The sequence below is a fragment of the Bradyrhizobium sp. USDA 4506 genome, from assembly GCF_054058795.1.
In genome coordinates this window covers 1,606,150-1,718,646 of the sequence record NZ_JBSSBM010000002.1, presented here as the reverse complement: position 1 = coordinate 1,718,646, position 112,497 = coordinate 1,606,150, and the positions used below count along the sequence as shown (strand labels likewise).

The window sequence follows — 112,497 nt, the reverse complement described above, 5'->3', positions numbered from 1 at the left end:
GCCGACCACATCCTCAATATCTGCCTCGAAGAAGGCTTCATTCCGAAATCGCAGGTGCTGGCCCAGGACTATCAGACCGCGATCAGCCTGGTGTCGGTCGGCGTCGGCATCGCGCTCGTGCCGAAATCGGTCTCGGAGGCGGAGCGGCCCGGCGTCGCCTACCGCGCCTATGAGGGACACAATCCAGGCACTGCGCTGTCGCTGAACTACCGGCGCGACAACCGGATGCCGCATCTGTTCAATTTCCTGAAGGTCGCACAAGACGTCACGCGGCGTCAGCGCAAGCCATAACGATCGCCCTCAGGCCGCGACCGCCGCCGGCGTGCGATCGTCGACGCATGCGATCGCCTCGCGCAGCACATCGATGTCAGCCCCCGGCCGAACGCCGTTCTCCGCGAGGTGCCTGCGGAACGCACGCGCGCCCGGGACGCCATGGAAGGCGCCGACGAAATGCCGCGTGATCGAATGCAGCCGCGTGCCTTCGGCAAGCTGCCGCTCGATATAGGGCAGCATCGCCGCGAACACGTCCTTCATCGTCACGTGCGGCGCAGTCTCGCCGAACAGCTCGGAATCGACCGTGAGCAGCCGCCAAGGCTCCTGATAGGCCGCCCGCCCCAGCATCACGCCATCGACATGCTTCAGATGCTGCTTTGCCTCGGCAAGGCTGGTGATGCCGCCATTGATGATGATGGGCACGTGCGGCAGCGCCGCCTTGAGGCGATAGACCCGATCGTAGTCGAGCGGCGGGATGTCGCGGTTCTCCTTCGGCGACAATCCGTTGAGCCAGGCCTTGCGCGCGTGCACGACGAGCGCGGCCGCGCCCGCGGCAATCACCCCGCGCGCCAGCGTATCGAGCGCGACTTCCGGATCCTGGTCGTCGATGCCGATCCGGCATTTCACCGTGACGGGAATCCGCACCGCACGCTTCATCGCCGCAACGCCTTCGGCGACCAGCGCCGGTTCGGCCATCAGGCAGGCGCCGAAGCGGCCATCCTTCACCCGATCGGAGGGACAGCCGACATTGAGATTGATCTCGTCGTAACCGAACTGCTCGCCGATCTCTGCGGCCGTCGCGAGATCGCGCGGGTCGGAACCGCCGAGCTGCAGCGCCACCGGATGCTCGCTGGCATCGAAGCCGAGCAGCCGGGCCCGGTCGCCGTGGATGATGGCGCCGGTCGTCAGCATCTCCGTATAAAGCCGCGCCCGCCGCGACATCAGCCGATGGAAGACGCGGCAATGCCGGTCGGTCCAGTCCATCATGGGGGCCACAGAAAAGCGATAGTCTTGCGATTTCAATTATTTACCTTACGCTTCAACAGGATGAACCATGAACATGTGCACTCCAAACTAGCCGAAATTGCACACGTTTGTACCCGTTTTGACCCGTCAGTGCACACGTAGCGCACACGAAATAAGGAGTGCACACGGCCGTGGCCAGCTTCATTCAGCTGCCTTCCGGGAACTGGCGGGTCCAAGTCCGCCGCAAGAACCGCTACGTGGCAGAGACCTTTCGCCGCCGCAAGGACGGTGAGGACTGGGCGCTCGAAATGGAGCGCAGCATTGATCGCAGCGGGTCCCCCAAGCCGCCCGCTGCCGTCAAGGCTAAAACGTTCGGCGACATCATCGATCTGCATATTGAGGACATGCACGAAGTCGGCCGCCCTCCCCCGCCGATCCAAGGCGGCCGTCTTGGAGGCGCTTAAGGAGGATCTCGGATTGACGAAGCTTCCCCGGCTCGATCGTGCACGGCTGATCGAGTACGGCAGGAAGCGAGCGAAGGAAGGTGCCGGCCCTGCCACCCTCGCAATCGATATGTCGTTTATCCGGACCGTCGCGACGCATGCAGCGGCCGTTCATGGCATCGAAGTGTCCGCCGAAGAAGTTCGCCTGGCCCGCTTCGCACTGAAACACCTAGGTCTCGTCGGAAAGTCAGATGAGCGAGACCGGCGCCCAACTCAAGATGAGCTCGACGAGCTCATCCAATACTTCGACACCAATCCTCGACAGGTCATCCCGATGGGGCGCATCGTCCGATACGCTGTTGCGACCACGATGAGGCAAGAGGAAATTTGCCGGCCTGACTGGCCGCATGTCGATATGAAGAAGAGAATTCTCACGATCATCGATCGCAAGGATCCGAGAAAGAAAGACGGTAACGATCAGAAAGTCCCACTCCTCAATCTGACCGGCTACGACGCTTGGGAGATTCTGCTCCAACAGCGGATCATCACCCGGGGCCAGGGTCGGGTAAGCCCCTCATCCGGGCGCGATCTTCGAACAGCTCGTGCGGCATCAAGTCGTGGTTGGTACCCCACGCATACAGCATAACTGAACGAAAGAGCGGTCCCTCGGCCCACGCCGCGACGGCATTGGCAATACCGGTTTGCCCGGAAGGAAACAGGCTCGGTTGCGGGTACCGCCTTTCAAGCTCCCGAAGAATCAACGGGTGTCGCAGTAAATGTCCGCACCAATCTGCAGGACGGGCGCCCGGCGATAACCGCCAGTCAAAGCCGTCAGATCCGGCTTCGGTATCACGGGCGGAACGATTACGCTCGACCATTCCAGGGATTTGTAGCCCAGAGCTACGCGAACCTTTTCCGAATAGTTCGAGAAGTCGTAGTGGTGCAGGATCAATCCGGACATAGACACCCTTACCTTACCGCTCCGTGCATCGGAGCAATCCAAGTGTAAGCCGTGTCCTCGGGGCCGCAATGCATTCCGACCCGTTGGAAACGTGACCGGAGCGGATAAGGAGGCGGCCATCGTCGAACCGAACGGGAAGAACCCTCCAGCTTCCTCACCAATGGCGTCCTCCGTTGCTGGCCTCCTCCAGGCATGGCAGGCTGCCGTAATTGGTGATCAGGGGGACACATGAACCGGCTTCAGAAATTCGTTGAGCAAGGAACTGAAGGTCCCGGCCGGACGGCCTACGCCCTGGATCCTGCGAAGCTGCCCCTACCAAACGCAGGCTTCGAATGGCGCGTGGCGAAGGACTTCAGACCCGGCGAAGCCATATTGGCCGATCAACGCCTGAAGCCCCTGTTTCAGCGCGCGCTTGAACATGGCGTCGCGCTGGTGTCGGCAATTGATTGACGAGGAGGTCACGATGGCCGGACGGGCGAGCCCAGCGCCGGCAAATCTGCCCGATCCCAATCGGCATCGTCCGGCTGAATGACGACACGCCGCTCGTAGTGATCGGCCAGCTGCAACAAGCGCTTCTTGATGAAGGGATCAGCTTGCTCGGCAAGCGCCCGCACAGTCCGCGCTCTCTCTTTGCAAAACTCGTCGTCCATGGTGTCCCGCTGAAATTACAGCCGGATAGTGCGAGTCAGGCAGGGTCGCGTGTGAAGCAGATTACATCGCCAAGGGTTTTCAACGCAATTTACGCGCATCCCGGGAGGAGTTCGTCACGCAACGAACGAGACACCAACCCAGTCGCCCTCGCGCCAAACAACGTTGCACGAGTAAGTTTTGCTCGGCGGAACGATAAGCGTGAATTGATCAGGAACGGGGGATGGCGGATCTTCTGCCTTGAGCGCTGCACCACGCTCTGTGACATCGCGCACGACACAGCACAATGACAACTCACGAAATCTGATCAACGCATTGTCCAGCGATGGATTTCGCACAGACTTTCGTCTGTCCGGAAGAGCAATCATGTCCGTGCCCATCAATAACTAATGCAAATAAGATTCATGCTGCGCGAGAAATGTTGCGTTTCTCCTAACGACGAAGTCAGCCAAAGCGCTTCACGCTGTACGCCGATTCGATCGACTTTTCCCTCGGCGGCGCCGCGAACCACTGCGACGGTGCCTGCGAGGAGGATCAGACAGTTTCGTCGCATTTGTTGAAGCGGACTCGCTCGTTGGCGGATCGTCGACTGGGCGAAGCGGCGACCTTCGAACAGCGACCGCTGTCTGAAGGGCACCGAGGAATTGCCGCCCCTCTTCCGTGATCTCCCAACCGTCCGCATCGCGAAGCACAAATCTGGCCGAGAAGATGTTCAGACCAGGTGCTTGTTCGGCCAATCGCTTCATGCGATCGGTCCAATCCTTGCCGCTGTTCATCAGTATTTCGACCGCATGCCGGATTTCGGCGACAGAGGCTCGCCCGGCGGGCTGACCGGCCAGCACTTTCAAGACGGTCAGCTGGAAGGACAACTTCCACGTCTCCGGTGAGGCTGGATGTAAAGTCTCGGCGAGACCGGTTAACCGCCGATCAAAGATTGCAATTACCGAATGCCTAATGGGCGCAATGGATCGGGCACGACCTGAAGGTGTAATGACGTCGCGAGATTAACCTGAACTAGAATGGCTTGGTTCGAGCAGCGAGGTTCCAGATTTAACCTTTCCGCCCGACATCAAGCTTAACCGGCGAGTTCGATTGCTTCGATCAAGAAACGATCAGAGATTGAAGCACCGGATTTTGCCCTCCATCCGGATCCACCATGGCGAAGCCGTCACGTCAGGATATTCGGCGCGTCGGCTTCGTCTACACGGACGATCGACATGATTGAAGAAGTCGAATGACGAAGCCGGACTGGATGTCGCTTTGGCACGTATGGACCATAATCATCCCGCGGAGAACAATCAGCAGCGAGTTGGCCTGGGGACGCGTCTGGCGACGGTTCGACGGGCGATCCTGGATATACAAGCGCTTCGCCGAGCTGGAGGCCGAACTAGCACTACTTTGGCAGATTGTTGATTTTGCCGCGTTTTATAGGATTCCCGAATCAATTTTTCAATGATTCATGGGTGGTCGGCTCTTGGAGGGCTGACCATGCCGAGATGGGAAGACGAACTCGAACGCTGGCTAATGCCGTTCTTGGACCGGCTGGGTCATAAGACCCGGCAGCGGATGTGTCCTCTGTATGTTGCGGGATTGATCGGTCCGGGCGATCGCAAGAGCGTTCAGCCGATGGCGGAACGCCTTGCCACGAGCAACTACGACCAGTTGCACCATTTCATTGCGGACGGTGTCTGGGATGCGACGCCGCTGGAGACGGAGCTGCTCAACCAGGCGGACCGACTTGTCGGCGGCAGGGATGCGATGCTGGTTATCGATGACACCTCACTTCCCAAGAAGGGTGAGCGATCGGTCGGTGTTGCGGCTCAATACGCGTCGGCTCTCGGTAAAACCGCAAATTGCCAAACGCTGGTGTCTTTAACGCTTGCACGCGGCGAAGTGCCAGTGATGGTCGCGTTACGTCTCTTTCTGCCTGACAGCTGGACAAGCGACATGTCTCGTTTGAAGCGCGCTCGCGTGCCAGTCGAACACCGAACGCCACGGTCCAAGCCGGAGATCGCTTTGGCCGAGATTGACCGCGCGATGGCAGCCAACATGCGCTTTGGATGTGTGCTGGCGGATGCAGGATACGGCCTCAGCGCACCGTTTCGACAAGGGCTAACAGAGCGCGGGCTGACCTGGGCTGTCGGTATCCCTCGGCACCAGAAAGTGTATCCGGTCGATGTGAAGCTCATTTGGCCGATCACCAAAGTCCGTGGCAAACCACGAAAGCACCACGTGCCCGATATCTTATCGATTGCGGCCGAACAAATGCTGGCCAGCGCCAAATGGAAAACCCTGAGTTGGCGTAGCGGGACGAAAGGTCGGCTCAAAGCTCGATTTGCTGCTCTCCGTGTCCGCACCGCCGACGGCCCTCCGCAGCGAATATGGGATAAAGGTCAGCAGCATCTCCCAGGCGACGAAGCCTGGCTCATTGGTGAGCAACGTGCCTCCGGGGAGAAGAAATACTATCTCGCCAATCTTCCGGCGGCGACGGATCTGCGCACGCTGGCCGCCACCATCAAGGCACGGTGGATTTGTGAGCAGGCGCATCAACAGCTGAAGGAGGAGCTTGGACTTGATCACTTCGAAGGGCGGTCATGGCAAGGTCTTCATCGCCACGCCTTGATGACAATGATTGCCTACGCCTTCCTGCAACATCGTCGCCTCGCATACGCGGGGCGGAAAAAAAAGAATCAACGGGCCTCCGCCTCAGCCAACCATGCCAGCCGTACGTCACGCCATCGTCGATCTCATCCTTCGGCCGCCGCCTCAGCAGTGCCCATATTGCCGAAAGGAAATCCCTGAAAAACAGCGGCGAAAACACAATCTGCCAAAGTAGTGCTAGAGCACTGACCCCGCGGCTATTCCTTTAACGTACGGATCTGCGATCCATCAGTAGCTCCTCCCGGTGGGGCAATGTCGACACTCAATGACCCAGGCTTGTCCGGCGCGGGGAAACCACCCCGGTCAAAGCCAGCGCGAGCCGACGTCAGCATCGACGAGATCTCCGGCAGGTCGTGGGAGCGCGCGTATCGGCGTCCTGTCCAATTCGGCTGGCGACGATCGACTGCTTTCGCATCATTGGCATGCACACGATCAAGGCCATGATACCGCGCGGTATCCGCTGACCCAACACGGCCGGCCGCTCGAGTTCGCCGACGCGTGTATCAGCGCCGACGTCTTGGTGCTAGATTCGTCAACGGCAGGGAGCACCTGCTGCCTGCTTCTTACTGAACAGGAGAACGAAATGGCTGAAAGCGTTTACAAGGTCATTGAACTGGTCGGTACTAGCAAAGACTCCTGGGAAAAAGCCGCCGCCAATGCGGTCGAGCAAGCTGCAAAATCTCTCCGAGACCTTCGTGTTGCAGAGGTCGTCAAACTCGATATGCAACTGGACGATAAGGGAAAAGTAGAGGCCTATCGCGCCAAGCTCAGCGTGTCGTTCAAGTTCGAAGGCACCTGAGCCTGAGTACCTCGCCCCGCTCGCGGGGCGAGGTTGGCTCGTTGTAGAAAGGCGCACATCCATTTTCCTTGCGCGCCGCTGCTGCCATTACCCAGAGCACTTGTTTCGAGATTGCTTACCGTCTGGCTGACGACAGAGTATGTTAAGACTGCGCTCGCCCAAGCTAGTACCGAGCCCAATTCTCAGAATCAACCGTCAAGACCTGCTGCTCATATTATAGCGATCCTGATTTTTTCTTTCCTCTCTTGAATTCCGAATCGCTCGCGAGAAGCGCCTCAAGCATAAATGGTATCAGCTCGGAAACCTCCTCCCGACTGCCATAAGTCTCGGCATAGAAATCAGCGTACTCTCGTAGCCGTTGCGCAAGTACCGGAGTAAACACAATGGTGATCTTCACGGGACTGCGGTCAGGCAACTTCGCAAGCTTCATCCCTCACCTGCCCTTCGCAACTGTCTCAACGTCCTGATAAGGCTTCAGCACCAGATCCTTCGAAACAATCACCCGTAGCGGCCAACCCGGCCGCACCGTGATTGTCGGCTGCACATCGAGCTCCCGCTCCACCAGCCGCTGTCCCGCTCGATTGGTCGTTTGCTGCGTGCTCTCCCGCAACGCCTTGACAAGATCGCTCTCATCGTTGCCGATCGAAAGTTGGGTCCCGACCCCGATCAAAGTCGCCAGGGCCACGCCCTTGAGCAACTGCCAGGTGTGGAAGTCCACCTCGTCCTCAAGGCCGGCGTAGCCTGCGACGTCGGTCGCCGGAAGGCTCTCGATCACGATCGAATTGCCGTTCGGCAGGATCAGCCGTGTCCAGACGACCAGTGCACGCTTCTGGCCGAACGCCACGACGCTATCGTACTTGCCCACGAGCCGCGTCCCCTGCGAAAAGCGAGTTGGGTGGTCCGTCCAGTTCTATTTCGTCTTTTCCGAATAATGTGATCGGAGATACCGACGCGCCGGTTCCACGGAGAAGTCCATGCGGAGCGGCGGCCATCTACGCGCACCGAAAAACTATCCACAGGCACTGCGGTGCCTGGACTGGTCCGATCGGCTAGACTGGCGAACTTTCGACCCAATGATCGTCCGCCACACGACATGACCGTTCAACCGCCCCTCGCCGAGATCGCCGGTATGCTGGAACAGTCACCCGACTACCGGGTGCTGCGCCGGCTGGTTCCTCGCTCCGACTTTACGCCGAGCGACGGGCAATCGACCAAGACCGCGGTCCTGCTCGACGTCGAGACCACCGGCCTCGATCCGGCCCGCGACGAGATCATCGAGCTCGGGATGGTCAAGTTCACCTATCTTCCGGACGGGAGGATCGGACGGGTCATAGATACTTTCAGCTGCTTCAACCAGCCGTCGATCGCCGTTCCCACGGAGATCACGGCGCTGACCGGCATCACCGACGAGATGGTCGAAGGCCATGCTCTCGATGAGGCGCGCATCAACGAATTCGCCTCCGATGCGGTCGTGGTTATCGCCCACAATGCGGGTTTCGACCGCAAATTCATGGAGCGCTACGCGGCACTCTTCGCGCTCAAGGCCTGGGCCTGCTCGGTCAGCGAGGTCGAATGGCGCGGCCATGGGTTCGAGGGTTCGCGGTTGTCCTACCTCCTGATGAAGGCCGGACTGTTTCATGAGGCGCACCGAGCGGTCGACGATTGCCTGGCCTGCTGGAGATCCTCGCGATCAACCTGCCCCGGCTCGATCGCACCGTGCTCTCCATGCTGCTCGAGCGTGCGCGCCGCAAGACAATCAGGATCTGGGCCGAGCGGTCCCCCTTCGAGCTCAAGGACGCGCTCAAGCGGCGGGGCTATCGCTGGAGCGATGGCGCCGACGGCCGGCCGCGGTCGTGGTACATCGATGTCGACGAGAGCAATCAGAATATCGAAATCGAATACCTGCAGAAAACGATCTATCAGGCGGAAGTTGATATCCAGATCCAGATACTGACTGCGTTCGACCGCTTTTCAGTGAGAAGCTGACCTGCGAATGGATGCCGTCGCGGCGCTTTTTTACGCCCAACCAATGTTGCAACTAGCGACGAGCCAGGACGACCCCAAGCAGAAATGCGGCTGCAATGGATTGAAGCGGAGCCACCTTCGTCGCTTTGCTCAAATGATGCAGCCACCGCTCCTGCTGCGGTTGAGGTTCGAACACGTTGTCTTCAGCCATACGACGGATCGCTTCTGATGCCTGATTTATTCGCTGTTCTGGCGTAGCGGTCGGCGCCATGGAAAATTCGTCAGCCATGTAAGCTTCCTTGCGCCTGTACGCGACGCTCGTACGTGATCCACGCACCAACAGGCTTTTTGCCTGAGCATCAACGTCCACCGCACGCTGACTGTTCCTAAGCGTCCTGGGGCTGCAATAGCCAGCCGCCAACCTGCTCTCCTCATTACGGCTTCGCCTCAGATTTCCTCCACCAGGATTTCTAGTGCTGCGGCGCGCTACTACTTTTGCCCCACACCGCGTCTCGGCGGAGACGGGAGCTCATCGCCCACTTTTCAAAGTCCAGTAGTTGCCGCTGCGATGGGTTCTGGTTTGTGATGCCGAAGTTGGGGCCGTCCGTAACTTGGGAAAGCGGACGGCCCCTGCCGGCCAGTTCCAATTGCCCCTGCCTCAAACAGAAGCGATAGCCGACCAGTCGGGAACGTAAATGAGACTGCCTTGGTTTCGCACTGCAAGGCGGCCATTCGCTTTCATCTGATCCATTTGAGCTAGGATCGCTCGCCTGGGGCCGGAGGAGAGTGGAGCCCGGCGCTTCAGCTCTCTCTCTACCGGGCCAATACTTCGCTTTGGTTGCGATCCAGCGCTCGGCGTCGGCTTCCGTATCGAAATCTCCGATGTGGGAATCGGGCCCATTGCCGGTCTTGACGGCGACAAACCAGCGACCGTCCTTTGTCTTCGCGGGCTGAAAATGAGGCGTCTTGATCGTCATGCCGCTCACTATGAGATGTTGACGTCCAACATTCTACACACTGCGACTGCGCCGGACGCTTAGCCCATTTGGAGCATGTGAATGACCCATACGGTCTATCAAGATCGCGAATCGTATTGCTAAAAACGAAGTGTCCGTATTCGCACGGATACAACGGGCGTGTTTTGAGGATCATGATCGTTCCCTCGGCAAATAGCGCATGGGGACGTTCGCTAAGCCAACAATGTCCAGGCAAGAGATCGAAGCGCTCGCATGCAAATGTGACGCTTGCGGGCGTCATATGACGTTGTTGGCCGAGCTGCCCTCTGTCGGCAAGTACGAAGCGGTCCATGTGTTTCGTTGCTATGGCTGCAATTCAGTGAAGTCGGAGCAAGAGGCACGGCGCTCAGTGTGTACTTGACCGACTGCTTGTCGATTGGCGTTCTCCAGGCGCGACTTTTCTCGATCCTGCCTTCAGATGCGCAACAATCTGCGACCGCGTTGGACGTTCTCCTCTACCTGGTTAAGCGACCGGTGATCTGCAGTCCGAAAGACAAAGACCAGTACAGCCGGATCGTTGCCGTCTGCAAGGTAGGCGATCCTGGCCCCGACATGGCCCCGCGGCGCTGGAGCGAGCCCGAGCGATGGCCGCGCAAAGGAACGCATTCCGTATAATCGTGGAGCCGTGATCGGAGAGCGGTCACGGTGGGTCGAGCCTGCTCTATTGGAACGTCAGAACCCTGCGGCGGTTTTGTCTGGAAACAGGGTTGGAACCGCGGACGTGGCAGACGAACTCGAATATTCGGCGCACCGACTAGTGGTCATCGAACAGCCTGGTGGCGGTTTCCTGGTCGAGATCACGCCTCTCGGGGGCGGTCAAACCGTCAGGACGATGACCTATCAGAGTACGCAGGAAGCGATTGCTGCCGCGAAGAGGACCATCGACAAGCATCCCCAAGACAGGCGATCTATCAATCCGACCCGCTCTTGAAGCGGCTCCCGGCTCATTGAGAGCGACGCTCTTACAACTCGCGAACCCGGTCGATCTCCATTTGAGGCGGGTGAGAGTTTCGTCCCTGGTTTCAGCGACGCTCACAGCATCTCGCCGATCTGTAAAAGTAGTCGATGTAGATGTCGATGCGGCTGCGGATTACAAACCTCTGCTCGGAATGAACAAACGCAACCATCACGCCGCAATACGCGCCCCGCAACTGCTCGGGGGCGGCTGGCGTATTTGAATAAAACGGGAGACCGCCGCCTTTGGCTATCTTGCGCGAGCGCTGGCTTTCACGACAGCGGGTCTTTACTAAGACCTTTGGCTATCCGCGACATGCGCCGGTTTGTTCACCAGCGAGCGGCGGTCTCATTGGCCAATTAACGTCCTGGCGAGGCATCTCGTTCCCCAATTTTGATCGCAAATGGAATGAGGAGTCTAGGGCGCACAGAGCCGCAGCAAAGCATTGATCTTGCAGAGTGACGGGCTCCGCCGGCGCGGGTAGGAAATCGCTCGCGCTCGGGAACCAATTCCAAAAGTGTACTGTTGATTGATGGGGCCGATGCAAGGACCATCGCCATGAGGATCGATCATCTCGCTGCAATTGCGATAGCTGTTTGTATCGCTGGTGCCGGATTGCCGCCCGCATGCGAAGCGACAATGTCTCGTTTTTGGACTTCCATTTGCTCCCGATTCGCAGGGCTCTGAAACCTCGATTGACGTTCAGGAAATCTCGACAGGCCGAGATTCTTCCGTTTCGCGCGGCGACGATCGATGCCGCAGCTAACTCAATTATGCGCGCGGCGGCGACGCTAGAGCAGTCCCCCTCTCGAGGCCGATTGACCAAGCATTAAGCAGGTGTTCGAAACAAGCCTCCCCGTCGCGACAATCAACACGTCGTGGGTCCAAAGAGTCATTGTCTTCCCGCAGCTTCCCGAAGGGCACTGCGAGAGCAGCGAAGCGGTAAGCAAGCGAAGTGCGCTTGGCAGCCGCCGGAGTGACGGTGCGGCGATTACTCTTGGAATTATCTGGCGCGATAATTGCGCGCGGGCGCTGTCGCGTTGACTGTCGTCGGATTCTTCTTGACCTCCCGGTGCGCACGCAACCTCCTAACCAATTGAAAAACCTAAGTTCTCGTTCTAACCACTGCCGACCAAGTTGAGCAAATTTCAACAGGACGGCGCCAGCGAGCGGCACCATAGGCAAAGCACTGGGGCCCGCTCACTGCCCGAGCAAAGGGCTGACGATGGATAATGATCAATCGCTGACGCCTTCTGTCAGATGTTGCCATACGCAGCGGAATCTGCTTCGACAGCGATCATTGGTTGCACGAGCCGGCAGGCCAATATTTCGAGATGGAGCTTGCGGTAAGCATGAAGGCGGTGCGGTCAACCCTGCGTTCCGGTGACCGGTCTGGCCCGAGGCCGGCGGCGCGCCGGCCGAAAGTCCCATCCACCAGCCGAGGGCGCAAGGCCGAGCCCGAAAAAACCTCTGCGATCGCAACCCCTAAATCCGAGCGGTCGCGAGACCTCATCCTGCATTCCGCGGCCCAGCTGTTTCGCCGACAGGGATTTTCAGCCACCACCCTGCGCCAGATCGCAGCCAGGGCCAAGATCAAGGCCGGTAGCATTTACTACCATTTCGACTCCAAGGAGCAGATTCTCGACGAAGTGCTGGACCGCGGCCTCCGCCACGTGTTCGAGACCGTGAAGAACTCGGTCGAACGTGCCGGAAAGGTATCGCACCGGCGCAAGATTGGTCTTGCAATCGAAGCCCATCTCGTCGCGCTCCTCGAGACGAGTGACTTCACCTCAGCCAACATTCGAATCTACGGGCAACTGCCGGAGCAACTGAAGAAGCCGCACCGGCCGCTGCGGCGCGCATACGCAGAATATTGGGACCAGCTCTTCATCGACGCGCGGCGCGCCGGCGAGATTCGCGCCGACATGGAGGTGGTACCATTGCGCATGTTCGTGATTGGCGCTCTCAACTGGACGATCGAATGGTTCAGGCTGGAAAACAGGGATGCCGTGCTCGAACTAGCCCGTCGCACGGAGACGCTGATCTTCGAAGGCGTCAACAAGCCCTGATCGCAATCTATCGGCCCTGCCAGACCGGCTTTCGCTTCTCTGCGAACGCCTTCGGCCCTTGGATCGCATCGAGACTGGCATAGACCTCTTTATGCAGCCGCTCCGCCTCAACGAGGCCCTGTGCAAGCCCCAGGTCCATTGCGGCAAGCACGCTTGCCTTGGCCGCCTTGACCGACAGTGGTGCGCCCTCGACGATCTTCCGCGCCAATTCAAGCGCCCGTTCGCGCACAGCCTCTGGCGTGTCCTCAAGCGAGTTCAGGAACCCCTGCTCCGCGAGCCGTTCGATCGCGATCGTCTCGCCCGTCAGAACCATCTCCATCAGCAGCGGCTGCGGCACCATCCAAAGCATCGGCACCGCCCACGGGGACCCGCGCCCCATCTTGACCTCGGTTATTCCCGCACGGGTGCCGCGCAGCCCGATCCTCAAGTCACACTTCAGCGCAAGCATCATCCCGCCGGCCATCAAAGATCCCGTCATGGCAGCAATGATGGGCTTGGAGACCTTCTGCATCGCGTGCTGCATGGGATCCCGCATCAGCGTCAGGATATCCACCCCGTCCCTCGCCCGGATTTCTGCGGCCTGCTTCAGATCCAACCCTGCGCAGAATACCCCGCAATCTGTTGAGGTGAGGATGATCGCGCGGACGGAGGCGTCGGCTTCGACCCTGTCCCAGGCGTCGGTCAGGCCGTTCATCGCCTCGACCGAGAGCGCGTTCTTGCGTTCGGGACGGTCGATGGTGACGGTCGCGATGCCCTCTTCGACCGAATAGCTGACTTGCTCTTTTTCAACCACGATATCTTCTTCCTTGAATTCTAACATTTGTTAGAATACATCGCCGCACGCCAGATGCAAGAACATGGCGCAGCTCTTGAGGCAGGAGGAAGCAAGATGGCGTATCTCTGGACGCCCCCCGCGGAACTGGTGGAGAAGAGCAACCTGAGCGCGTTTCTTCGCGCCACGGGGCAGCCGAACTATGACACGCTGGCGGCCAAGGCCGACATCGATCCAGCCTGGCTCGCGCAGGAAGTGTTCGGGTTCTGTGACGTTCGCTTCTATCGCAAGCCCGAGAAGATCCTTGATCTTGCACAGGGCGAACCGTGGGCGCGCTGGTGCGTTGGCGGGACCACGAACATCGTCCTCAATTGCATCGACAAGCACCGCGGAACTGAAGTCTGGGACAAGACATTCCTGGTCTGGGAAGGCGAAGACAGACGCGAGCAGCGGCGACTGAGCTACGCCGAGTTCGCATCCGCTGTCGAACGGCTAGCATCGGGCCTGCGCAAGCTCGGAATCGGCAAGGGCGACGTCGTCGCGATTTACATGCCCAACCTGCCCGAAACCTTCATGGCTTTCTTTGCAATCCTGAAGATCGGGGCGATCGTGATGCCCCTGTTCTCCGGCTTCGGTCCCGACCCGATCAGGGCGCGGCTCAACCATGGTGAGGCGAAGGCCGTCATCACCGCGAACGGTACCTGGCGTCGAGGCGCGCCGGCTCCGCTGAAATCGGTTCTCGACGAGGCACTGGAGACCGCACCAACCGTCCAGCACGTGATCGTGGCAAACCGCGGCGGGCTCGGCGTCGACACCCCCATCCAGGTGGGACGCGACCACTGGTGGGATGAGATCGCCAAGGAGGAAGCAAATCTTCCGACCGTCGAGATGGACGCGGAAGATCCCGCCATCCTTCTTTACACGTCGGGTACGACCGGCGAACCAAAGGGCTGCGTGTGGACGCATATCAGCTTCATTGGCTCAATGGTGACGCGGGATATGATCATCTGCGGCGACTTCAAGCCAACGGACCTGTTTTTCTTCTTCAGCGACATGGGATGGATGGTAGGCGCGATGTGCGCCTGCATTCCAAGCTTCGCTGGCGGCAGACTCCTCGTGGCCGAGGGGACGCCCGATTATCCCGATACGGGACGCTTCTGGCGCCTGATCGCCGATCACAAGGTCACCTATCTCGGTGTTTCACCGACCATCGTGCGCGGCATGATGCGCCATGGCGAGGAGGTCGAACGGTACGATCTCTCGAGTCTGCGAATGACTGCTTCAGGCGGCGAGGCCTGGACGGAGACACCGTGGCGATGGTTCTTCGAACACGTCTGCAAGTCAAAGATCCCAATCATCAATATCTCCGGCGGAACGGAAGTCGGCGGCTGCATCTTTACCGGCACCCCGAACCATCCAATGAACCCATGTTCGTTCTCCCGGCCGGCCCTCGGAGTCGGCGCGGATATCGTCGACATGGCGGGTAACCCTGTCCCCGACGGCGAGGTCGGCGAATTGGTGCTGCGTCATGCATCGATCGGGCTCACCAAGAGCCTTTGGAAGGGCGACCAGCGCTATCTCGAGAGCTACTGGAATACGATTCCGGGAATCTGGGTGCATGGCGACTTTGCCATGCGCGGCAAGGACGGTCTCTACTACATTCTTGGCCGCTCGGACGACACCCTCAAGATTTCGGGCAAGCGCGTCGGTCCGGCAGAGCTCGAGGGCGTGCTGACCGCAACCGGCAAGGTCGCGGAAGCTGCCGTCTTCAGCGTCCCGCATCCAGTCAAAGGTTCCGCTATCGTTTGTGCTTGCGTGCCGAGCCCTGGTGCGAAAGACCTCCGCGCGCTGTCGGAAGAGCTTGCCCAGGCCCTGGTGCACGGAATGGGCACCTCGTACCGCCCGGAAAGGGTATTGTTGGTCGATGACCTGCCGAAGACGCGCAACATGAAGATCATGCGCCGCGTGCTTCGCGCAGTCTTCGAAGACAAGGACCCCGGCGATCTGTCGGCGCTCGCCAACCCCGAGGCGATCGACCATATCCGTCAGAAGCTCAAGGGATAGCTGTCGGCCCGGATTGGCCCGGTCCAGGCGACGTCGCATGGCGTGAAGCCAGACATCAAGGCAACCACTCAGGTCGGTTGCCTTGACGGGGATCAGACGATCCTAGATCGGGCAGTCCTTGGGGAAAGCTGGCTTGCGCTTCTCAAGGTGCGAGGCCAGGCCTTCGCGGGCTTCATTGCCGGCAAAGCCGAGGATTTCGAGGGCGGTTGACGTGTCGAACAGCGGTCCGTTGACGCGAAGCCAGTTGTTCAACGCATATTTGGTCCAGCGGATCGCACTCTGTGCACCGGTGGCGAGATCCTGCGCCGTTTCCAATGCGATGCCTTGCAGCTCCGCATCTTCGACGCACAGCGAAACCAGGCCGATCCGCTCGGCTTCCTCACCCGACAGCGGCTTGCACGTGAGCAGATAGTACTTTGCCTTCGCCAGTCCGCAGAGCAGCGGCCAGATGATACAGGCGACGTCGCCAGCGGCGACACCGAGCCGGGTGTGGCCGTCCACGATCCGCGCCGATTTGCCACAGATCGACACGTCGGCAAGGATCCCGACGACGAGGCCGGCGCCCACGGCGACGCCGTTGATCGCCGAGATGATTGGCTTGTTGCAGTTGATGACGTTGTAGACGAGATCCTTGGCCTCTTTCCAGGTCGCCATCCGCGCGGCCGGATTGTCGAGCAGTGACTTGATCAACTCGAAATCGCCGCCGGCCGAGAATGCCTTGCCCGCCCCCGTGACAATCACCGCGCTGATGTCGGGATCGCTGTCGATGTCTCTCCAGATGTGAGTGAGCTGTGTATGGGTCTCGGCGTCGACGGAGTTATAGGTCTCCGGTCGGTCGAAAGTGATCCGAAGGATCCTTTCGGCCGGATAGTCGAGCTTCAACCTCGTGTAGGCCGCGTACCGATTGGACATATTGATCTTCCCGCTTTTGGCGCCTAAGAAGCGCTACCAATTATTTCTAACAGATGTTAGAATTTGTAGTCGGCCGGCGCAAGCACTGGCTCGAAACAAGAAGGTCGAAAGACAGCGCTCGAGGAAACGTTGATGGAAACCGGGCTCAGTATCCAGACAGGCGGCGGATCCGGCATCGGAACCGTCGGTGCACTGTTCGAGGCCTGCGCGGAGCTTCATGCCAACAGGCCTGCGATCGAATACCGCGGCCGGCACGTGACTTATGGGGAGTTGCGCGACCGGGTCCGTCGGTTGACCGTCCTGCTTGCCGCGCGGGGCCTGCAACGCGGCGACCGGCTTGGCCTGCTGTCGCGCAACCGTCCCGAATATCTCGAGATCGAGTTGGCGGCCGCCAATCTCGGGATCATCACGGCTTGCCTTAACTGGCGGTTGTCGGAGCGCGAGCTCTCCTATTGCATCGAACTGGTGTCGCCCAAGCTGCTGCTGGTCGAGGGAGACCTCGCGGCAAGCCTTCTGCCGGCCGCCAAGGCGAATCCAGTCCTGGAGATCGGACCTCAATACGAAAGCGAACTCGCGCGAGCGGACCGGCGGGCACCCCCGTCTGTCGCCCAACCGGAAGATGGGCTCGTCATTCTCTACACCAGCGGAACGACCGGCCTGCCGAAAGGTGCCGTGATTTCGCACCGCGCGATGGTCATGCGGGCGTTGGTGTTCTCCTCCGAACTCGGTATCGCTCCGCACGACACATTCGTCGCATGGGCCCCCTTGTTCCACATGGCCTCGACCGATCATGCGCTCGCCACCCTGCTGCGCGGCGGAATTGTCGTTGTGATCGACGGCTTCCAGCTTGAACCGCTGCTGACGGCCGTTTCCCAACACGACATCGGCTGGCTGGTCCTCATTCCCGGCATGGTAGAGGCTCTTATCGATGGTCTGAAAGGGCAACGCATCAAGGTGAAGGGAGTGCGGGTGTGCGGAGCCATGGCGGATCTGGTCGCCCCGCACGCCATTGCCGAGGTCACCGAAATGCTCGGCGCCCCCTATCTCAACAGCTTCGGCTCGACCGAGACCGGCCTGCCGCCGGCGACGCGCGCGCTGATTGCGCCAGGCGATGTGCCGGCCAGCCTGTCCAAGCGGCAAAATGCGTTCTGCCAGATCAAGCTGGTGGACACCTCCGACAACGAGGTCGCGCTCGGCGAGCCCGGCGAGTTGGCCATCCGCAGCCCGACACTATTCTCCGGCTATTGGCGCGCGGACGAGACTAACACGCGCGACTTCCGCGGCGGCTGGTTTCACATGGGCGACGTGTTCAGGCGCAACACCGACGGATCGCTCGATTTCGTCGACCGCGCCAAATACCTGATCAAGTCGGGCGGCGAGAATATCTATCCCGCCGAAATCGAACGCGTCCTGCTAGGTGACGATCGGATCGCGGAAGTCGCAGTCGTCCGCGCTGCTGACCCAAGGTGGGGAGAGGCCCCCGTCGCCTTTGTCGCTTGCCGCGAAGGGGCCGCAATGACGGTAGCCGAGCTCACCGAACTGTGCCGCCGCGAGCTGGCGAGCTACAAGCGGCCGCGCGAATTCCGTTTCATTGCCTTTGGTGAATTCCCTCGCTCGACAAGTGGCAAGGTCCAGCGCCACGAACTCGAGCGCCTGCTGAAAGCCTCCACATGAGCGACACCAGCCTGAGAGGAAAGGTTGCCGTCATCGGCATCGGATTGTCGGCGGTCGGCAAGGTACCAGGCCGCAGTCCACTCTCGCTTGCGGCAGAGGCCGCGGCAAACGCACTCGCCGACGCCGGGCTCGCCAAGAGCCAGGTGGATGGCGTGCTGTCGAGCCATGCCTTCGCTTCCCCGTTCCATCGCTTCAGCGTTGCCTTCAGCGAATATTTTGGAATGCGTCCGACCTTCTCAAACACGTTGCAGGTGTCCGGCGCCACGGCGGCGACGATGTTCAGCATTGGTGCGGCCGCCGTTCACGGCGGACTCGCCAAGGTGGTGCTGCTGGTCGCTGCCGACAGCCTGATGACGGGGCTGACGCCGGATCTGGCGCTGCGTTCGCTCACAGAAAGCCGGGATCAGCAATACGAGATGCCGTTCGGCATTCCGGTTGCCAACACCTTCGCAATGACCGCACACCGACATATGAGGGAGTTCGGCACCACGCCCGAGCAGCTGGCGGAGGTCGCCGTCGTGCACAGGCGTCACGCGGCGCGGACCCCCGGCGCGCAGCAGACGACGCCGATCACCGCAGCGGACGTGCTGAATTCGCCTATGGTCACCACGCCCTATCACAAGCTCGACTGTTCGCTGATCTCGGACGGCGGCGCGGCATTTGTCCTCACGTCGGCCGAACATGCGAAGGCTCTCGGAATCGAGAAGCCGATTGTCGTCCTCGGTTGCGGCGAATGCTACACCCACGAGCACATCTTCCTGATGCCGTCCCTGACCACGACCGGTGCTGTCGAATCCAGCCGGAGAGCCTATGCAATGGCCGGCTACCAGCCGCGCGATATGGATGTCGCCGGCATCTATGACTGCTTCACGGGCACCGTGGTGATGATGCTTGAGGACCTCGGCTTCTGCCGGAAGGGTGAAGGCGGCCCGTTCGTCGCCGACGGACAAATGAGCTACGGCGGCCAAATACCCTCCAACACCCATGGCGGCCTGCTGTCATTCGCGCATTCCGGAATGCCTGGCGCCCTGTTTCACTTCCATGAGGTGATCGCGCAGCTGCGCGGCCAATGCGGCGAGCGGCAGGTCGACGGCGCCGCGCTCGGGCTGGTGCACAGCCTCGGAGCGGGATTCGCCACCAATGCCACGACCATTCTGGGCACTGAGGGAACGCTGTGATGGCATCCGAAAATTCCACTCGAAAGCCCCTGCCCGCGCCGGATGCCGATACGACCGCATTCTGGCGTGGCTTGCGCCAAGGCAAGCTCCTGTTGCAGCACTGCCGCCGATGCCGCAACGTGCAGTACTACCAGCAAACCACATGTCGCGAATGCGGCGGCGATGAGCTCGTGCACAGGCCCGCGACCGGCCGCGGCAAAGTGCACTCCTTCAGCGTGGTCTACCGGGCTCCCGGCCCCGCATTCAAGGCGGATGTCCCCTATGCCGTGTTGCTCGTCGAACTCGACGAAGGGCCACGCATGATCAGCACCCTGACGGGGAGCGATCCGGCGGACGTCACCTTCGACATGGAGGTCGAGCTCGCATTCGACCAGGTCTCTGACGACATAACTCTGCCGCGCTTCCGGAAAGCCTGAGGGATTCGCATGAGTTCTGCTTGCATCCGCGTGCGATCAATTCTAACAATTGTTAGAATTTTGCAGCACCTCGATTTTGTGGCGCTCGCACCGCCGACCCACCGGTCGATTTACACCAGCGGCAGGTCCCCGACGGGCTCGCCGCGCAGCCGCCAGGACCACCCGCAATGGCAATCATGAAATCGGACGTCGTCACCTCGACCGAGGACTACGCCCGCAACCGCAGCGCCTACGCCGAACGCGTTGCGGATCTCAGGCGGCGCCGGACCGCGGCAGCACTGGGCGGTCCGGAACGGGCACGCAAGCTTCACAAGGAACGCGATCAGCTGCTGCCGCGCGAGCGAATCGCGGCGCTGATCGATCCCGGATCACCGTTCCTCGAATTCTGTCAGTTGGCCGGCGACGGCCTGTACGAAGGCGTGCCGCCCGGCGGCAGCATCATTACCGGCGTTGGAATGATCTCCGATCGTCCCTGCATGATCATCGCCAACGAGCCCACCGTAAAGGGCGGCACCTATTACGGTATCACCTGCAAGAAGCATGTTCGTGCGCAGCGCTTCGCCTGGCAGCACCGCCTGCCCTGCGTGACCCTGGTCCAATCCGGCGGCGCCAACCTGCCCGACCAGCCCAATATCTTCCCTGACGATGGCCAGTTTGGCTCGATCTTCTACAACCAGGTCAGGATGTCGGCTGAAGGCATCCCGCAAATTGCGGTGGTGCACGGTCCCTCCACCGCGGGTGGCGCCTACATTCCCGCGTTGAGCGATGAGACCGTCATCATCAGAAACCAGGGCGCCATGTTCCTCGGCGGGCCGCAGCTGGTCTATGCGGCGACCCGCGAAGAGGTCGGCATCGAGGCACTCGGCGGCGGCGAGATGCATAGCCGAGTGAGCGGTGTCACTGACCATCTCGCCGAGAACGACGCCCATGCAATTGCCATCACGCGCGAGATCGTCGCCAGTCTCGGCGAGATTCCCCGGCAAACCCGGACCGTCGCCCGGGTGCGCGAGCCACACTTCGACCCCAACGAAATCTACGGCCTGATCAGTTCGGATCCGCGCATTCCCACCAATAATCGCGATGTCCTTGCGCGTCTCGTCGACGGCAGTGAATTCCATGAGTTCAAGCCGCTCTATGGCGATACGCTGGTGACTGGCTTTGCGCGAATCATGGGCTTCGAGATCGGCATTCTCTGCAACAACGGCGTGCTGTTCTCCGAAAGCGCGCTGAAAGCGACGCACTTTATCGAGCTGTGCTGCAAGCGCGACATCCCGCTGCTGTTCATGGCGGATGTCACGGGATTCATGGTTGGCCGTGAAGCCGAGGAAGGCGGCATCACCAAGAACGGCGCAAAAATGATTACGGCAATGGCAAGCGCCAATGTCCCGAAATACACGCTCATCATGGGTAATGCCTACGGCGCGGGCTACCTCGCGATGTGCGGCCGGGCGTTCCGGCCAAATGCCATGATGATGTGGCCAAATGCCCGTTCCGCCATCATGGGTCCCGACCAGGCCGCAACCACGCTCGCGATGGTTCGCGACGAGGTCCACAAACGCGAGGGAACGAGTTGGACGGACGCTGAGCGCGAGGCCTACATGGCGCCGACCCGGCGAACGTTCGAGGATTTCGCCAATGCCTACAATTTCGCCCGCAACACCTGGTGCGACATGGTGATCGATCCGCTCGAAACCCGCAGCGTGATGGCGCTGTTGCTTGACCTCGCCGGGCGCGTCCCGCGTCCGCACACCGATTTCGGCGTGTTCCGGATGTAATCGCAGGGGACCCGCCATGTTCAGGAAAATTCTGATCGCCAATCGAGGCGAAATCGCCTGCCGGATCGCCCGCACCTGCCAACGCCTCGGTGTTGCGGTCTCCACCGTGCACTCCACCGCGGATGCCGACGCGTTGCACGTCAGGGCGATCGGTGAATCCATCGGGATCGGCGGCGCACCGGCCTCGGAAAGCTATCTGCGGATCGATGCCGTCATCGCCGCCGCGAAAACCACCGGCGCGGAGGCGATCCATCCTGGCTTCGGCTTCCTGGCGGAAAACACCGACTTTGCCCGCGCGGTCGAAGCAGCCGGTCTGGTGTTCATCGGACCGACGCCGGAAACCATCGAGCGACTTGGCGACAAGGCGTCGGCGAAGCGGGAGGCTGTCGCCGCCGGCGTCCCCACGGTACCCGGCAGCGACGCTCCGAGCGAGGATCGCCTCGAAGTCGAACGTATCGTCCGCAGGCTCGAACTGCCGGTCATGCTCAAGGCCGCGGCCGGCGGCGGTGGCAAGGGTATGCGGGCGATCTCGACCTACGACGGGCTTGGCGACGAAATCGAGTCCGCGATGCGTGAGGCAAGGAATGCTTTCGGCGACGCAGGGCTGATCGTCGAAAAACTGATCCTGCAAGGCAGGCACATCGAGGTGCAAATCGCAGGTGACGGCGACGGCAACGTGATCCACCTGTTCGAACGTGAATGCACGCTGCAGCGTCGCCACCAGAAGCTGATCGAGGAAGCGCCAGCCGCCAACCTGGCTTCCGCCTTACGCCAGCGTATCCTCGACGACGCCGTCCGGCTCGGACGCAGGCTCAGATATCGTGGCGTCGGCACGGTCGAATTCATCGTCACCGGCACCGACTACTATTTCCTGGAGGTCAATCCCCGGCTCCAGGTCGAGCATCCCGTAACCGAAATGGTTACCGGCATCGACATCGTCGAGGCTATGCTCCGCATCGCCGCTGGCGAAGGCCTGCCTATGAAGCAGGGCGAAGTGTTGTGCCAGGGTCACGCGATCGAGGCGCGCATCTGCGCCGAAGATCCGAATGACAGCTTCATGCCATCCACTGGAGAGCTCGCCCATGTCAGGTTCCCGTCCAGCGGCATTCGGGTCGAGACTGGCGTCGAAAGCGGGTCGATCGTTACGCCCTATTACGATTCGATGCTCGCCAAGCTGATTGCTCATGCCGCCTCCCGCGATCAGGCGCTCGACCAACTTGATCGCGCGCTCGGCGAAACCTCGATCTTCGGTGTTGTCACCAACCGGGATTTTCTCCGTCGATTGATCGCCTTGCCCGCGACCCGCGCCGCGACTTTTCATACCCGTCTGATCGACGAACGGATCGATGCGCTTGCGGCCACCGCTGGCGACGTTGACCCGGAGGCGCTGGCGGTTGGTGCGTATTTCTGGATGAAGCGGCAGCGCGCTGCCGCTTCCGGCAATCCCTGGCAGTCCAGCAGCCTGACCGGCTGGCAGATGGCGGCCGCCGATGACGGCTTGTCACCGATCCCCATTCTCCACCTCGAGACCGCAGGCGACAGCGCGGAGATCCGCTTTGCACCCTTGCAGCCAGACGGCTCGATGCTGATCGGCGTGGACGATGCCAGGATTCGGGTGCAGCTTTCGCCGCTTGCCGATGACATGTTCGCTGCCGCAGTCAACGCGCGCTGCGAGACGGTGCGGATCACCCAGAAAGACCATGCGATCTTCGTGCACGATCCGCGTCGCGCCCATACCATGACCGCGATCCCCTACCTCAGATACATCAGCGCCAGCGCCGAGATCAGCGGCGAACTGCGCGCGCCGATGACCGGCGTCGTGTTGAAGATCAACGTCAAGGTCGGCAGCCGCGTGAAGGCAGGCGATCCGATCGTCGTCATGGAATCCATGAAGATGGAATTGCGCATCGCCAGCGAGGTGGACGGTGTGGTGACCGCCGTCCACTTCAAACCCGGCGATACCGTCGAGCGAAACGCCGTCGTCGCCATCGTCGAGCCCGAACTCATCCCGCAGTAGCCGCCTTATGAACGATCAGGACAGCATATGTTGCGATTAGGAAGCGTGAATTACGTCGTCCGCGGCAAGATCGCGATCTTGACGCTCGACGAACCGGAAAAGCTGAACGCACTGACCGCCGGCATTCGCGCAGGCATACGTGAGGGCCTGCAACGGGCCGACAAGGACGATGGGGTACGTGTCAGCATCATCACCGGTGCCGGCGGCAAAGCATTCTGCGCCGGCGCCGATATCGGTACCTTCGATTTCGATCCGGAGAAAGCGCGCGCCTTCTTCATCGACGCCATGGAGGTCCTGAGCGCTCCGGAACGCGCACTCAAGCCGGTGATCGCTGCCGTGAACGGGATCGCCTATGGCGGTGGATTCGAGCTTGCCATCGCATCCGACTTCATCCTGGCGGCCGAGAGTGCCCGCTTCGCCGTACCCGAGATCAAGCTAGGCCTATTGCCTGGCTTCGCTATCGTGCGCCTCCAGGACATTGTTGGGCGCGCGAAAGCCAAGGAAATGAGCATGCTCGGCGACCCCGTCAACGCCGCGGAAGCGAGCCGCCTTGGACTCGTATCCCGCGTCGTTCCCGACGAACGCCTTCTCTCCGACGCAATCGCGTTCGCGGAGCGCATCGCCTCACAGCCCCGCCTTGCTGTGCAGATGGCCAAGTCCTTCTACAATCGCGGTCTCGGCGGCGACGAGATGCGCCACGCAATCGATGGGTTTCCGTTCCTGCTGACGCACGCCGATGCACGCGAAGGTATCAACGCATTTCTGGAGAAACGCGCGCCACGTTTCGAAAACGGGTAGCTGCAACATCTGTGTTTTGGCTTCGTCGCGCAGACATCCTGCCCGCGTGACCAACACTCCACTGTCCAATGAAAGAAAATGAGGGAGCACACGTGAAGAGGAATATCTTGGCCTTGGCCATCATCGTTGCGACAGCGTCGACCGCGTCGGCCCAAATCTCGAATGACGTGGTCCGGATTGGCGTGCTGACGGACCTTTCAAGCTGGGGACGCGACAACAGCGGTCCCGGCTCGGTCGAGGCGGCAAAAATGGCCGTTGAGGAGTTCGGCCCGACGGTACTCGGAAAGCCGATCGAAATCGTGAGCGCCGACCACCAGATGAAGACCGACGTGGGCCTGCAGATCGTTCGCGACTGGTTCGACAACGGCAAGGTCGACGCAGTCGCCGACATTCCGAACTCGGGAATTGCGATAGCCGTTCACAATATGGTGCGGGAGCGCAACAAGATTGCGCTGCTCTCCGGCCCGGGCGCGAGCTCCCTGACCGACGAGCTGTGCAGCCCGAACACCGTCCATTTTTCTTACGATACCTACGCGCTGTCCAAAGTGACGGCGTCGGCTGTCATCAAGGAGGGTGGCAAGTCCTGGTTTTTTGTCACCGCCGACTACGCGTTCGGCCAGCAACTTGAGAAAGACGCGACGCGCTTCATCAAGGAGCTGGACGGCAAGGTCCTCGGCAACGTGCGGCATCCGACCAACACCGCCGACTTCTCGTCATTTGTACTGCAGGCGCAAAACTCCAAGGCGGATGTTGTGGCCTTTGCCAATGCTGGCCAGGACACCGACAACGCCATCAAGCAATCCGGTGAATTCGGCCTGGTTCAGGCCGGCCAGAAGCTTGTTGGCCTGCTGATGTTCGATACCGACGTGCACGCTGTCGGCCTGCAGGCCGCACAAGGCACTTACATGACGACGGCCTCCTACTGGAACATGGATGACAAGACCCGCGCCTGGTCAAAGAGGTTCTTCGCCCGGACCAACGTCATGCCGACCATGATTCACACCGGCGTCTACGGCTCCGTGCTGCACTATCTCAAGGCGATCAAGGCCGCCGGAACAGATGATCCCGCCGCGGTCATGGCCAAGATGCGCGAACTTCCGGTCGAGGACACATTCGTACATGGCGCCAGGCTGCGCGAGGACGGGCGGGTGATCCGTGACATGTACCTGGCGCGCGTAAAGAAGCCATCAGATTCCAAGGAGCCGTGGGACTATCTCGAGATCGTCAAGACAATCCGAGGTGAAGACGCCTATCGGCCTGTCAGCGAATCGAAGTGCGCGCTTCTCAAGAAGTGAAACGACCTGATCGGCGCAAAGAGCGAGCGAAGGCCACTGCTTGGCCGGGCGGGATTTTGGGAAACAAGTAAGGCAAATCATTGCCGAACATCAGAAGGACGATCAGTTCGTGACCACAGCACCATCTCCAATCGAACTCGTCGTTGCCGACAGGATCGGGACGATTTGGCTGAACCGGCCGGAGCGAGGCAATGGGGTCGAGCTCGGGCTGGCGACTGCGCTCAGGGCAGCTGCCTTCGACCTCGAAGGTGACGCCAGCGTCAAGGTTGTCGTCATCCGAGGCCGCGGAGCAAATTTCTCGGTCGGCGGAGACCTACGAGCTTTCTCCGCTGCCGGCGCCACCTTCCCGCGGCTTGCAATGGACATCATCACTGCTTTCCACGACGCACTCGTTTCACTGAGACGCTCAGGAAAGCCGGCTATCGCCGCGGTGCACGGGGCTTGCGCCGGCGGAGCAATGTCCCTGGCGTTGGCCTGTGATTTCGTTCTAGCCGCCGACACGGCGCATTTTTCAGTGGCCTACCGGCGGCTGGGCGTTCCCGCCGATGGCGGCATGAGTCACTCGCTGACGCGCCTCGCGGGGCCAAGGCGAGCGCTGGAGTTGATGCTCCTCTCTGACCGCATAAGCGCAAGCGAGGCACTGTCGCGCGGATTGATCACGAGAGTATGTGCAGAGCAGGAGCTCGAGGCCGAGCTGACCCGAATGGCGCGGGCGCTAGCCGATAACTCGCCCGCCGCAAGCCGTGCGGTGAAAGCCCTGGTCTGGAGCGCCGATACCGCAACGTTCGACGAACAACTGTCGGCCGAGCTAGCTTCATTCGTCGACTGCGCCTCCTCGGCGGACTTTCGCGAGGGCATGAAGGCGTTCAACGATAGGCGGCCGCCGATATTCGCAGGAGAGTGAGAAAATGGGATCCCTGGACGGTAAGGTCGTTTTCATTACAGGCGCGAGCCGCGGCATAGGCCGGGAGATTGCGCTCAAATTCGCATCGGAAGGAGCGCGAGTTGCGCTCGCGGCCAAATCGAGCGAGCCCCATCCAACTCTTCCCGGAACTATCCATACAGTGGCCGAGGACATTCGTAAGCTCGGTACCGCCGCCCTTCCCCTCCGTGTCGATGTACGCGACGCCGATGCGCTCGCAAACGCCATCGAAAGGACGGTTCAGGAATTCGGCGGGTTGGACATCCTCGTGAACAATGCCAGCGCCATCAGTCCGACCGGCCTGCTCGATACTCCGGCCAAAAAGTTCGATTTGCTGAGTGCCGTGAACGGCAGGGCGACCTACATCTGTGCCTATCATGCTGTACCGCACCTGAAGCGGTCGTCAAATCCCCACGTTCTCACCTTGTCACCGCCACTGCCGAAGTCGGCAATCTGGCTCGGCAAGTATCCGGCGTACGCCACCTCGAAGTACAGCATGACGATGTACACTCTGGCGCTGGCCGAGGAATTTCGATCGTTTGGAATTGCCGCTAATGCTCTTTGGCCAAAGACCATGATTGCGACCGACGCCGTGCGTGTGCACTACCAGTCGGATTATCGCCGCAGCCGCTCGCCTTCAATCATGGCCGATGCGGCACACTTTATCGTTACGCAAGACAGTCGCGCATTTTCGGGCAAGACCTTGATCGACGAGGAGGTTTTGCGTGCGCGGGGTGTCGACGACCTGTCGGTCTATGCAATAGATCCTGCCAGCCAGCTAGCGCCAGACATCTTGATCGAATGACTGCAGCAACGATCAGGGAAAGCTTCTCGGCAGGGAAGCATCGAGGTGTACTGGGACTTACCCGGCTGCAGGAATGGTTTCCGAATGAATACCGCCAGCGCGCGCATCGCCATTGTTGTGAATCCAGCCTTGCCGCTTGGGTTGATTGCGAACACAGTTGCGGCCTTGAGCATCGGTATCGGCGCCGCAGAGCCGGACCTCGGAGGAAACCTCTTGACCGACGGTAACGGGCTCACCGTCTGGACCAGTGCAAACCGTCCGGTACCAATTCTGCAAGCCACGCCCGAAGCGCTGTCCGTACTGCTGACGCGCGCGCAGCCATTGGCGAGCGGCGCCGTTTTGGTCCCCTTTCCTCAATTCGCCAGGGGACTCCACCGCTTTGAGGACTATCTCGCCGAATTTCCGCTGCGCGCGCTCTCGAACGAGACGATTGACGGCTTGGGCTTCTACGGGCCCGAGAAATGGGTTCGGTCGCTGACCGGCAATTTGAAGCTCTTGCGCTGAAGATAACGCCCCGTCGTGAACCTGAGGACTGACCTCATCATGAGCATGGTCGTGTACCCTTACGCCATGGCGCCATCCCCGCTCAAGCATAGCTGCGAGGTGCTCTCGTTGGGAGATTAAGACTTTCAGCCCTCGTGAGCCACGTTTCAAGCTCACCGGGAAGCCCTCGAGTGCGAGCGTCCGGCTACCTCAAGAGGAGCCGTGTGACATTAGAGCTTCTGGATTTCGGCTGGTGGTCGGCCGGCCCGCAGGCCTTCCCGAGCCGAAGCTGTCCTCATCACGGTGGAAAAGCTTTTGCGCTCGTCAGCCAGGCCTTCGGCCAACGGACGGTCGAGAGCTGACCGGGTAAGGCGCTTGGCAAAGGCCAGGCCTTCGGCACTTCGGCCCGATAGCTCAGCGCCGATCTCAAGGGAACGCGCGAGCGGATCGGCGACGACCTCATGCACAATTCCGATTTCGTGCGCGCGCTGTCCCGTCACTGTCAGGCCACGAAGGATCATCTCGAGCGCCCTGGCCTCTCCAACGATCCTGGGCAAACGCTGTGTACCGCCACCACCCGGAAAGATGCCGATGCGCGTTTCCGGAAGCCCGATCGCCGTAACACTGCTCCCGGCGATGCGCAGGTCGCATGCCAGCGAAAGCTCGAAGCCACCTCCCATGCACAGGCCATTGATTGCCGCAATGACCGGCTTGTCGACGGCTGCAATCGCATCCGTCAGCGCGTGGAAACCAGGTGGCCGAGGACCAGGCGACGACGGGGCGCGAGACGCTCCGCGCTCAATCGCATCAGCGGCCTCGGAGAGTTCCGCAACGTCGTAGTGACGGATGAAGATGCCAGGTAGGCCCCCTGTAATGACAATGACCCGGACCGATAGGGCCATCCCTGCAGCGGCTACCGCATCGAACATCTCAGCCGCCCCGACGGCCGTCATGGTGCCGAATGGGGCGTTAGCATAGGTGATGACACGGATCGCGTCGTGATCCTGGATGGAAACAAGGCGCATAGCCTACTCTCACTGCAACCGCTCGCCGGACAATCACGCGTTGGCGCTGCACCGCTCAGAATGCGCCCGGCTCCCGCACCGATCAAGCCTCGGCGCGCTAAGATTGCCATTGCAGCCGCGCGGTTCATTCTTAAAATCTGCCTCCCCGGCATACGTTTCGGACGGGCCTGTACAGCGGAGTAGACGTTATGCCCAAGCCGGAAAGCTTCCCAATCGAGAAGATCTACGTTCCCGTGAAAAGAAGGAAGGCAATCAAGCCTCAAGTCGTCGAGGAGATCGCTGGAAGCATTCTGGAAATCGGACAACAAACCCCCATTCTCGTCAGGCCCGACGAAGACCGCTTCGTTCTGGTCGAGGGACTACAGCGGCTCGAAGCTTGCAAGGCGCTTGGAGAGACGACGGTTGTGGGCATCGTGGTCTCGGCGGAGGATGCTCAGCAAAGGACGCTCTTGTCCGAGGGACCCGAAGCAGATGCGGAACGCGACAAGATGGCGCGATTGAAAAAGCTGCGTCTTGAGAAGGAAGCTGCAGAAAGTTCGAGTGCTGCCTTGAACCGGACGGATAAGCAGCGAGCCCGCTCGGCAAGGGGCGCGGGCGAGAACCCGAGAACATCGCCAAGCCGGACCTCAGCGCCGACGCCGAAAAAGACGTTGTCGGATTGGATCGCCCAGCAGAAGCGCGACGGTGGCCGTTATTGATTGCCCGCCTTCGGTCCTGCATCCAACGTCATCTAGCTGGCGATGGATTTTTCTTGATCTCTCGCTGCTCAAGCGATCTTCTAAGTCACAGCAATACTTGAACTTTCGCCCCATCCATCCTGCGCTCGTTTGAGCCAGCTTAAGCCAAGAGAAATAACGTCGACACACCGGGTCCGGCTCGTCTGCGTCTGGATTATTCTTGCCAATCCACAAAACTTGTTAGCCGGTCGAGTGACCGTCCACCCGGTCAGCGCCTTGCTTCAGCCGCCATTGCAGCAACGAAAAGGATGGATCGGACTCCGGGTGATGTTCGAAGACTCCTCCAACCTCAGTTCCGATGACCACGGTCTGGCGCGGATCGCCCAGCAGATTACCCACCATGCGCACGCCACCGGCGTGTGGTAGCTCGACGAGCAGCGCGAGATACGGGCCGTGCTGCTTTAGCGCCGGGTGTGACGGATGCCACACGCGTTCCCAACTGTAGATGCGGCCGGTCGGCTCGACGTCCGTCCACCTAAGGTCAAAGGAATGACAATTGTGGCAAATCCATTCAGGCCCGAACTGCCAGGAACGGCAGCGGGCGCAGCGTTGCACCAGCAGGCGGTTTTCCCGCAGGCCCATCCAATACGGCGCCGAAAGCCCATCTGGGTCACTGACCGGAATGGGCAACCCGGCAGGAAGATAGTGCGCACGTGAAGACCCACTCATAGCGTCGCCTCTGAACCCAGAATGAGGTTGCTGGCCGGCGTCACCATCGGGCCGCCGATCACCAGCGCCACATCATTTCGTCGAGCCTGGCTCGCCGACGCGCCACGCACCTGACGAACCGCTTCAAGCACCAGCTCAAAGCCGTGCATGTAGCATTCGGCAAGGTTGCCGCCACTGGTGTTGAGCGGGAGCCTCCCGGATGGAGCGATCAAATTGTCGAAGGTCAGGAAGTCGTTGGCCTTCTCGGGCCTGAAGAAGCCGTGCTCCGCCAGCGCCATCACGACACCGCCGGTGAAGTTCTCGTACGCCTGGACCACACCGACATCTGACGGCCCTACCCCGGCCATGCGGTACAAATCGGATGCAACGGTGCCGAAGTTCGCGGTGGCGTAGAGCGGCGCATTGTGCGCCGTTGCCGCCGCACGATGTCCGGATCCGAAGGCCGCACCGAGCAGATAGGCCGGCTTGTGCCGGAAGTCGCTGGCGCGCTCTGCCGATACCAGCACCAATGCCGCTGCGCCGTCATTTTCCATGCAGCAATCGTAAAGATGGAAGGGCTCCACGATCCAGCGCGAGGCATCGTACTTCTCGATATCCAGCGGCTTGCCTCGCATCACCGCGCGCGGGTTGGCCTGGGCATGATGATAGGAGGCGAGCGCAATCGCGCGCAAAGCCTCCTGTCGCACGCCATGCTCGTGCATGTAGCGTTGCACCCGCATGGCAAAGCGCTGCGGGGGAGCCAGCACCCCATAGGGCATCAGATAGGACCGTTCGCCCGAAACGGTGTGAATCCCGGCTGCCTGTCCGAAACGGCCATATTGGCCCTGCGCCAATGAGCGGAACACCACGACACAATCGGCAAGGCCCGCGACGATCGAGGCGGCCGCATTGGCAACCGCCGCGCTGCAACCGCCGCCGCCTCCGCCCCATTGCATGGTCGCGGAGCGCAGTCGATGCGTACCCAGCGCCGCAGCCAGCCGTGACGCCTCGCTGCGATCGTCGCTGTAGGACGAGAAGCCATCGATCTCGCGGGGATCGAGCCCGGCATCCTCGCAAGCCGTGAGGATCGCCTTCAACGCGAGCTTGAATTCCGGATCGGGAGAAGCGCCATGACGATAATATTCGGTTTCACCGATCCCGATCACGGCCACACGGCCCCGCAGCGTCCGCTCGTCTCGCGCGCGCCCGGTCACGGTTTGGCATCCTGTCGCGAAGCCTCGCTGCCGAAGGCTCCGCCTCCGGCAAGGCGCGCGATCTCCGTCTTGTCGTAGCCGAGCAACTCAAGCAGCACATTCTCGGTGTGCTGCCCAACTGCCGGTGCCGCAACGGGATCCACGATCGGTGTCCGCGAATACCGGATCGGCAGGTTCACGTTCGGCACCCACCCCACCGTCTCATGCGGGATCCGGGTGACGATCCCGCGCTCCCTCGCCTCGGGCGAACGGATCGCCTCGCCGACGGTGCGCAGCTGGCCGCAGGGCACGCCGGCCGCCCGCATCCGCGACTGCCAGTGCGACCAGGGCTGCCGGGCAAAGGCATCGCCGAGGATCGCGAACAACTCCTCGCGCCGGCGGATTCGATCGGGGCCGGTTGCATAGATTTCGGCCCCCGCGAGATCCTCGCGCTCGAGAACCTGCGCCGTCAGGCGCTGGAAGATCTTGTCGTTGCCGCAGTTGATATAGAAGGAACAATCGCTGGCCTGGAACACACCCGACGGACACGTGTCCGGGCTGGTGTTGCCGCTTCGCCTCGGATCGGCACCGCTGAACAGCGACTGCGTGGTCGCGTAGCCGGTCATCAGGACGGCGTTCTCGAACAATGACACCTCGATGGCCTGGCCGTGCCCGCTGCGCTCGCGCGCCAACAGGGCGCCAAGGATCGCATTGCTGGCCATCATCGCAGTGCTGATGTCCATCACCGGCGACAAAGCCCGCACGCCTTCGCGGTCGGCATAGCCGTTCATCGACACGAAGCCGCTCTCGACCTGCGCGATCGGATCAAAGCCAAGCCGGTCCGAAAACGCCCCGTCGCGGCCATAGGCCGACACCGAGCAGTAGATGATCTCGGGTTTGATCTTGCGGCAGCTCTCGTAGTCGAGCCCCAGCCGTGCCATCACGCTCGCAGAAAAATTCTCGACAAGGACGTCCGCCGTCGCGATCAGCTCGCGCGCGATCTTCAGGCCCTCCAGGGATTTGAGATCGAGGGCGACGCTGCGCTTGTTCCGGTTGGTCCACAGGAACGGCGCACCGTGCCTGAGATCGGGATGCACCGGGGGATAACGGCGCAGATCGTCGCCGCGGCCCGGCGCTTCGATCTTGATCACCTCGGCCCCCATGTCGGCGAGGATCATGGTGGCAAACGGCCCCGCGATGAAATGCGAGAAATCGATCACCCGGATCCCCTCGAGCGCTCTTGGCGCGCCGGCGGGACGAGGCGTGTGCTCGGGGAAGTCGGCTTCAAGCTGATCCAGCATCGGGATATCCGTCAATTTGAGCAGTGTTGATCCAAGGATCGCGGCCGTCGTCGTCAATTGCTCTTCGGCGGGTCGATGAGCGAGCAACCGCCCTGGTCGAGCGGCCGGAAGGCTTCCGGCCCGGACAGCGCGCCGACCTGCTCCAGCAGGTCCCACTTGCTCTTCGAGGCACTCGGGCTCTTCACCTTGAAGATGTACATGTTGTGGATGGCGCGGCCGTCGGCGCGCACCACGACCGGCCCGAACAAAGCGTCATCGATCGGCTTCTCCTTCAGCTTCTGGATCACGGCCGGCGCGTCATTGGTTCCCGCCGCCAGCGCCGCGTTCAGATAGGCCAGCACGGAGGAATAGACGCCGGCGTGGAAGGCGGTCGGCGACTGCCCATGCTGCCGCTCGCCGAATTTGGCCGACCAGGCGCGGCTGGCATCGTCGAGGTCCCAGTAGAACGGCTGCGTGATGATCAGCCCCTCCCCGACCGCAAGCCCGCTAGACTCGACATCGTTGGTGGTGGTCAATAGCGCGGCGAAGGTGCGCCCGCTCTGCTTCAGCCCGAACTCGGCGGATTGCTTGATCAGGCTGACGGTGTCGCCACCGGCGGTCGCGAACGCGATCACGTCGGCGCCCGAGCCTTCGGCCTGCAGGATGAACGAGGCATAGTCCGCATTGTTGATCGGTACATTGACCGATCCGAGAACGGTCCCGCCGCCGGCACCGATCACCGCCGTTCCGTCGCGCACCATCGATTTGCCGAGCGCATTGTCGGTGGCGATGAAGTACCATTTCTTGCCGCCGTGCTGCACGAGATAGGCGCCGATGGTGTGAGAGGCCGCCCAGGTATCGAAGGTCCACTGAATCGTATTGGGTGAGCAGTATTTCCCGGTCAGGTCGGACGACGCCGCGCTCGATGCGATCAGCGCCGCTTTGGTGCCGCGCATGACCTCGTTGACCGCCAGCCCAACGGCCGAGTTCGGCACGTCGGCGACCGCATCGACCTTCTCCTGATCGATCCAGCGGCGCGCGATGGCGGCGCCGACATCAGCCTTGTTCTGGTGGTCCGCCGAGACGATCTCGACCTTGAAATCCGGATGAAGCCGCATGAAGTCCTCGGCCGCCATTTTGGCCGCTGTCACCGAACCTTCGCCGGCATTGTCCGAGTAAGGGCCGGACGCGTCGTTGAGCACGCCGATCTTCAGAGACCGCGCGGCGACCGCCGTCGCCGGCGAACCGGCACAAAAGGCCAGGAGAGCTATTCCGGCTATCTGCGAAAGATACTTCATTGTTTCCACCCGTCGTATGTTGTTGTGTTAGAGATCGAGCACAAGCGTCCGGGACTTGGCGCCCGAGCAGCAGATCATGACGCTCTTGTTCGCCGCCTGCTCTTCGTTGCTCAGGAACTGGTCGCGATGGTCGGGTATGCCCTCGAGCACGCGCGTCTCGCAGGTGCCGCAGACACCTTCGGTACAGGCATAGTTCGCGGCGATCCCGGCCTCCAGCAGCGCATCGAGAATGGTCTTGCCGGCCTCGACTGCGATGGTGCGGTTGCTTCGCGCCAGCTTGACGTCGAAGCCACCTTCGGTGGCTGGAGCTTCCCGGGCCTTGAAATATTCGACATGTACGTGATCGGCCGGGCGATCGGCCGTCGCCGCCTCGAGCGCCTCGAGCATGGGCACCGGACCGCAACAGTAGAGATGCGCGCGAGGCGGAGCGTTCCTGACGAGCGCCGGGAGATCGAACACCCGTCCCGATCGCTCGTCGTCGAAATCGAGATGTACCCTCGATCGATACGTGCCGAGTTCGTCGAGGAATGCGGCAGCGGCGCGCGTCCTCGCGGCATAGAACAGCTCCCAGTGACGTCCAAGCGCCTCAAGCCGTCGGATCATCGACAGCAGCGGCGTGATGCCGATGCCCCCGGCGATCAGGACAGAATGGTCGGCCTCCTCACGGAGCGCGAAGTTATTCCGCGGCTCGGAGATCCTTATGATGTTCCCGACCCCGACGGTGTCGTGGACGAAGCTGGACCCACCCCGGCTCTCGCCATCCCTGTTCACCGCGATGACATACCGGTGCCGCTCGCATTGGTCGTTTACCAGCGAATAGCTGCGGATCATGCCGTTCGGCAGATGCAGGTCGATGTGGCTCCCGGCCGTGAACGGCGTCAGTTCGCCGCCCGTCGGGGCAATCAGCTCATACGAATTGATCCGCTCGGCCTCATATCCGATACGCTTGACCAGCACCTCCAGCGTACCAGCCGTGTGTTTGAATGCGCTCACAGCTCGTACCCGAAATCGGCGCCAAGCTTCGCACGCATGAACGGCGCGCCGACGTCAACCCACAAATCCTCCGGCGGCAACCGCAGCGAGACCGCTCGCACCATGAACACGTCCGGGTCCAAGACTCCTTTGGGCTTGATCGCGTGATCGCGATAGGCGCCAAGCGCTTCAAGAATGAAACGTCGCGTCATCGCGATGCCGGTATCACTTGAGCAGAGCGTCTCCTTGGTGCGATCAAAGATCGGCGAGACGCCGCTTTGGCAGGCGCCGTCCTGCACCCAGAGCCCCGGCAGGCCCGAGAACCAGGTGGTCCGCTGCGCCTCATAGTCGAACTGAAAGCCGTTCTGCGGATTGTATTTCGTCCAGTAGCCTGCGTATGGGACCGTCACCGGGTGCTGGACGAGCGCGTGGCGGCTGGCATGACCACTCTCGCGGCCCTTGTGTCCTTCGGCGAAGACCTGCCGGGTTTTCTCCAGCAGCGGCTCCGATGGATGATAGGAGAACATGATGCAGAGCGTGTTCTCGTCATCGATCGGGACCCAGGCGTGCCCGCTCAAATCCGGGAACGGAGACAGCGGAGGCACCAGCGTATAGAACGGCAGCAGGAACTGGTTGACCCGCCAGTACAGCGTGTTGGCATCGTAATTGCGCCGCGCGGCGATGCTCATGCCGAAATCCTGCTTGATGCATTCGAAGGTCGGGCGCAGGTCGCGCTTCTGGATCCAGGCGCTCGTCGTGCCCTGCGCATCCAGCCGTCCATGAAGCAGCGGCGCGTGCGCCGAATCGATCTCACCCTCGACCGCCTGCAGCCAATTGCACTCCTGGACGCGAACCGAGATGTGCACCTGCTCGGCCGGCACCAGATTCCATTCGAGGTTCGGCAGCGGCGGAAGCTCAGCCTGGTCGGGACCCATATAGGTCCAGATCATCCCGTTGCGCTCCTTGCAGGGATAGGCCTTGATCCGCACCCGCTCCTTGAGGCGGCTGCGCACTGGCTCTGCCGGCATGTCAGTCACGGCGCCGGTGACGTCGAATTTCCAGCCGTGATAGACGCAGCGCAGCCCGCAATCCTCATTTCGCGCAAAGACCAGCGGCGCTCCGCGATGCGGGCAGGCCTGGTCGACCAGCCCGATGCGCCCCTCGGAATCGCGAAAGGCGACGAGATCCTCGCCCAGCAGCCGGATGCGCTTCGGCTGCCCGTCCGCGGCGAGATCAGCCGACGGCAGGAAAGGAATCCAGTACAGGCGGAAAAGTTCGCCGAGTGGCGTTCCCTTGCCGACCCTCACCAGCCGTTCATTGTCTTCGCGCGAGAGCATGGGGTTGCCTCCTTCAATTGCGTGTGGCCGGGCCTGCCGCGCCGCCGAGAAGCGCGGCGACACGGTCAGACAGTCCGAGATCCTGGGCGGTCCAGAGCGGATCGGATGCGGTGAGCGGCTGGCGTGGAATGGGAGGTTGCTTGCCCTCCTCCACCAGGCCGACAATCAATTCGATGCGCCGCCGCTCGAGCTCGCGCAGAGCGTCCTCGACGACGGCGGCTTCAGCCGTGCACCCCGGCAGCTCCGGATAGGCAAGGCGAACCCGCCACTGCCCCGGCTCGGTTTCGACTGCCTCCGCCTCAAGCAAATAGGGAATCGACAGCAGCTCACGCAGGTCCAAGTTTCAACCTCCCTGAACGACGTCTTCGCTCGCATTTGATACGTATACGTACTACATTATCGGAAGGCTGACAAGAGCCGAGGGCGACCCTGTCTCCCTCAGAAGAGGCTGGTGACGTGGTTCGCCACAGGGTTGAGGACGATCAGCCAAGCTGCTAACGGCTAGGACGCAATTCGCAGAACGCAGCTGGGATCCAGACAACGGCATGGCAGCCGATAAAGGCAAGCAGACAACCTCGGCGGCAGACGTTGCACGCGACTGGCAGCTCGAGGGTGGTGTCGGATTCCTGTTGCGTCTGCTGGAGGCCCGCTACGATGGGCTCTATCAAAGCATGACGCGCCAGAGCGATATCACGCCGCGGCAGTTCGGTGTGCTGATGGCGCTGTATCAGTTAGGTCCTCTAACCCCCTCCGTGTTGGCCGAACGGATCAGCTGCGACCGCAACACGCTCAGCGAAATGCTGAAGCGCATGGTCGCGCGCAGACTGGTCTCGAAGAAAGACAATCCGGACGACCGCCGCTCGCTCCAGGTGCAGATCACGGCTAAAGGCGAGGAAGCGCTTCTCGCCGTCATTCCGGCCGCCGCCGAGCTGCAAAACATCATGCTGGCCCCCCTTCGCAAGGAGGACCGCGCGCATTTCCTGAAATGCCTGCTGGCGATCGCGAAGGCTCCGCCGCCGGACAGTCCGGCCGATACGTGAAATCGCCGGCGTCCAGCGGCCCTACGCCTGCACCTTCCCGAACGTGCCCGCAGCGGCGAGCGTCGCGATTGCGTCCGGCGACAGGCCCAGGATCCGCGACAGCACATCGTCCCGCTGCGCGCCGATCCCGGGAACTCGACGTCCCATCGGCGTATCGGCCCCGGACATCTGCCATGGCGCATTGACGCCGATGAAGTCACCTGCCCCGTCCGAGACGGTCCCAAACACCCCACGTTGGCGCAAATGGGCATCGGTCAGCGCCGCGCCCGGCGTCCGGTACTCGGCGCAGGGAACACCGGCGCGATCCAGCGCCGCGATGCATTCAGCAACGGTGTGGCGTTCGGTCCATTTCTCGATCACCTGCATCATGGCGGTCCAATTGGCGCCGCGCGCTGGAATGGTCGAAAAGCGCGGATCGTTCACCAGCTCTTCCTGCCCGGTCACCTCGCACAGCGCCGCGAAATTACGCGGCGTGACCGGGGCGATCAGAATATCGCCATCGCGCGCGCGGACCGGCCCATAGGTCGGGCGCGGCGAACGGATCGGGAATTGCGCCTCCTGAAGCTCATAGACCAGCAGATTCATCATGCAGTCCATCAAGGCTACATCGACGCGCTGTCCTTTCCCGGTGCGCGTTCGCTGGACCATCGCGGTCTGGATCGCGGAATAGCCGAAGATGCCGCCGAGGATATCGGCGACAAAGATCGCGCCCGGCGCGGGACGCTCCCGGTCACCGGCATAACGCATCAGGGAGTGATCGAATCCGCTCTCGGCATGGACGATCATCGCATAAGCCGCGCGCTCGGCTGCTGGGCCTGACTGGCCATAACCCGAGATCGAGCAATAGATGAGGCGCGGGTTGATCTCGCAGAGCGTCTCGTAGCCAAGACCAAGGCGGTCCATCACGCCAGGGCGGAAATTCTCGACGAGAATGTCCGCCTCCGCGACCATGCGATGTACGAGCCTGATGGCGTCGGCATTCTTCAGGTCCAGCGCCAGGCTACGCTTGCCGGCATTGAGCTGGCCGAAATAGGTGCTGTGGCCTTCCCGCAGCGGCGTTCGCAACCGCATGTCATCGCCTTCCGGAGGCTCGATCTTGATGACCTCGGCGCCGACATCGGCGAGCAGCCGCGCGCAATACGGCCCTGCCACCATGATCGAGAAATCGAGCACGCGCACGCCGGCGAGCGGCGCCCTGACGCCATCCTTCTGCATCCAATCTCTCCTATCTCGGCAGTCCGAGCGCGCGTTGCGCGATCAGACTGCGCTGAATCTCGTTGGTCCCGATGCTGATGACCCACATCAGCGAATGCCGCAGGTTTTGCTCGAAGCGACCGTTGTCGATCGCGCCCGGCATCTGCTCGGACAGCGCGGCCCGCATGCCAAGGATGTCGAGCGCGGCCTCGCCGAATCGCTCCATCAGCTCACCGGAAAACACCTTGCTGATCGCGCCATATTCCGGCAGCGTCACGCCGTCGGCGGCAAGCTCGGCGCAATGCATCATCAAGAGACGGCCGATCTCGATCTCTGACGCCAAGGTCACCATCCTGTCGCGGATGATTGGATCATCGGCGAGAGACCGATCACCTTGCTTCGCCATCACATGCGAACGCAGTTGCTCGAAGGCGTGCGCGACCTTCAGGACGATCCCGCCACCAACCAGCCCGCGCTCGAAGGCCAGCGCGCCGGTCAACACTTTCCAACCGCCATTGACCTCGCCGACCAGGTTCTCCGAGGGGATGCGGACGTTGTCGTAGAAGATATTGGCAAACGTGCCATCATACATGGTTGCTGATGGACGGATCGTGATGCCCGGCGCATCCATCGGCACGATGAACATGCTGATGCCCGCGTGCGGCGGCTTCGCGTCCTTGTCGGTCCGCGCGGCGAGGAACATGTATTTGCCCCACCAGGTGGTGGTCCAGATCTTCTGGCCGTTGATCACCCAGTGATCGCCGTCCCTGGCCGCACTGGTGCGCAGCGCGGCAAGGTCCGACCCTGCCTGCGGCTCGCTGTAGCCCATGCCATGCATCGCTTCGCCACGCAGGATTTCCGGAAGGTATTTCTGCTGCTGCGCTGCCGTGCCGAACATCATCAGCGCATTGGCTTGGATCGCCGCGCCGATCCGCGGCGCCTCGCCCCGCTCCATCGTCTCCGTGAAGGCGATCTGCTCCAGCGGCGAGCGCGCCTGGCCGCCGAATTGCTCTGGCCATCCGAGCCCGATCCATCCGGTCTCACCGATGTCGCGGGCGAAGCCGGCATCGAACTCACGCTTGGCGAAGGGTCTTCCGTCGAATGCTTGCTTCGTATCTCCAGTCCAGTGTTGCTCGAGCCAGAGCCGGATCTGCTCGCGAAACGCATTTCCAGCGGCCCCGAGGTCATATTGCGGCAGCCCGACGCCGCCCGCATCCAGCAGCCGCGCTGCCAGCCTGCTCTTGGCATCCGAGGCGCCGCCAAGCGCGATCGTATCGAGATGCACGCGCTTGAAGTGGATTGGCGCCTCGTGCTCTTCGGCATAACCGATCGCACCGAACGTATGCTGGACCTCCAGCGACACCTGCCGCAGCGCATGACCGGAGAACGCCGATGCGCAATCGGCGAAGTAGCGCCAGCCGCCCTCGCCGCCGTCATGCAGTCTGGCGGCATGGTCGAGGATCAACCTGACGCCTTCGAGCGCAATCAGGCAGTCGGCCAGCTTGTGCTGGATGGCCTGGAACCTGCCGATCGGCTGCCCGAACTGGTGCCGTTCCTTGGCGTAGTCCACGGCGAGCTCAAAGGCACGCCGCGCAGCGCCATAGGCACGCGCGGTCAACATCGCTCTGCCCTTGATGCGGAGATGGTCGAGATCGACCGTATCTATGGGAATGCGCGTGAGCGGCGCTTCGTTCAGCCGGACCTCGTAGAGTCCCCACGCTCCCATCGCGCGGGTTGCGACGCACTCGACACCGGAACCGTCAAGATTGATCAGCCCAAGCTGGGCCTGGTCTAGAACGACCAGAAGATGCGTCGCGTCTCCGGCAGCCTCGACAAAACGAAGCACGCCCTTTGCCTTGAGGTCCGTGACCTCAACCGCTCCTGTGCGGGCGTCCGGATCCAGCGCACCGAATGAGAAGGCGACGGTCGCCTCCCCGGACTGCAGCCGCTCCAGCAGATCCACCGCGACGTCGACCTGCGATCCGGAGATCGCAAGATTAGCGAGCGCCGCAGACCACATCGGCGCCGTGCAGCCGGCCCGGCCGAGTTCCGCCATGACGACGAAGATTTCGGCGAGCCCGCCTTCGCCGCTCTCCGCACCAAGCGCGGCGACGCCCTGCCCAACGAGCTTGCGCCAGATCGCCGACACCTCGTCCGGCGAGGACGATGCGGCCAAACCGAGTGGAAGCCAATGCTCGTCCAGGAAACCGCGCAAGGAATCGCGCAGCATTCCTGCGACATCGTCATTCGACGCTTCGATCGCCGCCATGGTGAGGCCCGCGCTATGCCTGGCCGAATCTGGGCTTCCGCTTCTCCTTGAACGACATAGTCGCTTCCTTGTGGTCGGCAGTCTCGAACGTCACCTGCTCCAGCGCCATCGACGCCTCCAGCAGCATGTTGACGCGCTCCTTGACGATCTGATTGATCGACAGCTTGGTCCAGCGAATGGCCCAGGTCGGACCGTTGGCGAGCTCGACCGCGATCGCGCGGGCCTTGGCCAACACCTCCGCGCGCGGCGCGACATGATTGACCAGCCCGATCCGCTCCGCCTCATTTCCCTTCAGGAGCGTGCCGCGGATCAGGAATTCCTTGGCCTTGTTGATGCCGACCAGCAGCGGCCAGATCACTGTGCCGCCGTCGCCGGCGACGAGGCCAACACGCGAGACGTGGGTGTCGCCGATCCGCGCGTCTTCCGCCATCACCGTGATGTCGCAAAGCAGCGCATGGGTCGCCGCAAGGCCGATGGCATCGCCATTGATCGCCGCGATGATGGGCTTGTCGAGCTCGAGCTGGCGGGTGACTCCGCGGCGGCTGATCATGGGATCGTGTACCTCGCCCTCTTCGAGCACGTCGCCGCCGGGCCGCTCGGACATCGCCTTGACGTCGCCACCGACGCTGAAGAAGTCGCCCGCCCCGGTCAGCACCACGGCATTAACGGCGTGATCGTCGGCGAGGTCGTCCCAGATCGTGCGCAACTCGCGGATCAGCTTCTGATTGATGGCATTGCGCGCCTGCGGGCGGTTCAAGGTCACGGTCGCGACCTTGTCCGCGACCTCGACCGTCAGGCATTCATATTTGGCGTAATTGGACACGTTTGCCTCCATTGTTTCGCTGTTTGAGTTGTTGATTATTGGCAACGCAGGCGCGCGCTAGCGGCGCATCCCGGGCTGCACATCCGCCAATGCGACGTGAAGCGACATGGCGCCCGGATCCTGCTCGAGCATGCGCTGCACGGATTCCAGATGCGATCGCAGCAATCGGCTTGCCAGATCGACGTTCCGTTCGCTGAGGGCTGCCAGGAATTGCCGCCGCTTCTCGGCCAGCCGTGCCATCGCGACCCCGCTGGAAGCGACCTTGGCGTAGACGAAGCGCATGTGGATCTCGGTGACCGAGTCCACGATCATCGCAATCACCTTGTTGCCGGTCGAGGCCGCCAGCAGCTTGTAGAACTCGCGCGAACATTCGACCCGGTCGAGCAGCCGCCCCTCCTTGGTCGCAAGCTCCGTCCGCTCGATATTGGCTTCCAATGCATCGAGATCGGCCCGGCGGGCATTGGCACAAGCCAACTGCACCACGAGGTCGAGGACGTGGACCCGCGCCTCCGACAATTCCCGCACCGAAATCGTGCCGAGGCTCAGCATGTCGCGCATGACCTCGTTCATGCGGCGGGTGTCGCCCTGCTGGATGAAGGCGCCGCCCTTGACGCCCTTCTGCAGCCGGAGCACGCCGGCCATTTCGAGGCTGCGCAATGCTTCCCGCAGCACATTCCGACTGACGCCGAGCTGCTGAGCCAGCTCGCGCTCGGCCGGCAGCTTGTCGCCGGGCTTCAGCACGCCGAGCGCGAGTTGCTCGCGAATGCGCTCGCAGATCTCCTCGAACGTCCGCCTGGTGTGAATCGGCTTGAATGTCGGCGCGGCCGGCGAGCCGGCCGCACGATGATCGGTGGCCCGCTCCCGGCGGCTCGGCGAGGCGGCACGGGAGCGCCGCGGCGCGCGAGGGCTTGACTTGGTGCTCATGCGGTGAATTATTAAATGGATCACCCATTCAATGGAAGCCCTTTTTTAGCTTCCGGCAAAGAAAACGAAACGGGAGTTCGCATGAGTTTTTCCGAGGAGCAGGTCGCGTTCCGCGACAACGTGCGCAGAATGGTCGCCAGGCACGTGGCGCCGATCGCCGCCGAGATCGACGAAACCGACCGCTTCCCGCTCGAACTGGTCAAGCTGTTCGGCGAGATGGGACTGATGCAGCTCTGGGTGCCGGAGCGCTATGGCGGCCCGAATGGCAACCTGACCATGGCCTGCATCGCGCGCGAGGAGATCTCCAAGGTCTCCCCTGCCTGTGCGTCGATCGCCGCGCTCAACACCATGTTCATCATGCCGCTGCTGCATTTCGGCTCTGAGGAGCAGCGCAAGAAGTATCTGCCGATCATCGCCGAGGGTGGCGTGGTCACGGCAATCGCGATCTCGGAGCCGCAGGCCGGCTCCGACGTCGCCGCGCTCAACACCCGCGCCCGCAAGGACGGCGATAGTTATGTCCTGAACGGCCGCAAGCAGTGGTGCAGCTATGGTGTCGCGGCCGACTACATCGTGGTCATGGCGCGAACCAGTGACGGCGCCGGTGCGGACGGCATCAGCGCCTTCATCGTCGAGCCGAAGAGAATGCCGGGCATCACGTTCGGCCGCCACGAGCGCAAGATGGGCTTTCGCGGCGCGCCCAACACGCCGATCTTCTTCGACAATGTCCGCGTTCCCGCGGAAAACCTCGTCGGTGAGGAAGGCAAGGGCTTTCGCGCGTCGATGCGCGCGCTCGACCTCAACCGGCCGACCATCGGCGCGCAATCCGTCGGCCTCGCACAAGGCGCACTGGATGCCTGCGTCGCCTACGCCAAGGAGCGCAAGCAATTCAAGAAACCGATCGCCGAGTTCCAGGGCGTGCAGTTCATGCTCGCCGACATGGCCATGCAGATCGAGGCGGCCCGCGCGCTGGTCTACGAATGTGCCCGCGCCGGCGATGCCGGCGACTGGAAGCGGCTCAACGTGCTTGCCAGCATGGCCAAATGTGTCGGCAGCGACATGGCGATGAAGGTGACGACCGACGCGGTCCAGATCTTCGGCGGCTACGGCTACACGATGGACTATCCGGTCGAACGCATGATGCGCGATGCCAAGCTGACCCAGATTTTTGAAGGCACCAACCAGATCCAGCGCGTGGTGATCGCCCGCGAGCTGCTGCGCTAGCGCGGATCGATTTCAAGAAGAAGCAATTGCAGGGAGGAACGAACTTGAACCACATCATCAACCGGGCGCTGATAGCCGGCGCGGTGTCAGCACTGCTGGCGGTACCTGCCTATGCTCAGAAAGCCTACGGTCCCGGTGCCAGCGATACCGAGATCAAGCTCGGCCAATCGACGCCGCTGAGTGGTCCCGCATCCGCGTTCGGCGCGGGCGCCGGGCGGGCGGTGGTCGGCTACTTCGAGATGCTGAATGCCAAAGGCGGCATCAACGGCCGCAAGATCAACTTCACGCAGCTCGACAATGCCTACAGCGCGCCGAAGGCGGTCGAACAATCGCGCAAGCTGATCGAGGACGTCGGCATATTGGCCGAGGTCGGCACGATCGGCACCGCGCCCAACGTCGCGATCCAGAAATACCTGAACGCCAAGCAGGTGCCGCAGCTGTTCATCACCGCCGGCGGACGCCGCTTCAACGATCCCAAGGCCTTTCCCTGGACGATCCCGCTCTATCCCGACTTCGAAACCGAAGGCCGCGTCGTCGCCAAATACATCCTCACCGTAAAGCCGGACGCCAGAATCGGCGTGCTTTATCAGAATGACGACTATGGCAAGGACTACCTGAAGGGCCTCCGCGCCGGCCTCGGTCCGAAGGCCGAGCTGATCGTCGCCCAGGCCTCCTACGAGCTCGCCGATCCGACGATCGACTCGCAGATCGTGCAGCTGAAGGCCGCCGGCGTCGACACCCTGATCGAGCAGTCGTCGTCGAAGGCCGCCGCGCAATCGATCCGCAAGGTTTACGAGCTCGGCTGGAAGCCCCTGCACGTGATCGGCGGCTCGACCGCGTCGGTCGAAACTATCCTGAAGCCCGCAGGCCTCGAAGCATCGAAAGGACTGGTCACAACGCAATTCCTCAAGCAACCGGGCGATCCAGCCTGGGCAAATGATGATGAAGTCAAGGCCTACAAGGAGTTCCTGAAGGCGTACGCACCTTCAGCCAATCCGGACGACTATTCCGTGCTCGTGGCCTATATGAACGTGCACGCTGTGGAGCTGGCTCTGCGCAAATGCGGCGACGACCTGACCCGCGAGAACCTCATGAAGCAGGCTACCTCGCTGAATGGCGAACGATTGCCGATGATGCTCCCTGGCGTCGCGATCAGTACCCGGCCCGGAGACTACACACCCTTCAGAGCTCTGCGGATTGCGACATTTGACGGAGCAAGCTGGTCCTTGACCGGCGCCCCTCTATCGGCCGACTAGACCAGACCAGACTGCGGGCGAGAGCCATCAAGGCTCTCGCCGCGGCAAAGCCCAATAAATTGGCCTAGCCGCCCCGCGCCGTAAAACCCGATTTCCGATCAAACCCAACGGGCTAGACGCAATAACTACTGCCATGATTGCCTCTTGCCCATCCTACCTCAACGTTGGGGCGCATCATCTGCTCCCTCAACTTAGCGATTGCTTCTGTCGCTAGCTTTGAGGAGAATGTTTTTATTGTGCCGGAAGTTTTTCAGTATGTGCTTTTTGGATTGGCCCATTGAAGTCCAACAGGCCGCGCGCAAAGCAGACGCGCGGCGCAAGCGTTTGACCGAAGAACTCGTCGTCCGTTTTGCAAGGAAATTTCCGCAGATCACATACACCTTGATCTGGGACTCGCCACTAATAAACGCGCAGGCTTGGCGACTGGGAGAGCAGCGCAACGTCTATCTCTATGGCGGTTTCGTGCGGCAGCCTGCTATTACGCGCGCCGGATTGGCGCTCGCCTTGGCACATGAGACGGGACACCATCTTGGGGGAGCGCCCTACGACCCGGCCATGACCTGGATGACTAGCGAAGCGCAAGCGGACCATTGGGCTGCAGTTTCAGGCATGCCTAGCCTGTTTGGTAGCAGAGCAAAAAGATTAACCTTGCGAGGTGCCTGCGAGATCGCCGTGGTGCAACGTCAATGTCAATGCGGAGCAAATAGCGACGATAAAGAGGTGAACGAACGAGTTCTTCAATTCTATTCTAGCATTCAGCAGAGTTCGTCTGCTGGCATTGGAGAGAGCAAATGGGAGCGCTGATCAGAACTGTCGGAACACGCATGCTCATCCAGCATTTCAATCACGAATTTTGTGGCAGCCGACTTAACGACATTCGTACACAACATCCGATGGTTGATCCCAAGAATCAGTTGATCCAAGAGTATTTCAAGACAGATAAGGACCTGTTGTGGCTCACCAACAATAAAGCACGGGCACGCCCGCAGGCCCGACAACAAATGCTTTCTTCCAGTCAAGAACAAGGATAAGGCCGCGCCGAACGCGATATCAAGATGGACTTGGTTCATCGACAAGGCGAATATTAGTGGGCTTGACGCCTTAACGGCTGCAAATCATGTAGCTGTCTGCGATGCGATCTACACAGGCTTGACCGGAGCTTCTAGCACCGGCGGCCGTTACGACCGAATTGAGTTCGATGCCATAGACGGAACGTCAGTAAAGGGAGCAGCGGATCAGTTTGTGCTGCAAGCTGAGGAGACGGACCCTGACGGCGCGAAGTACTACAAAGTTATTTTGGTCACGCCACCGATCCCGGCCGCTGCTGGGGGCGGAAGGCCGAAAAAAGATGATCAACCAGGAGACCCATAAAGAGCGGTGGGGAATTTCCCTCTGTCAGGGAAAAGGATGCGAATTGAGTGCCGAGCCTGCCCTTCAGGCGCTCTTTGCGCGCCTTCAGACTCACGAGGTGACCAAGCCATTTGCTGTCGAAACGGGCCTCGATGAGCCCACGTTGGCACGGGTACGCGCGATTCGCACTGAGCGGCTTCAGACCGGCAAGAACGTGCTCTTGATGGATTTTTTCTGCATCTCTCGGTGCACCACCGTGTGCACACGCAGCTCTCTAACCAATTGAAACCCTTGAGCTCTCGCTCCAATCCATCACCACCCAGCTCGGGCAAGCTTCCGCCAAACAGCTCAAATTGGAGGAGGTTCAGGGAGAGCCGGTTTCCGCCGATGGTAAGCTGATGATGCGCGGCGCGCCGACCTCCCGGGGCAGTGGCGCGCCGAGCACAAGCGACAGCTGATGCGAGGCGTCGGTGAGCCGGGCCGCCAACGCCCCGAGATCGGCGCGACGTATGCGTTCGACGGGGCCGCTGACCGTCATGGCCCCCACCAGTGCTCTGTCGTGGCCGAAGACAGCGGTGGAGAGAGAGGCCGTCACGGCGTCGTAAATTCCGGAGCTGACAAAGATGTGCACGCCGTCATCTACCCGGTCCGCCCAACGGGCCATCCTCAGCACTTGTCCTGTCGAGGTCAAATCAAGCGGCGCGAGATTTGTGAGCCGTGCGACGTCGCGTACTAGTTGCGGCGAATCCACCCGAAATAGGCAGAGCCGGCTGTCACGTTCGCGCACGTGAAACGCGCTGCTCTCCAACGTCTGCTGGCTTAGCCGCTGAAGCACCGGCAGCACATGCTGTTCGAGATTGAAATTGGCCCGATAGGTGGTACCGAGCTGGAAAGTCTTCGCACCGAGTGCGTAGCGGCCGTCGCTGAGGCGGACGACGTAGCCGGCTTCGTCCAATGATACCAGCGAACGCATCACCGTTGGTTTTGCCAAACCCGTGATCTTGGCGATGTCGGCCAGGCTGCGCGAGCCGGCTCCAGCGAACGTATCCAAGATCGCCAGTGCGCGCTGCACGGCGGCGACCCCCTGCGTTTTCGGCATCGAAATCCCCTGTTCCGCCGATTCCGGGTTGACCTCGGCGTATCACCATTACACTATGCGTAACGGCGTTCCATTTTCAATGGGGTTCGGTATGGCCGTAGGGTTCAGGATCCACTCCCGCAAGCGCGCTGTCGCGGACGAATGGATCAAGCGGGCTCGCGCCCTTCCGGTCGCCAATATTAGTGATGTGATGTCACGCATGGCCTCGGGCGGCGCGACGCTCCGGCCCATGCATGCGGCCGGTGGCATGGCTGGTCCCGCTCTGACCGTGAAGACCCGCCCCGGCGACAATCTGATGGTTCACAAGGCGCTCGACATGGCAGTTGCCGGCGACGTCATCGTGGTCGATGCGGCTGGCGACCTTAGCAACGCAATCTTCGGAGAGATGATGCTCGCGCAGGCGGCCAGGCGCGGCGTCGCCGGCGTCGTCATCCATGGCGCGATCCGCGATGCCGCTGCGATCCGGGCGAACCCGCTGCCCGTATTCGCAGCGGGTGTCACCCATCGCGGTCCATACAAGGACGGTCCGGGCGAGATCAACGGGCCGATCGCGATCGGTGGCATGGTCATACTGCCCGGCGATTTGGTGTTGGGCGACGACGACGGCGTCCTCGCAGTTGCCGTCGACGATTGCCGAGCGGTGATCGAGGCCGCCGAAGCCAAGGGGGCTGCCGAGACCAAGCAAATGGCGGCGATCGAAGCCGGTACGCTCGATCGTAGCTGGGTCGACGCCTCGCTCCGCCGTCTCGGCTGCGAGATGCCAGAGGTCTAACGATGGCCGGGCGTACGATCTCCGAGAAGATACTTGCTCGAAAATCCGGGCAGGATGCGCAGGCCGGGGACCTCGTGGTCTGCGAGGTCGATTGCGCGCTCGGTACCGACGGTTCAGTCCCGATGGCGCTCGATTATTTCAAGGCGATGGGCGGGAAGAACGTGCACGATTCCGCGCGATTGGTCTTTGCGCTCGACCATTACGTGCCGCCCGCGAGCCCGCAAACGATCGAACTGCATCGCGTGATGCGAGACTTCGCCAAACGCTTCGGCGTCACACTGCACGAGGCCGGCGAAGGAATCGGCCACCAGCTCATCGTCGAGACCGGCCGCGCGCTGCCGGGCAGCTTGGTCGTTGGAGCCGACAGCCACGCCGTGACATACGGGGCGCTGAATTGTTTTGCGACCGGGATCGGCTCGTCCGACCTTGCCGCAATCATGCTGTGCGGCCGGATGTGGTTGCGCGTCCCTGACTCGATCCGCGTCGTTCTGACCGGAGAACTGCCGAGCGGCGTCTATGCGAAGGATGTCGCGCTGGCGCTCGCGGGCCGACTCGGCGCCGACGGTGCGGCCTATCAGGCGCTCGAATTCGCGGGGCCCGGCCTCGCCACGCTCACGCTGGAGGACCGCCTCGTCCTGAGCAATCTTGCGGTCGAGATGGGGGCGAAGACCGGCATCTTCCCGGCCGATGAAGAGACCGTCGCGTATCTGGAAGGTCGCACCGGCCAAGCCTTCGAACCGATCGCACCGGATCCGGATGCCCGCTACACCCGGACCGTGGAGATCGCGCTCGACGCACTCCCGCCGCAGATCGCGTTGCCGCATCTGGTGGATCAGGTCGTGCCACTCGAGGATGTGGCCGGTACGCCGGTGCAGATGGTCTATCTCGGCACCTGCACGGGCGGCAGGCTACGCGATTTCCATCAGGCCCGCGCCGTGCTCGAGGCGGGTGGAGGCGTTGCGCCCGGCGTGCAGCTCGTGGTCACGCCGGCATCGCGCGAGGTCCGCGACGCTATGGCGGCCGACGGCACGCTCGACGCCCTGGTCGGCTTCGGCGCGACGGTGGTCGAGCCGGGTTGCGGCTCCTGCTGCGGAACCTGCGGAGTGATCCCGGCAGACGGGGTTTCGGTGATCTCGACGGCCAACCGCAACTTCAAGGGCCGCATGGGGAACGCCAAGGCATCGATTTACCTCGCCTCCCCGGCTGCCTGCGCAGCCACGGCAACACGCGGCGTGGTGACTGATCCCCGCGAGGAGTCGCGATGACAGCTCTGCGGGGACGCGCGCGACTGGTTGGCGACGACGTCAACACCGACTCGATCATCAGCTCGAGCCGCAAGCGGGAGAGCCTCGATCCCGCCATTCTGAAGCAATTCCTGTTCGAACATGTCGATCCTGCCTTCGCAGCTTCTGTACAGCCCGGAGACATCCTGGTGGCGGGCAAGAATTTCGGTTGCGGTTCGGCCATGGAGGTCGCCGTCACGACAGTGCTCGGCGCCGGCATTCCGGCAGTGCTGGCTCGAGGATTCTCGCGGACCTACTACCGCAACGCCATCAACAACGGCCTGCTGCCGCTCGTCTGCGATACCGGCGGGATTAGTGAGGGCGACATCCTGATCTACGACGGCAGCGGCGCGATCCGCAACGAACGTAGTAGCGAGATGCTCAGCCCGGATCCTCTGCCACCGATCATGCTGGCGATCCTGCGCGCGGGCGGCCTGGTTCCCTACATGCGTCAGAACGGTGACTTCAAGCTATGACGGCCACAGAGACTTCCTCCGCCATCGCCTCGACAGGTTACCGTCTTCGGCTTCCCGGTCCAACTGAGGTGCCCGAGCGGGTGCGGCATGCATTGGCCCGGATAATGGTCAACCATCGCGGTCACGAATGCCGGACCGCGATCGGCGAGGCGGAGAAGATGATCCGTCCGATCCTGGGGACGACAAACCATGTCCTGTTCTTTGCGAGTTCCGGAACAGGCGTTATGGAGGCCGCGCTCGTCAACGTAGCCGGACCCGGCAGCCGGATCCTTGTGATCGAGCATGGTCAGTTCGGCGAGCGTTTCACCGCCATCGCGAAGGCCATGAACATCACGGTCGACACGGTCGCGATCGAATGGGGCCAGGCGATCGATATCGCCGCGGTGGAGACCCGGTTGCGCGAGCACACCTATTGCGCCGTCGTCGCCGTGCACAATGAGAGCTCAACCGGGATCGTGGCCGATCTCGCAGCGCTCGGCGCGCTCGTGCGCAACCGGCCAACGCTGCTGATCGCAGATTCTGTCAGCGGTCTTGGCGGCATCGAGATGCGGCAGGACGAATGGGGCGTCGATATCGTGGTCTCAGCCTCGCAAAAAGCCTTGATGTGCCCGCCCGGCCTCGCACTTGCCAGCGTGAGCGCCAAGGCGTGGCGCGTGATCGGGCAGGACAAGCAGCGATCGACCTTCTATTGGGATTTCCGTCGCGCGCTGAAATCCGCAGAGCAGAACGAGACCGCATTCACGGCGCCGGTGAGCCTCATCTACGGTCTGCGAGAGGCCTTGACGATGATGCATGAGGAAGGCTTCGCCAATGTGCTCGAGCGCCACAAGAAGCTCTCAGCCGCGCTGCGCGCCGGCGGCGCGGCGCTCGGACTAGCAGATTTTTGCCGCGATGGGCCGCGCTCGAGCACGGTCGTGGTCTTCAAGGTCCCAGACGGGCTCGAAGGCGGAGCCATCGTCCGGCAGCTCTACCAGGATCACCGCACGGTGATCGCAGGCGCCCGCAACCGTCTCTCTGGCCGTGTCATCCGGTTTGGCACGATGGGTGCTTTGAGCACGGGGACCATTCTGACCGACCTTCTGCATCTTGAAGACTCACTCACGAAGCTCGGCTTGCCGATTGAGCCGGGCGCCGGGCTCAAGGCGGCCACCGTGTACCTCGCTGCCACCACATGAGCGACGATTGAACCGATAAAGGCGAACTATGATGAGATGTCCTGCCTCCGTCCTCGCCAGAGTCGTGGCCCTCGCGGTATCGCTGTTCGCGGCCGGGCTGGCCGCGGCCCAGCAGAGCGTCGTGCTCTATTCGGCCAACGACGACACCGTGAACAAGCTTGTCGCCGAAGGCTTCGCCAAGGCGACGGGGATCAAAGTCGACGTGGTTTCGACCGGATCGGGTGTCCTTGTACGCCGTGTCGCCTCTGAGTCCGCCAATCCGCAGGGTGACGTAATCTGGGGTGTCAATGCGACGCTGCTGCGGCTGGCGAGTCCACATCTTCAGGCTTACCCGGCCACGGGCCGCGAAGTCGTGCCCGCCCAATTCCGCGATCCAAACGACCTTTGGCTGGGCACCAACATCCAGGTCGTTGTGATCGGGCAGAATACCAAGGCGATCGACAAGACCAGCGGGCCCAAATCCTGGGCCGACCTCCTCGATCCGAAATGGAAGGGCAAGCTCGCTTTCACCGACCCGGCCAATTCGGGATTCTCATATGCGGCCGCGACCACACTTCTGTCGCTGTGGGGTGCGGATGACGCGGCCTGGACGAGGATGGACGGGTTGCTTGCCAATGCGAAGGTGCTCAACCGCTCGACCCAGGTGTTCGACGGGATCGGTAGCGGCGAATATCCACTTGGCATCACCCTCGAATATGCCGGCTTCTTGTGGGCCCATAATGGCGCGCCAGTGAGCGTCACCTATCCGGCCGAGGGCACATATGCGGGCGTCGAGGGCGCGGCCATCCTGAAAGGCGGACCGAACCCCGGGCCCGCCAAGCGGCTGGTCGACTACCTGGCCAGCAAAGAAGTTCAGGAGATGTTGCTGAAAGCGACTTTCCGGCGCCCTGCCCGTCAAGATATCGAGCTCGAGGCAGTCGCACCCGGGATGCTGCCCTTCCGGGCGATCAAGGTGCTGCCTTATGACGACGCCAAATGGGAAGCGGCCCGGCGCGACACCCTCGCGCGTCTGAAGACCACGATCCAGAACACGCGCTGATCCCATGACCAGGATTCGGATTGAAAGTCTGACCCGCACCTTCGGCGCGGTGCGGGCCGTGGACGACATTTCGCTCGACATCAGGCACGGCGAGCTGTTCACGCTGCTCGGGCCTTCGGGCTGCGGGAAGACGACGCTGCTGCGCATGATCGCCGGCTTCGTGGATGTCGAATCCGGATCCATTTCCTTCGACGACCGGCGCATCGATGCCGTGCCCGCGCATCGCCGCAACACCGGCATGGTGTTTCAGAACTACGCGATCTTCCCGAACCACACCGTCGCCGAAAACGTGGCCTACGGGCTGAAGGCCAGGAAGGTCCCGGCTGCCGAGATCGCATCGCGTGTCGACAAAGCGCTCGAGCGGGTGCGCCTAGCAGGTTACGGTCCACGCTCGCCACACCAGCTCTCCGGTGGCCAGCTTCAACGCGTGGCGATCGCCCGCGCGCTCGTGATCGAACCCGCCGTGCTCCTGTTCGACGAGCCTCTCTCCAATCTCGACGCGCAACTGCGCACCGAAATGCGAATCGAGGTCCGACAGCTCCAGCAGGCGCTCGGCCTCACTGCGATCTACGTGACGCACGATCAGGAGGAGGCGCTCGCCATCTCCGACCGCATCGCCGTCTTGCGTCGCGGCAAGATCGAGCAAGTGGACACGCCCGAACGCATCTATCGGATGCCGCAGACTGCGTTCGTCGCCGAGTTCCTCGGTTCGACCAATGTGGTGCCGGGCATCGCCGGCGCTTTCGATGGCCGCAACACCCCTGTCGCGGCGGCCGGAACGGAGTTCTCGGTCAGAGGCGAGGTTGCGTCACCGGGCGCACCGGTGTTGCTGTCGGTCAGGCCGGAGGCCCTGCGGCTGGGAAGCAGTTCCGAGGGTCCGCTCGTCCAGGCACGTCTGGCGCTACGCGAATTTCTGGGCCCGATGCAGCGTCTCCACGCAACCTTGCCGGACGGCACCCAGCTACGGATCACAGCGCTCGGCGGCCAGGTACTTGATGTCTTGCCCGGCGCGCCGCTCACCCTTGCCTACGATCCTGCCCAGATCACGGCGTATCCGGCGCCATGAAACGCTTTGCCACCATCGTGGCGCTGGCGGCGCTGGTGCTGCTCGCGGTCTTTCTGCTCTACCCGCTGGCTCTCGTTCTGGATGCGAGCATACGGATCGACGGCACAGGCGGGCTGACGCTTGGGAATTTTGCGGCGATTGTGAAGAGCCGATACTACCTTGGCGGCATCGGCAATAGTCTGCTCTGCGCCGCGCTCGCGACGGCCTTCACATGCGCGATCGGCATCCCGCTCGCCTTCTGTCTTGCCCGGATCGACATACCGGGCCGCGCACTGCTGCTAACGCTTGCCTCCCTGCCGCTGGTCCTGCCCTCCTTCGTCAGCGCCTATGCGCTCGTGCTGCTGTTCGGTCATGCCGGCGTCATCACTAGCGCCTTGCGCGGACTCGGCATCCCGATCGGCTCGATCTATGGCCTACCCGGCATCGTCATCGTGTTCACGTTGACTCTCTATCCCTACGTCGTCATGCCCGTGATGGCCGGCTTCCAGGCCGTCGATGCTTCGATGGAGGAGGCAGCCCGCAATCTCGGCGGTTCACGGTCCTATGTGATCCGCACCGTGCTGCTGCCGATCGTGATGCCGGCGATACTTGCCGGCGGAATTTTGGTGTTCATTGAGGCGCTGGAGAATTTCGGCGTGCCAGCGGTGCTGGCTGAGGACCGCCCGTTCCTGGCCGTCGACATCTTCAAGCTGTTCGCCGGCGAATCTGACGCCAATCCGGCTGCTGCGGGTGCGCTCAGCGTGCTCCTGATCGCCTGCACGGCGCTCGCGCTTGTCGTTCAACGGCACTATCTCGGCAAGCGCCGCTTCTCAACCAATGCCCGCAGTGCGGCCGCGAAGCTGCCGCTGACACCGGGACCGCGGCTGGTGGCTACGGTCGTGAGTTGGGGCATTGTGATTGCCTCGCTGCTGCCTTTTGCAGCCGTGTTGATGATCTCCGTCCTGCGCTTCCGTGGCCCCGTGCTGACCTGGGAGTTCGGATTGGGCAATTACGCGACCTTGTTGTCGGGCTCCTATCGGCCGCTGCTCAACACGCTGATACTCGCCAGCATTGCGGCCATCGCCACTATGCTGATCGGCGCTCCGATCGGCTACGTGGTGGCCCGGCACCGCTCGCGCTTGTCAGGATTGCTCGATTTCGTCGGCATGGTGCCGTTTGCGGTTTCCGGTACGATCCTGGCGATCGGACTTATCATCGCGTTCAACAGCGGCCCTTTGATCTTGACCGGCGGCTGGCTGATCCTGGTCATCGCCTACGTCGTCCGCAAATTGCCCTTCGCGATCCGGTCGTCCTCAGCGATCGTGCATCAACTCGATCCCTCGCTCGAGGAAGCCTCAATCAATCTCGGGGTCTCGCCGAGCAAAACCTTCGCGACTCTGACGGTGCCGCTGATGGCGAGGGGCCTTGTCGGCGGGCTGGTGCTGGTCTGGATCACCGCAGCCTCCGAGTTGAGCGCAACTATCGTGCTCTATGCGAGCGGCTGGGTCACCACAACCGTCGTGATGTACCATGCCATCGAGGGCACTGGCGCGGGACTCGCAGCCGCCGCAGCCGCGGTGCTCATCCTGGTCACCGCAATCCCGTTGCTCCTGATCAACTGGCGCATAAGCAAACACGAAACGACCGTGATCTGACGGCGGCCGAGGACGGCATGAACGAAGCAACCAAAGCGCTCCCGAATTTTCGCAGCGACAACGTCGCGCCGGTCAGCCCTGAGATACTGCGAGCGATCGAGGAGGCTAATCGTGGCTCAGCCGCCGCTTATGGCGACGACGATTATTCGAAATTGCTGAATCAGCGCTTCTCGACGCTGTTCGAGACCGAGGTCGCGGTGTTCCCAGTCTCGACCGGCACGGCAGCCAATGCTTTGGCGCTCGCAGCCTGCGTGCGGCCCTACGGCGCGATCTATTGTCACAAGGAAGCACATATCGACACGGCGGAAGGCGGCGCGACCGAAGCCTTTACAGGTGGCGCAAAGCTTCTCACGTTGCCCGGCCGGCATTTTCGGATCGAGCCACCAATCCTGCGCGAGGTGGTTACCGGGGCGGCTTGGGGAGTCCGCAATCGCGCCCAGCCCGATGCGGTGTCGATCACTCAGGCCAGCGAATATGGGACGGTCTACCCTCTCGCCGAGATCGCCGCGATCGGCGAAATCGCCCGTGACAAGAATCTATCGCTGCACATGGACGGCGCCCGGTTCGCCAACGGCTTGGCGCGGCTCGGCTGCAGCCCGGCCGATATGACCTGGCGAGCGGGCGTCGACATCCTGTCGTTTGGAGCAACCAAGAACGGGGCGATGTCAGCGGATGCGATCGTGGTCTTCGACCACGACCTTGTTGAACCCCTGTCCTATCGGCTTCGCCGCGCCGGACAGACCGCGTCGAAGATGCGTTATGCGTCCGCACAGCTGCTCGCTTATGTCGAGGATCGCCTTTTTCTACGACTCGCGGCAAAGGCCAATTCCGTGGCTGCCTACCTTGGAGCAGGACTCGCCGCACTGCCTGACGTTCGGCTCGTCGCTCCGGTGGAAGCCAATTTGATTTTCGCCAAGCTGCCCGCACTAGCCATCGACCGGCTCACGGCGAACGGGCTGCAATTCGCGCGACGAGGCGACGAGGTGATCCGGTTCGTCGCCCGCTTTGACAGCACCGAGCAGGAAGCCGATGAGGTCATTGCCCTCGTCCGTCACGCGGTCACGGGACCAACATCAGCTGACTTGTGACGCCTGCGCGCCCCCTGTTGATGAACATAGAAGAGCAGTGTGGCGGACAAAGTGCAGCCCATGCGAACAGGGAGCGACCCAAACCCCACATTAACTCTATCGTCGACTGTAGTTGGTTCAGCTTCTCCCGAACGGCCGAATGCCGTGAGGAACACTAGCGTCTTCGCCACAATGCGCGAGCCAGCGGCTCGACCTCTCTCTACCCATCACCGCTTTGCAGCCGTCACACGTCAATTCAAGGAGGCCCTCAAGACTTGACGACGATAGATTTTTCTTGATCTCCCGGTGCACACGCGGCCTGCTATCTTTTTTCAAGACTTGAACTCTCGCTCCATCCATCATGGGCTGGTTTGCGCAAGCTCCAGCCAAATTGCGGCAGGTCGCCCCAAATTGCAGAAAATCAACGGGCGGGCACCGCTTACCATCACGGCTTCGCTGATCGACACACACAGTTCGTTCTTGTCCGGCTTAGCGCAATATCCGCAACAACGGCTATCAATCGTTGGCTTCGCTCAGCTCGTCGTTGCCGCACTTCGCTCGAAAGGTTTGTTTTCTGCGATGAACCTTGCCGCCAGCACGAGAGCGCCCATAGAGAACTCCTTGCCATGCGCGGCGATCATCCGCTCGGAAAGCTCGGCCAGCTCCTTGAAGTACTGATCTTTGCTGTCGGCTTCATTTAGCGATCGAGTAGACGTCATGGTACCCCTCCTAATGACAGCGGAAGACTTTCGCTCTGGCGCGGACCCGCTATTTGAAAATGTGGGAAGGAAACGTAATGATCGCCGCCTCCCCGTTATCCGAGCCGAATGCAAGATGCTGGCCATCGGCCGACCACCGAAGTGCGTGGACCGCGCCCCCGCCAGGTGGCTTGACGACCAGTTCGTCCGATTCCCCCATCTTGGCGACAACCACCATGCCGTCCCGGTACCCTGCTGCAATCAGCTGACCCTCGGGGTTTATATCTATTGCATCCACGAGCACGGGTCGGGCATGGCCTGTCGAAAGGCTGGCCGGCCGTTCGCTGTCGTCGCTCAGGCTGGAAATGTCCCACGCGATTATTCGATAAGCTCCGCTCGTGACAAGAACGCGGGAGTCCGTGCTCCACGCCAGGGATGAATTGTTCCCAGGATAACTGGAAATCCGAACGATCCGGGCATCGGCAAGGCGGACCAAGACGACGCCAGTCCCCACGATAGACGCGGCCAACCAGCTTCCATCGGGACTCCACGCCAAATTGGAAATTGGGCCGAGCTCGAATGAGGCCACCGGCTCTGGTCGTGCCCCGAAGGCACGAACAAGCACGCAATCGTCGACTCCCATCGCAAAGCGCCGACCATCACTTGATACAGCCAGTGCCGATGCATTCCTGCCCGCGCGCTCCTGGAGCCAGCCGACTTCGCCATTGGGATCGTAAAATATGACCGATCCACCGGAAGCGGCCAGAATGCCCCCGGCCTGCACCGGGGCGACGAGATCGATTGCGGACCCATGGTCCGCGATCAGATGCGTGACGCCGGATGGCGACACGCCGAGCAGCCGGCTGCGCTCATTTGCGACAAAGCCCGACGACCCGATCGAGGCGAGATGAAGCGGTGCGTCGCTAATGACGACCTTCGTCAATGGGGGCACCGGTTTCCGCCGCGGCGAGATTGTGGCGCGGCCTCCGTCCAGCGCGATACGACAGCGATCCTGCGGCCGCTCGATATCGGTCAACGGAGCGATTGCCAGCGCGCCATCGGTGAGCGCAAATGCGACTGCGTCTCCAGCGAAGGCCGTACTGGTGACGGGCGCCCGCACCGTCCAGTGCCGCCCGAGCAAATCATAAAGCGTTGCAGTCTCTGCTTCCATCGTGTCCATCGAACGTCTCACCTGCCGGCGGCAATCCGCCTGTCAAGATCGTCAAGGCGTCGTTCCAGTACGGCGCATTGAGTGTCGCATGCTGCCATGCCGGCGGTTGCGCTTTTCAGGCGCGCCCGTGCTTCCTCAAGCGCCTGGGCGAGCGCATGCGAGGCGCCTGTCGTGGCAATCTCACGCTCAATCTCCTGAATCTCGAATTCCGCACCACCGCCAAGCTGGAAGTTCAGAAGATTGCGCGATTGAGCGGCCGATATCTCCTGAACGACAGCCAATCGTTCCTTCAGCACTTCGATCAGGATCGGAGGATCGTCACTCATGAGTCCGCCTCGATCTGAGTCAGGATCCGCTGCAGGCCTCCGACACCAGATACAAAGTGTTGCTGCGCGTCATTGATGTGAGATTGCAGCGAGTCCCACAGATCGACCCTTAGCAACCGCGCCGGATCGCCGGCCATCGTCTCGATGACCTGAAGGCCGAACTGGTGCCGTAAGCCGATTCCCTTCAAGACGAATTCCGAAAGCTCGCGTGCATGCGTTTCGACGAAGGGACGCAATAGCGGATGCGCACCGTAACTGATATCGCGCTTTGCGAGTTCGACCTCGATGAACACGATGAAATGCCTAACCAGCAGATTCTGGCTTTCGCCAAGCAGTTGCACCACGAAAGTGACATCGCGGTCTGCGCGTGCAAGGATCTGCGATGCGATTGCCACAGCGTTGGTCGCCCCCTCGCCGCCGCTCTGCTCTTTCCAGACAGCCGCCATGCCTCATCCCGCCTTCAGGTCCGGGAACGGTATTGGTGCAATTTTCGATACAGCGTCGCGCGCGAAAGCCCGAGCTTCTCGGCAGCGGCGGCAATGTTACCACCTGCATTCGCGACCGCCCTCTCGATGGTACGGCGTTCCACTTCGTCGAAACGCGCAATCTCATCGCCTCCTGATCCCGTCGAGCTCTGCCCCGCCTGCACGGACACCGAGGAGGGCTGAGCCGACGCCATTTCCACGAAATCCTCCGGCAAATCCCGGGGAGCGACGATGCCGGTGATCGTCATCAGCACGAGGTTCTCGACCAGATTGCGCAGTTCGCGAACATTCCCCGGCCAGCTATAGCGCCGCAGCAACTCCATCGTCGTTGCCTCGAAATGTAGCGGTTGGGTGCTGTAGGTCTCCGCAAACTGCCTGTTGAAATGATCGATCAGGATATCGACATCACCCAAACGCTCACGAAGTGGCGGTATGGTGAACTTGACGACACCGATCCGGAAGTACAGGTCCTTGCGAAAACGCCCCTCCGCCACTTCCTGCTTCAGATTCCGATTGGTCGACGCTACGAGCCGGACGTCCACAGGTCGCGCCTTGCTGTCACCAAGCCTGTACACCGCGCGCTCCTCCAGCACACGGAGCAGGTAAGGCTGCAAGTCCATCGGCATCTCGCCGATCTCGTCAAGGCTGAGCACGCCGCCATTGGCAAACTCAAACCGTCCGGGCCTGCCCTCGCGCGTCGCGCCGGTATAAGCGCCCGGCGCATGCCCGAACAATTCGCCGCCGAGAAGCTCCTTGGAGACCGCACCGCAATTGAAGGCAATGAATGGCTCCTTGCCCGTATTTTGGCTGGCGGCGTGAACCAGACGGGCGAAGAGTTCCTTGCCGACGCCCGTCTCACCCTCGAGCAGGATTGCCGTTCGTCCAAGCGCCGCCCGCTCAATCTTCTCGATCGTTTGCACCAGCGCGTCACTGCATCCAACAATCGCTTCCTTGGCCGAGACAAGTGCGGTGTGGGCTGCTGGCGACATCTGGGATCGGGCAAGCCTGGCGCGTGGCTTCGCCGCGAGCACAAGCATCGCGCCCTTCACCACGCCGTCGACCACCAACGGCTCGATCCGCTGCTCGCGCAGTTCCTCGGGCAGCCCTTTGGCGAGGTCTCTCGCCAAAAAGCCCTCGTCACTTGGGAGAAGCTGCTGCCCGATACTCAAGTCATGCGACTGCGCAATCCGGTGCCAGCGGACGGATGCCATGTCGTTGTGGTGAATGACCCGGCCGAACCGGTCGAGAATGACAACCCCGTCAGCACTATTCATTCCCGGCATTCGGGAAATGCTCGCCTCGAGAAGCCGTATTCTCTCGATGCGGACCTTTTCCGAGAGCGCCAGTTCGATGTGATGGGCCGCGACCACCGCCAGGGCCACATTGTGCCGATGAAAGATTGCCTGAGGTCCGGAAAAGTCTACGATGCCGATGATGCTGCGGTCTATCGGACTGCGAATGGGGCTACCGACACAAGTCCATGCCTTGATGCCCTCCGAGAAATGCTCGGCCGCATGGACATGAACCGGCTTTCCCGTGACCAGCGCTGTGCCAATGCCATTGGTGCCGGTGACCGCTTCGGCCCAGGCCGCGCCGGCTTCCAGGCGAATATCGTGCCCTGCATCAATGGTCCGCCGATCGCCCCCGACCTCCAGCACGACGCCGTTCCTGTCGGTGATGACGACCATCGTTGCGGCGTCACCAAGCACCTCGGCAATGCGGCGGAAAGTCTCGGCGCTCGAACCAAGCAGGTCATCGTTCTTCAAACGCAGCTCATAGAGATCATCCGGCGAGGCGAGGAGATTACTGCCCTTGCCACGAGCATCGACCCCGGACTTGACACTGCGTTGCCATGACTCCTCGATGAGACCGCGCACCGGAGCGTTTTCGCGCCTCAGGTCTCCGAAGGTCAGGAAATTTTCCCATGCCTTGTTGGTTTCGCCCTCATCGTATGGCCGCCCCTGCTCCGCGTCCGAAGCTTTGTAGCCTTCCAGGGAAAACGGCGGCTTGGCCATGAGCGTTTCCGTCAGCATTGGAGCACCATACGTCCGTTGGCAAACAGCAACCCGATCGGCAAACACAAACTGAGCCGGAGCCCATCGGGATCACTTTCCCTACAGGCTCCGCTCACGCAGATCATTCGACGCTTCTGGAGATCGCGTCCAGGCCGAGGCGACCTGAGATGACCTGTTCAAGGTGGGCTTCCGACGTCTCGTCGGGCACACTCACTCCCTCAAGGTCGGCCAGGACCCTGTACAATTCGTCGTCTAGCGGCTCGAAGATCCCGTTCTCGCGTGTCGCCAGAGCGAAGTATCGCGATTGGCCGTTGCCGCGCAATTCGCCGACAAAATCGAGCTGCCGTCCCGATGCAAGATCGGCGATCACGACGCGACCGTTATGGCTGATCCGCACATAGGGCTCGGCCTCCTTTGGACGGGCCGGCGGCGTGGACCAGAGTTTGCCCGATGGCTGCGGTTGCGGAGGAGGCGTCGGATTGCGCAGCTGCTGCCAACGCCCGAGTGTCAGATGATTGGCGAGCGCGTTGATCGTGGTGCGGTTCTTCTGAAGGAAGTCCTTGGCCGCCACCTCTTCCCGGTGCGGACCGTCGCGCTTGGAGATGATGTAGACCATGTCCCTTTCCTCCCGCCCGGCTGATCGGATGAGCCTGGAGGCTTGTTACACTGCCTCCTTCGGCTCATGCCGGGACTTTCAAGATTGTAACCCGTTCCGGATCGTTGTCACGGTGCAATCAGTCATGCGATCGCGAACGTCACGCCGTCGCCACCATCTGGCGCGTCACCCCCGCCTTGAAGACGTAACCGGACAGTGCGGCCCCCAGGCACGGCGCTACAAAATAGAGCCACACCTGTGACAGCGCATCGGAGCCAGCAAACAATGCAGGCCCCAGCGAGCGCGCCGGATTGACCGATGAGCCCGACACGGCAATGCCGGCAAGATGGATCGCGACCAACGTCAGACCGATCACCAACCCGGCATAGGCAGACGCCGCTCCGTTTTGCGTCGCACCAAGGATCACCGTCAGAAACAGGAAGGTTGCCGACGCTTCGAACACAAACGCGGATAAAACACCGTACTGGCCCCAGCCATTCTGGCCAAAGCCGTTCGCCGCGACATCGTAGCCTCCGACCTTGCCTTCGGCGATGAGGTACAGCACGGCTGCAGCCGCGATTCCTCCGACGAATTGCGCAACGATATAGCCGGAGAAATCCCGCGGCGACATCCGCCCGGCGACGAGCATCCCGAGGCTGACGGCCGGATTGAGATGAGCACCGGAGATATGTCCGATCGAATAGGCCATTGCGACCACGGTCAGGCCGAATGCGAACGCGACGCCCAGCAAGCCGACCTCAGCTCGCATGAAGATCACGGTCGCACAGCCAAAGAACACCAGCGCGAACGTACCGATAAATTCCGCAACATACTTCTGCATAGCTCCCCCTCCCTGGTGATGGATTCGATATCGAGGCCTCTGTCCCCCTGGTCGCGGCCCGCATCGTCTCCTGAGACGGTGCGGTGGAACGCGGACCGCGTGCACGTGCCTCATGCGCGGCCAAGCTTCTCCGCTCCGCCGCCCAATGCCGGCCCTTGTGTCGGATCGATGTACTCCGGCACATCGGCAATCAGGGTGTTGGTGGTCAGCACGAGCGTGGCGACGGAAGCGGCGTTTCGAAGTGCCGTATAGGTCACCCGGACGGGGTCGATGATGCCAGCCGACACCATGTCGATGAATACGCCGTTGGCGGCATCGAACCCGACCCCTGCCCGGGAACTCTGCAGATCGGCTATGACCGTCTCCGCATCATGGCCTGCGTTCCGGGCAATGAAAGCGGCGGGACGCGACAGGGTTTCGCGCACCAGCTTGATGCCCTCACCCAGATCGCCATTGATGTTGCCGAGTGTGCGCGTCACCACCGGCGCGCACTGCGCCAACGCCGTGCCGCCACCGGGCACGATGCCCTCCTCGACCGCGGCGCGGGCCGCGCTGAGCGCATCGTCGATCAACTGGATCGTCCGCTTCTGCTCGACGGGAGTGACGCCGCCTGCAAGGATCACGGCGGTCCCGCCCGACAGCTTCGCCAGCCGCTCCTTGAGCTTGTCCTGTTCGATGTTAGGCGGTGCCAGATCGTGCTGCTTGGCCACCTGCTGACGCCGCGCCGCAATCGCCGCATCGTCGCCGCCACCGCGAATGATCACCGTTTCCCGCGCGCTGGCCCGCACCTGCCGTGCGGTCCCGAGATCGGTCAGGCCGGTTTCTTCCAGTCTGCCGCCAAGCTCGCGCGCGATGACCCGTCCGCCGGTGATGATGGCGAGATCGTCCATCATTGCCTTGCGCCAATGACCATAATCAGGCGGATTGACCACCAGGATCTTGCCGCGATTGTCATCGCCGAGCAGCGTGACGACCACTTCCGGCGCAATCTCCTCGGCGACGATGACGAGCGGCCGCCCGGTCGCGGCAACGGTCGCACGCACCGCCACCAGCTCGGCCGGCGTTTTGATCTTCAAGTCGGTCAGGAGGATGTACGGCTGATCGAGCACCACCTCCATCTTTTCGACATCCGTCACCATGTGGTGGGAGATGTAACCGCGATCGAACGACATGCCCTCGACGACTTCGAGCGTCGTGCTGGTCGTCAACCCGTAGTCGGAACTGATGATGCCATCCTTGCCGACGCGCTGGACCGCCTCCGCAATCAGACCGCCCAGATGGGCGTCGGTCGACGCAATCGTGGCCACCGCCTCCAGCGTCTTGCGGTCCGATACGACGATTGCCGAGCTCTTCAAAGCATCGACAACGACCTCGACGGCCCGGTCGATCCCTTTGCAGAGATCGACGGCCTTGGCGCCCCGCTCCAGTGCTGCAACGCCTCCCTGGATGAGGCCATTTGCAAGCACCATGGCGGTGGTCGTGCCGTCGCCGGCGACCTCGTTGGTCTGCATCGAGACCTCGCGCACCACCTGCGCACCCATGTTCTCGAAGCGATCAGGCAGTTCGATTTCAGAGGCAATGGTGACGCCATCGCGCGAGACGATGGGCGTGCCGATCGGCCTGTCGACCATCGCGTTCATGCCCTTGGGACCGAGGGTCGATTCGACCGCCGCTGCAAGCTTCTGGACCCCGCGCGCGAGAGCACGGCGGGCTTCGGTATGATGTAGTAATACTTTCGGCATTGGCTTCGCTCCCAAGCGGTCGGATCTTGTTGTCTGATTGGGCGGACTTGCTGACCGCTCCGGTTCTTGGCGCTTCCGGGCAGCGCGCAAAACGCACTCCCACGCTTCTAGCTCCTCTAAGGTCAGGGGCTGCCCGATGAAGCAGCACAGCGGCTGCCACAGCCTCCGCACGGTGACGGCGTCCGTCCAGGATTGCCGTCGCTGAGTCCGCGATCGCGGACAGCAAGCAGGCCTCTGCACAATGAACTGTTGAACTCCATATTGATGCGCACTCCCCGCAGCCGCTGCAGATAAGACGCCAGTTCGTGCCGTTTGATGGGGGCCCCCTCGTAGGTGACAAACGTGCGATCCTCCGGGAGGCAGGCCAGGCCTGCTTCAATCAGAAGCTCGCGATAGCGGGGCTTCTGGCGCGCAACATCCGGCGAAGCGAACTCGACCTCGTCAAAGCTACGCAGACTCATCCGGCAGATCTCCGGATCCTCATAGCCCAGCCCCCGCAAGGCCAGTATCATGACCTCCTGGCGCCGCTCGAACGCCTTGCGGCGGAACTTATCCCGCAATTCGTCAAGCGAGCCTCCAGGCGCAAACTCCTTGAGTGCATCGGCAAACGACCTCCCTTCGCGGACACCAAGGTTGATCTGCTCCGCGACCATATGGTCCCGAAGCTGCGGCCGCGCCTCGCGAACCCACGACAGCGACGACACCGCCCGGCGCATGTCGTCGGCCATGAGGAATGCGAAGTTCGCCGAACACCAATATGTCGGCAACCGAAAGACGATATCGACATCACCATCGTCGTCGACGGTGACATGCTCGACGAATCCGAGATCGGTCACCGACTCGTCGAGTTCGGGGTCTGTGACCAACGCGAGGCGCTGCCACACCTCGCTGGTCCTTCGGTCATGCTTCAAGAACGGCGCGTTCATGTGATGTCACCCCGCCGCGGTCGCGTAGGTACCTTTGGCAAGCTTCGCCTTCTGCGCCTCGACGTCCACGCCATAAAGCCGCGCAGCGTTGAGACCGAGGATCTTCTTCTTGGCCTGCGGCGTCAGATCGACACCGTGCTCCTGCTTTAGATCCTCCGGCAGCTCGAAGTTCCAGAACTTCTCGACCAGCCAGCGGGGCGTCCAGATGGCATAGTCGCTGCCGAACAGAATCTTGTCCTCGCCGACCCAAAACAGCAATTCGCTGATCACTTCCGCGAAATACCGGGGACGTCCGTGAATGAACGGAAGCGCGACCGCAAGGCCGCCATAGACGTTGGTCTCCTGCACGGCGATCCAGCAGAAATCGTCCAGTCTGGGCAACCCGCAATGCTCGATGATGAAATTCAAGCCCTGGAAGTCGGTCGCCGCATGATCGACGTCGTGAACATCGAATGCATCCTTGTCCAGCGGGATGATGGTCGGCCCCTTGTGGACGTGGATGTTCGTGATACCGAGCTTCTGGCAGAGCTCGAAGCAACGATAGGCGTTCGGATCGGTGAGCTTCCAGCCCCGCGACTCGCCCTTCCACTCGGCGGTGTAGAGCTTGACGCCCTTGATGCCGAACGTTTCTTTCATGTAGTGAATATATTCCAGCGCCCGCTCGCCGTCGCGCGGATCAAATGCGCCGTTGACGATGAAGCGGTCCTTGTACTTCTTCGCCATTTCGGCGTTGCGGTCGATGGTGTTGAATCCATTCTTGTAGAATTCCGTGAGGTAGGTCGACTGCACGATGGCCATGTCGTCCGGACCGTCGACGAACAGATCGCGGTACATCTGCTCTGCGCTGTACTTCTCGAACTGCTCTTTGGGCCATAGCTTGTCCTTTGGACTGAGCGAGCTGTGGTAGGCATAGAAGCAATCAATGAACTGCTTGCCGTGAATGTTGAGCTGGTTCGCCGGACTGCCGTCCCAAAAGTGGGTGTGACCGTCGATGACGAAGACTTCCTCGCCCGTGGGAGTTATGAACATGATGGTCTCCAGGAATTTGATTAGCTCTGTTCGATCAATCCACGCGTCGTAGCTGCGCGAACACCTTGGAAGCGGCGGGCCACACCTTTGAGGATGCGGCCCCCAGTGAGTGAGCTTCACTCGATGTATTCGAAGACCTCGTCCATGTTCCCGAACAGCGTCACCGTATTGTCGTCGATGCGCACCATCCGGCCGTAATGGGTCGAGGTATTCACTTCGAATATCTCGGCCGTCATGTCCTTTCCGAGGATGTCGCTGATCTCGTCCATCTTGAAGATCAGCTTGCCCTCGCCGTCGATGCGGATCAGGGCCGGCTGGTAAGTCACGGTCACGTTCGGCTTCTTGCCCATGAATTCAGCGATGGCGCGCGCCTCGACGCTGTCGTTCATAGTGACGCCGCACTGATGGGAAATCGTCTGTTCGAAACGAAGATCTCCCATCTTCTGGAAGATGTTCTGGTTAGTCGCACTTCTTGAAGCAACGGACATTGCAGTCTACTCCTTGGGAAGGACGAGACCGAGCTCGCCGAGAATCTTCTTGATGCGCTCGACCGACTGCGCGCGGACGTCGGCGTACTGCACCGGCTTCGAATGTGGCTGCGACCAGATCGGCTGCAGTCCGGCGGCCGCCTTGCTTGCCAGCGCCACGTGCTTGTTCACCCAGCCCTGAAACAACTTCTTGTTGTGCGCGGCATACTGATTGTCGCTCACCAGCAGATGCATCAGATCGATCGTGTTGGCGAGATTGCGCTCATAGTCGGCCTCGGCCGCCGAAATCACCGTCGGCGTGATGAAATCGCCGTTCGGCGAGCCGACCTGCATCAGGAAGCCGCTGCGGAACAGCTCGCCGACCAGCGGCTCGAACACGATGTTGGTGGCGAAGTACTGTTCGAGATAGTCGGCCGACCCCATGATCGACTCGATCGCTTCGCGGGTGCCCTGCCAGCCTTTGTCCTCCAACCACGCCCGCTTGCCTGCGGCGTCGTCGAAGCCCGGAATGTCCATTCCGATCTCGGCGAGATAGAGCGTAATGTCCTGGGCCAGACGAAGCTTGTAGGACGAGTTCGTCAGGGTCGCGTTGTTGATCATCTGGGTATAACCGTAGCGCTGAGCCTGCATCAGCGACGTGCCGAGCCCGAACTCGGCATGTTTCCACGCGCCGAGATGGTTTTGCAGGATCTTGACCCAGGCCTTGTCGAACCCCTTCGGCGCGCCGGACTTGCGGCCGTTGGCGATCACCGATTGGACCATCGTCTCGATCTTGGACTGGCGCTGGTAGTGGGTGCGCTCCCACTCCTGGTCGGGCGCACGGAAGGCGTGCCAATTCGAGCTCAACGCGGCCGTGTTGTCCTTGGTGTAGGCCCCCTTCCCGTTGGGAAACGAGATGATCCAGTCCTGCAGCAAATAGCGCTCAGGATCGGGCTGAACGTCTACGGTCACGTCCTCATAGTGCGTCGCCCGCTTGCTGCGTGGCTCGAAATACCGGTACTTGCGGCTGTCCGAATCCGGAAATACCGCAGCTCCTGCTGCACCGGATTTCGCTAGAACACTTTGAACGGCAGTCATGGTCGTCTTCCTCCTCCCTTGGTGGGCTCTACAAAAGGCACGCTCGCTAGTCGGAACTCTCAGTTGTTGGCTGGTGTGAACTTGTCGAAGAAGATGCGATCCGACTCGACGTCGTTCATCTGCAGCACTGGCACCAGCGCCTCGATCATCGGCGACGGTCCACAGGCATACACGTCGACGTCTTCGCCATATCCCGCGCTGCGAAGATGCGCTCCGACAGCTTCGTGCACGAAGCCCTTTGCTCCATCCCAGGCCGTGTCATCGGCCGCATGGGAGAGCACCGGAACGAAGTGGAACTCCGGATGCCTGGCGGCGAGCTCCGCGAAGCGATCGAGATAGAAAAGATCGTTGCGCGTCCGTGCTCCGTAGAAGAAGTGTACCGGGCGTTCTTCGCCAGACGCGATGTGATCATGCAGAATCGACCATAGCGGCGACATTCCCGATCCGCCGCCGACCAGGACTATGGCTCCGGTTCTGTTTTCTCGCCGGAAGCAGGTCCCGTAGGGTCCGCGGAGTCCGACCGCGGTTCCGACGGCGAGGTCTCCGTCGAGCCGGGAAGAGAAGCGTCCGTTCGGGTACTTCTTGATGATGAAGGCGAGCTTTTCGCCCTCGATCGGCGAATTTGCCATGGAAAACGAGCGCGTAATCGTCTCTGCCCCCGAGAGCGTGATGTCGACATATTGACCAGCCCAGAACTTCAGAGGTTGCTCGAGCGAAATCTCGAGAAGCCGGATGTCATGGGTCAGTGCGGAGACGCTCGTGACTGTGCCCGTGAAGTCCCTGACCGGGATCGATTTCGACAGCACCTCCTCGTCATAGTTGAGGAGCTCCACCTCGAGATCCGAATAGGCCAAGGTCCGGCACAGCAGGATGTAGTCCTGGCCTCGCTCCATCTCGTTGAGGGCGAACGTCGAATACTTCTTGAGTTCTACTTCGCCTCCGGTGAGAACGCATTTGCACGCCGAGCACTGCCCCTCCTTGCAACCATGAGGCAGTGCGATGCCCTGGCGGAATGCGGCGTCAAGAACGGTCTCGTTCTCCTCGACCTCGAATTCTATGCCTACCGGCTGCAGGCGAACGACATTAGCGGGCGTGCCCATAGGGCCTCCTCAAACCAAGGCTTGCGTATCTTCCGGAGATCGATCGGGAAGAGCCGGCCGGAGCCGGCTCCTTCCGTCTCGGTTAGTTGCAGGGATTGATGGTGAATCCCTTGCGGTACTCGGCGAGGTGCTTCTCCCGGTCGGCCGGGCTCATCTCCCGCAGCGTGAGCAGCGGGCTCTTCAGGATGTGGCCGCGGACGTCGTCGAGCGTCCACATTTCCTTCTCGTCGAAGCGCAGGTGCGGCTGGGCGACCAGGGTCTTGCCGTCCGTGCGCACGAAGCCGAGATCCTTGATGGCATCGGCGATATCCACGTTGTGGTAGACGCTTTCCCATTCGCGACGGCCGCTGAACCGTCCCATCGCCGGGGTCGGACGCCCCTGGTACTCGCCGGCGAAGGCTTCGACGGCCGTCCACCGATCGAGCTCATGGGCGAACGTGTAAAGCTTGCCGTCGATCTCGCCCGTGACCATGTCCTCGCGGATCAGGCAGGGCACCAGGCACGACCAGCAACGATGCGGATAGACGTAACCGACATCGCTGTTGAAGAGGATGTTGGTCTGTCCGCGGTGCGACAGCTTCTCGTACCATTTCCAGAAGTCGCCGAACTGCGCATACCAGCCAGGATACTTGTGCTCGAACCACTCGAAGTCCTTGTCGGTCTGGGCCTCGATGCGCCAGAAGTTGGCCGACCAACCGACCGCGAAGAACTGCGCGACCTTGTGGACGTAATGCTTCTCGGTCAGCCGCTTCCAGGCAGTCTGAACGTCGTCATGATGGATCTTGATGCCATACTTCTCGAGCGGCAGCATGTACGTGCGATAATAGTCCTCGAAGATCCAGCGGTGCCACATCTCCGCATAGGACTCCTTGGCCTTGTCGCGGTTCGTGGTGCCGTATTCGATGAAGGTTCCGATCGCCGCGTCGACGATGGCGTGGTTCTGCCAGAACGCATAGCGCATGTCGCGCTCCAGCAGCAGATGGTTCTCCGGCTCCTTCAGCATCGACATCAGCATCGAGTGGCCGTTGCCGATGTGCCGGCTCTCATCCGACTGAACTGACAGGAACACCGTCGGCAACGCATAGTCACCGTTGCGTGCGGCTTCCGACGGCATGGCGACGAACAACGTGTTGGTGAACGCGGTTTCGGCGACCACGGTCAGATACACGTTCGCGGAGGTGATTGCGTCCCCAGTGATGAAGCCCTCACCGAACTGCCTGCCGATCGTGGTGGCGTAGCACTTTCCGAACGCTTCCTCTGTGATGTCGAAGCCGGCCGGATCGATGTAATTCTCCATGTACCACTTCTTGAGATTCATCTGGATCGTCGAGTGACGGAACTCGTCGACCATCTGCATCGTGAAGCCGGTGCGAAGATCTTCACCCGGAGCAAGGCGACCAACCATGGCCATGGATCGCGCTGCGGAGATTTCCGGGAACGGAATGATCGCCAGGAACAGCTTCATCCACTCGACCCAACGTGGCTCGACGTTGCGGAACATGTCGCCGCGCAGCGCAGCGTCGAGCGCACCGTAGACGCGGTTGTCCTTCTCCTCCTGCATCGGAAAATAGGAGCGGAGGACCTGCTTCATCGGATCCTTTGGCGCCTTCGCAATCTTGTAGTCCGTGGGAAAAGTCATCGCTTCCTGGACGTAGGAAGGGTTCCATCCGAGATCTGCAATCTTCTTTGCAGCATCACCGACGGATATGCCGCGCTGAGCGGTGATCTTGTTGAGTGTTAAAGTTCCAGACATCTCGTCTTTCCTCCTGATCGGGTCAGAAACCACATCGATATTCCGCCTGCCTGAGCCTTCGAGGACCGGGCAGTGCTTACCCGCGCGTTACGGGCCACCTCGCGACCGTTTGCACGGCCGGACGCTTGATATCGGCAAGGGTTTCGGGAACGACTGTGGTGCACCGCAACGATGATCAGGAGCGATCTTCCGAACCACGGTCCTTCGATCGCAATGCTTCATCCCGCACATCATGCGCCCTCAGCCAAGCGTCCCCTTCCCTCGTTCTTGTCGCGGCTCGCCCCGGACGGAGCAGTCGGCATTGTTGTGAGCAGGAGCTTTGCAATGGGCGTGCCAGCGCGTTGGAAGCACTGGCCAGCGCGCTTTCAGAGGCGCTGATGCTGATATTGAGTGGACGGAGCCGTCACATCCGCCCGGCTTGCGGGTGAAGGAGATGCAGATTGCGACGGAAATTGCAGAATGAGAATCTCGACAATGCAAAAGCATCGGCGTGCGCAGAAATTTTTGCACCGCAAAAGCGAAGTGGCTTCGTCGGAAGCCGCAGCGACCGCACGTTGGATGCCGCGATGTTTCGGGATCTCGACCTGGATGGCTTTCTTGCCCGAACGCTTCCCCCACACGGTTGGACGAGCTAGCGGGAGGTGTCCGCAACGGCCGAGTGCTTCGTCTGCGCCGCCTTGGAGATCCAGCGGTCGCAATAGAGTGCGTAGCAGTCATGACCGCAGAAGGACAGCCCGGTGCTGAATTCCTTGAGATAGCTCGCGCCGATTGGCTCACAGCAAAGCATGCAGAGGGTTCTCGGGCGCAGCCTCATGCCGTTCACCAGAATGAACCTCATGTGACGCCTCTCAATGCGAAGAAACGATGTCACTGGCAATCGCCCCAAATCATCCGCGGAACCGCGAAGCATCTTGCAGTCGGCTCCCGGCGTTATTGAATCGATCAATGCGTGCTGCGATGGGTGCCTGCGCATAGTTCGTGCAACGGCCGTGCCAGATCATCCAGAGTCTCCCGACCACCGCTTCCTGAACAAAGTGATCGCCGGTGATCCTGGATGACCGCGCCGCCCCGACTTGAGAGCGACCGCGACGCAAATTGCGACAACGATATGCAAATTGAGACTCGCTGCGAACTTCCGTCGGTGTTTTTGCGATGCAAAATGAGCATCTGTTGGATGCCTGGAAGCCGATTTGATCGACTGGCTGCTTCCGCCCGGTCCTAAAAACCTCCTTCCTTCAAGCCATCTCCGGCCTACACAACCGAACGAGAGCTCCTTCGCTGTGACAGGTGGCCGGGCCTGTGAAATCCACCACGAGCAAATGCTCGCGGTGGACCACGTTCGACTTCACGGAATCAATACGGCGCGTCCATGAATCTTGCCGGCATTGAGATCATGCAAGGCCTTGTTTGCATCGGCGAGGCGATACTCGGCGGTCGCCAATTCAACCAGACCGCGGTCTGCGAGCGCCATCAACTCCGTCAGTTCGGCCCATGTGCCAACCAGATTGCCGATGATGTTCTTCTCGGTGATCACCATGTCGACGGTCGGAATGCGGATGTCCTCGCCATAGCCGACGACATAGTAGCTGCCCATCGAACGGGTCATCGCCAGCCCCCTGGATGTCGTGCCCTTTTCGCCGACGAAATCGATCACCGCCTCTGCGCCGTTTCCGCCAGTCAGAGCCAGAACGGCAGCCACTTCATCGCCGTCGGCTTTCACCAGATGGTCGGCACCTGACTTTTCGGCTAGCTTCAGCGACGCTTCGGACTTGTCGACGACGATAATATCGGCGGCGCACATTGCCTTGAGGCACTGGATTGCGATGTGGCCCAATCCACCTGCACCGATAACGACGCAAGACTCGCCGGGCAAAAGGTGACGCGTCGCCTTCTTGACGGCGCGATAGGCGGTGAGCCCCGCATCCGCGTAAGGCGCCACCTCCTTGGGGGCAAGCGTCCGTGGCAGCGGCACGATATTCCGCTCCGAGGTGCAGAGGAATTCTGCATAGCCGCCGTTGCAATCCAGACCAGGAAATGTGCCGGGGCCATGCATGTCGAAGCCGCGACGACAGGCGAGACACGTCCCTCCGGTGATCTTCGGATGAACGATGACGGGGTCTCCCTTTTTCAGTCCCTCGACTTCCTTGCCGACCTCCTCGACCCAACCTGCATTTTCGTGTCCCATGATGATGGGGAGGAGTTTGTCGCCGGACGGATCCATGTGCGGCTTCCAGACGCCTTCGATGATATGGAGATCGGTCCTGCATACGCCCGCGCCGCCGATTCGGACGATAACGTCGGTCGACTTCGCAAGCTTGGGATCAGGTACGTTTTCTTCGATGACCCAGCGGTCGTTGGACAGCTTCTCGTCATACGCTCTCAATACTTGGGCTCTCATGTTCTCCTCCGTCTGCCCAGCGAACCTTGCGCTCGCCGTCGCGGAGGCGCCTCAGCATTTTTTGTGCCAGCACAATTGCTATTGCAGCGCGACGCAGGACTCGGGGTGCCTGTCGGGAAACTTGCCCCGATCAAGATGGTGCCCGTCACGCCAATTGGATGACCCAACGCGATCGAACCTCCTTTGACGTTGATCTTGTTTCGATCGATCCGCAGGTCGCGGATGTACTTCTCCACGGCGACGGCGAACGCCTCGTTGACATCGAACAGGTCGATATCATCGAGAGTCAGTCCGGCCCTGGCGAGCACCTTGAGGGTTGCGGGAACAATATCCGTGGCCGGCGCGACAATCTGCACAGTGCGAAGCGATTCGTAGCGCCCCATGCTCGCGCTGCCTATCGTGAGATTTTTCTTGATCTCCGGGTGCACACGTCGTGCACACGCGGCCATCTAACCAACTGAAAATCTTGAACTCTCGCTCCAATCCATCATCGGGGCAACGGAAAATTTCCATGTCATCTCAATTGCCTAGCCGCAACATCGGTTCAATGCAACATGATGTTTCGGAGCGCTGCCCGGCCGAAACAGGCCCGGCCCAACCAAAATATCGAAAACAACCCCATGCAAAGTAGCTTCGCCATTGCGGGGAGCTCAACGGAGGCGGTCAGAACTGTACCGGCTACCCGGGAAGTCGACAGACATCCGGATGCAGCAGCGGCGCCTCCTTGATCCAGATTTTCGCGCCCTGCGGGCCCACCGTCGCTTTCAGGTCGACGCCGGCGGGTAGCCGACCCCAGCCCTGCGGCTGCAGCGTCTCGCCCCCGATCGTTAGTCCCCCCGATAGAACAAAGAACTCGAGCCCGCGCGCGTTCGCAAGGCTGATCGTCTCACCCGGTCGCCAGTCTTCAAGGCGGACCTCTTCGTCGCCGTCCTTAAATAGAATGCTGACGCTGCTTGCACCGGGGCGCGGCGCAACCTGTTGGCCCTCACCTGGCTGACGCACGACCTGGGTCCGGTCCTCGTCCCGGAACTGCCAGAGCCGCACGAAGATGGTGCAGCCGTCCTTCGAGGCGGGAACATGTGACGTCCCCGGAGGGTTGCGGAAGTAGCTGCCCGCGGGATAGTCGCCATGCTCATCCTGAAAGGTACCTTCAAGGACGACAATCTCTTCTCCACCGCCATGCGTATGACGCGGGAAAGCGCTGCCGGGAGCGTAACGCACGATCGAGGTGGCGTGCGCGACTTCGCCGCCAATGCGGAACAGCATGCGCCGATCCACGCCGGCCGACGGACTGGCCACCCAGTCCAGCTTCGAGGCGTGAACGATAACAGGCTTCGACAGATCATCGTTGATGCGCATCATTACTCTCCCTCAGGCGGCGCCATCCGAAACCCACCACTTCGCGATTTCGGATCTCTTGGCCAGTGCAGGTCCCTAAACCAGGACACGTTCAGATGCCCGCGAGCGGAACGCCACTCGCCGCATTCTGCGGTCGTCGTGACGCGATCAGCCGCCGCGCCTCGTCGGCGCGACCACTGCGCAGCAAGGCGCAAGTGACGGAATATTCCAGCAGGTCGCGCTGCGCGCGGCTGCCTCCAACCCTTTCATGGGTTGCCAGGACGGGCGTTAGCTCATCGACGACCCGTGTCCAGTCGCCCTTGGCCAAACCATCGAAGCCGCGCGCGATGGGCACCACCATGTCCGCGGCGGGTCCCTTCGGGTTCTCGATGATCCTCGCCAAGGCCTCCGCATCGCCGGCCATTGCAAAGGCGAGCGCGCTGTGCATGTCGGCAAAGATGATCCCCGAGTTGGGAAACCACTTCGCCGCATACTGGCTGATCTCGCTCCACAGTTCCGGATACCGCGGCTCGCCCGCCATCTCGGCGCGTGCAAGGAACGAGGCGCAATCGGTGAGGACATTGATTTGCGGCCCCCACGAGCCGCCCGGATGCAGCGCCTCACGATAGATCTTCCAGGCTTGATCCCGCCTGCCGGTCTCCAGCGACCACAGGGCAAGATGCCAACTGATGTGGCAATGCAGTTGCGCCTCGCGTGGGTAAGCGGCGTTCCATTGCTCGAGATAAGCCAGCCCCTCCTCGCGCTGTCCCTTCTCATAGAACAGATGGGCCTTGATATGCGCAGCGTGAGCGTTGCGGGGACAACCACGAAGGGCGGTCTCGATATTCCTGAAACCACTGTCGAGCCTGTGCAGCTCGATTTCGGCAAACGCGAGCACGGTTCGAAACCACCAGTCATCGCCGTAATGGGTTGCAAGCGGCTCCAGCATCGCCAGTTGCTCAACCTCGCGGCCGGACTTGCCCGAGAAGCCGATCAAGCCGAAGACACCGGTGGCCGGTGCCAGCACCATGGCATCGCGCGGCCAGTGCTTGATATGTTCGGCGATCGCCGAAACCGCCGCAGCGCCTTGACCACTCAGGATCTTGGCAAAGATCGCAATATGACCTTGCTCGCGCGAAGTCGTAGCAGGCGCTAGCGCGATCGCGCGTTCGAGCGGCGCTTTGACTTCGTTGCCGCGACCGAGCAGTTGCAGGGTTCGCGCAAGCGCAATGTGCGCCAGAGCAAAACCTTCGTCGGCGGCGATCGCGTCGCGGAATGCCTGGTCAATCCCCGACCCAGCCGAGAGCAGCTTGTCGACGCCGGCGACATATGCGTCGCGGGCGGCGGCAGAGCTTGTGCTCAAGGGGTTGCCGTACCGGTCTTCAAGAACGCCCACCCGATTTCCCATCGAACTCTCGGTCATTTTGATGACACTCCCTCCATGGAAACCTGCTTGGCCTTGGCTTGCCGCCGGCGGCGCTCGTCACCCAGCTTGAGCAGCCGCTCGCGATCCTCTGGATTTACTCTTCCATACCGGGGCCGCCAAAGGGAACCCTCCTCCTTCCACGCAAATGGCGCTTTCACAGTCGTTCGCGGCGCCGTCGCCGTGTCAAAAAGGGCGAGCGCCTGGCGCATGATTTCGCGCTGCATGTCCGGTCGCCAGGGATGCCCGCAAGGATTGCCCAGCGGGAAATCCGTGAAATAGAACCGTGGCACGCCGCAGTGCTCCACGACATCCTGCGCCGAGCCGACAATGACCGTCGGAATGCCGTTCGCTTCCAGATGCCGGGCCACCAAGCTTACGGTCTGATGACACACGGGGCAAAGGGGGCAAAGGATCGCAGCATCAGCCCCGTCTTTTCGAACCCGTGCCAGGATTTCAGGTGCATCCTCCGCGTTCGTTTTCCGTTGGCTGTATTCTGTCGGCACGCCGTGAAAGTGCCGGGTCAGTCCGACAAGGGCGCCCTCGCCGACCAATCCAAAAGCGGCTTCTACCGGCAGGAAGCTGCCCGGATCATTGGTGTGGGTCGACTCCTTGTCCCACGCAACGTTGTCGGTAAACAGCTTCCCGGGCGGCGGCGAAACCTCACCCGACCACACCCGTTTGACGCCGTCAAAATCCGGCGGACTGGCCGTGGTAATCAGTGCGATACGCAGATCCGATGACAGTTTGGCAGGTTTGATGAAAGGGACATCATCAAACCTCGCCCAGACATAGTCGTTGTCGTAACCAAGGGCACGGTAATATTGGCGCGTTCGCTCCATATATTGAACCGGGGTTTCCGCTACGCTCATTTGGATTCTCCTCGAGACGCTAGCTTGGTCGTGCGGTGGGCCGGTATGAAAAGCCGATGAGTGCCAGCAATGCGGCGACGAGTGGTGCGAACGACAGCATCAGGACGGTCGACCAGCCGAAGGACGACAGCAGCCCGCCCGACAGGAAGGAGCCGACGGTCATCGTGCCGAAGACCACGAAGTCATTGAGCGACTGAACGCGCGCCTTTTCCTCGGGACGATGGCACTCCAGAACCATCGCGGAGGCGCCGATGAAGCCGAAGTTCCAGCCGATCCCGAGCAGGCTCAGCGTCGCCCAGAAATGCACGACATCGATCCCGAGCAGGCCCACCGACGAAGAGGCCGCAATCAATACCAGCCCGACCGCGACGATCGCGGATGCGCCGAAGCGCGTGATCAAGCGGCCGGTCCAGAAACTCGGGGCGTACATCGCAATGACGTGCCACTGCAGACCGAGATTGGCCGATTCCTGAGGCAGCCCGCAGAGCTTCATCGCCAGCGGGGCTGCGGTCATGAGGAAATTCATGAGCAGGTAGGAGACGACCCCGCAGATCACGGCCAGGATAAAGCGCGGCTGCCGGGCAATGACAGCGAGCGGCCTTCCGGCGTTGAGATGCGTTGCAGTCAACGGAGGAAGCTCAACGCCCGCCAGAATAACCGCGGAGAGCGCTGCAACCACCGCCTGGCCGACAAACGTTGCGGCAAAGAGGTACGGCGCCCACAGATTCATGGTGTGCGTCACAAGCTGTGGACCGATCACACCGGCGAACACACCGCCAGCCATCACGGCCGAGAGCGCGCGCGGACGCCGTTCAGGTGCTGCGCAATCGGCCGCCGCAAAGCGGAAAGAGAGTACCACGGCCGCGTAGACGCCGCCAAAGAAGGTCCCGGCGCAGAATAGCGGGAATGACGCGTTGAGTACCGCCAGGAGCGCAATCAAGCCTGCGAGGACGCCGCTGCCTGCACCAAGCAGGAATGTCATGCGCCGGCCGTAGCGCTGCGCGACAACGCCCGCCGGCAGCGTGCACAGAGCCATGCCGACGACAAAAACCGAGACCGGCAGCGTCGCAAGTGCCTTGGTGGGCGCCAGCATGTCGCCGACCACGGCCCCGGTTGCGTAGACGACCGTGGAATTGGCGCCTGCGAGGGCCTGGGCGACGGCAAGCCTTGCGACATTGTTGCGCTCGCGGCGAATGGCGGTCGGCGCCTCATGGCTGGGAACGGAAAAATTGAAGTTCACGCTGCGGCTTGCTCCGCCGTTAGATGTCCGTCGACCGGACGTGGCCGATAGGACCGGTGGCCGGTCCACCGGGCCGTGGATTACCCGCGGCGGAGTTAAGGAGAAATCGCTGGACTTTTCCTTCTACAGATTGCCAATTTATGTCGATGAAACGTCACATTTCGCCAGGGAACGCCGGCTGGAAGACGGTCGATGCCCCGCACGGCCTCGGATCACCGAAGCCTCTGATCGTTCGGGTGCAGTCTCTTCCTGCGAGGAGCTACTTCGCCGAACACAGTCACAGCTGGAATCAGCTGGTCTACGCGATCTCAGGCGCGCTCACCGTGAAGGCTGATGGACGGCGCGTCGTCATTTCTCCGGAACAGGCCGTCTGGCTGCCGGCCGGTACGAAGCATTCGGTCGGCTCCCTGATGGGAGCGGAATTCCGGAGCCTCTGGGTCGCCAATGCGGCCGGCCAAGGCATGACGTCCGGCACGACGGTCATCCATGTGTCCCCGCTCCTGCGGACGCTCATCGTGGAAGCCGCGTCGCTGAAAGGTGAGGATCGTCGCTACGCCGCTCGCGTTATCGCGCTCATCCTCGATCAGTTGCGGCGGGCGACGCCGATCTCGGCAGCGTTACCTTGGCCCACCCACCCGGGCCTGCTGGCCCTCTGTGAAACCCTCTACGCCGATCCTGCGAATCCGCGCCACGCCGAGAGATGGGGGCGTGAGATCGGCATGTCGCCACGAACCTTGACGCGACACTTCGAGCGCGAAGTCGGCATGAGCTTGCGCGCATGGCGTCAACGTCTCCGCCTGCTCAAGGCTATCGAATTGTTGGGCAGCGACCTGCCGATCACGGAGATCGCGTTGCGTCTGGGTTACTCATCGGCCTCCGCATTCACATTCATGTTTCGCTCTGAAATGCGCGTTAGTCCCCTGCAACATCGGCGCAGTCTGGGCCATGCTGCCAGCAGAGGGACTCCATCAAGGCGTCGATCCGGATCTCAAGATTCGCCCCGCCGGGCGGCTCTCAATGGTGAGCTAAGCGCGAGCCGTCCCTGCCCCGTCATCCAGCGAAAACGACGACCATGATCGATCCCCAGGTCGTCAGCAGAATATTGGAGATCGGATAGGCGGGCGTGTAGCCGAGCACCACCACGGAGCTGCCCGAGCGCTCCTGAATGGCGGCCATCGCGGCCGTGACCGTCTGTGCGCCGGTCAAAGCGCCGAGCATGAGGATGGGGTTCATGCGCAGCACGAAATGGCCGAAACAGAAGCCGACGATCTGCGGCAGCAGGGTTACAAACATGCCACCCAGCAGCAGGCCGACGCCCGACTCCCGTATGGCGGAGAGGAAGACCGGACCGGCATGGATCCCGGTCAGGCCGACGAACGCAGCCAGTCCGAGCGACGTCATCAGGCTGATGGCGCCATCGGGGATCCGGCCGAAATACGGCAGACGTGTGCGGAGATAGCCGACAAGAAGTCCAGCGAGCAGCGTACCGACGCTGGTGCTCAGCGAGATCGTGACGCCACCAATCGAAAAGCTCAGGAGCACGCCAACGAGGCCGCCGAAGAAGATCGCGAGCCCCAGCACCACGAAATCGATGCTGGTGCTGGGGCGCAACCATGACGCCGATGCTCTTGGCTGCATTCTGCACCACCGATTCAGGACCGACGACGCGAAGCATATCGCCGCGCTGCAGGACAACGCCGGCCGCGATGGGGAGAGCTTCATCGCCGCGGCTCAACGAACGCAAGTAGAGGCCGCGTGCCCAGCTCTGTTCCGACGCCTGCTGCAGACTGCTGCCTGCGAGCTCCCGGTTGATCAGGAACACGTCCGCCGAAATCACGGGGATGTCGAGCAGCTCGCGGTCCTCCACCTCCTCGCCGCGCGGTCCGATCAGTTCGACGATGGTCTGGCGCGGCGCCGACAGCGCGATGATATCGCCGGCCGCGAGCACCGCTCCAGGCTCTGTCTCCAAGATGCGCTCGCCGCGACGAATGCGGTGGATGAACACGCGTTGCCCGGGCACACGAGCTTCGGCGGCGGCCACCGACAATCCGGCGATCGCCGCCTGAGCATCCAGCCGGTAGGCACGCAATTCGAATTTGCGCCAGGCAGACGCCAGGCCGGGCTTGGCGCGCGTGATGCCCAAGGTCTGCTCCAGCTTGAGCGCCTCCGCCTTCAGATCGATCTTCAGCAGCGCCGGAACGATCAGGGTGCAGAATGTGATCACGCCGGCATAGCCGAAGATGTAGCAGACCGCGTCGGCCACCGCGATGTGCGAGACCAACAACGCGCGCTGTGCTTCGGTCACGGCGAGCCCATTGACTGCATCGGTTGCCGTACCCATCGCCGCGCTTTGGGTGAGCGCGCCCGACATGAGCCCGGCTGCAAAGCCGGCGTCGAGCCGCAGCACGCGTGCCGCGACGATCGCTGCCGCAAGCCCGGTGAGGCTGACGACAACGGCCATCAACATCGGCTTCAGCCCGTCGCGCTTCATCGCCAGCATGAATTGCGGACCGACCGAATAGCCCACCCCGAACAGGAACAGCAGGAACAGGAACGATTTGGTCATGCTGGAGACGGGCACATGCGCGAAATCGCCGACCGCGAGTCCTGCGAACAGCGCGCCCGTCACCGGGCCGAGGCTGAAAGCGCCGATCTTGAAGCTTCCGATCCAGTAGCCCGCGGCGATCACCAGGAACAGCGCGAGCTCCGGATACCGAACGAGAAATTGCGCCAGCCAGGTCAACATCGTCTCAACACGGTCCCGCGCCGCGGCTATGTCATCATCATCACCAGCACCATGCCCCAGATCGTCAGCAGCGTGTTTCCGACCGCATAGGTGACGGTGTAGCCAAGACCGGGAATCTGGCTCTTCGCGCGGTCGTTGATCATGCCCAGCGAAGCGGTCGTGGTGCGCGCGCCGGAGCAGCATCCGAGCAGGATCGCGTCGTGGAAGCGGAACACGTATTTGCCGACGAACATCGCCAGGATCAGCGGCACGGTGGTCACGACGACGCCCCAAAGGAACAGGCTGAAGCCGAGCTTTTGCAGGCCGGCGACAAATCCCGGGCCCGAGGAGATTCCGACCACGGCAATGAAGACGTTCAGGCCGACCGAGTTCATGAACCACACGGTGGGTGACGGGATGCGGCCGAAGGTTGGGTGCACGGACCGGAGCCAGCCGAAGAACAGGCCGGAGATCAGCGCGCCGCCGGAGGTGGACAACGTCAGCGGCACGCTTCCGATCTTGTAGACGAAGGCGCCGACCAGGGCGCCGATCGCGATCGCAGCCCCGATGAAGGCGACGTCGGCAACATCGGTTGCGCGGTCCGGCCGGCCCAGCATCTTTGTGGTGGCAGCGACATCGGACGTGCGGCCGACCAGGGTGAGGATGTCGCCCCGATTGATCTTGGTGTTCGGCAGGATCGGAATCTCGGTCGCGATCGCCCCCCGGGCGATCTTGCGCAGGAATACGCCGCGAGCGCCCGGTTCCTTGGCCAGTTGCTCCAGCGTCTTGCCGTCGACGTCCTTGCTGGTCACGTAGACATCGACACCTTCGATCGGCACCGCCAGCAGCTCGCGATCGTCGACTTCCTCGGCCTGCTCGCCGATCAGCTGCACCAGCACATCGCGGCGCCCGGCGACGGCGACGACATCGCCGGCATGTATCACGGTGTCGGAGGTTGCATCCACGATCTTGCCGGCTTGCCGGAGCCGGAGGACGAAGATGCGATGATCGGGAAGCAGCGCCTCGGCCTGCCCGACGGTCTTGCCGGCGACGGGTCCGCGCTCATGAACGCGATAGGCGCGCACATCGAACTGGTGCCAGGCCGTCCCTGGGCCGCCCAGCTCCTTCTTGCCGCCATGCTCCTCCTCGTATTTCTTGCACGCGGCTTCGAGATCGATCCCGAGCAGCGCCGGTCCGAGCAGCGCCAGCACGATCGCCGACCCAACCGTGCCGAAGATATAGGTCACGGCATAGGCGACCGGCATGGCATCGAGCAGCTTCTTGGCTTCGTCCGCGGGCAGACCAAGGCGATTGATGGCGTCGGTCGCGAGTCCCATCGACGCGGAGATCGTCTGCGAGCCGGCATAGAGCCCGATCGCCGATCCGACGTCGTAACCGGCGACCTTGGCGCCGAGATAGGCGGACAGCAGACAGAAGACGCAGACCACGGCCGCGAAAATCGCCTGCGGGACGCCGTCCTGCGCGATACCGCGCACGAATTGCGGTCCGACACCGTAACCGATTGCAAACAGGAACATCAGAAAGAAGAACGGCTTCAGCGGCCCTGATATAGTGATCCCGATCTGGCCGATGATGACAGCGGCGACCAGTGTCGCGGTGACCGCGCCCAGTCCAAGCCCCTTATAGGTGAAGGAACCGAAATAGTAGCCCAGGGCCAGCGAGAGGAAGATCGCAATTTCGGGATAGGTGCGGAGCGTCTGGAAGAGCCAATCGATCATGATGTCACCCGTTCATGCTGTCCCGGGGCTTCGGCGTGCGCCCGCTTCGATCTCGTGCACGGGTGCCGAAAAGGGCGAGCAACCGTATCGGTCGACATCAGACGGCGGTTGGCGAGCAGGATGTTGATCTATGTCAACCGCAGCTGCGAGAGCCTCGCGATTTCATGATCTTGCCGACACCACACATGTGCCGCGCACTCGCATCGTGAGCGACTATCCGTCGCAGCATCGTATCGCCTGCGCGTGACCGTTGACATAGATCAAGGCTCGTAACCGGTCGCCGATCATGCTGCGCGCGATTGCGCAGGCAACGGAGCCTGTCGCCTCCATTCCAACAGCATGCATCGCCCCGGGAGTGTCAAATGGCCGATCTTCTGACCCTGAAGAAATTCGAGGCGTTGAGCCCCTTCGAGATCAAGGACGAGCTGATCAACCTCGCCAAGAGCAATTCGAAGCGGAGCCAGATGCCCTTCCTGAACGCCGGGCGGGGCAATCCGAACTGGGTGGCCACGACGCCGCGCGAAGGCTTCTTCCTGCTGGGACAATTCGCCATCACCGAGAGCAAGCGGGTGATGGAGCACCCGGCGGGCATCGGCGGCATGCCCCAGGCAAGCGGCATCGCCGGCCGGTTCGAAGCCTGGCTCAAGCAGCACAAGGACATGCCGGGTGCGAGCTTCCTGACCGAGATGCTGCCCTTTGCGGTCAAGAAATTCGGCTTCGTCCCCGACGCCTTCGTCCACGAGCTGGTCGATTCGATCATCGGCGACAATTACCCGGTGCCGGACCGCATGCTGGTGCACAACGAAAAGATCGTGCACGAATACCTGATGTGGGCGGTTTGCGGCGAGCCCCGGCCGGCCGGAAAATTCGACATCTATGCGGTCGAGGGCGGCACGGCGGCGATGTGCTACCTCTTCAAGTCGCTGAAGGCCAACCGGCTGCTGGTGCCCGGCGATACGATCGCACTGGCGACACCGATTTTCACGCCCTACATCGAGATGACGCACCTGGAAGACTACGACCTGAAGGTCGTTCAGATCAGGGCTCCGCAGGAAAACAAGTTCCAGTTCACCGACGAGGAAATCAAGAAGCTGGAAGATCCGAAGATCAAGGCCTTCTTCGTGGTCAATCCGTCCAACCCTCCGGGGATGGCGTTGAGCAAGGAGACGATTGCCAAGCTGGCCAATCTGGTCAAGACCAAGCGCCCCGACCTGATGATCCTCACCGACGACGTCTACGGCACCTTCGTGCACGGGTTCCGTTCGCTGCTGGGCGAACTGCCGCACAACACCATCGGCGTCTACTCCTATTCGAAGTATTTCGGCTGCACGGGATGGCGGTTAGGGGCGATCGCCATCCACGAGGACAACATCTTCGACAAGATGATCGCCAAGCTCCCGGACGAGGCCGTGAAGGCGCTCGACAAGCGCTACGGGCCGCTCACGCTCGAACCGCGCAAGCTCAAGCTGATCGACCGCATCGTCGCCGACAGCCGCGACGTGGCGCTCAATCACACCGCGGGCCTGTCGTTGCCGCAGCAGGTGATGATGAGCCTGTTCTCGCTCGCCGAGATGATGGACGAAAAGAAGGCCTATCAGGCCGCCTGCATGGAGATCGTCAACAAGCGCCTGTGGTCGCTGCTCGACGGCCTCGGGCTTGCCGACAAGCTGACCCCGAATCCGAGCTATGATGCCTACTACGCCCTGATCGATTTCGAGTTCTGGGCCCGAAAGAACATCGGCGACGAGGCGGTTGAATACCTGAAGAAGAACGTCCATCCGCTGGACCTCGCGTTCAGGCTGGCTGAAGCCCACGGGATCGTGCTGTTGAACGGTGGCGGATTCGATGCGCCCGAATGGTCGCTTCGCGTCTCGCTCGCGAACCTGCCCGACGATGTCTATGACGATATCGGGCGAGGCGTTCGGACCATCGCCAGAGGCTATCGCGACGCCTACGAAGCAGCGAAGGGCGCAGCCGCAAAGCGCTGACAGCGGCGCTTGCCGCACTTCGGACATTTGGTCCGGTAGCCGCCAAAACTAAAAGAAAGGCCCCGGCAAGAATGCCGGGGCCCAAATTACATCCATCCAGGGAGATCAGTATCTCGCGACGACCGGCCCGCCGAACCGATAGTTCAGGCGGATCGTCAGCAGATCCACATCCTGTCCGATCCGGTTGGCGGCGCCGGCCACGATGGGATTGACCACCGAGAACGTGTTGTTGGCATCGCCCATGAACAGACGGTCATATTCGAGCCCGACGGACCAGTTCGGGGTGAACCCGTACTCGAAGCCCACGCCGACGGTACCGCCCCAACGGGTCGATGTCGCCGACGCGACCCCGATTCCGCCGACCGTGGTAAAGATGTCATAGCGATTGCTGGTGACCGCTGCACCGCCCTTCACGTAGAACAGCGCGGCATCCCAGGCCCAGCCGAGTTGGCCAGTGAAAAGGCCCAGTCCGTCGGTCTTCGTTGTCGTCGAGAACCTCGGATCGATCAGGCTGAGGCGCGAGCTCTTCAGGTCCGCCCAGTCACCCTGTCCTTCCAGGCCGAAGACGAACTGGCCGGCCTGCCAGCGATAGCCGAGCTGTCCGCCGAAAACGCCACCGGAGCGCGAACTGCACCCGTCGGCCACGACACCACCGACGGCAGGGATGAAATCCCAGCAGGTGCGGCTCTCACCCCAGCCGCCATTCGCACCAATATAGAAGCCGGTCCAGTTGTAGACCGGCGGAGGGACCGGCACAGGCGCCGCCTTGACGGCCATGTCAGCCGACAACGCCGGCGTGGCCATGCCGATAATCGCGGCGACAGAAAGCAAAAATCTCTTCATGGAATGATCTCCGGGTCTCTTCGCGTTAAATCGAGAACAGCAGTCCTTGCGCTCGCCCAATCGGGGCAGTGATCGAAGCCTAGATGTGAGTCACGAAAAGGCGCGTGCCAAAATGGCAACACTCAAGGGCAAACGAACACCGTGCTTGGGCTGTGCTTTCAACATTCGGTGCAGCACGAAGCTCGTGCTGCCGGAGAGGAAGCGCCGGAGCCGACTCACTGTTCGACGAGCCAATCGGCGATGTTCTGCGAGGGGATCAATTGCCTGGGGAGGTGCGGATTGATGGTGCCGGCAAACACGACCAGCCCTTCGTCCAGTTTTGACCGTGCGAACGCCTTGGCTTCCGATTCGCTGGCAAATGTCCTGGTCTCGCGAGGACTGCGCGCCCTTTGAGCCAGCAGACCACGTCGGCGAATTTCATAAGTGACATACCAGATGGCCGACACCGCGACACCGGAGAGAGCGAACAGCCCTAGCGACACACCATCTTGCCAGTGGCCGCGCCTTGACCTCGGTCAAGGGCGCGGACCGTAAAAATACGGGCGCTGCGGCCCGAGTTGAGGGAGAAGCGGTTCGATCGGAAGCGCGAGTGAACCGCGACGAGCCTGCCGACCGTTGGCATCGCCGGCTTCACCTCCGACCCGAGAAGGACAAGGATGCTGTCCGCTGCCTGCGCGATCGCAGCGACGATGGTCAGCGCCAGTTCTTTTGCATCGCATTCATCACGGTGTCTGTCTTGTGCGACTTGCAGTACTTGCCGATGACCTTGCCGTTTCGCTCGACGTAGCGAAAATCGACGACGGTCAGGTTCTTCGATGCGCTGAAATAGCCCGACATCCAGGAGCTGATCAGCATTTGTCTTTCCTGGTCCGCCTCCAGCAGTTGCTTGCAGGTAATGAGGGACAGATCGACGACGACTTGGGCTTTGGCCACGACGCTCGTGGCGAGCAGTGCAACCGTCGCAACGGCAAGAATCGATGGTTTCATTGTTATCTTCCAATCCTGTTTGATCACTGGCCGGCCGTAGAGCGCTCAAGGCCGGCCATCACGGTCTGAGTGGGATTGGTCGCGCACCATGCCTTTACGCTTGCGACATTTCGCGCATACGCGTTGAGATCGACGAAGACGTATCCCTTCTTCTGATTGAACCAGCCACTCATCCAGGCAGAAAATACGGAAGAATCGCCCGGGGACATGGCGAGGTACTGCGCGCAGGTTATCCGCGCCATATCGACGCTCGTCTGCGCTTGCAGCGGGCCCGACAGCATCGCACCGGCAAGAGCCAGGCACACAGCGATTTTGTTCATTCGATTTCTCCCAAGCTCCATGCACAGTACTTTCTATCCACCGATCTGCACCCTCACTGACAGACAAGGACCGGAGTCCTTGCTTGCGTCAGCACCTTGTTTGTCACACTGCCGATGAGCAGCATGGAGAGCCCGCTGCGCCCGTGCGATGACATAACGATGAGATCGCAGCCCTTATCCGCGGCTGCCGCGATGATGGCTTGATGGGGTTGGCCGCTCTCGACTTGGCTTGTCTCGCAGGGAACGCCGGCCTCCCTGGCCGCGTGTGCGGCACGATCCAGCGCGCTCGTGGCCTCTTCCTTACGTATCTCGGCAAATCTCGCGAGCAAATCACGGTACCGCCCTCCTATTTCCGAGAGCGGCTCAACGACGAAGATGACCGATACTTTGGCTCCGAGAGATTTCGCCAGCGCCAACCCCTGCTTCACCCCTTGCTCCGCCAGTTCCGACCCATCTGTCGGAGTGAGAATGTGCCGGTACATGCCTCCCACCTCCCGGTTACCTGGATGACCTATCGCCGCCCCGCCGAATGCAGGTTGAACCTGAGCCTCGGACCCGGCCTTGAGATAGATCAATCCATCGCTCAGCGCCGCACCCCGGACGCTGGTCGTCGCGCGGCGGAGGCACCTTCCACCTGCGGCCCATCTGAGGCAGGGCGAATCGAGCCCGAGCTCAGCGCAGCGAAATCGTGAGTCCGCCCAGATTGGCGGCGAACTCCAATCCCGCTTTCGGCCCTTTGAGCATGAGAACGACGCCGTGCTCATTGCGCAGGCTCACCCCGCCTACGCCCGCGGCCCACGCGCCGCCTGCCCCGACCAGCGCGTAACTGCCGGCGAAATCGTTGACGTCCCTGATGCCTGAGGCGGTGCCCTCCAGCCAAGTCACCGACGCACCGGCAGTCACGCCGAGGCTGAAGCCGGACGCGATGAACCGATAGTGCCGCCCGCGGTAGGTCAACGTGCCGCTGCCGCCGCCGCCGCCCACCACGAGCGCGGCCTTCACGAACTTGACCTGGACGTGGCCGACGGCCTGGGCGAAGCATGGCGCGACCAAGAGGACCATCGCGACAAGCGCCAGTATGACGGAACGGATCATGGGTCGCGTCACTGCAGCCCTTCCTCGCTCAGGGATTAGTCGGATCCACTTTCTTCCAGGTGTGATCCGGATCGAAAACGATCATGCGCTTGGCGAGGAAATCGGTGCGTGAGCCGAGATCCTTCTGATAGACCGTGCCTGCGTGGTTGACCAGGAAGGTCATGACGCCGGAATTGCCGTATTCGGCGGGATAGGCGACCAGCGCGAATCCACCGATCATCTTGCCCCTCACGACATAGTTCAGCGCGCCGCCAGGAGCGTCGGAGCCCTGTGCCTTCAGGATCCGATAGTAGTAGCCGTGGTACGGCATGCTCTGCTCGCCGACCTTGTAGCCTTCCGCGGCGGCCTGGGCGGCCAGCTCGCCGAGCGGGCTTGGATCCTTGTCGTCGCGCCAGAACAACCCGTCCGTCTTGCCCGGCCTGCTGACGATGCGCTGGGCATAGGCGCCCACACCCTCGCCGCGATCCTTCTCTGCGTATTCGTTCTGTGCGTCGACATAGGCAAGAGAGGTCTGGATCGCGGCCAACTCGTTGCGGCCTATCCTGCGGTAGAGGATTTCGCGACGTCCCGCGGCGGCGTCGAAACTCCAGCCGTCATTGTTGTTGACGAGCGGGATCGGGAACGGGAAATCGTCCCTGCCCAGAATCAAGGTGGCTTTCTTGTTGCCATCAGCCTTGATCGAATGCTTGGCGTCGTAGGCAGAAAGAAAGCTCTCTCGCGCATTGGCGTCGGCGACATCGTCGCCCGACTCGATGATATCGGCGGCATCGCGGCCCAGCACCTTCAGCATCGCCCGACTGGTGCCGGTCTTGACCGCGGTTGCCAAGGCGGACGCCGCGTCTTCCGGATTGGGGAAGCCTTGCTGCGCGCGCGCCGGAGTCAGCAGCAAGGCGAGTGCTGTTGCCGTGGCCACGCCGATGGAGGCAATATGATCCAGTCGCGAGTACGAGGGGCCTGTCATCGTGATGCCTCCGACGGGGATGGAATCTTCGCGCCGGCGGCAAGCCAATCGTTGTAGCTGCGGAACTTGAGTCCGAGCTTGTCGTAATAGACCCTGAGATAGCCGTCGGCGCCGCGCGTCACCGCCGCCGGCATGACCTGCTCGACCTCCTGCGCCATCACGCCGACATAGGCCTTGCTGCTACCGAGATAGCTGAAGCGGTAGTAGCCGAGGCCGTTGGCGAGATGCCCAAGCAGCTCGATGTCGTGCTTGAGCGCGATGTCGGAGCGCCGTCCACCGCCGCCGCCGCGAAAACCACCGCCTCCGCCACCGCCGCGGAAGCCACCTCCGCCGCCGCTGAAGCCACCGCCACCACGGCCGGTAAAACTTGCGCCGCCGCCGCGCGGCATGCTGGCCATACTCGATCGCCCGCGCGCCGATGCCGCCGCCGCTGCCCGTCCGGACGATACGTTCATGGCGCCGCCACGACTGCCACCGCCGCGATTCGCCGCAGCTGCGCGGTTACCGGCATTGCCGCGGTTGGCGGCCTTTGCGCGATCGCCACCGCCCTTGTTGCCGGCACCCGCGCGGTCGCCGCCCTTGGCGCGATCGCCTGCACCTGCACGGTCACCACCCTTCGCACGATCTCCGCCGCGGTCGCCTCCACGATCTCCAGCGCGATCGCCCGCACGATCTCCGGCGCGATCACCCGCACGGTCGCCGCCGCGGTCTCCTGCCCGGTCACCTGCGCGATCTGCACCCTGGCGATCGCCCGGATTGAGAACCTGCTGACCGTCACGGCCGCGAAAGTTCATCCGATCGCTGGCACCGGCCCGATTGGCGTTGCCGCCGAAGCGCTGCTGGACGTTGCTGTTGTTGTAGCGGACGCCCTGGCGATGCGCCGGATTGTGCTGCCAGCCATTTGCGATGTTGGTGGTCCGATGATTGACATAGACGTTGCGATTGCCCCAGTTGAAGCCGCCACCCCAATAATTGCCCCAGCGCCCGATCGCCCAGCCGGCGCCGAAAGCAAGACCTGCCGCGACAACACCGGCGCCGATATAGGACGGATAGCCGAAATAGTACGGCGGGTACGCGGCATACGGCCACGCGCCGTAGACCGTGGCGGGATCGTAATAGGGCACATAGACGGTGTTCGGATCGGTCTGCTCTATGACGATGACCTGCTTGTTCTCCTGGGTCTGGACGCTGACCTTCTGCTGCTTGGTCGTCACCAGCTTGTTGTTGGCCTGCGCCTTGCTGCGCAGCCGCTGAATCGCATCCATGACGTCGGGCTGCTGGGCCAGCACGGCATCACCCAGATTCTTCGTCCAATCAATCTTGTCGCTCATCATCGCGAGCACGTCGGCGGTGCTCGTGAGCGCCTTCACGCTGTCATCCCAGGCCTGCTTGTCGACCTCGGCCTTCAGCGCATCCCCTTTCAGACTCTTGCGCTCCTTGAGCCAGCGATCGGCCTGCACGACCTCGAGCGGATAGGTCGACGCCGCCAGGACGTTGGCGAGCAGTGAGTCCGGGTAGAGCGCGATCGGCGCCACCAGGGCTTCCAGCTGTTCCGGCTTCAGGAGCTGATCGGTCGGCTGGGTTGCCGCAGCCGGCTGGCTAGCCTGGGCGGGCGGGCTGGTCTGGGCGGGCGGCTTGTCAGCCGTTTGCGCGAATGCGGCAACGGACGTCACCGACACCAGCACAACCGCGAGCAGAATCTTGCCCCAACGGAACATCGCGACCTCCATCGACACCAACGGTCGACAGCATCGGCCACGATCCCCTCCCCTCCTTGATCGAGATCAAGGAAACTGTCCTTCGGCTCAGCTTTCGACTCAGCTTTCGACCTGGCTTCCGGCCTGGCCCGGCTGTCGCGACGCAAGGTGGATGCGGCGGTCGTGAATCAGGTTCTCGAGCCGATGGGCCGCAACGTTCACCGCCGTGACGGCGCGCTCGGCCTTGTCGTCCGCGACCGGCTGCTCGCGCTGCGTACGCAGCACCTGATCGATTTCGCGCTCGATCTCTTCGAGATCCGACACACGCCTGGCCATCCGAATTCGCCCTGCCAGTGCATAAAGCGTGTCGAGCGCCTCCTTCCGGCTCGGTGCCTCGCTCGAGCGGAGAAATTTCCACGCCGCCGCGAGCACCGACGCAAGCCCGCCTGCGATCATCGGCGCCAGGAAGATCGCATTGCCCCATTGATCGAGAAAGCTCTCCCTGGTCCCCTCATAGACCGCAGCCGCCCCGGGATGCACGGGAATGTAGGCGCCCGCGTCGGTATCAGGCGTAGCGATCTGGGAGAGCGCCGGCAGTTCGGCGAGCAACTCTCGCCGCGCGTTCATGATCGACTGCGTCAGGTCGCTGATCACGTCATTCCCAAGCTTCTTCTGTGCCACCAAATAAAACGACGTCTGCAGCGTCGTCAGGTCATCAGCAGGAACAGGCGGCGAGCCGCGCAGGGTTCCCTTGGGTACGTCGAAGCTTTCGTAGGCGCGCTCTTTCTCGGCGATCGCTCCGGCGGACTCGATGGCGATCATCACCGGGCCGGCTCGCGTGGTGCGCGCGAAGACATTGCGCAGCAGCGAAAGATATTTTTCAGTCAAAGGCATGACGAGCAGGATCGCCCGTACCTCCTTGGTGTCGAGCGCCCGGCGCGCATCCGCGGGGGCGAGCGGCTTGAACGTCACGCCCGCGCGCGTCAGATCGTATTCGTCGGTCAGCACCTTGATCAGCTTCTGATTGGCTTCGGCGCCGATCACACCGATCGCGACGCGTTTCAACTCCGCCACGTCAGATATCGCAGCGCCGGGCGGCGCGACCAACAGGACGGTGGCGTGGGCCAACACGATCACGGCCTGGGCCCGCGATAGATCGCCGACGTCTCCACGGACGACCGCGAGGTCCACCTTTCCGGACGCGAATGCCTTGGCGGACTCAAGCGGTCCCGGCGTCTGGACCAGGCTGAGCCGGACTGGTGCTTTCGATTGGGCGAACTTTCCTGCGATCGCCGAGACCAGCCTCCCGGCCTCGCCGTCCAGCGACCCAACCGCGATCGTCAGGGTCGTCGGCCGCTCGTACCAGCGATAGGCGAACAGGCTCGCACCCCCCGCCAAAAGCACAAGGCCGGCCACCAGGGCGATGCGCAATGACCTCGGCAACCTGCTGGGATCCACGGCGCATCACTCGATCGGTTCGGCGCCAGCCGACAACGGTCCGGCGGCGCTGAGCCAGCGCGGGGAGCGGATGCCTCTAGATCTTGCAACGATGATAGTTGACCTCCATCCCCTCGATGCCCGGGAATTGGCGCGTAATGGTATCGTCGTCGACGGCCTTAAGGAAGAACTGCACATTCGATACCATGATTCCGGACGCGCAGCCGACGATGATGTTGATGGTCTGGCCGTCGTCCTTGCGCGATTTGATCTTGCAGTTCTCGAACTTGCTCCGGAGGCGATCGGGCTCGGCGATGAATCCGCCGCCATAGACGCCAGAGAAGTTCGTGAAGGTCAGCTGGTTCGCCCTGCCCTTGTGGGCGAACACTTTCCGGCATTGCTCGGCGCTCGTGGCCCAGGCACCCGTGAGATCGAAAGCCTGCGCGCAACCCGGCAATCCGAAGATCATGCCCGTCGCCACGATTGCGCGAAACTTACAGTCCGGTTTCATATGGTGTCTCCCCGTTCGCGCCCGTCAGTGACCGCTTAACACCAGCGTCTTGATCGGCAGCAGCAGAGCTTGAATCCGAAGCAGCAAGGCATGAACGAGTGCCGTCGCGTCGACGGCGTGCAGGGCAAAGCCTTTCAACGCCCCGGTTTTCGGATCGGCAATCTCATCATGGTTGCTGGTGTAGGCATTGACGATGCAAGTGCTGCCCGGCGTCACGCCGTCAAGGCCTCCCTTGTAAAGCGGCTCGAGGAACACGAGGATCGAACCTGGCTGTTGCAGGTTCTGCGGGTCGATCAACAGCTCGCTGGCCCGAAACTGGCCGGCGGCGATGAAATCCTGCACGCTGGTGACGACCAGCGGAATGATCACCCAGGGTTTCGACATACAGGTGGCTTCCGCGACCATGCCAGGCTTCATCACCTGGGCCTCGATCTGCCCGAAGCCCGCCTGCAACCTGTTGCGGCCCGCTTCGTCCGGTATCAGGATTCCGGCCGGCCGCATGATCTGGGCGACGAGATCCCCGGGGCGAACGAGGAATTGCTCGACGCGGCCGTTAACGCCGGCACGGACGAAGGTCTTGTCGAGATCCACTTGCGCCTGCGCCCGCGCAGCCTCGGCGCTCGCCTTCTCGGCCGGCAACAGCGTGGAGACGCGCAACGTCGCCGACTCCCTGGCGGCGCTGGCGGCATCGACGCCGGACTGCCGCTGATCAACCAGCACCTGCAGCTTCTCGATGTCACGTTGCGGCACGATGCCGGGATTGCGGCGCTGCAACTCGCTCTTCACCTCCAGTTCGTCCTTGGCCTGCTGCAAGGAGGCCTTCGCCTCCCCGATCTGAGCGTCCGCCTTTACGACGTCGGCCTGCGCCGCGATCAACGACGCATCCACCTCGGCGATCTTTCGCTTGGCGGTCTCGAGCGCCGCCTCCTGCTTCGAACTGTCGAGCCGGAACAGAACGTCCCCCTTCTTCACCGGCGCGGTGAAGCCGACATTGACCTCGACGACACGTCCGGAGCCTTCGGGCAGGATCGGCACGGTCCTGAAGTAGATCGCCGCCGAGGTTGTCGAGGGATGAAAGTAGAAGATCATCGTGATCAGCGAGATCGTGAGCATCAGGCAGCCGGTGATCCCCCATCTCAGTTCATACCAGACAGAGAAGAACGTGATCTCCTTGCCGAACCGCTTGCCTTGCCGATAGCGGCGGTAGAGGTAATCCGGCAGGATCGTCACCAGCGAGCAGATCATCAGCTCAAGCATGGTTGTGCACCTCTTGCTTCGCGGGCGTCCGGACATCGGGACCGCCGCCAGGTCCGGATTCGGCTACCGGTTCGGCAGCGCCCGGCGTGGCGTCGGCTATGCGCTCGACGGAATCTGCGATGCTGCGCATCGGCGTGCCGAAATCCGGCAGGTCGATGAGTGCCAGCAACAGGCCGGCGACCCAGAAGATATGCATGTGGGTGAAAAGCGATATCAAGCCGAGAACGGCGACGATCTCAAACTGAAGTTTCTGGCTCTTGTGCGCCATGCGCTCCGGCAGGCTGTGCAGCTTCCAGTACAGAGTGCCAACCCACAAGACGGTGGCTACGAGGAAAATGCCCATCACCACCATCAGGGTGTCCGACCCGTCGGCGCCGGGAATGAAAAACGGCAGATGATGGGGGGCCGCCGGATGCATCTGTTCGCTCAAGCCAAGTCTCCCGGTCGCAATAACACCGCAGGCGAATCCTGATCGACACTGCTGACGATCCTATCGCGCTTGCTTGATCTGGATCAAGGAAGCCGGTCGGCTCATCCCTACCGTTCCGGGGGCAAGGTGGAAGATCGGGTTAGGAGTCCCCAGCCATGCGAAACAAGATCGATGACCTGATCCCGAAGGCGCACGAGATCCAGAAGCAGGCAGCGCTCAAGGAAGCGGAGAAGGCCGAGGAGCATGCCAAGCGTGCGGCTGCTATCGAAGCCGAGAAGCGCGCGTTGATCGAGCGGCTGAGCAAGCCCTCGGGGCTTACCGAGGACGAGAAGGTCAAGCTGGCGTCGACGGTGATTCAGCGGGCGGTGCGCAATGGCTTGAGCGAGGTCCAGGTCTATCGCTTCCCGAACTCGCTGTGCTCCGACAAGGGGCGAGCGATCAATCAGATGGAGGCCGGCTGGGAGAAGACGCTGACGGGTATCCCTAAGGAAATATACCAGCTTTGGGCTGACTACCTGCAGCCGCGCGGCTACCGCATCCGCTATCAGATCGTCGATTACCCCGGCGGCATGCCCGGCGATATCGGAATCGTCATTGCCTGGGGCGACTAGTTGAAAACGATGGACGGATATCCATGGCGAAAGACAAGCCGACCGAGAAGATGAAGCGCAAGGACTATGAGGAAGAGCTGCAGAAGCTGCAGGCCCAGCTCTGCCAGCTCCAGGATTGGGTACAGGCGAACAAGCTCAGGGTCATCATCCTGTTCGAGGGACGCGATGCGGCCGGCAAGGGCGGAACGATCAAGGCCCTGACCGAGAAGGTCAGCCCGCGCGTGTTTCGCGTGGTCGCCCTGCCCGCGCCCTCGGATCGTGAGAAGTCCCAGCTCTTCATCCAGCGCTACATGCAGCAGTTTCCGGCGGCCGGCGAGATCGTGATCTTCGATCGCAGCTGGTACAATCGCGCGGGCGTCGAATATGTGATGGGGTTCTGCACGCCGGCGGAGCACAAGCGATTCCTTTCCCTCTGCCCGCAGATGGAGCAATACATCATCGAGGGCGGCATCATCCTGATCAAGCTGTGGCTCGAGGTCGGGATGGAGGAGCAGGAGCGCCGCTTCAGGGCGCGGATCGACGATCCGATGCGGCAATGGAAGCTGAGCCCGATGGACACCGAATCCTATCGCCGCTGGTATGATTACTCCCGCGCGCGCGACCTGATGTTCAAGGCGACGAGCTCGAAGCACGCGCCCTGGAACGTCATCCGTTCCGACGACAAGCGGCGGGCGCGGCTGAATTGCATCTCGTTCCTGCTGAAGACAATTCCTCACGGACGGGTCAGGCGCGACAAGGTCAAGCTCCCCAAGCGCTCCAACAAGGGTCGCTACAACGATCAGGCCGGACTGCGCGGAATGAAGTTCGTCGAGGAACGCTACTGAGAGGACAGGCCGCGCAGGGCGCGCGGCCGGCCTCCCTTGGACCTACTTCAAGCGGATGGAAACCCCGCCCACGGCGGCCGAGACTTCGGCGCCGACCTTCGGGCCGCTGAGCTGCAGGATCACGCCATTGGCGTTCTGAAGCTGCACGCCGCCGGCGCCCGCGGCGATCGCCCCACCGGCGCCTGCCGCGCTGTAGGAGCCTTCGATCGAGGCAGGCCCTCTGAGATTGAGGGCGCGCCCGACCAGCTTGGTGGTCGAGGCGCCGATCGTGAAGCCGACGCTCATGCCCGACACCGTGAACGGATAGTGCTTGCCGCGCAGCGTCAAGACGCCCTCGCCGCCTCCGACACCAACGATGAATCCACCCTTGGTGAAGATGACGGCGACCGAGCCGGTTTCAGCCAGCGACGGCGTGCTGAAGCCGGCCAATCCAATGGCCAGCATTGCAAGAGCTCCGATCAAACTCACTTTCCTCATCATGTCCCTCCAGGAACCGGTTGCGTTACGCCTTGTTGCGCAAGACTCATCGCCGCAAGAATGCGAAGACGCCTTGCGGAATCTCCTTCGTCTATGATGCAGCCTTGAACTTCGGCGCGGCCGCTCGCGGCTTGCCCATCCTGCCCAATGCCTCGGTCGTCACCAGCTTCAAGCCCTCGGCCGCGTCGTAGCCATGGATCTCCTTCACATCCAGCTTGCGCATGAAATCGATGGTCTCCTGCGTGATAACCTGGCCAGGGACCATGATCGGGAAGCCCGGCGGATAGGGAATCACGAAGTTGGCGGAGACGAGAGCGGGCCCGTTCTTCAGACGCCTGTCGATCTCGGGATCGTGCAGGCGAATATATTCGCATCCTGCCGCGTCATAGGCCGAATAGAATCCGCCACGGATGTCGCCCTCATTCGTCTTCGCGCCGGCATCGCCGCGATAGGCGTCGTGGAAATGCGAGAAGTTCGGCAAGTCGGGGACATCCTTCATTAGGCTGTTGACCCGCATGTCGAAGTCGACCCTGGCGTTCGCGCCGCCCTTGGTCAGGCCGCGATCGATTTCACCGGAGATTTCGGCCAGCACCCGGACGAGATGCGCGACGTCGCTCCGCGTATTGTTGATGTTGGACTGGATCAGGACCGAGTTGCGCGAGGTCTTGTTGACCTGGATGTTGTAGCGGCTGGCGAGCAGCCCCTTGAACGACGTTCCGTCGTACCCGGCGGTGCCGCAGACCAGCGTCATGCGGGTCGGATCGAGGCAGAACTCGTCGTCGTTCAGGCTCTTCAGGGCGCTAGCCCAGTTGGTCCCGGCCGCCAGATAGTCGGTGAATCCGCTCTCGCGGTATTGCTTCGGCACCATGGCATCCGCGCCAAGAACGCGGAAATATCTCGAAATCAACGGATTGGTGTTGACCGCGTTGCGGATGGCGAACGCGATCTCCATGGCATTGGCCACCAGTCCATATCCCTCGAGCTCCATCTGCCGGCGCGAGACGTCGAGGCTCGCGATCAGCTGCTGGTTCGGGCTGGTCGAGGCGTGCGTGAATACGGCCTCCTTGAACTGCGCTTCGACGGTGTGGAATTCGATGTCCTTGACCGCCAGCATCGAGCCCTGGCGGATCGCCGACATCGACTTGTGCGTCGAGTTGGTCTGGTAGACGCGCAGCCGGATCTGGCGCGGATCGGGGATCAGCCTGGTCTTGAGCAGAACCTCGTCGGACGGATTCTTGCCGAGCTCGGCCTGCTGTTTCTCATAGGCGGCGACCGATTTGGGATCGCGCATCCAGGCTTCGATCTCATTCGCCGCGCCCATCGCGGTTCGCCGCCTCAGGAACGGCGAAAACCGCGCGAAGCCGAACCATGCCTCGTCCCAGAGGAAGATCAGGTCAGGCTTGATCGCGAGGCATTCCTCCATCACCCGCCGCGTGTTGTAGATGTGGCCGTCGAAGGTGCAATTGGTCAGGTCGATCAGCTTGACCCGATCGAGCCGGCCATCCGCCTTCGCGTTCAGAAGCGCCTGCTTGATCGTCTGTAGCGGCACCGCGCCATACATCGAGTATTCCGTCATCGGGAATGCCTCGACGTAGAGCGGCTGCGCGCCGGCCAGCACCATGCCGTAATGGTGCGACTTGTGGCAATTGCGGTCGACGATTGCGATGTCGCCGGGACCCAGCAGCGCCTGCACCGCCATCTTGTTGGACGTCGAGGTGCCGTTGGTCACGAAGTAAACGCGGTCGGCGCCGAGCGCGCGCGCGGCCTTCTCCTGCGCCTTCTTGATGTTGCCGGTCGGCTCCAGCATGCTGTCGAGGCCGCCGGTGGTCGCGCTGCTTTCGGCAAGGAACAGGTTCAGCCCGTAGAATTCTCCCATGTCGCGGATCCAGTCCGACTTGAACACGGACTTGCCGCGCGCGATCGGCAGCGCGTGGAAAGTGCCGATCGGCCGCTGCGCATATTTCTTCAGATTGTCGAAGAACGGCGTGTCAAAGCGATCCTGCACGCCCTCCAGAATTGAAAGGTGCAATTCGAGGATATCCTCGACCGAGTAGAACACGCGGCGCACCACATCGGCTTCGGGATTGCCGGCCAACTCCTCGACGTCGCGATTGGACATCAGGTAGAGGTCAAGCTCGGGGCGCACCCGCTTCAGGATATGGGCCAACCGGAGCGCGGACGCATCGGACTCCTCGCTGAGCCCCATGGCGCCGGTCATCGCGCGAAGCACCGGCGCATCGTGGCGCGAGCGCAGCCCGAAGCCTTCATTGATCACCACCGCCGCAATATTGGGGTTCAGCATTGCCGCACAGAAGGCGTCCTCGAGGTTGCCCACGACCACGGGCTCATAGATGAAGGCGTCGACCGGACGCCGCAGCTTGCGCCACTCCGACAGGAGTCCCGGCCAGTTGCTGGCCGGCACCCCGGTCACGATCAGGGTCTCGAAGTAAGGACGGCGCACCGCCGATTGCCCCAGAGTTGGTGGAAGCAGATCGGGAACGTCGCCATTGCCCTCGTCCTGCGTGCTCCAGTCACCTGCATGCTGGCGGAAGGATTTTGTCTGAAGCGCCTGGGCGATCCGCGTCGCAAGCATATGCGAGGTGGCGGCGTCGCCCGCCGCCGCGGCTTCCTTCAGCGCCGCCATCAAACGAAGGCCCGGATAGCCGTGAAACTCCTCCGTCACCGCAAGCGCCGTCAGCGCGGCGTCATACGCCGCACGGTTGCCGTCCCTGCTCCATACCTTCGCCGCCTCAACCAGATCGCGCCAATTGTCGGCGCGTCCGCCGGGCCCGGAGAAGAACTGATCGATGCGCTGCTGTGCCGGCTTCGCGTCGTTGGCCATGAGTGTCTCCCGATCTCGATCTCAGCGCTGGTTCTGTCCAATCGTACAAACCGGGCCCATTGCGCCCTTTGATCCAAGTCAAGCTGCAAGCTGGATTGAGACAGCCCCCAAGCGCGCGTGATCGCGACGTCTTGCGACGCAACAAGGCTGGAATGCCGCGGCGTCCATGCGGCCGCGCACGCTAGATGCTTGCCTCCGGCTTCCTGTTGCTCAATACGCTGTCGAGCGTACGCGTCCAGTCGCCGCTATCGGTCTTGTCGGCAAGACCGTCCGCCCGAAGCAGATCCCGCAACTGCGCGTGCGCGCCCACGATGCAGAATGTGATCTGGCGCGATGCGAGTTCCTGATGAAGGTCGTGCAGCATGCGCGAGCCCGCAAGGTCGATGAACGGCGAGGCCGACAGGTCACAAGCCACCAGCTTGACGTCAGGCGACGTCCGAAGCGCCGCCAGCACCGTTTCGAGGATCGTCTCGGCATTGACATAGAGAAGCGAGGTCTCGGGGCGGAACGCGATGATCCCGGTCAGGGGCTCGACGTCATCGTGTCGCGCCCGGTCGGAATAGCGCCCGCTGCCGGCTTGACGGCCCAGAAACGCGATATTGGGCTGCGACGCCCGCAACAGCAGCAGGAAGATCGAGGCGACGGCGGCCAGCAGCACGCCCTGCAATATCCCGAGGAACAGCACGGACACCAGCGCGATGATAGCGGCATAGAAATCGATCCGACTGATCCGCCACATTCTGGCGAGCGCCGGAATATCGACCAGTTTGTAGACGGCTGAGAAAACGATCGCGGCGAGCACGGTCTTCGGCAGATTGGTCAAGAGGCCCGTGAAGAACAGCAGGCAGAGCGCGAGGGTTGCCGAACAGAACACCAGCGCCAGCGGCGTGCGTGCGCCGGCGGCGTCATTCACGGCCGACTGCGACAACCCGCCGGCGACGGGATAGCTATGCCCGAAGGCTGCGGCGAGATTGGCCGCGCCGAGTCCCAGAAACTCCTGCCTGACATCCAGCGGGTATCCATGCTTTGCCGCAAAGCTGCGCGCGGCAGACACCCCTTCCACATAGGCCAGCACCAGGCATCCGGCAGCGATCGGAAAGAGATCGTCAAATTCGAGCAGACCAAATGTCGGGAGCGACATCGTCGGCAACCCGGTCGGGATCGGCCCGGTCACCGGCAGTCCCATTTGCGCGAGCCCGAGCGCGGAGACCATCAGGATCGAGAGCGCGACCACCGCCAACCCGATGGGCTTTCCCGGCAATCTCTTCTCGCCGAGCAGGAGCAGCACCGTCGCAGTCACACCGAAGCCGAGTACCAGCGGCCTGGTATCGCCCAGCTGGCCGGCAAGCTTGATCACGCGGTCGAAGAAGTTGTGGCCGCCTCCAGCGACGCCGAACAGGCTGGGCAGCTGGCTCATGATGATGGTGAGCCCCGCTCCGGCCTTGAAGCCCACCAGAATACTGTCGCTGATCAACCGCACCAGCACGCTGAGCTTGAACAGCCAGGCAATCAGGCAGAGCACTGCGACGCTGAAGGCCACGAGACTGGCAATCTGCCCATAACGCGTGGCGTTGCCGCCGGCCAATATGCCGACGGCGCCGGCGATCATCAGCGAGATCGCCGACGTGGGCCCGACCGCGAGCTGCCGGGACGAACCCAGCAGGGCGTAGCCCACGCCGCCGAGCAGATAGCCATAGACGCCGATCTGCGGCGGCAGACCCGCAAGCCCCGCATAGGCCAGCGACACCGGGATCGCGTAGGCCGCCAGCGTGACCCCGGCGATTGCGTCCGCCCCAAGCCAGGATGCGCGGTAGTCGGCGAGCCAGTTCGCCGGCGGAAACCAGCGCATCCAACTCGTCTCTGCCAGGATCGACATCAAGCCCGCCGTATGACGCCACAATGGTCGCATGTGGTTGCGCCGGCGGGCCCGATGCGCGTTGATTCAGATCAAGCCTTGCAGTCGACAATGTGCTTCTGATCTTGCGCGGCTCGATCGTCGTAACCTGCACATTTGCCAGATGATTGCCGGAGCGCATGACATGCGTCAGCACCGCTTACGGACCCTCGCAACCGCAGCGCTGCTGTTGCTTGGCCTGACCGCTCCAGCACGCGCCGATGACCGACAGTCGCCCCAGCGCATCCAGGAAGAGATCTGGGCGTTGCCGACCCCGCTGCCAATGTTCGCTTATCTGGTCCGTCCGCTCGGCGATGGCCCTTTCCCACTGGTCATCATGAACCACGGCGTGTCACTGAATGCCAGGGATCGCAGCTTCTTCCCGCTGGTCGAATTTCGCGATGCCGCAATGTGGTTTGCACGGCGCGGCTATCTCGTGGTGGCGCCGGTCGGGACCGGCTATGGCGCGGCGGCCATCGATATTCCCGAACGCGGTCTCTATGGCCCGTTCTTCTCGAAGGTCGGCAAATGCACCAATCCGAATTTCCTCGATGCGGGCCTCGCCGTCGCGCAGGTCGATCTCTGGATCATCGATTACATGGCCGCCGAAAAGCGCACCTTGCCGAAGGACGTGATCGTCGTCGGACAGTCGGCCGGCGGCTGGGCTGCGATCGCGTTATCGAGCCTCAACCCGCCGCAGGTCAAGGCCATCATCACCTTCGCGGCAGGCCGCGGCGGCCGTGTCGACGGCAAACCCAACAACAATTGCGGCCCCGACAGACTGGTCGAGGCCACCGGCATGTTTGGCCATACGTCGCGGGTGCCGATGCTGTGGTTCTACATCGAGAACGACACATTCTTCGGCCCGGCCCTGTCGAAGCGAATGCACGAGGCCTTCACGCGCGCCGGCGGTCGTGCCGAGTACCATCTTTTGCCGCCGTTCGGCGACGAAGGGCATTTCCTGATCGGCTCTCCCGATTCCATTCCCATATGGTCGCCTTTGGTCGAACGATTTCTCGACAAGGTTCGCTAGGCGGCCGTTCGCGCTGGAGGAGCATCCATGGTCCGATATGGTGCCTTGGCGAAGTTGGCGCTGTTTGCGGCCGGCATCAGTGCTGCCCACGCTCAACAGACGTCCTCACCGCCTGCTACGGTGAAGGACGGCGGCGAAGTAGCCCCGCGGGGGGCACGTCAGCCGGTGCGGGACATCAAGTATGGCGAGTGGCGAAAGGTCTGCTTCAACGCCGCCGGCGCCAAGACACTATGCCGGACGACGATCACCGGCACCTTCCCCACCGGGCAGACGGCCGTTCGCCTCGATCTGATCGAGCGAGAGGACGGCAGCAGCCGCGTCCAGCTATTCCTGCCGGTCGGGATGTATCTGCAAGCCGGCGTCAAGCTATCGGTCGACCAGAAGGCGGTTCGTCGGCTGCCCTACACCTGGTGCGCGACCAACATGTGCATCGCGGCCGATGTCGCCGATCCCAAGCTTCTCGAGGACATGGATGGCGGAAAGACGCTCTCGATCGAGGTCGTCGACACCAGCATTTTGACGATGACGACATTGGTGCCGCTCGACCGCTTTGCAAGCGTGCGCAAGGGCGCACCCGCGCTGACACTCGATCAAGTGATCGATGAATGATTGAGACCGGCAGCTGCTAGACCACGCCGGCCAACAGCCGTTCAATCGGCTGGATCAGCGAATTGGCGGTGAATGGCTTGGTCAGATAGGCCACGCATCCCGATGCCGTTGCCGCCATGCGCGTCGCCGGGTTGTCATTTCCGGTGATGTAAATGACGGGGATTTCGATGCCCTGATCCGCCAGGCGGTGCCGCAGTTCGATCCCGGACCCATCGCTGAGATTGATGTCCAATATCAGGCAAACCGCGCTGTCAAAGCTGCCATGTCTCAGTAACGCGCTTCCGGTCTCGAATAACCTGGATGCAAATCCACACTGCCGTAGAAGCCGTCCGATTCCACGGAGCATGGAGGGATTATCATCCACGACGAAAACGAGTTTCGCGGTCGGCAAATCCTGAAGCCTCTACCTATCGCTGAATGACCTTCGCCCGCGTATGGATAAAGGGCACGTCAAGCGGCTACCGGCGCGCAATATTCTCGCGGCCAAGATCGGAGATACGCCGCGTCACAGAGCTTTCATATTGTACCATGGGACAGGAGGGGCAGAGCTGCCCGGCAGATCAAGCCTTGACCTCGCCACCGGATGCGCGCGTGCCGAGCTGCTCGGCGATCGAAACCAGCTCGGCAAATGACTGCACCTGCATCTTCTCCATGACCTGGTGACGATGGGCCTTGATCGTGCGTTCGGTCGTGCCAAGCTCGTGAGCAATCTGCTTGTTGATCCGGCCGCACACAATCAGATCGAACACCTGCCGCTCACGCGGGGTCAACTTCGCCAGCAGCGCGCGCAGCGAATCGAGCCTGGTTCGCCGGCCACGGGCCAGTTCGTGCCGCGCAAGGGCGCGATTGATCGCCTCGATCAGCTGTTCCGACGCGATCGGCTTGGTCAAAAAATCTTCGGCACCTGCCTTGATCGCCTGGACGGTGGTCGCCGTGTCGGCATGTCCGGTCAGGAATACGATCGGGAGCGTCGACCCCAGTTCGTTGAGACGCCCCTGCAGCTCCGGACCACTCATTCCGGGAATGCGTACGTCCAGCAGGATACAGCCGGCCCCTTCGTCGTCAGGCAATTGGTCGAGCAATTCCCGGGCCGATGCGTAGGTGGCGACGCGATAGCCTGCGAGCTTGAGCCGGCGCTCGAGCGCTGCGCGAAACGAGGCGTCGTCGTCGACTATGTGCACGTAAGCGTGCATTATTGCTCCACCGGCCAAAATCGCCGCTACCTGTAGAATGACCATCAGCGGCGATCTGAAAATGCTGCGTTCGTCGTAAATTGAACCTTGCAATAAGGCAAACAAGACCCAAACGCGCTACGCGGCCAGCGGCAGTGAAAGGTGGAATACCGCCCCTCCTCCGGACTGATTCTCGGCCCAGAGCTGGCCGCTATGCGCAAGAACGATCGTCCGTGCGATGGACAGGCCGATGCCCATGCCCTGCTCCTTTGTGGTGAAGAACGGATCGAAGATGTCGTTCAGCCTGTCCTGCGGAATTCCCGGCCCGGAATCGCTGATGGAAATCACCGCCGACGCGTCCCCATTGACTTCCGTACGGCCGATGATGGTGCGCCCGTAGGGCATTTTGGCCATCGCGTCCATGCTGTTGACGACGAGGTTGAGAATGACCTGCTGCAACTGCACCGGGTCGCCCTTCACCCGCAGGGTCTGCGGTGAGGTCTGCAGATAGATTGCGACGTTGCGCGTCGAGGCCTGCAGCTTGAGGAAATCAAATGCTTCCCGCATGGTCTGGTTGAGGTCGATCTCCTTCTTCTCAAATGGCGCACGCTTGAGCAGGCTGCGCATCCTGCGGATCACCTCGCTTGCACGCAGGTCATCGCGCTTGATGTCGGAAATGATTTCCCGCACCTCCTGAAGGTCGGGCGTCGGCGACGCGAGGATCAGCTCCGCGCTCTCGGCATTGGTCAGGATCGAGCCCAGCGGCTGGTTGAGCTCATGGGCGATCGAGGACGAGAGCTCACCGGCAGTCGCCTGCCGATTGATATGGGCGAGTTCGGACAGGCGACTGCGGGCTTCGACCTCGGCACTCCGCCGCATGTGACGCTCGTGCAGCAGGAACGCAATGAGCGCGGTTTGAACCAGCAGCGCCACTGCCAGGGCAACGGCCCGCCAACGATATTTTTCCAGGAAGGACGGCTCACGGAAGCGAATTTCGTTGCCTCTTGGCAGACTGGCTTCGCTGACGTTCCAATGCTGCATCTGCCGCCAGTTGAAGATCGGCTTCACCGCATCGATGACCGACGGTGGCAGGCTTTCCGGCGCCTCGCCATCCAGAATGCGCAGCGCCCTTCCCGCAGCCTCGGCACCGATCAGCGACGGAACTATGACGAATCCGCCGATGCCGCCCGCCCCGAGGAAGGTCTCCGCGGCGACGACAATCGGACGATTGGCTCTTGCCGCGACAAATGCGAGGGCATCCGACGGCGGATAATAGTTGCCTTTGCCGTCGCTATAGAGGCCCGTGTAGATGATCGCGCTATGATCGGGGAGCGCCGCGACCCGCTCAACGATCTCGGGCATCGGACGTCCGATGATCTCGACGATGTCGAGGCCCGGAATGCCGGCCGCTGCCTGGTCTTTCCAGTTGCGAAACAGAACTTGCCGGTCCCAATCCGCGCCAACCAGCACGACGGTCTTGAGGCCCGGCAACACGGCGCGGGCAGCCGTGACGGCATCCTTGAGTTTCAAGTTCACGATGCCGCCGGTAACATAGGCCGGCGGCTGCAATCGCTTGAAATCGGCCTCTTCGACCAGCGAAAACACGATTGGCGTGTCGGGCCAGAGCTGCGGGCGCCAGCGGAGCGCAAGCTCAAGCGCAGCCGCGCCAATGGTGACCACCACGCCGATCGGCCGATCGCGATATTTCGCCTCGAGGAATCGCCGGAAATCCTCCTGATAGGCCTCGCCGCCGAAGCGATTGAGATCGAGGCTTTCGGTGTAGACGGTGGTCGGCGCGTGCCCGTGAGCGCTCACCGCATCCCTTAGGCCAACGAACACCTGGTAGTAGAAGGGGCCACGTCGATCGGACTGGTCCAGCACCAGCATGGAATGCGGGCGCGTTTGTTGCGCCCGGAGATCAGCCGGTGCCAACAAAGCAGCCAGCAGGATGATCAGTCCAGAGAGCCGAATTGCACTGCCCATAACGTTCGGAGCCGGAGACCAACGGGTTCAAAACCTAGCACCCGGTTGTCGCCGAGAAAATTGAAAAGTAATCTAAGACTGTGCGCACCAATTTACGAACAAATTGCCGCATTTCGCGCACCCTGTCCTTTAGGACAATGACCTCAAGACCAATAGAGACCGGCCGGGCCCTGTCGTAGTTATTGCGCGCGGACAAAAGCATTTCGAGCCGCCGCGGACGCTGCATCAGTTGTTACCCGAGAGAGTTAGTCCATGTTTGCTCGCGTCAATGCCAGACCCGCCAATGTGCCGAGCATCCTCGGTGGGTTGACCGTCCGGCACGCCAACTGCATCACCAGCGAATTCCACTACAGGAAAGGCACCGAGATCTACGGGGAGAAGGAGCCGGCAGAGTACGTCTACCAGGTCGTTTCGGGGGCGGTCCGCAGCTACAAGCTGCTTTCCGACGGACGCCGCCAGATCGGTGCCTTTCACCTCGTCGGGGATATTTTCGGCCTCGAGAATGCCGAAACCCATCGCTTTACCGCGGAAGCCATCGTCGACACGAACGTGCACCTGATCAGGCGGATCAGCCTCGAACGCGTGGCCGACTCCGATTTCGCCCTGGCTCGCAACCTGCTGGTCATGACGACAAGCAACCTGCGGCATGCCGAGGAGCACATGCTGCTGCTCGGCCGCAAGACCGCATTGGAGCGGGTTGCCGCGTTTTTGCTCGAAATGGATCGCCGGCTGACCGGAGTCGGCGTCGTCGCTCTGCCGATGTGCCGGCGTGATATTGCCGACTATCTCGGGCTGACGCTCGAAACCGTGTCACGTGCGCTATCCAAGCTGCACGCCTACGGCGCGCTCAACTTCCTTGGCTCGAACCAGCGCGAGATCATGCTGGTCGACCGCGACCAGCTGTCCAGGCTGGACGACTAGCCGACGTCAAGGGGATTTCGTGAGCGCCGCCTGGCGCTCGATGGTCTTTTGCAACACTTCGAACAAGACCGCGGTCGACCATCCGAACATGAGAATGCCGTTCATGGCCGCCATCGGTCCGATCAACAGCCACTGCTTGACCGGGATGACGTCGCCATAGCCGAGCGTGGTGTAGTTCACAAAGGCGAAATACAGCAGATTGCTGCCGGCAGGCGCGGCGCCGAGCACCCAATAGGCCAGGCTCCACACCACGATCTCAAGCGTGTGAGCCAGCATCAGCGCAAGCGCGGTTGCGACCATCACGCCGCTGAGCTGTAGCCCCGCCCGGCCGGCCGCGCTCAAGGCAACGTTGCGAAGCAACCCGATGGCCGCGACTGTCCACAGCGAATGGATCGCGATGTTGATCGCGCTCACCGCCGATCCCACGAGGAGCTGAAACAGCATTATCGCTCTCCCGCCAGCCGGGCGCGGTCGTCCCGGATCCATGCCGTGAGCAATTCCCAGGCGACCGCGAGAATGATTGGACCGATGAACAGGCCCACGATGCCGTGGGCAAGCGTGCCGCCGATCACGCCGACAAAGATGACGAGCGCCGGCGTGGTCAGGCCCCGCCCCATCACCAGCGGCTTCAGCACATTGTCGAGGACGCCGACGACCAGGAAGAAGAACGTGAGGGCGAGTGCGGTCGTGAAATCCTTGGCCGACCATAGCCAGATGATGACCGGAAACAGCACGATTGCCGCCCCGATCTGCACGATCGCGAGCAGCATCACGACAAACGCCAGCAGCCCCGCACTCGGGATCCCCGCCAGCTTGAAGCCAATGCCGGCCAGCAGCGATTGCAGGACGGCGACGCCAATGACGCCGCGGGAAACCGCCCGGATGGTCGCACCTGCAAGATCGAGGAAGTGCTCGCTCTGCTCCGGCACGATGCGGGACAGGAAGCTCCGGCACGCCGCCGCAAGCTGCAAGCCATAGGGAAACAGAAACCCTGCCACGACGACCGCCAGCAGAAACTTCAGCATCCCGATCCCGGCATCGCTGGCAAATGCAAACAGGGTCCCGGCCAACGGCTTCAGTTGCGGCACAACCTCGCGCAGCACGGCACGCAGATTGGTCGACGCCCGATCCCAGATCTCATGGAGCGGGCCGCCGATCAGCGGCCAATCCTTGATCTCGGGCGGCGGCGACGGCACGACAACGTGGCCGGCGCCGAGTTGTTCGGCGAGCTCCCTCACCCCCTCTACCGCTCCGATTCCGAGCCAGGTCGCCGGCCCGATGACGACTCCCAGAGAGATCAAGGTCAGCACGAGCGCCGCGACGCCGGTATGGCCGCCGAGCATTGCTGCGAGCCAGGTAAAGACGGGATAGAGCGCGACCGCGAGCACCACGCTCCAGGCCAGGATCGGCACGAACGGGCTGACCAGAACGAACGACCAGTAGATCAACAGTGCCAGCAATCCGAGGCGAATTGCGAGCTGGACGAACTCGTCTCCGGTCACGAGCTGGCGAAGGGTTTTCAAGAGCGTGCTTTCGAATCGAGCATCAGCAGCTACGCGGGAAGTGATGCCATCGCCTTGCTGCGCACGGCTTGATTCAGATCAAGCGTGACGCGTCCGGACTTTCACCGAGGAAGCGGCCCGGTTCAGGGGCAGGACATCACGAGCGCGATCGAGCCCCATCAGGCGGCGTCCTGCCTATCCGCGGCAATGTCCCAGGCGCAGGATCAATCGTCCGCACCGCCCTCTTGCCACTTTGATTCAAATCAAGCTTCGGGCCGGCCGCGGCTGACAGGCTCGGCGTCCTCATGGATCGGACAGCCGCTCTCGATTTGGCTGCCTTTCGGTCGCGACTGCCTGTGTCACCCCGATGTGGAGGACGTCATGAAGAACACCAAGACCCTGCCGGCCTTGATCCTGCTTGCGAGCATGGTCGGCATTGGCGCGAGCCAGGCGGCCCCGTTGCCGACCAATGTCGCGGCCATGAAGGGCATGGTCGAGAGCAACACCGCCCTTCAGGTGCGCTGGGGCGGCTGGGGCGGCTGGCGCGGCGGCGGCTGGGGCTATCGCGGTTGGCGCGGCACCGGCGGCTGGGGAGGCTATCGTGGATGGGGCTATCGAGGCTGGGGCGCTGCGGCCGCCGGTGCGATCGTTGGCGGAGCCATCGCGAGCTCGGCCTACTATGGCGCGTATCCCTACTATGGCGGTGGATACGGCTATGGCGGCGGCTATGGCTACGACTATTGCCCGCCGGGCGGAGGCTACGGCTATTACGCTCGGCCACGCTACTATGACGGATGGTAGTGCCGGCTTTACGTGACAGGCCGGCCTTCGGTGATGTCACCGAAGGCCGAGCAGCGAACGCCGATAGCCGCTCTCGCGCGCTTCATTCCTGCACACGAAACCGCCATCGAAGCCCCTGGCATAGCGGCTTTGCCCTTTGAGGTAGTAGCGTCCGCGCCGAAAATCGAGCCAGACCACGCTATCGCCGGGGCAATGCCGCTGAGCCTGGGCTTCATAGCGGAAAGGCGTCAGCGGCAGCGCGGCCGTCTGTTGCGCGCAGCAAAACAAGAAGGTCGCGGCGCAGGCCCCGACGCCCAACCTGGCCGCCAGACGGTCTCGACGTCCGCTCGATTTTTCAGCTAATTCGAAGTGCATTCATTGCCGCCGGGAATGATCCGTGTCGTGCCGAGGACGATAGCTCATTTTGTCAGAGCTTCGCGGGCGGAGCACCTCAGAACGACGATTCCAGCATCACGCGCGGCCAACAAGAGGCGCGCTCAGGACGATAGCAATCCAAAGGCGATCGCCGCGGTCGACAGCATCCCGGCCGTCACGACCACGACCTTGAAGGCAATATCGCCGTCGGCCGCTTCAAGCCATCGACGCAGCCAATTGCGAGCGCCAGCCGGCTGGCTTGCACCACGCACTCGCCGAAATCTGTCGCTGGTATGCCCCATGGCTGCGATTGTAGATCGCGGTGGAATGGAGAGACCAGTGCAGCTTGTGCCAAGCAGTCAGGGTCACGTGCGACGGCTTGACTGACCCAATTGGGCTATTCGAGCCGGTTCGGCGCCGAGGCCCGCTCAACCAGCGCCCTAGCTTCCCTTCGAGCCGGCGGCGTTCCGCATCGGCCGCTCCTCCTCCGACGCGCTCTTCGAGGGCGCCGCGCCGCACATGGAGCTGCTACTCCTTGATTCCGCGGTCGCCGCGCGAGCGGTGCGATCAAACGGATTCCGCTCCATGACCTTTAGCGAAGCGAGCTCCTCCTTGTTCAAATAGGAGATCTTTCCCGGCGGAGTCATGACCATCCTGCCGATGGCCGACGGAGGAATACGGAGCTTGGCCGACAACCTCGCAAGCTTGATCGTGTCACGAATCGTTCGACTGTCCTCGTTGCCGTGTAAATTGGAAACCGAATGGACGCCGATCTTGGCATTTGGCGCCACATAACGCTTCCTGCTCGCCAGGAAAATGAAAGCGCATGCCGAGTCGCATTCTCCGGAAACGTAACTGGCGATTTGCCTCTGGTGCGCGAGCATGGCGATTCGGAAGCCTTCGTAGAGGGACCCACCTCGGGAATCGAGATCGAGGCCAACGACCCGGCGCTCAGTCGCCAGATATCCGCGAAAGCGGACAAAGTCCCCATCCCTGATATCTCCACTGAGCTTCAAGACATCTCCAAAGCACCCCTGGACACGGGAGAACTCCATCGCGAGACAGTTCGTCGAGGTCAGCACGACCGCGATGCTCAAAACGCATCCTGCAATCCGCATCGAGCGAATTGCAGGCGCTCGAGAATGAAGTTGACCCGCTGCGACATCGCTTCGGGGTGGCCGCAACCCATGCGTGGCGCACCGGCTGTTTGCGTCGCCGTCGATAAATGTCGCGCGGAGGACTCTCAAAGCGTGCTTCCAGGCTGCCACGGCGCTCCCCATTGGACCCGGGACCTCACACGGTAAACAGAGCATCGGAGCGCATCGTGGGTTGATCTGAATCAAACCCAATTCAGCAAGCGCGCAGCGGCAGCGCCATTTCGACGTCTGGAGAGGGACACCGGCCCTCAAGCGCACGCTCTGTGCCGAGAGCGAACATCATCTACCGGGACCGTAAGATCAGCCAGTCCAATCCAACATCGGGGTCACCGACAATCTCTACCTTAAGTCATTCATTTCATTTATTTCTTTTTGCCCCCGATCCTTGAGGGGCCCGGACCGCCTGAGGAATCCCATTAAGGCTCGACGTGCGCGATCAATCCACGCTCCACGCGAACTGCTGGTCGCCAAGGCAACCTAACGCGGGATGCGGCGTCTCGATGGTGCAGCGTCCCGAAAGCCGCCGCTTGCGCCCCATGGCTTGAGCGATGGCCGCCCACACGCGCCGGACAACGCTGTCCGCGACGCGTCATCTTGTGTAAACTCCCACGGCATCCCGATCGATTTGGGAGAACGACAATGAAAGTCTTCTTGCTCGCCTGCGTGGCCGCCGTCGTCGTGTCGGCATTCGGGGCCCTGGCGCTAAACCGGGTGCAAGAACCGGTCGCACAGGCCTTTGCAACGACGGGCGTACGGCTGTAGCAAGTTCGCGTTCAACGGCTGCGCGCCCCTACTCCGCCGCGGTGACGGAGGGCTGGGATCGCGCATCGCGCGCATTCTCCTCTTCCAGCCAGAGGCTGTGGTGCTCCCTGGCCCAATTGACATCGACGGTGCCGCTTCCCATCGCCTCGAACGCGCCTTCCATGCCGATCGTGCCGATATAGATGTGCGCCAGCATCACTGCCGTGAAGAGCATCGCGACGATGGAGTGGACGATCTGCGCAAGCTGCATCCCTTCGATGCCTGACAGGTAGAAGGGGAACATCAGCGCATATCCCGTCGCCGCCACCAGACCTCCGCCGATGACCACGATCCAGTAGATCGCCTTCTGGCCGGCGTTGAAACGATAGGCCGGCGGATGATCGTGCCCGACGATGCCGCCGCCGCGCTTGATCCAGTCGACATCCGCCTTGTTCGGGATATTGCCGGCGATCCACATCAGGAAGATCAGCACGACGCCGATGGTGAACGGGAAGCTGAGATAGTTGTGAACATATTTCGCCCATTGCGACCATTCGGAAAACGCCTCGTGGCCGATCAACGGCAGCAGCAATGGACGTCCAAAAGTGACGTTCAACCCCGAGATCGCCAGAATGATGAAGCAAGTCGCCGTCATCCAGTGCACGAAGCGCTCGAATGCGGAAAAGCGCACGATGGTGCGGCCGGAACGACCGCTCTGCAGCCGCACCATCCCGCGGCTGAGATAGAAGATGACCAGCGCCGCGAGCATGCCAAGAATGGCGATGCCGCCGATCCAGCGCAGCGTCACGTTCCGGAACTCGCGCCATTCACGGCCGGCCGGCTGTTCGAGAACGCCCGAGCGCTGGTCGGGAATGCTGACGCGTCCCTGCACCCGGTTCAGTTCCTGCAGCAGCTGCTGCTCCTTGACCGCGCTTGCGGTCGGGTTGACCTGCTGGGCTACGGACGGGGAAGCCGCGGAGACGAGCAGCAGGAGTCCAGCCACGCCAATGACGAGCCGAACACATCGTGCAAAACACGCCATAAGGTCCTCCCGATATCGACGCGACCCGCGCCAGGTCGTCGTCAGGACTCGATCGTCTCGCGATAGGCGGTCTTCCAGCCCCATGCGCCTGAGCCGTAGCCGCGCTTCAGCACGCGCTCTTTATAGATCTGGGCAATGATCTCGCCATCGCCGGCGAGCAGCGACTTGGTCGAGCACATCTCCGCGCACAGCGGCAGCTTGCCTTCGGCAAGCCGATTCGCGCCGTATTTCTCGTACTCTTCCTTGCTGCCATCGGCCTCCGGGCCGCCAGCACAATAGGTGCATTTGTCCATTTTTCCGCGCGAGCCGAAATTGCCGACCTTCGGATATTGCGGCGCGCCGAACGGACAGGCGTAGAAGCAGTAGCCGCAGCCGATGCAGAGATCCTTGGAGTGCAGAACCACGCCGTCGGCGGTGGTATAGAAACAATTCACCGGGCACACCGCCGCACAGGGCGCGTCCGTACAGTGCATGCAGGCCATCGAGACCGAGCGTTCGCCCGGCTTGCCGTCGGCGATGGTGACGACCCGGCGGCGGTTGATGCCCCAGGGCACCTCGTGCTCGTTCTTGCAGGCCGTGACGCAGGCGTTGCACTCGATGCAACGGTCGGCGTCGCAGAGAAACTTCATACGTGCCATCGTCGTTGCTCCCTTATGCCGCCGCGATCTGGCAGAGAGTGACCTTGGGCTCCTGCATGCCCGTCGCGGGATCGTATCCGTAGGTGGTGATCGTGTTCGCGCTTTCGCCGAGCACGATCGGATCGGTGCCCTTCGGGTAGTTGCCGCGAAGATCCTTGCCCGCAAGCCAGCCGCCGAAATGGAAGGGCATCCAGGCAACGCCCTTGCCGACCCGCTCGGTGACGAGCGCCTTCATCCTCGCCCTGGAATTGTTCTCGGCGCCGGTGACCCAGACCCAGCCACCGTCCTTGACACCGCGATCGGCGGCATCGGCGGGATTGATCTCGATGAACATGTCCTGCTGC

Annotated in this window: 113 protein-coding genes and 5 pseudogenes (2 of these 118 cut by a window edge); 46 read left to right on the top strand and 72 right to left on the bottom strand. The window is 62.0% G+C overall.

Annotation, left to right across the window (positions count from 1 at the left end):
* Nucleotides 1–291 carry the 3' end of a LysR family transcriptional regulator gene (locus tag ACVIHF_RS10215; RefSeq protein ID WP_225162295.1) on the top strand. 627 nt of this gene lie to the left of the window's left edge, so the window shows 291 of its 918 coding nt (coding positions 628–918); its start codon lies beyond the left edge, outside the window; its stop codon occupies nt 289–291.
* Nucleotides 292–300: 9 nt separating this feature from the next.
* On the opposite strand, the gene dusA is transcribed toward ACVIHF_RS10215, so the two are convergent.
* Nucleotides 301–1,296 (bottom strand): tRNA dihydrouridine(20/20a) synthase DusA, encoded by a 996-nt coding sequence (gene dusA / locus ACVIHF_RS10210; RefSeq protein ID WP_456780885.1) that lies wholly within the window; start codon nt 1,294–1,296, stop codon nt 301–303.
* 134 nt (nt 1,297–1,430) lie between these two features.
* On the opposite strand from dusA, the gene ACVIHF_RS10205 reads away from it, so the two are divergent.
* Nucleotides 1,431–1,703: a hypothetical protein gene (locus ACVIHF_RS10205; RefSeq protein WP_456791993.1), complete on the top strand. Its 273-nt coding sequence runs from the start codon at nt 1,431–1,433 to the stop codon at nt 1,701–1,703.
* Between the two features lie 13 nt (nt 1,704–1,716).
* Nucleotides 1,717–2,328, top strand: a complete 612-nt coding sequence (locus tag ACVIHF_RS10200) for a tyrosine-type recombinase/integrase (protein ID WP_456791992.1) — start codon at nt 1,717–1,719, stop codon at nt 2,326–2,328.
* 111 nt (nt 2,329–2,439) lie between these two features.
* Here the strand turns inward: ACVIHF_RS10200 and ACVIHF_RS10195 are convergent, their stop codons facing one another.
* A complete protein-coding gene (locus ACVIHF_RS10195; protein WP_456791991.1) occupies nt 2,440–2,643 on the bottom strand; it encodes a glutathione S-transferase N-terminal domain-containing protein in 204 nt (67 codons plus the stop codon).
* 228 nt (nt 2,644–2,871) lie between these two features.
* On the opposite strand from ACVIHF_RS10195, the gene ACVIHF_RS10190 reads away from it, so the two are divergent.
* A complete protein-coding gene (locus ACVIHF_RS10190; protein WP_456780888.1) occupies nt 2,872–3,093 on the top strand; it encodes a hypothetical protein in 222 nt (73 codons plus the stop codon).
* Nucleotides 3,094–3,101: 8 nt separating this feature from the next.
* Here the strand turns inward: ACVIHF_RS10190 and ACVIHF_RS10185 are convergent, their stop codons facing one another.
* Nucleotides 3,102–3,293, bottom strand: coding sequence for a hypothetical protein (locus ACVIHF_RS10185; protein ID WP_253609201.1), 192 nt, complete (start codon nt 3,291–3,293; stop codon nt 3,102–3,104).
* A 114-nt stretch (nt 3,294–3,407) separates the two neighbouring features.
* Nucleotides 3,408–3,659, bottom strand: a complete 252-nt coding sequence (locus ACVIHF_RS10180; protein WP_375167295.1) for a PilZ domain-containing protein — start codon at nt 3,657–3,659, stop codon at nt 3,408–3,410.
* Nucleotides 3,660–4,525: 866 nt separating this feature from the next.
* Between ACVIHF_RS10180 and ACVIHF_RS10175 the strand changes: the two genes are divergently transcribed.
* The 3 genes from ACVIHF_RS10175 to ACVIHF_RS10165 all read left to right on the top strand — a co-directional run bounded on the left by ACVIHF_RS10175 (nt 4,526) and on the right by ACVIHF_RS10165 (nt 6,751).
* Nucleotides 4,526–4,747: a hypothetical protein gene (locus ACVIHF_RS10175; RefSeq protein ID WP_456780889.1), complete on the top strand. Its 222-nt coding sequence runs from the start codon at nt 4,526–4,528 to the stop codon at nt 4,745–4,747.
* Entirely contained in the window at nt 4,744–6,093 is a 1,350-nt protein-coding gene (locus ACVIHF_RS10170) for an IS701 family transposase (protein WP_225648232.1), read from the top strand. The genes ACVIHF_RS10175 and ACVIHF_RS10170 overlap by 4 nt, the downstream gene beginning before the upstream one ends.
* Before the next feature lie 442 nt (nt 6,094–6,535).
* Nucleotides 6,536–6,751: a dodecin family protein gene (locus ACVIHF_RS10165; RefSeq protein WP_253609203.1), complete on the top strand. Its 216-nt coding sequence runs from the start codon at nt 6,536–6,538 to the stop codon at nt 6,749–6,751.
* Between the two features lie 214 nt (nt 6,752–6,965).
* On the opposite strand, the gene ACVIHF_RS10160 is transcribed toward ACVIHF_RS10165, so the two are convergent.
* Together ACVIHF_RS10160 and ACVIHF_RS10155 are read right to left on the bottom strand one after the other, a co-directional pair.
* The gene (locus ACVIHF_RS10160; RefSeq protein WP_212022616.1) at nt 6,966–7,181 is read right to left on the bottom strand and encodes a DUF2274 domain-containing protein; all 216 of its coding nucleotides are present in this window, start codon (nt 7,179–7,181) and stop codon (nt 6,966–6,968) included.
* A 3-nt stretch (nt 7,182–7,184) separates the two neighbouring features.
* A pseudogene (locus tag ACVIHF_RS10155) lies at nt 7,185–7,622 on the bottom strand (TrbI/VirB10 family protein); the annotation flags it as partial.
* 222 nt (nt 7,623–7,844) lie between these two features.
* On the opposite strand from ACVIHF_RS10155, the pseudogene ACVIHF_RS10150 reads away from it, so the two are divergent.
* Together ACVIHF_RS10150 and ACVIHF_RS10145 are read left to right on the top strand one after the other, a co-directional pair.
* Nucleotides 7,845–8,366, top strand: a pseudogene (locus tag ACVIHF_RS10150) (3'-5' exonuclease); the annotation flags it as partial.
* 101 nt (nt 8,367–8,467) lie between these two features.
* On the top strand, nt 8,468–8,737 hold the full coding sequence (locus tag ACVIHF_RS10145) for a hypothetical protein (RefSeq protein WP_456794199.1): 270 nt from the start codon (nt 8,468–8,470) through the stop codon (nt 8,735–8,737).
* Between the two features lie 52 nt (nt 8,738–8,789).
* Here the strand turns inward: ACVIHF_RS10145 and ACVIHF_RS10140 are convergent, their stop codons facing one another.
* Nucleotides 8,790–9,005, bottom strand: a complete 216-nt coding sequence (locus ACVIHF_RS10140) for a hypothetical protein (RefSeq protein ID WP_253609206.1) — start codon at nt 9,003–9,005, stop codon at nt 8,790–8,792.
* Between the two features lie 181 nt (nt 9,006–9,186).
* Nucleotides 9,187–9,693, bottom strand: coding sequence for a hypothetical protein (locus tag ACVIHF_RS10135; protein ID WP_253609207.1), 507 nt, complete (start codon nt 9,691–9,693; stop codon nt 9,187–9,189).
* Nucleotides 9,694–10,453: 760 nt separating this feature from the next.
* Between ACVIHF_RS10135 and ACVIHF_RS10130 the strand changes: the two genes are divergently transcribed.
* Together ACVIHF_RS10130 and ACVIHF_RS10125 are read left to right on the top strand one after the other, a co-directional pair.
* A complete protein-coding gene (locus ACVIHF_RS10130) occupies nt 10,454–10,663 on the top strand; it encodes a hypothetical protein (protein WP_253609208.1) in 210 nt (69 codons plus the stop codon).
* Nucleotides 10,664–11,991: 1,328 nt separating this feature from the next.
* Nucleotides 11,992–12,756 carry a TetR/AcrR family transcriptional regulator gene (locus tag ACVIHF_RS10125; RefSeq protein WP_253636042.1) on the top strand — a complete coding sequence of 255 codons (765 nt, stop codon included), beginning with the start codon at nt 11,992–11,994 and terminating at the stop codon, nt 12,754–12,756.
* Between the two features lie 7 nt (nt 12,757–12,763).
* On the opposite strand, the gene ACVIHF_RS10120 is transcribed toward ACVIHF_RS10125, so the two are convergent.
* Nucleotides 12,764–13,576, bottom strand: a complete 813-nt coding sequence (locus tag ACVIHF_RS10120) for an enoyl-CoA hydratase/isomerase family protein (protein WP_253609210.1) — start codon at nt 13,574–13,576, stop codon at nt 12,764–12,766.
* Between the two features lie 69 nt (nt 13,577–13,645).
* On the opposite strand from ACVIHF_RS10120, the gene ACVIHF_RS10115 reads away from it, so the two are divergent.
* Complete coding sequence (locus ACVIHF_RS10115; protein ID WP_456780891.1) at nt 13,646–15,592, top strand: AMP-binding protein; 1,947 nt, start codon at nt 13,646–13,648, stop codon at nt 15,590–15,592.
* A gap of 102 nt (nt 15,593–15,694) precedes the next feature.
* On the opposite strand, the gene ACVIHF_RS10110 is transcribed toward ACVIHF_RS10115, so the two are convergent.
* Entirely contained in the window at nt 15,695–16,504 is an 810-nt protein-coding gene (locus tag ACVIHF_RS10110) for an enoyl-CoA hydratase/isomerase family protein (RefSeq protein ID WP_057017228.1), read from the bottom strand.
* Nucleotides 16,505–16,636: 132 nt separating this feature from the next.
* Between ACVIHF_RS10110 and ACVIHF_RS10105 the strand changes: the two genes are divergently transcribed.
* The 10 genes from ACVIHF_RS10105 to ACVIHF_RS10060 all read left to right on the top strand — a co-directional run bounded on the left by ACVIHF_RS10105 (nt 16,637) and on the right by ACVIHF_RS10060 (nt 27,888).
* Nucleotides 16,637–18,178: a class I adenylate-forming enzyme family protein gene (locus tag ACVIHF_RS10105; RefSeq protein WP_456791990.1), complete on the top strand. Its 1,542-nt coding sequence runs from the start codon at nt 16,637–16,639 to the stop codon at nt 18,176–18,178.
* Nucleotides 18,175–19,356: a thiolase C-terminal domain-containing protein gene (locus tag ACVIHF_RS10100; RefSeq protein WP_253609213.1), complete on the top strand. Its 1,182-nt coding sequence runs from the start codon at nt 18,175–18,177 to the stop codon at nt 19,354–19,356. Before ACVIHF_RS10105 ends, ACVIHF_RS10100 begins: the two co-directional genes overlap by 4 nt.
* Nucleotides 19,356–19,772: a Zn-ribbon domain-containing OB-fold protein gene (locus ACVIHF_RS10095; RefSeq protein ID WP_253609214.1), complete on the top strand. Its 417-nt coding sequence runs from the start codon at nt 19,356–19,358 to the stop codon at nt 19,770–19,772. Before ACVIHF_RS10100 ends, ACVIHF_RS10095 begins: the two co-directional genes overlap by 1 nt.
* A gap of 167 nt (nt 19,773–19,939) precedes the next feature.
* Nucleotides 19,940–21,547: a carboxyl transferase domain-containing protein gene (locus ACVIHF_RS10090; protein ID WP_253609215.1), complete on the top strand. Its 1,608-nt coding sequence runs from the start codon at nt 19,940–19,942 to the stop codon at nt 21,545–21,547.
* Nucleotides 21,489–23,564 (top strand): acetyl/propionyl/methylcrotonyl-CoA carboxylase subunit alpha, encoded by a 2,076-nt coding sequence (locus tag ACVIHF_RS10085; protein ID WP_456791989.1) that lies wholly within the window; start codon nt 21,489–21,491, stop codon nt 23,562–23,564. Before ACVIHF_RS10090 ends, ACVIHF_RS10085 begins: the two co-directional genes overlap by 59 nt.
* Nucleotides 23,565–23,609: 45 nt before the next feature.
* Nucleotides 23,610–24,362 (top strand): enoyl-CoA hydratase/isomerase family protein, encoded by a 753-nt coding sequence (locus ACVIHF_RS10080; protein ID WP_253609217.1) that lies wholly within the window; start codon nt 23,610–23,612, stop codon nt 24,360–24,362.
* Between the two features lie 92 nt (nt 24,363–24,454).
* Nucleotides 24,455–25,657, top strand: coding sequence for an ABC transporter substrate-binding protein (locus ACVIHF_RS10075; RefSeq protein WP_456780893.1), 1,203 nt, complete (start codon nt 24,455–24,457; stop codon nt 25,655–25,657).
* A gap of 40 nt (nt 25,658–25,697) precedes the next feature.
* Nucleotides 25,698–26,561, top strand: a complete 864-nt coding sequence (locus ACVIHF_RS10070) for an enoyl-CoA hydratase/isomerase family protein (protein ID WP_253609219.1) — start codon at nt 25,698–25,700, stop codon at nt 26,559–26,561.
* A 4-nt stretch (nt 26,562–26,565) separates the two neighbouring features.
* Nucleotides 26,566–27,384, top strand: coding sequence for an SDR family oxidoreductase (locus ACVIHF_RS10065; protein WP_225648249.1), 819 nt, complete (start codon nt 26,566–26,568; stop codon nt 27,382–27,384).
* 84 nt (nt 27,385–27,468) lie between these two features.
* Nucleotides 27,469–27,888 (top strand): DUF2000 domain-containing protein, encoded by a 420-nt coding sequence (locus ACVIHF_RS10060; RefSeq protein WP_057017218.1) that lies wholly within the window; start codon nt 27,469–27,471, stop codon nt 27,886–27,888.
* Nucleotides 27,889–28,097: 209 nt separating this feature from the next.
* On the opposite strand, the gene ACVIHF_RS10055 is transcribed toward ACVIHF_RS10060, so the two are convergent.
* Nucleotides 28,098–28,892 (bottom strand): enoyl-CoA hydratase/isomerase family protein, encoded by a 795-nt coding sequence (locus ACVIHF_RS10055; RefSeq protein WP_225648248.1) that lies wholly within the window; start codon nt 28,890–28,892, stop codon nt 28,098–28,100.
* A gap of 188 nt (nt 28,893–29,080) precedes the next feature.
* Here ACVIHF_RS10055 and ACVIHF_RS10050 point away from each other — a divergent pair, with 188 nt between their 5' ends.
* Complete coding sequence (locus tag ACVIHF_RS10050; protein WP_253609220.1) at nt 29,081–29,590, top strand: ParB N-terminal domain-containing protein; 510 nt, start codon at nt 29,081–29,083, stop codon at nt 29,588–29,590.
* 219 nt (nt 29,591–29,809) lie between these two features.
* Here the strand turns inward: ACVIHF_RS10050 and ACVIHF_RS10045 are convergent, their stop codons facing one another.
* The 7 genes from ACVIHF_RS10045 to ACVIHF_RS10015 all read right to left on the bottom strand — a co-directional run bounded on the left by ACVIHF_RS10045 (nt 29,810) and on the right by ACVIHF_RS10015 (nt 36,697).
* Nucleotides 29,810–30,211, bottom strand: coding sequence for a Zn-ribbon domain-containing OB-fold protein (locus ACVIHF_RS10045; RefSeq protein WP_225648246.1), 402 nt, complete (start codon nt 30,209–30,211; stop codon nt 29,810–29,812).
* Between the two features lie 83 nt (nt 30,212–30,294).
* Nucleotides 30,295–31,491, bottom strand: a complete 1,197-nt coding sequence (locus tag ACVIHF_RS10040; protein WP_225648245.1) for a thiolase C-terminal domain-containing protein — start codon at nt 31,489–31,491, stop codon at nt 30,295–30,297.
* Complete coding sequence (locus tag ACVIHF_RS10035; protein WP_057017215.1) at nt 31,488–32,771, bottom strand: CaiB/BaiF CoA transferase family protein; 1,284 nt, start codon at nt 32,769–32,771, stop codon at nt 31,488–31,490. The genes ACVIHF_RS10040 and ACVIHF_RS10035 overlap by 4 nt, the downstream gene beginning before the upstream one ends.
* Before the next feature lie 53 nt (nt 32,772–32,824).
* Nucleotides 32,825–34,048, bottom strand: a complete 1,224-nt coding sequence (locus tag ACVIHF_RS10030) for an ABC transporter substrate-binding protein (RefSeq protein ID WP_456791987.1) — start codon at nt 34,046–34,048, stop codon at nt 32,825–32,827.
* A 27-nt stretch (nt 34,049–34,075) separates the two neighbouring features.
* The gene (locus ACVIHF_RS10025; RefSeq protein ID WP_253609223.1) at nt 34,076–35,041 is read right to left on the bottom strand and encodes a PDR/VanB family oxidoreductase; all 966 of its coding nucleotides are present in this window, start codon (nt 35,039–35,041) and stop codon (nt 34,076–34,078) included.
* Complete coding sequence (locus ACVIHF_RS10020) at nt 35,038–36,357, bottom strand: Rieske 2Fe-2S domain-containing protein (RefSeq protein ID WP_141342321.1); 1,320 nt, start codon at nt 36,355–36,357, stop codon at nt 35,038–35,040. Before ACVIHF_RS10020 ends, ACVIHF_RS10025 begins: the two co-directional genes overlap by 4 nt.
* Before the next feature lie 13 nt (nt 36,358–36,370).
* Nucleotides 36,371–36,697 carry a hypothetical protein gene (locus tag ACVIHF_RS10015; protein ID WP_253609225.1) on the bottom strand — a complete coding sequence of 109 codons (327 nt, stop codon included), beginning with the start codon at nt 36,695–36,697 and terminating at the stop codon, nt 36,371–36,373.
* 289 nt (nt 36,698–36,986) lie between these two features.
* Between ACVIHF_RS10015 and ACVIHF_RS10010 the strand changes: the two genes are divergently transcribed.
* On the top strand, nt 36,987–37,397 hold the full coding sequence (locus tag ACVIHF_RS10010) for a MarR family winged helix-turn-helix transcriptional regulator (RefSeq protein WP_225648240.1): 411 nt from the start codon (nt 36,987–36,989) through the stop codon (nt 37,395–37,397).
* A gap of 21 nt (nt 37,398–37,418) precedes the next feature.
* Here ACVIHF_RS10010 and ACVIHF_RS10005 read toward each other — a convergent pair whose 3' ends face one another.
* The 4 genes from ACVIHF_RS10005 to ACVIHF_RS09990 are packed head-to-tail and all read right to left on the bottom strand — an operon-like array spanning nt 37,419 to nt 42,607.
* On the bottom strand, nt 37,419–38,612 hold the full coding sequence (locus ACVIHF_RS10005) for a CaiB/BaiF CoA transferase family protein (protein WP_253609226.1): 1,194 nt from the start codon (nt 38,610–38,612) through the stop codon (nt 37,419–37,421).
* 10 nt (nt 38,613–38,622) lie between these two features.
* Entirely contained in the window at nt 38,623–40,860 is a 2,238-nt protein-coding gene (locus tag ACVIHF_RS10000) for an acyl-CoA dehydrogenase (protein WP_253609227.1), read from the bottom strand.
* A 13-nt stretch (nt 40,861–40,873) separates the two neighbouring features.
* Nucleotides 40,874–41,683, bottom strand: a complete 810-nt coding sequence (locus tag ACVIHF_RS09995; protein ID WP_225648237.1) for an enoyl-CoA hydratase/isomerase family protein — start codon at nt 41,681–41,683, stop codon at nt 40,874–40,876.
* Nucleotides 41,684–41,740: 57 nt separating this feature from the next.
* On the bottom strand, nt 41,741–42,607 hold the full coding sequence (locus ACVIHF_RS09990) for a FadR/GntR family transcriptional regulator (RefSeq protein ID WP_083714940.1): 867 nt from the start codon (nt 42,605–42,607) through the stop codon (nt 41,741–41,743).
* Between the two features lie 81 nt (nt 42,608–42,688).
* Between ACVIHF_RS09990 and ACVIHF_RS09985 the strand changes: the two genes are divergently transcribed.
* The 4 genes from ACVIHF_RS09985 (at nt 42,689) to ACVIHF_RS09970 (ending at nt 46,115) form a co-directional block, all read left to right on the top strand.
* The gene (locus ACVIHF_RS09985; protein ID WP_057017207.1) at nt 42,689–43,828 is read left to right on the top strand and encodes an acyl-CoA dehydrogenase family protein; all 1,140 of its coding nucleotides are present in this window, start codon (nt 42,689–42,691) and stop codon (nt 43,826–43,828) included.
* 53 nt (nt 43,829–43,881) lie between these two features.
* The gene (locus ACVIHF_RS09980; RefSeq protein WP_456794078.1) at nt 43,882–45,084 is read left to right on the top strand and encodes an ABC transporter substrate-binding protein; all 1,203 of its coding nucleotides are present in this window, start codon (nt 43,882–43,884) and stop codon (nt 45,082–45,084) included.
* A gap of 255 nt (nt 45,085–45,339) precedes the next feature.
* Nucleotides 45,340–45,888 (top strand): M48 family metalloprotease, encoded by a 549-nt coding sequence (locus ACVIHF_RS09975; protein WP_456780897.1) that lies wholly within the window; start codon nt 45,340–45,342, stop codon nt 45,886–45,888.
* On the top strand, nt 45,876–46,115 hold the full coding sequence (locus tag ACVIHF_RS09970; protein ID WP_456791986.1) for a hypothetical protein: 240 nt from the start codon (nt 45,876–45,878) through the stop codon (nt 46,113–46,115). The genes ACVIHF_RS09975 and ACVIHF_RS09970 overlap by 13 nt, the downstream gene beginning before the upstream one ends.
* Before the next feature lie 683 nt (nt 46,116–46,798).
* On the opposite strand, the gene ACVIHF_RS09965 is transcribed toward ACVIHF_RS09970, so the two are convergent.
* On the bottom strand, nt 46,799–47,533 hold the full coding sequence (locus tag ACVIHF_RS09965) for an IclR family transcriptional regulator (protein ID WP_225648230.1): 735 nt from the start codon (nt 47,531–47,533) through the stop codon (nt 46,799–46,801).
* A 91-nt stretch (nt 47,534–47,624) separates the two neighbouring features.
* Between ACVIHF_RS09965 and ACVIHF_RS09960 the strand changes: the two genes are divergently transcribed.
* The 9 genes and pseudogenes from ACVIHF_RS09960 (at nt 47,625) to ACVIHF_RS09920 (ending at nt 56,066) form a co-directional block, all read left to right on the top strand.
* Nucleotides 47,625–48,305, top strand: a complete 681-nt coding sequence (locus ACVIHF_RS09960) for an RraA family protein (RefSeq protein WP_225648229.1) — start codon at nt 47,625–47,627, stop codon at nt 48,303–48,305.
* 2 nt (nt 48,306–48,307) lie between these two features.
* Complete coding sequence (locus ACVIHF_RS09955) at nt 48,308–49,570, top strand: 3-isopropylmalate dehydratase large subunit (RefSeq protein WP_253609229.1); 1,263 nt, start codon at nt 48,308–48,310, stop codon at nt 49,568–49,570.
* The gene (locus ACVIHF_RS09950) at nt 49,567–50,064 is read left to right on the top strand and encodes a LeuD/DmdB family oxidoreductase small subunit (RefSeq protein ID WP_253609230.1); all 498 of its coding nucleotides are present in this window, start codon (nt 49,567–49,569) and stop codon (nt 50,062–50,064) included. The genes ACVIHF_RS09955 and ACVIHF_RS09950 overlap by 4 nt, the downstream gene beginning before the upstream one ends.
* Nucleotides 50,065–50,168: 104 nt before the next feature.
* Nucleotides 50,169–51,239 carry a pyridoxal-phosphate-dependent aminotransferase family protein gene (locus ACVIHF_RS09945; RefSeq protein WP_253609231.1) on the top strand — a complete coding sequence of 357 codons (1,071 nt, stop codon included), beginning with the start codon at nt 50,169–50,171 and terminating at the stop codon, nt 51,237–51,239.
* Nucleotides 51,240–51,303: 64 nt separating this feature from the next.
* The gene (locus tag ACVIHF_RS09940) at nt 51,304–52,278 is read left to right on the top strand and encodes an extracellular solute-binding protein (RefSeq protein WP_225648225.1); all 975 of its coding nucleotides are present in this window, start codon (nt 51,304–51,306) and stop codon (nt 52,276–52,278) included.
* A gap of 4 nt (nt 52,279–52,282) precedes the next feature.
* Nucleotides 52,283–53,344: an ABC transporter ATP-binding protein gene (locus ACVIHF_RS09935; RefSeq protein WP_225648224.1), complete on the top strand. Its 1,062-nt coding sequence runs from the start codon at nt 52,283–52,285 to the stop codon at nt 53,342–53,344.
* Nucleotides 53,341–54,108 (top strand): annotated as a pseudogene (locus ACVIHF_RS09930) (ABC transporter permease); the annotation flags it as partial. The gene ACVIHF_RS09935 and the pseudogene ACVIHF_RS09930, both read left to right, overlap by 4 nt.
* Before the next feature lie 330 nt (nt 54,109–54,438).
* On the top strand, nt 54,439–54,978 hold the full coding sequence (locus ACVIHF_RS09925) for an ABC transporter permease (RefSeq protein WP_375167305.1): 540 nt from the start codon (nt 54,439–54,441) through the stop codon (nt 54,976–54,978).
* A gap of 17 nt (nt 54,979–54,995) precedes the next feature.
* Complete coding sequence (locus ACVIHF_RS09920) at nt 54,996–56,066, top strand: threonine aldolase family protein (RefSeq protein ID WP_456780898.1); 1,071 nt, start codon at nt 54,996–54,998, stop codon at nt 56,064–56,066.
* A 512-nt stretch (nt 56,067–56,578) separates the two neighbouring features.
* Here the strand turns inward: ACVIHF_RS09920 and ACVIHF_RS09915 are convergent.
* The 21 genes and pseudogenes from ACVIHF_RS09915 to ACVIHF_RS09815 all read right to left on the bottom strand — a co-directional run bounded on the left by ACVIHF_RS09915 (nt 56,579) and on the right by ACVIHF_RS09815 (nt 77,517).
* The gene (locus ACVIHF_RS09915; RefSeq protein WP_028345431.1) at nt 56,579–56,764 is read right to left on the bottom strand and encodes a hypothetical protein; all 186 of its coding nucleotides are present in this window, start codon (nt 56,762–56,764) and stop codon (nt 56,579–56,581) included.
* 49 nt (nt 56,765–56,813) lie between these two features.
* Nucleotides 56,814–57,923, bottom strand: a complete 1,110-nt coding sequence (locus ACVIHF_RS09910; RefSeq protein ID WP_456780899.1) for a WD40 repeat domain-containing protein — start codon at nt 57,921–57,923, stop codon at nt 56,814–56,816.
* Nucleotides 57,924–57,931: 8 nt separating this feature from the next.
* Nucleotides 57,932–58,240, bottom strand: a complete 309-nt coding sequence (locus tag ACVIHF_RS09905; protein WP_225646134.1) for a hypothetical protein — start codon at nt 58,238–58,240, stop codon at nt 57,932–57,934.
* Nucleotides 58,237–58,686 carry a hypothetical protein gene (locus ACVIHF_RS09900; RefSeq protein ID WP_253609236.1) on the bottom strand — a complete coding sequence of 150 codons (450 nt, stop codon included), beginning with the start codon at nt 58,684–58,686 and terminating at the stop codon, nt 58,237–58,239. Before ACVIHF_RS09900 ends, ACVIHF_RS09905 begins: the two co-directional genes overlap by 4 nt.
* Nucleotides 58,687–58,700: 14 nt before the next feature.
* Nucleotides 58,701–60,740 carry a sigma-54-dependent Fis family transcriptional regulator gene (locus ACVIHF_RS09895; RefSeq protein ID WP_225646132.1) on the bottom strand — a complete coding sequence of 680 codons (2,040 nt, stop codon included), beginning with the start codon at nt 60,738–60,740 and terminating at the stop codon, nt 58,701–58,703.
* A 121-nt stretch (nt 60,741–60,861) separates the two neighbouring features.
* Nucleotides 60,862–61,356: a hypothetical protein gene (locus tag ACVIHF_RS09890; RefSeq protein ID WP_456780900.1), complete on the bottom strand. Its 495-nt coding sequence runs from the start codon at nt 61,354–61,356 to the stop codon at nt 60,862–60,864.
* A 139-nt stretch (nt 61,357–61,495) separates the two neighbouring features.
* The gene (locus ACVIHF_RS09885) at nt 61,496–62,176 is read right to left on the bottom strand and encodes an MIP family channel protein (protein WP_225646130.1); all 681 of its coding nucleotides are present in this window, start codon (nt 62,174–62,176) and stop codon (nt 61,496–61,498) included.
* 110 nt (nt 62,177–62,286) lie between these two features.
* Nucleotides 62,287–63,918, bottom strand: a complete 1,632-nt coding sequence (gene groEL, locus ACVIHF_RS09880) for a molecular chaperone GroEL (protein ID WP_253610040.1) — start codon at nt 63,916–63,918, stop codon at nt 62,287–62,289.
* Nucleotides 63,919–64,040: 122 nt separating this feature from the next.
* Nucleotides 64,041–64,844: an iron-sulfur cluster assembly protein gene (locus ACVIHF_RS09875; protein ID WP_253609240.1), complete on the bottom strand. Its 804-nt coding sequence runs from the start codon at nt 64,842–64,844 to the stop codon at nt 64,041–64,043.
* 6 nt (nt 64,845–64,850) lie between these two features.
* Nucleotides 64,851–65,873: an amidohydrolase family protein gene (locus tag ACVIHF_RS09870; protein ID WP_253609241.1), complete on the bottom strand. Its 1,023-nt coding sequence runs from the start codon at nt 65,871–65,873 to the stop codon at nt 64,851–64,853.
* Nucleotides 65,874–65,989: 116 nt separating this feature from the next.
* Nucleotides 65,990–66,361: an MmoB/DmpM family protein gene (locus ACVIHF_RS09865; protein WP_028345441.1), complete on the bottom strand. Its 372-nt coding sequence runs from the start codon at nt 66,359–66,361 to the stop codon at nt 65,990–65,992.
* 6 nt (nt 66,362–66,367) lie between these two features.
* The gene (locus ACVIHF_RS09860; protein ID WP_225646127.1) at nt 66,368–67,438 is read right to left on the bottom strand and encodes an aromatic/alkene monooxygenase hydroxylase subunit beta; all 1,071 of its coding nucleotides are present in this window, start codon (nt 67,436–67,438) and stop codon (nt 66,368–66,370) included.
* Between the two features lie 59 nt (nt 67,439–67,497).
* A complete protein-coding gene (locus ACVIHF_RS09855; protein WP_225646126.1) occupies nt 67,498–68,538 on the bottom strand; it encodes a 2Fe-2S iron-sulfur cluster-binding protein in 1,041 nt (346 codons plus the stop codon).
* Nucleotides 68,539–68,620: 82 nt separating this feature from the next.
* Complete coding sequence (locus tag ACVIHF_RS09850) at nt 68,621–70,291, bottom strand: aromatic/alkene/methane monooxygenase hydroxylase/oxygenase subunit alpha (protein WP_225646125.1); 1,671 nt, start codon at nt 70,289–70,291, stop codon at nt 68,621–68,623.
* 631 nt (nt 70,292–70,922) lie between these two features.
* Nucleotides 70,923–71,129, bottom strand: a complete 207-nt coding sequence (locus ACVIHF_RS09845; protein WP_225646124.1) for a hypothetical protein — start codon at nt 71,127–71,129, stop codon at nt 70,923–70,925.
* A gap of 507 nt (nt 71,130–71,636) precedes the next feature.
* The gene (locus ACVIHF_RS09840) at nt 71,637–72,689 is read right to left on the bottom strand and encodes an NAD(P)-dependent alcohol dehydrogenase (RefSeq protein WP_456791985.1); all 1,053 of its coding nucleotides are present in this window, start codon (nt 72,687–72,689) and stop codon (nt 71,637–71,639) included.
* Between the two features lie 125 nt (nt 72,690–72,814).
* A pseudogene (locus tag ACVIHF_RS09835) lies at nt 72,815–73,015 on the bottom strand (acetyl-CoA C-acyltransferase); the annotation flags it as partial.
* Between the two features lie 352 nt (nt 73,016–73,367).
* Nucleotides 73,368–74,048, bottom strand: a complete 681-nt coding sequence (locus ACVIHF_RS09830) for a cupin domain-containing protein (RefSeq protein ID WP_456780901.1) — start codon at nt 74,046–74,048, stop codon at nt 73,368–73,370.
* Between the two features lie 91 nt (nt 74,049–74,139).
* On the bottom strand, nt 74,140–75,450 hold the full coding sequence (locus ACVIHF_RS09825) for a tetratricopeptide repeat protein (RefSeq protein WP_456780902.1): 1,311 nt from the start codon (nt 75,448–75,450) through the stop codon (nt 74,140–74,142).
* Nucleotides 75,447–76,322 (bottom strand): glycine reductase, encoded by an 876-nt coding sequence (locus tag ACVIHF_RS09820; protein ID WP_456780903.1) that lies wholly within the window; start codon nt 76,320–76,322, stop codon nt 75,447–75,449. The genes ACVIHF_RS09825 and ACVIHF_RS09820 overlap by 4 nt, the downstream gene beginning before the upstream one ends.
* Nucleotides 76,323–76,341: 19 nt before the next feature.
* Nucleotides 76,342–77,517 (bottom strand): MFS transporter, encoded by a 1,176-nt coding sequence (locus ACVIHF_RS09815; RefSeq protein ID WP_456781926.1) that lies wholly within the window; start codon nt 77,515–77,517, stop codon nt 76,342–76,344.
* A gap of 185 nt (nt 77,518–77,702) precedes the next feature.
* Here ACVIHF_RS09815 and ACVIHF_RS09810 point away from each other — a divergent pair, with 185 nt between their 5' ends.
* Nucleotides 77,703–78,638: an AraC family transcriptional regulator gene (locus ACVIHF_RS09810; RefSeq protein WP_456780904.1), complete on the top strand. Its 936-nt coding sequence runs from the start codon at nt 77,703–77,705 to the stop codon at nt 78,636–78,638.
* On the opposite strand, the gene ACVIHF_RS09805 is transcribed toward ACVIHF_RS09810, so the two are convergent.
* The 3 genes and pseudogenes from ACVIHF_RS09805 to aspT all read right to left on the bottom strand — a co-directional run bounded on the left by ACVIHF_RS09805 (nt 78,613) and on the right by aspT (nt 82,026).
* Nucleotides 78,613–79,146, bottom strand: coding sequence for an aspartate-alanine antiporter-like transporter (locus tag ACVIHF_RS09805; RefSeq protein WP_456791984.1), 534 nt, complete (start codon nt 79,144–79,146; stop codon nt 78,613–78,615). The two genes, ACVIHF_RS09810 and ACVIHF_RS09805, sit on opposite strands and share 26 nt — an antisense overlap.
* A 673-nt stretch (nt 79,147–79,819) precedes the next feature.
* A pseudogene (locus ACVIHF_RS09800) lies at nt 79,820–80,308 on the bottom strand (aspartate-alanine antiporter-like transporter); the annotation flags it as partial.
* Between the two features lie 26 nt (nt 80,309–80,334).
* Entirely contained in the window at nt 80,335–82,026 is a 1,692-nt protein-coding gene (aspT, locus tag ACVIHF_RS09795) for an aspartate-alanine antiporter (protein ID WP_456780905.1), read from the bottom strand.
* A gap of 362 nt (nt 82,027–82,388) precedes the next feature.
* Between aspT and aspD the strand changes: the two genes are divergently transcribed.
* Complete coding sequence (gene aspD, locus ACVIHF_RS09790; protein WP_456791983.1) at nt 82,389–84,014, top strand: aspartate 4-decarboxylase; 1,626 nt, start codon at nt 82,389–82,391, stop codon at nt 84,012–84,014.
* A 105-nt stretch (nt 84,015–84,119) separates the two neighbouring features.
* Here aspD and ACVIHF_RS09785 read toward each other — a convergent pair whose 3' ends face one another.
* The 12 genes from ACVIHF_RS09785 to ACVIHF_RS09730 all read right to left on the bottom strand — a co-directional run bounded on the left by ACVIHF_RS09785 (nt 84,120) and on the right by ACVIHF_RS09730 (nt 93,552).
* Nucleotides 84,120–84,857, bottom strand: coding sequence for an outer membrane protein (locus tag ACVIHF_RS09785; RefSeq protein ID WP_229189086.1), 738 nt, complete (start codon nt 84,855–84,857; stop codon nt 84,120–84,122).
* A 215-nt stretch (nt 84,858–85,072) separates the two neighbouring features.
* Nucleotides 85,073–85,339 carry a hypothetical protein gene (locus ACVIHF_RS09780; protein WP_456780907.1) on the bottom strand — a complete coding sequence of 89 codons (267 nt, stop codon included), beginning with the start codon at nt 85,337–85,339 and terminating at the stop codon, nt 85,073–85,075.
* Between the two features lie 211 nt (nt 85,340–85,550).
* Nucleotides 85,551–85,871: an HdeA/HdeB family chaperone gene (locus tag ACVIHF_RS09775; protein WP_456780908.1), complete on the bottom strand. Its 321-nt coding sequence runs from the start codon at nt 85,869–85,871 to the stop codon at nt 85,551–85,553.
* Nucleotides 85,868–86,164, bottom strand: a complete 297-nt coding sequence (locus ACVIHF_RS09770; RefSeq protein WP_456780909.1) for an HdeA/HdeB family chaperone — start codon at nt 86,162–86,164, stop codon at nt 85,868–85,870. Before ACVIHF_RS09770 ends, ACVIHF_RS09775 begins: the two co-directional genes overlap by 4 nt.
* Before the next feature lie 53 nt (nt 86,165–86,217).
* Nucleotides 86,218–86,739 carry a universal stress protein gene (locus ACVIHF_RS09765; RefSeq protein ID WP_456780910.1) on the bottom strand — a complete coding sequence of 174 codons (522 nt, stop codon included), beginning with the start codon at nt 86,737–86,739 and terminating at the stop codon, nt 86,218–86,220.
* Between the two features lie 97 nt (nt 86,740–86,836).
* Complete coding sequence (locus ACVIHF_RS09760) at nt 86,837–87,259, bottom strand: hypothetical protein (protein WP_456791982.1); 423 nt, start codon at nt 87,257–87,259, stop codon at nt 86,837–86,839.
* Between the two features lie 28 nt (nt 87,260–87,287).
* Nucleotides 87,288–88,220 (bottom strand): DUF2950 domain-containing protein, encoded by a 933-nt coding sequence (locus tag ACVIHF_RS09755; RefSeq protein ID WP_456780912.1) that lies wholly within the window; start codon nt 88,218–88,220, stop codon nt 87,288–87,290.
* Nucleotides 88,217–89,938 carry a DUF3300 domain-containing protein gene (locus ACVIHF_RS09750; RefSeq protein WP_456780913.1) on the bottom strand — a complete coding sequence of 574 codons (1,722 nt, stop codon included), beginning with the start codon at nt 89,936–89,938 and terminating at the stop codon, nt 88,217–88,219. The genes ACVIHF_RS09755 and ACVIHF_RS09750 overlap by 4 nt, the downstream gene beginning before the upstream one ends.
* A 99-nt stretch (nt 89,939–90,037) precedes the next feature.
* Nucleotides 90,038–91,360: a TAXI family TRAP transporter solute-binding subunit gene (locus ACVIHF_RS09745; protein ID WP_456791981.1), complete on the bottom strand. Its 1,323-nt coding sequence runs from the start codon at nt 91,358–91,360 to the stop codon at nt 90,038–90,040.
* A gap of 91 nt (nt 91,361–91,451) precedes the next feature.
* A complete protein-coding gene (locus ACVIHF_RS09740) occupies nt 91,452–91,865 on the bottom strand; it encodes a hypothetical protein (protein WP_253609252.1) in 414 nt (137 codons plus the stop codon).
* Between the two features lie 24 nt (nt 91,866–91,889).
* Nucleotides 91,890–93,122: an HlyD family secretion protein gene (locus tag ACVIHF_RS09735; RefSeq protein WP_456780914.1), complete on the bottom strand. Its 1,233-nt coding sequence runs from the start codon at nt 93,120–93,122 to the stop codon at nt 91,890–91,892.
* The gene (locus ACVIHF_RS09730; RefSeq protein ID WP_194295332.1) at nt 93,115–93,552 is read right to left on the bottom strand and encodes a hypothetical protein; all 438 of its coding nucleotides are present in this window, start codon (nt 93,550–93,552) and stop codon (nt 93,115–93,117) included. The genes ACVIHF_RS09735 and ACVIHF_RS09730 overlap by 8 nt, the downstream gene beginning before the upstream one ends.
* Before the next feature lie 155 nt (nt 93,553–93,707).
* Between ACVIHF_RS09730 and ACVIHF_RS09725 the strand changes: the two genes are divergently transcribed.
* Both ACVIHF_RS09725 and ppk2 read left to right on the top strand, forming a co-directional pair.
* A complete protein-coding gene (locus tag ACVIHF_RS09725) occupies nt 93,708–94,163 on the top strand; it encodes a hypothetical protein (RefSeq protein ID WP_057017151.1) in 456 nt (151 codons plus the stop codon).
* Nucleotides 94,164–94,186: 23 nt separating this feature from the next.
* Entirely contained in the window at nt 94,187–94,987 is an 801-nt protein-coding gene (ppk2, locus tag ACVIHF_RS09720; protein WP_456780915.1) for a polyphosphate kinase 2, read from the top strand.
* Nucleotides 94,988–95,029: 42 nt separating this feature from the next.
* Here the strand turns inward: ppk2 and ACVIHF_RS09715 are convergent, their stop codons facing one another.
* The 3 genes from ACVIHF_RS09715 to ACVIHF_RS09705 form a co-directional block, all read right to left on the bottom strand.
* Nucleotides 95,030–95,464: a hypothetical protein gene (locus tag ACVIHF_RS09715; protein WP_057017289.1), complete on the bottom strand. Its 435-nt coding sequence runs from the start codon at nt 95,462–95,464 to the stop codon at nt 95,030–95,032.
* Between the two features lie 91 nt (nt 95,465–95,555).
* Nucleotides 95,556–98,306: a decarboxylase gene (locus ACVIHF_RS09710; protein ID WP_456791980.1), complete on the bottom strand. Its 2,751-nt coding sequence runs from the start codon at nt 98,304–98,306 to the stop codon at nt 95,556–95,558.
* Between the two features lie 181 nt (nt 98,307–98,487).
* Nucleotides 98,488–100,182, bottom strand: a complete 1,695-nt coding sequence (locus ACVIHF_RS09705) for a SulP family inorganic anion transporter (protein WP_456791979.1) — start codon at nt 100,180–100,182, stop codon at nt 98,488–98,490.
* Nucleotides 100,183–100,345: 163 nt separating this feature from the next.
* On the opposite strand from ACVIHF_RS09705, the gene ACVIHF_RS09700 reads away from it, so the two are divergent.
* Together ACVIHF_RS09700 and ACVIHF_RS09695 are read left to right on the top strand one after the other, a co-directional pair.
* Nucleotides 100,346–101,233, top strand: a complete 888-nt coding sequence (locus ACVIHF_RS09700) for an alpha/beta hydrolase family protein (protein WP_456780918.1) — start codon at nt 100,346–100,348, stop codon at nt 101,231–101,233.
* Nucleotides 101,234–101,260: 27 nt separating this feature from the next.
* A complete protein-coding gene (locus tag ACVIHF_RS09695; protein ID WP_456780919.1) occupies nt 101,261–101,842 on the top strand; it encodes an invasion associated locus B family protein in 582 nt (193 codons plus the stop codon).
* A 16-nt stretch (nt 101,843–101,858) separates the two neighbouring features.
* On the opposite strand, the gene ACVIHF_RS09690 is transcribed toward ACVIHF_RS09695, so the two are convergent.
* From ACVIHF_RS09690 to ACVIHF_RS09680, 3 genes are all read right to left on the bottom strand, one after another.
* Nucleotides 101,859–102,206 carry a response regulator gene (locus tag ACVIHF_RS09690; RefSeq protein ID WP_312009813.1) on the bottom strand — a complete coding sequence of 116 codons (348 nt, stop codon included), beginning with the start codon at nt 102,204–102,206 and terminating at the stop codon, nt 101,859–101,861.
* Between the two features lie 196 nt (nt 102,207–102,402).
* Nucleotides 102,403–103,035, bottom strand: a complete 633-nt coding sequence (locus ACVIHF_RS09685; protein WP_456780920.1) for a response regulator transcription factor — start codon at nt 103,033–103,035, stop codon at nt 102,403–102,405.
* Between the two features lie 117 nt (nt 103,036–103,152).
* Entirely contained in the window at nt 103,153–104,901 is a 1,749-nt protein-coding gene (locus ACVIHF_RS09680; protein WP_456780921.1) for a sensor histidine kinase, read from the bottom strand.
* Nucleotides 104,902–105,249: 348 nt separating this feature from the next.
* On the opposite strand from ACVIHF_RS09680, the gene ACVIHF_RS09675 reads away from it, so the two are divergent.
* Entirely contained in the window at nt 105,250–105,918 is a 669-nt protein-coding gene (locus ACVIHF_RS09675) for a helix-turn-helix domain-containing protein (protein ID WP_456780922.1), read from the top strand.
* Nucleotides 105,919–105,924: 6 nt separating this feature from the next.
* Here the strand turns inward: ACVIHF_RS09675 and ACVIHF_RS09670 are convergent, their stop codons facing one another.
* A complete protein-coding gene (locus ACVIHF_RS09670) occupies nt 105,925–106,362 on the bottom strand; it encodes a potassium channel family protein (protein WP_038374727.1) in 438 nt (145 codons plus the stop codon).
* Nucleotides 106,362–107,441: an AI-2E family transporter gene (locus tag ACVIHF_RS09665; RefSeq protein ID WP_076826310.1), complete on the bottom strand. Its 1,080-nt coding sequence runs from the start codon at nt 107,439–107,441 to the stop codon at nt 106,362–106,364. The genes ACVIHF_RS09670 and ACVIHF_RS09665 overlap by 1 nt, the downstream gene beginning before the upstream one ends.
* Nucleotides 107,442–107,801: 360 nt before the next feature.
* On the opposite strand from ACVIHF_RS09665, the gene ACVIHF_RS09660 reads away from it, so the two are divergent.
* Nucleotides 107,802–108,221: a hypothetical protein gene (locus tag ACVIHF_RS09660; protein ID WP_310880369.1), complete on the top strand. Its 420-nt coding sequence runs from the start codon at nt 107,802–107,804 to the stop codon at nt 108,219–108,221.
* Between the two features lie 36 nt (nt 108,222–108,257).
* Here ACVIHF_RS09660 and ACVIHF_RS09655 read toward each other — a convergent pair whose 3' ends face one another.
* Nucleotides 108,258–108,575, bottom strand: coding sequence for a hypothetical protein (locus ACVIHF_RS09655; RefSeq protein ID WP_028334134.1), 318 nt, complete (start codon nt 108,573–108,575; stop codon nt 108,258–108,260).
* A gap of 440 nt (nt 108,576–109,015) precedes the next feature.
* Nucleotides 109,016–109,672: an ATP-dependent Clp protease proteolytic subunit gene (locus ACVIHF_RS09650; RefSeq protein ID WP_456791978.1), complete on the bottom strand. Its 657-nt coding sequence runs from the start codon at nt 109,670–109,672 to the stop codon at nt 109,016–109,018.
* A gap of 699 nt (nt 109,673–110,371) precedes the next feature.
* Between ACVIHF_RS09650 and ACVIHF_RS09645 the strand changes: the two genes are divergently transcribed.
* A complete protein-coding gene (locus ACVIHF_RS09645; protein ID WP_256520575.1) occupies nt 110,372–110,494 on the top strand; it encodes a hypothetical protein in 123 nt (40 codons plus the stop codon).
* 28 nt (nt 110,495–110,522) lie between these two features.
* Here the strand turns inward: ACVIHF_RS09645 and ACVIHF_RS09640 are convergent, their stop codons facing one another.
* The 3 genes in view from ACVIHF_RS09640 to ACVIHF_RS09630 are tightly spaced (at most 41 nt apart) and all read right to left on the bottom strand, a layout consistent with a single transcriptional unit that may run on beyond the window.
* Complete coding sequence (locus tag ACVIHF_RS09640) at nt 110,523–111,515, bottom strand: formate dehydrogenase subunit gamma (RefSeq protein ID WP_310880366.1); 993 nt, start codon at nt 111,513–111,515, stop codon at nt 110,523–110,525.
* Between the two features lie 41 nt (nt 111,516–111,556).
* Nucleotides 111,557–112,153, bottom strand: coding sequence for a formate dehydrogenase FDH3 subunit beta (gene fdh3B / locus ACVIHF_RS09635; protein WP_011088224.1), 597 nt, complete (start codon nt 112,151–112,153; stop codon nt 111,557–111,559).
* A 13-nt stretch (nt 112,154–112,166) separates the two neighbouring features.
* Nucleotides 112,167–112,497 carry the 3' end of a molybdopterin-dependent oxidoreductase gene (locus tag ACVIHF_RS09630; protein ID WP_456791977.1) on the bottom strand. It continues 2,612 nt past the right edge of the window, so the window shows 331 of its 2,943 coding nt (coding positions 2,613–2,943); its start codon lies beyond the right edge, outside the window — the gene reads right to left on this strand; it ends in the stop codon at nt 112,167–112,169.

Excerpts from the sequence above, each read along its gene's own strand:
- ACVIHF_RS10195 (WP_456791991.1), bottom strand. The coding sequence starts at position 2,643 with ATGTCCGGATTGATCCTGCACCACTACGACTTCTCGAACTATTCGGAA.
- ACVIHF_RS10190 (WP_456780888.1), top strand. The coding sequence starts at position 2,872 with ATGAACCGGCTTCAGAAATTCGTTGAGCAAGGAACTGAAGGTCCCGGC.
- ACVIHF_RS10185 (WP_253609201.1), bottom strand. The coding sequence starts at position 3,293 with ATGGACGACGAGTTTTGCAAAGAGAGAGCGCGGACTGTGCGGGCGCTT.
- ACVIHF_RS10180 (WP_375167295.1), bottom strand. The coding sequence starts at position 3,659 with ATGATTGCTCTTCCGGACAGACGAAAGTCTGTGCGAAATCCATCGCTG.
- ACVIHF_RS10175 (WP_456780889.1), top strand. The coding sequence starts at position 4,526 with ATGACGAAGCCGGACTGGATGTCGCTTTGGCACGTATGGACCATAATC.
- ACVIHF_RS10170 (WP_225648232.1), top strand. The coding sequence starts at position 4,744 with ATGATTCATGGGTGGTCGGCTCTTGGAGGGCTGACCATGCCGAGATGG.
- ACVIHF_RS10165 (WP_253609203.1), top strand. The coding sequence starts at position 6,536 with ATGGCTGAAAGCGTTTACAAGGTCATTGAACTGGTCGGTACTAGCAAA.
- ACVIHF_RS10160 (WP_212022616.1), bottom strand. The coding sequence starts at position 7,181 with ATGAAGCTTGCGAAGTTGCCTGACCGCAGTCCCGTGAAGATCACCATT.
- ACVIHF_RS10140 (WP_253609206.1), bottom strand. The coding sequence starts at position 9,005 with ATGGCTGACGAATTTTCCATGGCGCCGACCGCTACGCCAGAACAGCGA.
- ACVIHF_RS10135 (WP_253609207.1), bottom strand. The coding sequence starts at position 9,693 with ATGACGATCAAGACGCCTCATTTTCAGCCCGCGAAGACAAAGGACGGT.
- ACVIHF_RS10120 (WP_253609210.1), bottom strand. The coding sequence starts at position 13,576 with ATGTTAGAATTCAAGGAAGAAGATATCGTGGTTGAAAAAGAGCAAGTC.
- ACVIHF_RS10115 (WP_456780891.1), top strand. The coding sequence starts at position 13,646 with ATGGCGTATCTCTGGACGCCCCCCGCGGAACTGGTGGAGAAGAGCAAC.
- ACVIHF_RS10110 (WP_057017228.1), bottom strand. The coding sequence starts at position 16,504 with ATGTCCAATCGGTACGCGGCCTACACGAGGTTGAAGCTCGACTATCCG.
- ACVIHF_RS10105 (WP_456791990.1), top strand. The coding sequence starts at position 16,637 with ATGGAAACCGGGCTCAGTATCCAGACAGGCGGCGGATCCGGCATCGGA.
- ACVIHF_RS10100 (WP_253609213.1), top strand. The coding sequence starts at position 18,175 with ATGAGCGACACCAGCCTGAGAGGAAAGGTTGCCGTCATCGGCATCGGA.
- ACVIHF_RS10095 (WP_253609214.1), top strand. The coding sequence starts at position 19,356 with ATGGCATCCGAAAATTCCACTCGAAAGCCCCTGCCCGCGCCGGATGCC.
- ACVIHF_RS10090 (WP_253609215.1), top strand. The coding sequence starts at position 19,940 with ATGGCAATCATGAAATCGGACGTCGTCACCTCGACCGAGGACTACGCC.
- ACVIHF_RS10065 (WP_225648249.1), top strand. The coding sequence starts at position 26,566 with ATGGGATCCCTGGACGGTAAGGTCGTTTTCATTACAGGCGCGAGCCGC.
- ACVIHF_RS10060 (WP_057017218.1), top strand. The coding sequence starts at position 27,469 with ATGAATACCGCCAGCGCGCGCATCGCCATTGTTGTGAATCCAGCCTTG.
- ACVIHF_RS10055 (WP_225648248.1), bottom strand. The coding sequence starts at position 28,892 with ATGCGCCTTGTTTCCATCCAGGATCACGACGCGATCCGTGTCATCACC.
- ACVIHF_RS10050 (WP_253609220.1), top strand. The coding sequence starts at position 29,081 with ATGCCCAAGCCGGAAAGCTTCCCAATCGAGAAGATCTACGTTCCCGTG.
- ACVIHF_RS10045 (WP_225648246.1), bottom strand. The coding sequence starts at position 30,211 with ATGGGCCTGCGGGAAAACCGCCTGCTGGTGCAACGCTGCGCCCGCTGC.
- ACVIHF_RS10035 (WP_057017215.1), bottom strand. The coding sequence starts at position 32,771 with ATGCTGGATCAGCTTGAAGCCGACTTCCCCGAGCACACGCCTCGTCCC.
- ACVIHF_RS10030 (WP_456791987.1), bottom strand. The coding sequence starts at position 34,048 with ATGAAGTATCTTTCGCAGATAGCCGGAATAGCTCTCCTGGCCTTTTGT.
- ACVIHF_RS10020 (WP_141342321.1), bottom strand. The coding sequence starts at position 36,357 with ATGCTCTCGCGCGAAGACAATGAACGGCTGGTGAGGGTCGGCAAGGGA.
- ACVIHF_RS10005 (WP_253609226.1), bottom strand. The coding sequence starts at position 38,612 with ATGCAGAAGGATGGCGTCAGGGCGCCGCTCGCCGGCGTGCGCGTGCTC.
- ACVIHF_RS10000 (WP_253609227.1), bottom strand. The coding sequence starts at position 40,860 with ATGGCGGCGATCGAAGCGTCGAATGACGATGTCGCAGGAATGCTGCGC.
- ACVIHF_RS09990 (WP_083714940.1), bottom strand. The coding sequence starts at position 42,607 with ATGAGCACCAAGTCAAGCCCTCGCGCGCCGCGGCGCTCCCGTGCCGCC.
- ACVIHF_RS09985 (WP_057017207.1), top strand. The coding sequence starts at position 42,689 with ATGAGTTTTTCCGAGGAGCAGGTCGCGTTCCGCGACAACGTGCGCAGA.
- ACVIHF_RS09975 (WP_456780897.1), top strand. The coding sequence starts at position 45,340 with ATGTGCTTTTTGGATTGGCCCATTGAAGTCCAACAGGCCGCGCGCAAA.
- ACVIHF_RS09970 (WP_456791986.1), top strand. The coding sequence starts at position 45,876 with ATGGGAGCGCTGATCAGAACTGTCGGAACACGCATGCTCATCCAGCAT.
- ACVIHF_RS09965 (WP_225648230.1), bottom strand. The coding sequence starts at position 47,533 with ATGCCGAAAACGCAGGGGGTCGCCGCCGTGCAGCGCGCACTGGCGATC.
- ACVIHF_RS09960 (WP_225648229.1), top strand. The coding sequence starts at position 47,625 with ATGGCCGTAGGGTTCAGGATCCACTCCCGCAAGCGCGCTGTCGCGGAC.
- ACVIHF_RS09955 (WP_253609229.1), top strand. The coding sequence starts at position 48,308 with ATGGCCGGGCGTACGATCTCCGAGAAGATACTTGCTCGAAAATCCGGG.
- ACVIHF_RS09950 (WP_253609230.1), top strand. The coding sequence starts at position 49,567 with ATGACAGCTCTGCGGGGACGCGCGCGACTGGTTGGCGACGACGTCAAC.
- ACVIHF_RS09945 (WP_253609231.1), top strand. The coding sequence starts at position 50,169 with ATGGTCAACCATCGCGGTCACGAATGCCGGACCGCGATCGGCGAGGCG.
- ACVIHF_RS09935 (WP_225648224.1), top strand. The coding sequence starts at position 52,283 with ATGACCAGGATTCGGATTGAAAGTCTGACCCGCACCTTCGGCGCGGTG.
- ACVIHF_RS09920 (WP_456780898.1), top strand. The coding sequence starts at position 54,996 with ATGAACGAAGCAACCAAAGCGCTCCCGAATTTTCGCAGCGACAACGTC.
- ACVIHF_RS09915 (WP_028345431.1), bottom strand. The coding sequence starts at position 56,764 with ATGACGTCTACTCGATCGCTAAATGAAGCCGACAGCAAAGATCAGTAC.
- ACVIHF_RS09910 (WP_456780899.1), bottom strand. The coding sequence starts at position 57,923 with ATGGACACGATGGAAGCAGAGACTGCAACGCTTTATGATTTGCTCGGG.
- ACVIHF_RS09905 (WP_225646134.1), bottom strand. The coding sequence starts at position 58,240 with ATGAGTGACGATCCTCCGATCCTGATCGAAGTGCTGAAGGAACGATTG.
- ACVIHF_RS09900 (WP_253609236.1), bottom strand. The coding sequence starts at position 58,686 with ATGGCGGCTGTCTGGAAAGAGCAGAGCGGCGGCGAGGGGGCGACCAAC.
- ACVIHF_RS09895 (WP_225646132.1), bottom strand. The coding sequence starts at position 60,740 with ATGGCCAAGCCGCCGTTTTCCCTGGAAGGCTACAAAGCTTCGGACGCG.
- ACVIHF_RS09890 (WP_456780900.1), bottom strand. The coding sequence starts at position 61,356 with ATGGTCTACATCATCTCCAAGCGCGACGGTCCGCACCGGGAAGAGGTG.
- ACVIHF_RS09885 (WP_225646130.1), bottom strand. The coding sequence starts at position 62,176 with ATGCAGAAGTATGTTGCGGAATTTATCGGTACGTTCGCGCTGGTGTTC.
- groEL (WP_253610040.1), bottom strand. The coding sequence starts at position 63,918 with ATGCCGAAAGTATTACTACATCATACCGAAGCCCGCCGTGCTCTCGCG.
- ACVIHF_RS09875 (WP_253609240.1), bottom strand. The coding sequence starts at position 64,844 with ATGAACGCGCCGTTCTTGAAGCATGACCGAAGGACCAGCGAGGTGTGG.
- ACVIHF_RS09870 (WP_253609241.1), bottom strand. The coding sequence starts at position 65,873 with ATGTTCATAACTCCCACGGGCGAGGAAGTCTTCGTCATCGACGGTCAC.
- ACVIHF_RS09865 (WP_028345441.1), bottom strand. The coding sequence starts at position 66,361 with ATGTCCGTTGCTTCAAGAAGTGCGACTAACCAGAACATCTTCCAGAAG.
- ACVIHF_RS09860 (WP_225646127.1), bottom strand. The coding sequence starts at position 67,438 with ATGACTGCCGTTCAAAGTGTTCTAGCGAAATCCGGTGCAGCAGGAGCT.
- ACVIHF_RS09855 (WP_225646126.1), bottom strand. The coding sequence starts at position 68,538 with ATGGGCACGCCCGCTAATGTCGTTCGCCTGCAGCCGGTAGGCATAGAA.
- ACVIHF_RS09850 (WP_225646125.1), bottom strand. The coding sequence starts at position 70,291 with ATGTCTGGAACTTTAACACTCAACAAGATCACCGCTCAGCGCGGCATA.
- ACVIHF_RS09845 (WP_225646124.1), bottom strand. The coding sequence starts at position 71,129 with ATGAGGTTCATTCTGGTGAACGGCATGAGGCTGCGCCCGAGAACCCTC.
- ACVIHF_RS09840 (WP_456791985.1), bottom strand. The coding sequence starts at position 72,689 with ATGAGAGCCCAAGTATTGAGAGCGTATGACGAGAAGCTGTCCAACGAC.
- ACVIHF_RS09830 (WP_456780901.1), bottom strand. The coding sequence starts at position 74,048 with ATGCGCATCAACGATGATCTGTCGAAGCCTGTTATCGTTCACGCCTCG.
- ACVIHF_RS09825 (WP_456780902.1), bottom strand. The coding sequence starts at position 75,450 with ATGACCGAGAGTTCGATGGGAAATCGGGTGGGCGTTCTTGAAGACCGG.
- ACVIHF_RS09820 (WP_456780903.1), bottom strand. The coding sequence starts at position 76,322 with ATGAGCGTAGCGGAAACCCCGGTTCAATATATGGAGCGAACGCGCCAA.
- ACVIHF_RS09810 (WP_456780904.1), top strand. The coding sequence starts at position 77,703 with ATGTCGATGAAACGTCACATTTCGCCAGGGAACGCCGGCTGGAAGACG.
- aspT (WP_456780905.1), bottom strand. The coding sequence starts at position 82,026 with ATGATCGATTGGCTCTTCCAGACGCTCCGCACCTATCCCGAAATTGCG.
- aspD (WP_456791983.1), top strand. The coding sequence starts at position 82,389 with ATGGCCGATCTTCTGACCCTGAAGAAATTCGAGGCGTTGAGCCCCTTC.
- ACVIHF_RS09785 (WP_229189086.1), bottom strand. The coding sequence starts at position 84,857 with ATGAAGAGATTTTTGCTTTCTGTCGCCGCGATTATCGGCATGGCCACG.
- ACVIHF_RS09770 (WP_456780909.1), bottom strand. The coding sequence starts at position 86,164 with ATGAACAAAATCGCTGTGTGCCTGGCTCTTGCCGGTGCGATGCTGTCG.
- ACVIHF_RS09760 (WP_456791982.1), bottom strand. The coding sequence starts at position 87,259 with ATGATCCGTTCCGTCATACTGGCGCTTGTCGCGATGGTCCTCTTGGTC.
- ACVIHF_RS09755 (WP_456780912.1), bottom strand. The coding sequence starts at position 88,220 with ATGACAGGCCCCTCGTACTCGCGACTGGATCATATTGCCTCCATCGGC.
- ACVIHF_RS09750 (WP_456780913.1), bottom strand. The coding sequence starts at position 89,938 with ATGTTCCGTTGGGGCAAGATTCTGCTCGCGGTTGTGCTGGTGTCGGTG.
- ACVIHF_RS09740 (WP_253609252.1), bottom strand. The coding sequence starts at position 91,865 with ATGAAACCGGACTGTAAGTTTCGCGCAATCGTGGCGACGGGCATGATC.
- ACVIHF_RS09735 (WP_456780914.1), bottom strand. The coding sequence starts at position 93,122 with ATGCTTGAGCTGATGATCTGCTCGCTGGTGACGATCCTGCCGGATTAC.
- ACVIHF_RS09725 (WP_057017151.1), top strand. The coding sequence starts at position 93,708 with ATGCGAAACAAGATCGATGACCTGATCCCGAAGGCGCACGAGATCCAG.
- ppk2 (WP_456780915.1), top strand. The coding sequence starts at position 94,187 with ATGGCGAAAGACAAGCCGACCGAGAAGATGAAGCGCAAGGACTATGAG.
- ACVIHF_RS09715 (WP_057017289.1), bottom strand. The coding sequence starts at position 95,464 with ATGAGGAAAGTGAGTTTGATCGGAGCTCTTGCAATGCTGGCCATTGGA.
- ACVIHF_RS09710 (WP_456791980.1), bottom strand. The coding sequence starts at position 98,306 with ATGGCCAACGACGCGAAGCCGGCACAGCAGCGCATCGATCAGTTCTTC.
- ACVIHF_RS09705 (WP_456791979.1), bottom strand. The coding sequence starts at position 100,182 with ATGTCGATCCTGGCAGAGACGAGTTGGATGCGCTGGTTTCCGCCGGCG.
- ACVIHF_RS09700 (WP_456780918.1), top strand. The coding sequence starts at position 100,346 with ATGCGTCAGCACCGCTTACGGACCCTCGCAACCGCAGCGCTGCTGTTG.
- ACVIHF_RS09695 (WP_456780919.1), top strand. The coding sequence starts at position 101,261 with ATGGTCCGATATGGTGCCTTGGCGAAGTTGGCGCTGTTTGCGGCCGGC.
- ACVIHF_RS09685 (WP_456780920.1), bottom strand. The coding sequence starts at position 103,035 with ATGCACGCTTACGTGCACATAGTCGACGACGACGCCTCGTTTCGCGCA.
- ACVIHF_RS09680 (WP_456780921.1), bottom strand. The coding sequence starts at position 104,901 with ATGCTGGTGCTGGACCAGTCCGATCGACGTGGCCCCTTCTACTACCAG.
- ACVIHF_RS09675 (WP_456780922.1), top strand. The coding sequence starts at position 105,250 with ATGTTTGCTCGCGTCAATGCCAGACCCGCCAATGTGCCGAGCATCCTC.
- ACVIHF_RS09670 (WP_038374727.1), bottom strand. The coding sequence starts at position 106,362 with ATGCTGTTTCAGCTCCTCGTGGGATCGGCGGTGAGCGCGATCAACATC.
- ACVIHF_RS09660 (WP_310880369.1), top strand. The coding sequence starts at position 107,802 with ATGAAGAACACCAAGACCCTGCCGGCCTTGATCCTGCTTGCGAGCATG.
- ACVIHF_RS09655 (WP_028334134.1), bottom strand. The coding sequence starts at position 108,575 with ATGCACTTCGAATTAGCTGAAAAATCGAGCGGACGTCGAGACCGTCTG.
- ACVIHF_RS09645 (WP_256520575.1), top strand. The coding sequence starts at position 110,372 with ATGAAAGTCTTCTTGCTCGCCTGCGTGGCCGCCGTCGTCGTGTCGGCA.
- ACVIHF_RS09640 (WP_310880366.1), bottom strand. The coding sequence starts at position 111,515 with ATGGCGTGTTTTGCACGATGTGTTCGGCTCGTCATTGGCGTGGCTGGA.
- fdh3B (WP_011088224.1), bottom strand. The coding sequence starts at position 112,153 with ATGGCACGTATGAAGTTTCTCTGCGACGCCGACCGTTGCATCGAGTGC.